We start from the raw sequence: 112465 nt of genomic DNA on the forward strand, positions 1-112465 counted from the left end.
CCGGCGCACAGGACGAGCAGAAGGCGGACGAGCAGTGAGCTGGACAACCGACAACCAGAAGAACCTGATGCTGTTCTCCGGTCGCGCGCACCCGGAGCTGGCCGAGGCCGTCGCGAAGGAGCTCGGCATCCAGGTCACGCCGCAGACCGCCCGCGACTTCGCCAACGGCGAGATCTTCGTCCGCTTCGAGGACTCGGTGCGCGGTTCGGACGCCTTCGTCCTGCAGAGCTGCCCGGCGCCGCTGAACAAGTGGCTGATGGAGCAGCTCATCATGATCGACGCGCTCAAGCGCGGGTCGGCCAAGCGCATCACCGCGATCCTGCCCTTCTACCCCTACGCCCGTCAGGACAAGAAGCACCGTGGGCGCGAACCGATCTCGGCCCGCCTCGTCGCCGACCTGCTGAAGACCGCCGGGGCCGACCGCATCATCACCGTCGACCTGCACACCGACCAGATCCAGGGCTTCTTCGACGGCCCGGTGGACCACATGCACGCGCAGGGCCAGCTCGCCGAGTACGTCAAGGAGCACTACGGCACCGACAACGTCACCGTCGTCTCCCCCGACTCCGGTCGTGTCCGCGTCGCCGAGAAGTGGGCCGACGCGCTCGACGGCGCCCCGCTGGCGTTCATCCACAAGACGCGAGACCCGTTGGTGCCCAACCAGGTCAAGTCGAACCGCGTGGTCGGTGAGGTCGAGGGCCGCATCTGTGTGCTCATCGACGACATGATCGACACCGGCGGCACCATCGCCGGCGCGGTCCGGGTCCTCAAGGACGCCGGCGCGGGTGACGTCATCATCGCGACCACGCACGGCGTGTTCTCCCACCCCGCGGCGGAGCGACTCGCGTCCTGCGGCGCGAAGGAGGTCATCGCGACCGACACCCTGCCGATCACCGAGGACAAGCAGTTCGAGAACCTCACGGTGCTCTCCATCGCCCCGCTGCTCGCGCAGACCATCCACCAGGTGTTCGAGAACGGCTCGGTCACGAGCCTGTTCGACGGCGTCGCCTGAGGTCGTCGTGGCCGCGCGGATCTTCCACAACCCGCAGTGCTCGACGTCGCGGAAGACGCTGCAGCGTCTGCGCGACGCCGGTGTCGAGCCCGAGATCGTGCAGTACCTCACGACCCCGCCGACACGAGACGAGTTGGCCCGCATGATCTCCGACGCGGGACTCACGCCGTCGCAGGCGGTGCGTCGTCGCGAGGCGCTGTTCACGGAGCTGTCGCTGGCCGACGCCGACGACGACGCCCTCCTCGACGCGATGGCGGAGAACCCCCGCCTCGTGGAGCGGCCGTTCGTCGTCACCGACAAGGGCACCCGACTGGCCCGGCCCGTCGAGAAGGTCGACGAGATCCTCTGATCGCCTGCGGGCGATGCCTCGCGCGTGCGGTACTGGGGTGGTGACGCACGTCACGCTCGTCGACGCGGGAGGTCTCATGACCCAGACAGCACCGGAACCCGATCTGCACGAGGCGGCGGAGGCCGCACCCGACGACGCATCCCTGTTCGAGCGGCTCGGCGGCGTCTACGGCATCGCCGGCGCCGTCGACATCCTCGTCGACCGTCTCTTCGACAACGTCGCCGTGAACGCCAACCCCGCCGTACACGCGCACCACGGCGACCGCGCGAACGCCGCGGGGTACAAGTTCCTCGTCACCGCCTGGTCGATCGAGGCCGCCGGCGGACCGCGCTGCTACCCCGGGCGCGACATGGTGGCCGCGCACGATCACCTCGCGATCGACCGCGCGGGCTTCGACGCCGTCTACACCGAGATCGACGCGACGTTGAACTTCCTCGGTGTGCCCGACCGCGAGCGCTCGGAGTTCATGCGCGTCATCGAGTCGTACCGGCCGGAGGTCGTCACCGCCTGAGGGGCGGTGCTCAGGCGCGCGGGAGGTGGGGTCGGACACCCGGCACCACCGTCCCGAGAAGACCGCGACCCAACGCGGAGGCCATCACCCCGGCGTCGACGCTGTCCTCCCAGACGGCGATCTTGCCGTCGCGGATCCGCGCCATGCCCCGCACCGCGAACTGCAGGTGCACGAGACCGACCCGCAGATGGTCGGTCCGCAGGGTGCGGACCATCTCGACCGCACCGGCCCGTTGTCGGACCGAGGTGTCGGGGTTGTCGGCCGTGACGTCGTGGATGGCGACGTCGAACCGGCCGTGTCCGCCCGCGACGCGCTGCAGCACCTGCGAGACCTGGTCACGGCCGCGGCCGACCCACACCCCGGCGAACCGGTACCGCACCTCGGGCGCGAGCAGGTGGCGGGCGATCTCGGCGTCGCCGACCGCGAGGGACTCCAGGAAGCGGATGGCCACGTCCTCGGCCGACCACAGCAGGCAGTGCTGCATCGACGTCATCGCGACCACCTCCTCCAGTGACACGGGTGCCCCGTGGGACGTCCATGGTCCGCGCGGATCGCGACACGGGACCGAACTCGACATGTCCGTCCGGCGAACACTGCCTGAGGAGAGCCTGGGAAGGTCGGCGCCGGCGATGTGACACCACGCCCTGACCTGCACTACCCTGTGCGACGTTGTCACGGCGAGGGTGGGGAGTCCCACCGTCATCGGCGCGGCTGCACCCGATCGGTCTCGACCTCTCCGGTGTGCCCTGTGTCTGCCGTGCGGACCGCCACCACCGGATCGAGGAGAACCATGGCGAACGACACCCCCCAGCTCACCGTCGGCCTGCGCGACGAGCGCGGCAAGGGCGCCGCGCGTCGCGCGCGTCGCGCCGGCAACGTCCCCGCCGTCCTGTACGGCCACGGCTCGGACCCGCGTCACCTGGCGCTGCCGCAGCTCGAGTTCGCCGCGATCCTGCGTGCCAACGGCACCAACGCGGTCATCGAGCTCGACATCGACGGCACCAAGCAGCTCGCCCTGACCAAGCAGGTCGACGTGCACCCGGTGCGCAAGTTCATCCAGCACGCCGACCTCCTCGTGATCAAGCGCGGCGAGAAGGTCGTCGTCGAGGTCACCGTCACCGTCGAGGGCGAGGCCGCCCCGGGCACCCTGGTCATCCAGGAGCTCAACACCGTCGAGGTCGAGGCCGACGTCATGTCGATCCCCGAGCAGATCGTCGTGTCGGTCGAGGAGGCCCAGGTGGGCACCCAGGTCACCGCCGCCGATCTCGAGCTGCCGTCCGGGGTCACCCTCGAGACCGACCCGGAGACCCTCATCGTCGCGGTCAACGAGGCCCCGACCGCCGAGGAGCTCGAGGCCGAGCTCGACCAGGACCTGCTGCCCGACGAGGAGCCCGAGGAGGGCTCCGAGGGCGAGGACGGCGAGACCGCCGAGGGCGACGCCGAATCCGGCGACGCCGAGGCGAAGTCCGACGACGAGTAGGTGCGCCTGATCGTCGGCGCGGGCAACCCGGGCCCCCGCTACGCCGCCACGCGCCACAACATCGGCGCGATGGTGGCGGACGCGATGGTCGCCCGCGCCGGCGAGCGGTACCGCGTCCACAAGAAGTCGGGTGCCGAGGTCGCGTCGCTCCGCATCGGCGGCGAACCCGTCGTCGTCGCGCGGCCCCGCGTGTACATGAACGAGCTGGGTCGCCAGGTCGGCCCGCTGGCGTCGTTCCACAAGGTCGCCCCCGCCGACATCGTGGTCCTGCACGACGAGCTGGACATCGACTTCGGTCTGGTGCGGCTCAAGCGCGGCGGCGGCGAGGGCGGACACAACGGTCTGCGCTCGATCAGCGCGTCGGTGGGGACCCGCGACTACCTGCGCGTGCGCCTCGGGATCGGTCGACCCCCCGGTCGCATGGACCCGGCCGACTTCGTCCTGAAACCCTTTCCCTCGGCGGATCGTGCCGAGGTCGAGTTGCTCGTCACCAACGGTGTCGACGCCGTCGACCTGCTGCTCACGTCGCCGCTGGAGGACGCGCAGAACACGGTGCATGCGTGGTGAGTCACAACCCGACGGCGCGAGCGTGCACCTCGCGCCCCGAGGCTCCGTAACCGCCGTCCCGACGGCGACGACACAGACGACAATGACCCCGCCCGCGCGGGGAGGACACCGACCACCGCATCGGCGGGGAGAGTGAGTGGGGAGACATGGCCACCATCAAGGCGAACACCGGCCGGCAGAACGTCGCGATGCTGGGGATCGGCGCGTACCGGCCCAGCCGCGTCGTCACCAACGACGAGATCTGTCAGACGCTCGACTCCACCGACGAGTGGATCTACGAGCGCACCGGCATCCGCAGTCGTCGATGGATCTCCGGGGACGAGTCGGCGCGGTCGATGGCCGTCGCCGCCGCCGAGCGTGCGATCAGCAACTCCGGTGTCCCGCGCGAGAAGATCGGCGCGGTCCTGCTGTCGACCTTGAGCTGGAAGACGAAGATCCCGCACGGCGCCCCGCAGATCGCCTACGACCTTGGCATCAACGGCGTCGCCGCCGTCGACCTGGCGTCGGGCTGCAGCGGGTTCGGCTACGGCCTGGGCCTCGCCGCCGACATGGTGCGATCGGGGTCGACGGAGTACGTGCTGCTGATCTGCGTCGAGACCCTGTCGATCGTCCTCGACCCGACCGACCGGAACACCGCGTTCATCTTCGGTGACGGCGCCGGCGCGGTCGTCGTCGGACCGAGCGAGGAGAACGGCATCTCCCCGACGGTCTGGGGCAGCGACGGCGAGAACGGCGAGGCCATCGGCCAGAGCTACGACATCATCGAGTACATGGACCGGGCGCAGGAGATGCAGGCCCTCGACCCGGCCGACGCCCCGCTCGACCGCATGGTCGTGACCATGCAGGGCTCGAAGGTGTTCCGATGGGCCGCCATCGCGCTGCCCAAGGCGCTGTCGAGCACGCTCGAGGAGTCGGGCATCACCGCCGACGACATCGACGTCTTCATCCCGCACCAGGCCAACGCGCGCATCAACGAGCTGATGAAGAAGAACCTCGGCCTGCGCGACGAGATCCCGATGGCCAACGACATCGAGCAGACCGGCAACACGTCGGCCGCGTCGATCCCGCTCGCCATGGAGGAGATGCTCGCGACCGGGAAGGCGCAGGGCGGCCAGACCGCGCTGCTGCTCGGCTTCGGGTCCGGCCTGAGCTACGCCGGGCAGGTCGTGACGCTGCCGCCGGCGCCCGCCGAGACCAGCCTGTAGAGGCGCGACGCGCCGGGCGCGGCAGGCGTGACCTGCCGGTTCGGTGACGGGGTTAACACCTGGGGGGTCACCTGCGACAGTGGTACGGGGCAACGAAAGGACAGCAGAGATGACCGCGATCGCGGAGACCACGGGGATCAACACCATCGGCATGCTCGGGATCGGTGCCTACCGACCCGAGCGGGTGGTCACCAACGACGAGATCTGCGAGAACATCGACTCGTCCGACGAGTGGATCTACACCCGCACCGGCATCAAGACCCGTCGGTTCGCCCGGCGTGACGAGGACGTCACGCAGATGGCCGTGCAGGCCGGTCGCACCGCGATCGCCAACGCGCTGCTCCAGGGCACCGACATCGACGCCGTCATCCTCGCCACCAACACCCACCTGCTGCTGACGCCCGCCGGCGCGACGAAGGTCGCCACCGAGCTCGGCGCGAACGGCGTCCCCGCGTTCGACGTGACCGTCGGGTGCGCGGGCTTCGGCTACGGCATGGCGCTCGCGTCGGACATGGTCCGCGGCGGCAGCGCCAAGCACGTGCTGGTCATCGGCGCCGAGCAGCTGTCGGTGACGATGGACATGACCGACCGCGGCAACTGCTTCATCTTCGGTGACGGCGCCGGCGCGGTCGTCGTCGGACCGACCGAGGACCAGCAGCTCGGCCCCGTCGTCTGGGGCTCCGACGGCTCGCAGTACAACGCGATCCGCCAGGACTTCGACTGGGTGACCTTCCTCGACGGTGATCGCAAGCAGCGCCCGTTCCTCCGCATGGAGGGCACCGCCGTGTTCCGGTGGGCCGCGTTCGAGATGGGCAAGGCCGCGCAGCGAGCGCTCGAGGCCGCCAAGATCGGCGCCGAGGACCTCGACGTCTTCGTCCCCCACCAGGCCAACGCCCGCATCAACGAGCTGCTCGCGAAGAACCTGCACCTCAAGGAGGGCACGGTCGTCGCCGACGACATCGAGTTCACCGGCAACACCTCCGCCGCTTCCATCCCGCTCGCCATGGAGAACCTGCTCTCGACCGGCCGCGCCAAGCCCGGCCAGACCGCACTCCTCCTCGGCTACGGCGCCGGCCTCAGCTACGCCGCCCAGGTCGTCAAGCTCCCCCCGATCCCCTTCGAGGGCAATCCGTAGCAGTTCGTGTCGCCTGGCGACACAAAGCGCTACGGCTCGGGATGACGGACCCGATCCGCTCGGCGGTGCGGCGACGCGTGACTTCCGGAGAATGGCGGCATGTGGGGCGCGGCGTCTACTTCGTCGCAGACCGCCGGATGACCGACCGGGCACGAATTCGGATCAAGCGGGCCGATGTCGGCGTCCGAGCTGTCGTCTCGGGGGCATCTGCCGCGTGGTGGTTTCGCATGCTCGACCGCGCCCCGAGTCCGGTCACCGTGTGCGCGCCTCGAGGACGCCACGGATCCCGCCTCGACGGTGTTGCCGTCGTCCACCGCGACCTCGACCCCGCCGATGTCGTGACAGTCGATGGTCTGCCCATCGTGTCCAAGGCTCTCGCCGCGCTCGAGGCCTCGGTCACCCATGGTGCCGGGGTATTGGACACCGCGTTGCAGCGACGCATGGTCACCCTCGACGAGGTGATCGCGACGAACGACAGGTACCCGGGCCGTACCGGTGCGCCGCGCGCCTCAGCGATCATCGCCGCCTGTGCCACCGGCGCGCGCTCACAAGCTGAGCGCCTCGCACACCGACTGCTGCGCGAGGCCGGCATATCCGGGTGGACGGCCAACGCCGCCGCATCCGGGTACGAGGGCGACATCCTCTTCGAGGCCGCACGTGTACTCGTCGAAATCGACGGGTTCGCGTTCCATTCCGCGGCCTCCGACTTCCAGCGTGACCGGACGCGGCAGAACGCGCTCGTGGCCGCTGGATGGACCGTGCTGCGATTCACCTGGGCCGACCTCACCGAGCGTCCTGGCCATGTCGTCGCCATGATCAGCCACGCTCTTCGTCGGGCTGCGTAGCAGTTCGTGTCGTGTGGCGACACGAACTGCTACGGATTCGCGAAACGGGCGTCGAGTATCGTGTTGCGGTGAGTTCTGAAGCCATCGCACGTGAGGTGGCACGTCGTCGCACCTTCGCGATCATCTCCCACCCCGACGCGGGCAAGTCGACGATGACCGAGGCGTTGGCGTTGCACGCCAGGGTGATCGGCGAGGCCGGCGCGATCCACGGCAAGGCAGGGCGCAAGTCGACGGTCTCCGACTGGATGGAGATGGAGAAGGCCCGCGGGATCTCCGTCAGCTCCACGGCACTGCAGTTCACCTACGGCGACGCCGTCATCAACCTCGTCGACACCCCCGGCCACGCCGACTTCTCCGAGGACACCTACCGGGTGCTCACCGCGGTCGACGCCGCGGTGATGCTCATCGACGCCGCCAAGGGCCTGGAGCCGCAGACGCTCAAGCTGTTCCAGGTCTGCCGCCACCGCGGGATCCCCGTCATCACGGTCATCAACAAGTGGGACCGTCCCGGCCGCACACCGCTGGAGCTGATCGACGAGATCGCCGAGCGCATCGGGCTGACGCCGACGCCGCTGTTCTTCCCGGTCGGCATCGCGGGCGACTTCCGCGGTCTGCTGGACCGTCGCGAGGGCTCGTACGTCCGCTTCACCCGCACCGCCGGTGGCGCCACGATCGCCCCCGAGGAACTGATGTCGGCCGACGCCGCGCAGGACCGCGAGGGCGACGAGTGGACCGCAGCGGTCGAGGAGTCCGAGCTGCTCACCGAGATGGGCCAGGACCACGACCAGGAACTGTTCCTCGCCGGCGAGACGTCGCCGATGATCTTCGCCTCGGCGATGCTCAACTTCGGTGTGCGACAGCTGCTCGACACCCTCGTCGAGCTCGCTCCCCCGCCCGCGGGCCGCGAATCCGTCGACCACGTGACCCGCGAGGTCACCGACCCGTTCTCTGCGGTCGTGTTCAAGGTGCAGGCAGGCATGGACGCCTCCCACCGCGACCGGCTGGCGTTCATGCGCATCGTGTCCGGCGAGTTCGAACGCGGCATGGTCGTCACCCACGCGCAGACCGGCAAACCGTTCGCGACGAAGTACGCGCAGGCCGTCTTCGGCCGTGACCGCGCCACCGTCGACACCGCCTACCCCGGCGACGTCGTCGGCCTCGTCAACGCGATGACCCTGGCGCCCGGCGACACCCTCTACACCGACCCCTCGGTCGAGTACCCGCCGATCCCGTCGTTCGCGCCCGAGCACTTCGCGGTGCTGCGCGCCGACAGTGCGGGCAAGTACAAGCAGTTCCGCAAGGGGATGGACCAGCTCGACTCCGAGGGCGTGGTGCAGGTGCTCCGCAACGACCTACGCGGTGACGCCTCACCGGTCCTCGCCGCGGTCGGCCCGATGCAGTTCGAAGTCGTCACCGCCCGCCTCAAGGCCGAGTTCGGCGTCGACACGTCGGTGGAGTTCCTCGGGTTCTCGCTGGCCCGGCGGACCGACGAGGACAGCGCGTCCGAACTCGACCGCCAGCGTGGGGTCGAGGTGTTCACCCGCAGCGACGGCGTCCGACTGGCCCTGGTCAGCGACAAGTGGCGGCTGCAGTACATCGAGAAGGAACACCCGGACCTGACGCTGGAACCGCTCGTTGCGACCGCGGACTAGGACCCGCACCCCGATCGTCCTGCTGGCGTGCGCACTGCTCGCGACCGCCTGCGCGTCGACGGCACCGCGGATCGACGCGCACGGCCCGGCGTCGTCGTCGACCACCCAGACAACCGTCGCCGGCAGGGTCGACGACCAGCGGTGCGCGACAGCCCCTCCGCGAGGACGGGTGACGACGCCGCAGGGACCGTTCCGCTTCACCACGGGTGAGGTCGCGGTGTCGGTGCGTCGGCTCCCGCCACCCCTCGCCCCGAACCGCACCCCCGGCGAGTCGGGTCCGTCGTCGGACGTCGGCTGCTTCCGCTACCCACGCTGGGGTCCGACCGACCCCGTCGTGCCCGTCGAGAGCGTGGTGCTGGCGTTCCGCGACAGTGGCGTCGACGGGGTGATCCTCGAGATGCCCCTGCCCGACCTCGTCGCACGTCCGCGCCTCACCGGCCAGGTGGGCGTCGTGATCGACGGCCGCCACTACCAGGCGGCGACGTGCCAGATCGAGACGACGGAGTTGACCGACACCCGTGCGGGTGGCGTGTTCACCTGTCCCAGTGCGGTTCTCGACGAGACGAACCCGTTCGCGCCCGACGACGACATCGCACCCAGCGATCGGTCACCCGAGCCGTCGACCACGCCGCCGGCCCTGCCACCCGCGCCGGGACTGCCTTTGACCGTGCCGCCGCCGGTCACCGAGACCGCTGCACCGAGCGCGACGATCAGCGGCTGGTACCGCGTCGGCGACTGAGACCGACGTCAGTCGCCCGTGACGATCCGCACGACGTCGGCGGGGTCCACCTCGTCGAGCGTCGGCGGTGTGAAGGACGGGTTCCGGTCCTTGTCGACAAGGACCGCACGGACCCCCTCCGCGAAGTCCGGGGTCGCGCAGATGCGTTCGGCGGCATGCAGTTCGCGCTCGAAGCACTCGGCCAACGTCGACCGTCCGCCCGCCTCGATCATGGCGGCGGTCACCAACAGGCTCGTCGGCGACGCGGACCCGAGTGCGGTCACCATCGACTGCGCCCACTCGTCACCGACAGCCCCCTGCAGCCCGCCCAGGATCCCGGCGACCGAGGTGTCGTCGAAGTACTCCGCGATCGTCGACAGCGGCACGTCGCTGCGCGGCGGCTCCGGGATGTCGGCGAAGACCTCGGGAAGCGGTGCGCCGGTGCGAATCCGGTCGGCGACACCGGCGAAGGCGTCGGCGGGGACGAAGTGCGTGGCCATCCCGACCGCGACGGCGTCGGCGCCGTGGATGCGAGACCCGGTGAGCCCCATCCACATCCCGACTCCCGCGGGCAGGCGCGGGAGGAAGTAGGTGGCACCGATGTCGGGGAAGAAGCCGATCGCCGTCTCGGGCATGGCCATCATCGTCGAGTCGGTGACCACGCGGACCTCACCGTGCACGCTGATGCCGAGTCCGCCACCCATCGCCGCGCCGGCGATCATCGTCACGTAGGGCTTCGGGTACTCGGCGATCAGCTGGTCGAGCTCATATTCCGAGCCGAAATACCGTGTGATGGCGGCGGTGTCGCCGGCGAGGGCGTTGTCGCGGATCGCGCGGATGTCGCCGCCGGCGCAGAAGGCACGCTCCGACGACGAGGTGACGAGCACGGTCTCGACGGTGTCGTCGTCGGCCCACCGACGCAGCACGTCGGTCATGTCGTCGATCATCGACTGGTCGAGCGCGTTGAGGGCCTTGGGCCGGTCGAGGACGATCTCGCCGACGCCGTTGTCGACGCGGGTGCTCAGGAACGACATGGCCGTCACCCTACTGCGGACGCCGCTGCCGATCCGTCAGCCCCACTCCTCCGCCAACTCCAGCCACTGCGCCTCGGCGTCGTCCTTCTCGGCGACGACGCCCGACAGTTCCGCGTCGAGTTCGACGACGCGAGCAGCGTCGGTCGCGGCCTCGGCGAGCTGCGTGTGCAGCTGTTTCTCCCGCTCGTCGAGCTTCGCGATCTGACGTTCGAGGCGCTTCATCGTCTTCTGCGCGTCGCGTTCCGCCGCGGCATCGCCTGCTCGCGCGGCCGCGGGACGACCGCTGCCCGCGCGGCTGGCGCTGGACTCCCCCGTCGACTCGGCCTCGTGCATCGCCGCACGGCGCTGCAGGTACTGCTCGATGCCGCCCGGCAGGTTGGTCAGCTTCCCGTCACCGAACAGCGCCCAGGTGCTGTCGCAGATGCGCTCGATCAGATACCGGTCGTGGCTGATGACCACGAGCGTGCCCGCCCAGCCGTCGAGGATGTCCTCGAGCTGTTGCAGCGTGTCGATGTCGAGGTCGTTGGTGGGCTCGTCGAGCAGGAGCACGTTGGGCTGACCCATCAGGACCCGCGTCAGCTGCAGCCGGCGACGCTCGCCACCCGACAGGTCACCGACCGGTGTGCGCTGCCGGGCGGGCGAGAACCCGAGCCGCTCGGCGAGCTGACCGGCGGAGATCTCCTTCTCCGCCGACGTCCCGGCACCGATCACGATGCGGGTCGCGACCTCCTGCACGGCCTCGAGGACGCGGATGTCGGTGGGCAGGTCGTCGAGTTCCTGGCGCAGCCATCCGATGGAGACCGTGGTCCCCTCGATCCGCCGGCCCGGCGCGACGGAGGTCTCCCCGCCCAGCGCACGCAGCAGCGTCGTCTTCCCGGAGCCGTTGACCCCGACCAGACCGATGCGTTCACCCGGGGCGAGACGCCACGTCAGGTCGTCGACGAGGACCTGACCGTCGGGGGTGGTCAGGCGCGCGTCCTCGAGTTCGACGACGACGCGGCCGAGACGCCGCTTGGCGAAGCTCGACAGCGCGACCGAGTCCCGCGGCGGCGGGACGTCGGCGATGAGCTTCTCCGCGGCCTCGATGCGGTACTTGGGTTTCGACGTCCGCGCCGGCGGCCCGCGTCGCAGCCACGCCAGTTCCTTGCGGGCGAGGTTGCGGCGGCGTTCCTCGGCGGCGTCGGCGAGGCGCGCCCGTTCGGCGCGGGCGAAGATCCAGTCGTTGTAGCCGCCCTCGTACTCCGCGACCGAACCGTGCGCGACCTCCCACGTCCGGGTCGCGACGGTGTCGAGGAACCAGCGGTCGTGGGTGACGACCACCAGCGAGCACCGACGGATGACGACGTGGTCGGCGAGCCACTGCACCCCCTCGACGTCGAGGTGGTTCGTCGGCTCGTCCAGGATCAGCAGGTCGAGGTCCTGCACGAGCGCGGCGGCCAGCGCCACGCGACGTCGCTGACCACCCGACAGCGACGTCACCGGCCGGTCCAGCGGCGACGACCCCCCGTCGGGCACGTCGAGGCGGTCGATGCCGATGCCGGCGAGCACCGATCGGATGCGCGGGTCCGACGCCCACTCGTGCGTCGCGACGCCGAGCGGACCGAGGACGACGTCGCCGACGGTCGCGCCCGGCGGCAGCTCACCGCGCTGGGTCACGACGGCCATCCGCAGGCCGCCCTGGTGGGAGACGCGGCCGGCGTCGGGTTCGGTGATGCCTGCGAGGATCTCGAGCAGTGTGGTCTTGCCGCCACCGTTGAGGCCGACCACCCCGATCCGCTGGTTCTCCTGAACACCGAGACTGACCGACTCGAGCAGGGGCGTGATGCCGAAGCTCTTGCTGATCTTCTCGGCGTTGACGAGGTTGCTCATCGCTGCGCTCCGGTCTTCTCGTCGTCGACGACGCGGGCACCGGCGACCGGTCCCGTCGCCGTGCGGACGGCACGGGCGACCCCCGCGCCGGACAGTTCGGCGGCCACCCGGACGGCGTGCTCGTCGTCGGCGCAGAGGAACACGCACGTCGGACCGGACCCGGACACGATGCCCGCCAGGGCACCTGCCTCGACACCGGCGCGCAGCGTGCGCCGCAACGCCGGTCGCATGCTCAGCGCGGCGGGCTGGAGGTCGTTGACGAGCGCCTCGGCGAGCCGTTTCGGGTCCCCCGCGGCGAGGGCGGTCAGCACGGCGTCGGGGGCGCCGGCCCGACGCAGCGGCTCGGCGCGCTCCGCGGCGCGCAGGGTGTCGAGCTCGCGGTAGACCTCCGGGGTGCTCAGTTCGCCCGCGGCGACGGCGATCACCCAGTGGAAAGCGCCGCGGGAGAGCACCCGCGTGAGGCTCTCGCCGCGGCCGGTGCCGAGCGCGGTGCCGCCCTGGACGGAGAACGGGACGTCGCTGCCGAGCCCGGCGGCGATGGTCGCGAGTTCCTCGCGTTCGAGATCGAGACGCCACAGCCGGTTCAGCCCGACGAGCACCGCGGCGGCGTCGGCGCTTCCGCCGGCCATGCCCCCGGCGACGGGGATGCCCTTGGCGATGTCGACGCTCACCTCACCGTGGCTCTCGCCGACGTGGTCGCGGACCGCGTCGACGGCCTTCCACGCGAGATTGCCGCCGTCGAGGGGGACCGACGCCAGCGCGCGGTCAGCGGCGCCGCCCGGCCCGGTCACGGTGATGCTGCGGGTGTCGGACGGGCTCAGGCGCACACGGTCGGTGAGGGAGACGGCCTGGAAGACGGTCTCGAGTTCGTGGTAGCCGTCGGGGCGCAGGTCACCGACACCGAGATGCAGGTTGATCTTCGCGGGCGCCCGGACGACGACGGGCGAGGGGACGACGGACAGCACGTCATCCCACACTAGTGAGCGCGAGCCGGACGAAGTCGGCCACGTCGAGGCGCTCGCCGCGCAACGTCGGGTCGATCCCCGCCGCCCGCAGGCGGTCCTCGGCTGCCGACGGCGATCCGGCCCACCCGGCGAGCGCCGCCCGCAGGGTCTTGCGCCGCTGCGCGAACGCGGCGTCGACGACGGCCCACACCGCGCGTCGGGTGGCCTCGTCGGTGGGCCACGGCATCGCGCGACGGTCGATGCGGACCAGACCCGACTCCACCTTCGGGACGGGCCAGAAGACGCCGGCGCCGACGGTGCCGGCGCGTCGGACGTCGCCGAAGAAGCGTGCCTTCACACTCGGGACGCCGTAGGTCTTGCTGCCCGGCCCCGCGGCGAGGCGCTCGGCCACCTCCAGCTGGACCATCACCAGGGCGGTCCGGATGCCCGGGCACTGCGACATCAGGTGCAGCAGCACGGGTACCGCGACGTTGTAGGGCAGGTTCGCGACGAGTGCGGTCACGTCACCGACGTCCGCCGCCGTGACGTCGAGGGCGTCGGAACGGACCACCCTCAACGACGACGCCTGCGCGGGCGCCAGTTCGGCGACGGTGCGGGGGAGCGCCTCGGCGAGGACCGGGTCGATCTCGACCGCGGTCACGCGACCGGCGGCCCCGAGGAGCGCGAGGGTCAACGACCCCAGGCCGGGACCCACCTCGAGGGCGTGGTCGTCGGCGGTGACGCCGGCCTCGGCGACGATACGTCGGACGGTGTTGGCGTCGTGGACGAAGTTCTGACCCAGCGTCTTCGTCGGTCGGACGCCGAGTTCCTCGGCGAGCTCACGGATCCGGACGGGACCCAACAGGGAGGGCCCGGCAGACCCCGACGGGTCGGTCAGCGCAGACCCCCGCCGGAGGCGGGAATCACCGGAGACCCAGCTTCGAGGAACAGGCCGGCCAGGCGCCCCACCCCTGCGCGGCGAGGGTCTTCTCCGCGATGGCGATCTGCTCCTCGCGGGTCGCGAGGTCGGCGCGCGGCGCGTACTCCTGGCCGCCCCAGCGGTCCCAGGTGTTCTGGTCGAACTGGACGCCGCCGTAGAAGCCGTTGCCGGTGTTGATGGCCCAGTTGCCGGTCGACTCGCACTGCACGAGCTGGTCCCACACGGAACCGAACGGCACGAACGGGGCGCCGGGCTTGGTGCCGACCTTGACCTCGGCGGCGACCGGCTGCGTGAGCTCCTTCGCGCCGAGCTTCACGCGCTTGGTCTCCTTGCCGTCGACGGTGGTCACCGAGTACGTGACCTCCTGGCTGCCGGGCTTGCCGGGCGCCGTGACCTCACGCTTGTCCTTGACGAGCGTCGGGTCCGGGGTCTCCTTGTCCGGTGCGGTCAGCGGCTCGGTGGCCGTGACCTGCTCGGTCCGGATGCGGGTGACCGCGATCTTCATGTTCGCGCTGACCGGGGTGTCGGCGGCGGGCGTGACGACGTCGTCGCCGGACAGCGGCGTGCCGAGATCGGCGAGGAGATCACCGACGGTCTTGGCGGCGACGGTGGGCGTCGACACCTTCTTCGCGTCGACGACGGTGACCGGCTTGGGCAGGATGACCGACACGGCGGCGCCGTCGACGGGCAGCGGCGCGGTCCGCGACGCCTCGACGTCGACGGTCGGGCCGCCCAGGTTCTGCTGCGCGAGCGCCTGCTCGACGGTGACGGCGTTCGTCTTGATCTCGCGCGGGGTGCCGTCGACGTTCAGCACGACCGTCTTGAGGCGGTGGAAGGTGATGGTCTCGCCGTCGCCCAGGCCGGACGAGGCGGCCGGCTTCACGAGGTCACCGGAGGCAGGGTGCAGTCCCTGGTCGGCGAGGACGTCCTCGACCGAGGAGCGCATGGTCGCGACGGTCATCATCTTCCCGTCGACGTCGATGGTGACCGTCTTGTGGCGGACGACCCCGAGGATGCCGCCGGCGACGATCGTCGCGAGGAGAGCGGCGATGGCGATCCGGACTCGCATCGAGTTCGACTCGTTGATTCTGGCTAGGAAAGACACACGTCAACTTCTGGTCGGCGGCAAGGTCCTGGGTTTCCCCCACGCAGCACCGATCACCGGTTGGGATCGCTGCGATCACAGGAATATAACGAGGCCTGTCGTCGGGCGCAAAGTCGTCGTCAGGCCGCGGGCAGCCGCACCCGGTAGGCGCGCTCGGCGTTGGCGGTCACCTGACGGGCCAGGTCGTCGGCGTCGTCGTCCCGGACCTGCGCCAACGCCCGCACGGTGTAGGGGAGGCAGTAGGACTGGTTCGGGTGTCCGCGGAACGGGTGCGGTGTGAGGAACGGCGCATCGGTCTCGACGAGGAGCAGCTCCGGCGGGACCACCCGCGCGGCGTCCTGCAGAGCGGCGGCGTTGGTGAAGCTGACGGTGCCGGAGAACGACAGCAGGTACCCGCGCTCGACGCACTCCCGCGCGATCGCCTCGTCCTCGGAGAAGCAGTGCATGATCACCGTCTCCGGCGACCCCGCGTCGTCGAGGACGTCGAGCACGTCGCGACCGGCGTCGCGGTTGTGGATCATCAGCGGCTTGCCGACCTCTTTCGCGAGCGCGATGTGCCACCGGAACGACTCGATCTGTACCTCGCGCGGGGCGCAGTCGTCGGAGCGCTGCAGCCAGTACCAGTCGAGGCCGGTCTCCCCGACCGCGACGACCCGCGGGTGCTGCGCCATCATGCGCAGTTCCTCGGCGGTCTCGTCGGTGAGATCACCGGCGTGGGTCGGGTGCAGGGCGGTCGCAGCCCAGGCGCGGTCGTCCCATTCCGCGGCGGCCACGGCCCAGCGGGCGTCCACCATGTCGTCGGCGACGGTCACCACTCCCCCGACCCCGACGGAGGCGGCGTGGTCGAGGATCGCCCGGACCGCCTGTGCGTCGCGGCCGCCGCACGCCGCGAGGTGCGTGTGGGCGTCGATGAGCGGCGCGAGCGGGTCGGGGTCCGGAGGTGGCGGTTTGCGGGGACTCACAGGTCCACCGTGCCCGAGATGGTCGTCGTCGAGGCGCCACCCACCCAGATGTGCGTCCCGTCGTCGTCGACGTGGACCCGTCCCGCCCGGCCGAGCGCGGTCCCCTGCGCGGCGATGTACTGCGCGGGCACCTCACCGGTCGACCGCAGCCAGACGGCGAACCCGGCGTTGAGACTGCCGGTCACCGGGTCCTCGGGGACGCCGTCGCCGGGGGCGAACGCGCGCACCTCGTAGTCGACGCCGTCCGGACCGTCGCGGTGCGCCCCGATCAGCCCGACCTCACGGTCGCCGAGCGCGGCGAGGTCGGGGCGGACGTCGAGGACGCGCTGCGCCGAAGTCAGCATCAGGCCGATCCATCCGGGTCCGTTGTCGACCCAGTTGCTCGCGACGACGTCGGACGGGGTGAGACCGAGTGCGTCGCGGATCTCGGCGAGCACGGCGTCGTCGACGGGACCGGACCGACGCAGCGGGGGTGCCGCGAACGCGAGGCGGTCGCCGTCGCGGCGGATCGTCACCAGCCCGATGCCACATTCCTGGACGATCGTGTCGCCGGCGGGCATCCCGCCGGAGCCCAGCCAGGCATGCGCCGACCCGAGCGTCGGGTGTCCCGCGAAAGGCAGCTCGCCGCCCGGGGTGAAGATGCGCAGGCGGTAGTCGGCGGCCGAATCCGTCGGTGGCAGCACGAACGTCGTCTCCGACAGGTTCGTCCAGCGCGCGAACGCCGCCATGGTGTCGTCGTCGAGCCCGGCGCCGTCGAGCACGACGGCGACGGGGTTGCCGGAGAGCGGACCCGAGACGAAGACGTCGACCTGGGCGAAGGGACGGCCGGTGGGGGTGGTCACCGGGTCATGGTGTCAGGTGGTGTCCGCCGCGCGCGACGGCGTTTCGTCGGCGGGCGTAGCGTCCGAGACGATGCGCAGAGACCTCCCCGCCGGACCCGTGTCGGTGGACCCCGTCGCCGACGACGACGCCGATCTCGCGGACCTGTTGCGCCGCACGGTCGCCGAGCTCACCCGTCGGTATCCCGACTACCACCCCGAGCCGTACGTGGGCGACGCCGAGTACTTCGTCGCCCGACTCGACGGACGTCCGGTCGGCTGCATCGCCCTCGTCGTCCACGACGACCTGCCCGGCGTCGGCGAGGTGAAACGGTTGTACGTCGACGACTCCGCCCGGCGGGCCGGCGTGGCGCAGGCGTTGATGTCAGGGCTCGAGGCCCGCGCGCGCGAGCGGGGGCTGACCAGGATCGTCCTGGAGACGGGGAATCGGCAGCCCGAGGCGGTCGCGCTGTACGGACGCCTGGGCTACGTCGTCGTCGACCCGTACCACCCCCAGGGATGGAACGAGGTCAGCATCTTCATGGCCCGAGGCCTGGCGCCGCCCGAAGAGTGAGTGTACGGTCACTCACATGGCCGCGACGCGCACGCTCTCGACCGCCGAGGAACGCTCCGACGCGCTCGTGCGCGCGGCGGTCCGCGTCTTCGCCGGCGCCGGATTCCACGCGACACCGACCACCGCGGTCGCGGCCGAGGCCGGCATCTCGACCGCCTACGCGTTCAAGCTGTTCCCCACCAAGGTCGACCTGTTCGTCGCCGCCGTCGACGCCTGCTACGACCGGATCGTCGACACCCTGCGCGGCGCAGTGGGTCCCGACGTGCGCGGACGCGCCGCGCTGGACGCCATGGGCAGCGCATACGCCGCCCTGATCGCCGACCGCACCCTGCTGATGCTGCAGGTCCACGCCCTCGCGGCCACGTCGGAACCTCGGATCCGCGATGCCGTGCGCCGGGGCGTCGCCCGGACGGTGGAGGTCGCGCAGGACCTGACCGGCGCGCCGGCGCAGGAGATCCAGGACTTCCTCGCCGTCGGCCAGCTGTGCCACCTGCTGACCGCGATCGACGCCTTCGCCCTCGACGACGAATGGGCCACCACGGTCACCGAGGGCATCGAGCACCTGCCGACCCACCCCTGATCCCCCACCACCGCCGGTGGTGGGCCCATCGATCACTCGTAGTGAGTGATCAGTCACTGAAAGGTTCGCCATGACCACCACACCGCTGCACGTCGTCCTCGGAGCCGGTCCCGCCGGCACGGCCGTCGTCGCCGAACTCCGTCGACGGGGGCTGCGCACGCGCCATGTGTCCCGATCGACGATCGACGGCGTCGACCCCGCGGTCGAGACCGTCGTCGCGGACGTCTCCGACCCCGAGTCCGCGGTCGCGGCGACCGCCGGGGCGTCGGTGATCTACCACGCGGTCAACGTGCCCTACCACCGCCAGGTGGCGGAGATGCCCGTCATCGCCGACGCGGTCGTCGGCGCGGCCGCCCACCACGACGCCACCCTCGTCGTCCTCGACACCCTGTACCCCTACGGCACCGCCGACGGCGACCACATCACCGAGGACACCCCGTTCGCCGCGACGTCGCAGAAGGGTCGGATGCGGGCCGACCTCGACCGTCGGTACCTGGCCGAGCACGCGCGCGGCCGGATCCGCGTGAGCCTGGGACGCTCCGCCGATTTCTTCGGCCCCGGCGTCTGGTCGTCGACCCTGGGCGCCGGGTTCTTCCCGCAGGCGATCGCCGGGGAGCCCGTGGTGGCGTTCGGCGACATCGAACTGCCGCACTCGTACAGCCACGTCCCCGACGTCGCCGCCGGGCTGGTGACCCTCGGGACCGACGACCGCGCGCTGGGCCGGGTGTGGCACCTGCCCACCGTCCCCGCGGTGTCCACCGCCGAGATCCATCGCCGGGTCGGCGCGCTGCTCGGGCGTCAGCTCGAGGCGCTGGTACTCGACGAGCCGACGCCGATCGGCGGGTTCGACGAGCAGTTCATGGCCGAGTACGCGGAGATGTTCTACCAGCACCGGATCCCGCAGAACATGGTGTCGACGGCCTTCGAGACGACCTTCGGCGTCGCTCCGACGCCGCTCGACCAGGCCCTGTCGACGACCCTGGGGTGGTTCACCGACGCGCTGACGCCGGCCGGCTGATCGGCGCTGACTATCGTCGTCGGCATGGAGATGCGGAGCGGGACAGCGCCGGTGGGGACCGCCGAGATCGACGGCGAGAAGTTCGACATCGAGCTGTACTACGAGGACCTCGGTGACGAGTCCGCCCCGCCGATCCTGCTCATCATGGGCCTTTCGGCACAGCTGACCGTGTGGCCCGTCGGGTTCTGCGAGGCCCTCGTCGACGCGGGCTTCCGGGTCATCCGCTTCGACAACCGCGACATCGGCTTGTCGACCCACCTCGACGGCGTCCGGGTGCGCGGATCGCTGATACCGCGGCTCATCCGCACCGAGCTCGGGTTCGGCAGTCCCGTGCCCTACACCGTCGTCGACATGGCGGCCGACGCGATCGGCCTGCTCGACCATCTCGGCCTCGACCGCGTCCACGTCGTCGGCGCGTCGATGGGCGGGATGATCGCGCAGGTCGTCGCGGGCAAGTACCCGGAGCGGACCCTGTCGGCGGCGATCATCTTCTCGTCGACGCTGCAGATGTTCCTGCCGCCGCCGGCGCCGGAGAAGCTGATGGCGTTGCTGTCGGGTCCGGGCAAGGGCGCGACCCGCGAGGAGTACATCGCGACGTCGGCGAAGGCGCTGCAGACCATCGGCAGCCCCGGGTACCCGCTGTCCGACGACGAGGCGTGGGAGCTCGCGGCGTCGTTCCACGACCGCGCGTTCGACCCGGCCGGTGTGATGCGCCAGTCGGCGGCGGTCATGGGCAGCGGCAGCCTCCGCCGATACGCCCGGGCGATCACCGCACCGACCGTCGTCATCCACGGTCGCGCGGACACGCTGATGCGCCCGGCGGGCGGCAAGGCCATCGCGCACGCCGTCCCCGACTCACGGCTGCTGTTGCTCGACGGGATGGGTCACGACCTGCCGGAGCCGTTGTGGCCGCAGATCGTCGGCGCAATCACCGACAACATCGCGCGCGCGGTCACTGTCTAAGCTGGCCCATCATGGCTGACGACACCGCGACCCCGTTCTACGTCACGACCGCCATCGCCTACCCGAACGGTGTCCCGCACATCGGCCACGCCTACGAGTACGTCTCGGCCGACGCCATCGCCCGGTTCAAGCGGCTCGACGGCTTCGACGTCCGATTCCTCACCGGCACCGACGAACACGGCCAGAAGATGCAGCAGACCGCTGCGGCCGAGGGCATCCCGACGCGCGACCTGGCCGACCGCAACGCGGCCGCCTTCCGCGCGTTGCAGGAGACGTTGGGCAGCAGTTTCGACCGGTTCATCCGTACCACCGACGCCGACCACGAGGTCGCCAGCCAGGAACTGTGGCGCCGGATGGCCGACGCGGGCGACATCTACCTCGACACGTTCAGCGGGTGGTACTCCGTCCGCGACGAGGCCTACTTCGGCGAGGACGAGCTGACGACGCTGGAGGACGGCAGCCGGGTCGCCACCGCGACCGGCACCCCGGTCGAGTGGACCGAGGAGGCCAGCTACTTCTTCCGGCTGTCGGCCTACCAGGACAGGCTGCTCGCGCTCTACGAGTCGCAGCCCGACTTCATCGGACCGGTGACGCGTCGCAACGAGGTCGCGAGCTTCGTCGCGGGCGGCCTGCGCGACCTGTCGATCTCGCGCACCAACTTCGACTGGGGCGTGCCCGTCCCCGGCGACCCCGACCACGTCATGTACGTCTGGGTCGACGCACTCACCAACTACCTCACCGGCGCGGGCTTCCCCGACACCGATCCCGCTCTGCTGGAACGGTTCTGGCCGGCCGACCTGCACATCATCGGCAAGGACATCGTCCGGTTCCACTGCGTGTACTGGCCGGCGTTCCTGATGAGTGCGGGGATCGAGCTGCCGAAACGGGTCTTCGCGCACGGCTTCCTGTTCAACAAGGGCGAGAAGATGAGCAAGTCGGTCGGCAACGTCGTCGACCCGTACGCGCTCGTCGACCAGTACGGACTCGACCCGCTGCGCTTCTTCCTGCTGCGCGAGGTCTCGTACGGCCAGGACGGCAGTTACTCGCACGAGGCGATCGTGTCGCGGATCAACGCCGACCTCGCCAACGAGTTCGGCAACCTCGCACAGCGGTCACTGTCGATGATCGCCAAGAACTTCGACGGTGGCGTGCCCGAGCCGGGCGACTTCACCGACGACGACTCCGCACTGCTCGCCCGGGCCGACGGCCTGCTCGAGCGGGTGCGCGCCGAGTTCGACGTGCAGGCCATGCATCTCGCGCTCGAGGCGCTGTGGGAGGTCCTTGGTGAGACGAACCGCTACATCTCGGCGCAGGAGCCGTGGAAGCTCGCCAAGACCGACCTCTCGCGCGCCGGGACCGTCCTCTACGTCTGCGCCGAGGTGGTGCGGATCGTCGCGATCCTCGCGCAGCCGGTGATGCCGGAGTCGACGGGCCGCATCCTGGACCTGCTCGCCGTCGACGCCGGTGCCCGCACCTTCGCGCACGTCGGTGAGCGCCTCACCCCGGGGTCTGTGCTGCCGAAGCCGTCGCCGGTGTTCCCCCGCTACGACGACTCCCGCGACTGACCCCGGGCCCATGACGACCGAGGTGCTCGGCCCCGGCCGCAGCGCCGTCGACGTCCTGGGCGCACTCGCCGATCACGCACGGCGACATCGGTTCCCACCACCGGCGGCGCTCGTCGGCGACTGGCTCGGAGCCGATGCGGTGATCGCGCCGTCGGTGGACATCACCGCCGGGCGCGGACCGTCGTCGCGGCCGGATCGGTTCTGGTTCGGTGCGCTCTCGTTCCCGGACCGTCTCGACGAGGCGCGGCTCCCCGCCGTCCTCGGCGGCACGTGCGACGGTGTCCTGCTGCTGCGGGACGGCGACTGGTCGTGGCACTCGACAGGTGACCGATGCCCGGATCTGCTGCGCGACAGCGTCGTCGGCGATCCCGTCCCCGTCGGACAGTGGGACGCGACGTGGCGTCCCCCCGACCGCGACCGCCACGAGTGGGCGATCCGCGAGTGCCTCGAGGCGATCGCCGCGGGTGAGATCTACCAGGCCTGCGTGTGCAGTCGGTTCACCGGCGACCTCACCGGGCAGCCCGTCGACGTCTTCCGCAGCGGCGTGCAGCAGATGGCGCCGCGCAAGGCCGCGTTCCTGTCCGGGCACTGGGGTTCGGTCGTGTCCTTCTCGCCCGAGACCTACCTGCGGCGCCGCGGCGAGATGGTGACCTCGAGCCCCATCAAGGGCACCCTCCCGCTCTCCGACGACCCCGCCCTCCTGCGCGCGTCGACGAAGGACGTCGCCGAGAACGTCATGATCGTCGACCTGGTCCGCAACGACCTGGGCCGCGTCGCGGTCCCCGGCAGCGTGACCGTCCCCGAACTGCTGTCGGTGCACGCGGCGCCCGGTGTCTGGCACCTCGTCTCGACCGTGGCCGCCCACGTCCCCACCGACGTTCGCACCGACGCCCTGCTGGAGGCCACGTTCCCACCCGGCTCGGTCACCGGGACGCCGAAGCTGCGGGCGCGAGAGATGTTGTCCGGCTGGGAGGCCGACGCCCGCGGGGTCTACTGCGGCGCGATCGGCGTGCGGTCGCCCGACGGTGACCTCGACCTGTCCGTCGCGATCCGCACCGTCGAGGTCACACCCGACGGTCGGATGGGCCTCGGCGTCGGCGGCGGCATCACCATCGACTCCGATCCCGCCCACGAATGGCAGGAGTGCCTGGACAAGGCGGCGTCGATCGTCGGGTTGCGCGATCAGCGCGCGGCGAGGACCGCCTCGTAGAGGTCGCGGCGCGAGACACCCGCCCGCCCGGCCACCTCCGCACACGCGTCCTTGAGCCGCGCTCCGTCGGCGACGAGCGCCTCGACCTCGTCGACGAGGTCGGTCGGGTCGGCCGGCGCCGCGGTCGCGCCCTCCACCACCACGGTGATCTCGCCGCGCACCCCGTCGGCCGCCCAGGCGACAAGTTCGGCGAGGGTGCCGCGCCGAACCTCCTCGTAGGTCTTCGTCAGCTCACGGCAGACCGCGGCGCGACGGTCGGGGCCGAGCACCGCGGCCGCGTCGTCGAGGCAGTCGGCGAGGCGGTGCGGCGACTCGAAGAACACCACGGTGCGGGGTTGGTCGACGAGTTCGCGGAGCCACGTGCGCCGCGCCGACGGCTTGCGGGGCGCGAACCCGTCGAAGCAGAAGCGTTCGACGGGCAGGCCCGACAGCGCCAGCGCCGTCGTCACCGCCGAGGGTCCGGGCAGGCAGGTGATCGGCAGACCCGCCTCCACGCACGCGACGACGAGTCGGTAGCCGGGGTCGCTCACCGACGGCATGCCCGCGTCCGTGACCAGCAGGACCCGCAGGCCCGCGGCGACGTCGTCGACGAGCGCCGGGGCACGACGCTCCTCGACCTGGTCGTAGTAGCTGACGACACGCCCGCTGATCGTCACGCCGAGCGCGGCGGCCAGCGCACGCGTGCGGCGTGTGTCCTCCGCTGCGACGACATCGGCGCTGCTCAGTGCCTCGCGCAGCCGGGGCGAGGCGTCGTCGGCGCGACCCATCGGCGTCGCGGCCAGGATCAGACAACCCGGACGCGCGGCCGGGTCGGCGTCGCCGTCATCCGTGGTCCCCATCGTCGGACAGCCTACGATCGTGCGGGTGAGCACCGCCGCACCCGTCGACCCCCGTGGTCTCGTCGACGCGTCGGAGCTCCTCGACGGGCGCGGGCAGACCGAGGACCTCGGTGCGCGCCCCGGCCCGTCGGTCCCGCCGCCCGTGTTCGGCGCCACCGACACCCGCCGCGGGTGGATCATCGCCGCCGTCCTGACCGTGATCGCCGCGATCACGCGGTTCTGGGGACTCGGCCACCCCACCGACAACGGCACACCGGTCTTCGACGAGAAGCATTACGTCCCCCAGGCGTGGCAGGTCCTCACCGGCGGCAACTGGATCGAGGACAACCCGGCCTACGGGCTCGTCGTCCACCCGCCGGTCGGCAAGTGGATCATCGCGCTCGGTGAGGGGATGTTCGGGTACACACCGGTCGGGTGGCGGTTCGCGTCGGCCGTCCTGGGCACGCTCATGGTGCTGATCGTCTTCCGCATGACCCGGCGGCTGTCGCGCTCGACGCTGATCGGTGCGATCGCCGCGGTGTTCCTCATCTGCGACGGCGTGACGTTCGTGTCGTCGCGTGTCGGCATGCTCGACATCGTCCAGATCTTCTTCCTGCTCGCGGCCATGGCGACGCTCATCGCCGATCGCGACCAGATGCGTGCACGCATGCACCGGGTGTGGACCGAGGGACGGATCGCCGACACACCGTTCGGCCCCCGGCTGGGGTTCCGCTGGTGGCGGTTCGCGACCGCTCTCCTGCTCGGCCTGGGCTGCGCGACGAAGTGGTCGGGGATCTACTTCGTGCTCTTCTACCTGCTGCTGTCGCTCGGCTTCGACGTCGCCAACCGTCGCGCCTACCACGTGCAGCGACCGTGGATGGGCACGGTGCGGCGCGACGTCGTCCCTGCCGGCTTCAGCCTCGCGGTCACGCCGATCCTCGTGTACCTGGCCAGTTTCGCGCCGTGGTTCGCCGGCGAGACGTCGGTGTACCGCTACGCCGTCGGCAATCAGGTCGGCTACGACGGGGCGTTCTCCTGGGTGCCCGGGGCGTGGCGATCGCTCTGGTACTACGAGGCCGGGATTCTCAAGTTCCACGAGGGCCTCACGAACTCCGCGGGCAACCACCACCCGTGGGAGTCGAAACCGTGGACGTGGCCGATGAGCCTGCGCCCCATGCTCTACGCGGTACAGAACGGGCCCGACCAGTGCGGCGGCGGCGAGTGCATCCGCGTCCAGATGCTCATCGGCACCCCGGCGATGTGGTGGCTGGCGTTCCCGATGCTGCTGTGGGGGCTGTGGCGGTGGATCGCTCGCCGCGACTGGCGCTACGCCGTCGTGCTCGTCGGGTACGGCGCCGCGTGGCTGCCCTGGTTCGCGAACCTCGACCGCCAGATGTACTTCTTCTACGCCACCGCGATGGCGCCGTTCCTGGTGATCGGGTTGGCGTTGTGCGTCGGCGACCTGCTCGGCGCCGACGGGCGATGGCGGTCGTTCGGGCGGGAACGACGGATGCTCGGCGTGGCGCTGGCATCGGTCTACATCGGCCTGGTGATCACGAACTTCATCTGGATGTGGCCGATCCTCACCGGCGGCCCGCTCTCACTCCGCGAGTGGAACCTGCAGATGTGGTTGCCCAGCTGGCGCTGACCGCCCGCCTCACCCCGGCGCCATCGCCCCGGAACCATCCGTCCGACCCCGGCTCCACCCCGTCAGCCCCATCAGCCATCTTATGGGCGCCAGGAACCATCTGTTGGGCGCCAGGAACCATCTGTTGGGCGCCAGGAACCATCTGTTGGGCAGGTGGAACCGGTGGTTGGGCATTTGGATCACGCTCAGGCGCCGCGGCCGCCCAACGAACGGTTCCGGGTGCCCAACGAACGGTTCCGGGTGCCGGGCAGACGGGTTGTCGGCGGCGGGCGTGCCGTGTCAGTTCGGCGGGATCGCCCCGCGGAGGGTGTCGGTCGACCCGACGTCGGAGGCGACGTAGATCTGGTCGAGGCTCGTCTGCACGTCGAAGAACGCCAGCGGCAGGTTCTTGAGCCGGTCGTCCTGCGCGCGGAACAGCACCTGCCGCCCGGCGTAGCGCGTCTCGGTGTTCACGATCTGGTTCTTGTCCGTGCCGACGGGGTTGAAGATCATCGGGCTGATGAACGGGGTGCCGCCGCGCACCGGGAAGCCGTCACGGATCGGCGGCCCGCTCACCGAGATAGCGGCCACCGACTGCCCCGTCCCGCCGGTGACGTTGCGAGGCCCGTACAGCAGCACCGAGTAGGTCGGGCCGGTGCCGCGGCCGAAGCCCGGGAAGCCGCGCAAGGTCAGGGTGATGTCGAGACGCCCCGCAGCCCGGTCGTAGTCGACCGTCGCCGACCGCAGGTCGACGCTGCCCGGCGCGGCCTTCACCGGCGACGGCACCGTCACCGACCCGGCGGACGCCGGGGCCGCACCCACCGCGACGCCCGCGGCGACGAGGACTCCGGCGAGAGCTGTGGTGGACCACCGTGCGGTACGACGCATCGAGACTCCTGTGAGATCCGCCGCCGGGATGCGGCACTGTGACGAGTATCGCATCCCGGATCAACGATCCTCCGCCGAGTCAGCCCGTCGGCCGGCGCCCGCCCGTCAGATCTTGTCGGCGGGCGGCGGCGGGTCGAGCAGGGACGCGTCGACGGGGACGCTGCCCGACGGCAGGACGTCGGTCGTCGGGTCGGTCGCGGCGAGGGTGTTCGCGTGGACGCGGACCTTGTCGTCGATGCCCTCCGCGCGCTGCCGCGCGGCGATGATCAGCGGGTCGCGACGGAGGTCCAGGAAGAGCGACACGCACATCGCGATCATGACGATGACGAAGGGCAGCGCCGCGATGATCGCCATCGTCTTGATGCCCTCGAGTGCGTCGTCGCCGCTGACCCACAGCAACAGTGCCGCGACGGCACCGGTCAGGACACCCCAGAAGACGGTCACGCTCCGCGACGGTTCGGCACGTCCCCGCTGCGACAGCGTGGCCATCACCAGCGAGGCGGAGTCCGCACCCGACACGAAGAAGATGGCGACCAGCACCATCACGAGCACCGAGGCGATCCCGGCGAGCGGCAGGTTGTTCAGCATGTCGAACAGCTGCGATTCCTCGTTCTCGCTGTTCGACAGGCCCTTCCCGGCCATCTCCTGACTGATGGCGGTACCGCCGAAGACGGCGAACCACACCAGCGAGACGGTGGTCGGAACGATCATCACGCCGATGACGAACTGACGGATGGTCCGGCCGCGACTGATCTTGGCCAGGAACATGCCGACGAACGGGGTCCAGGAGACCCACCACGCCCAGTAGAAGATCGTCCAGCCCGACAGCCACTCCTGGCCGGCGGCGTCGGTGGTGGCGGCGCTGCGCGCGGCGTCGGACGTGATGTCGTTGAGGTAGCTGCCGATGGACGTCGGCATGATGTTCATGATGAAGACCGTCGGCCCGACGACGAACACGAAGAGCGCGAGCACGATGGCCAGCACCATGTTGATGTTCGACAGCCACTGGATTCCCTTGGCCACACCGGACACGGCCGAGGCGACGAATGCCGCTGTGAGCACCGCGATCACGGCCACGAGCAGGTACTTGCCGCTCTCCCCGACCCAGTCCAGTTCCTCGAAGCCCGAACCGATCTGTGCCGCACCGAGTCCCAGGGACGCGACGGTGCCGAACAGGGTGGCGAAGATGGCCAGGATGTCGATGACCTTGCCGCCCCAGCCGTTCGCGCGATGGCCGAGCAGCGGGGCGAACACCGCGCTCATCAGCTGGCCGCGACCGCAGCGATAGGTGCTGTAGGCGATCGCCAGGCCGACGACGGCGTACATCGCCCAGGGGTGCAGACCCCAGTGGAACATGGTGGTGGCCATGGCGACACCCACGTCGCGCGCGTCGGTTCCGGGCGGCGCGTTGACGTAGTGCGTGAGCGGTTCGTAGGCGCCGTAGAACATCAAGCCGATGCCCATGCCGGCGCTGAACATCATCGCGATCCAGCTGATGGTGCGGTACTCGGGCTTCTCGCCGTCACGCCCGAGGGGGATCTTCCCGTACTTGCTGACGGCCAGGAAGATCGCGAACAGCACGAACGCCGTCGCCGCGAGGATGAACAGCCAGCCCAGGTTGTCGGTGATGCCGGCCAGGACCGACGCCGTGCCCTCCTTCAGGCCCGACTTGTCGACGATCCCCCAGACGAGGAACGCGACGACCAGCACCGCGGTGACACCGAACACGACGACGTCGACACCGGCACGTCGCCGACCGGTGGGCGGTGTGGGCGGGGCTCCGGCGGTGTCACCGTGCTCTCCGGTGGCGGGGGTGGGTGTCGTGACTGCCATGGCCTTCACTCTCGCAAGGAATCGGCCCAACCGCCAAAAGATCACACAAAGGACATTCAGGCGTTACCCGACATCCGCGCAGCGCACACGCGCGTCAGGGCCGGCGTCGCACCGCGGCTGCCAGCATCGATGTGATCTCGTCGTCGGCGATCCCCAGCGCCCGCAACGCGGCGACGTGCTCGGTCGTCGCCCGTTGCGCCTGGTCGCGCGCCGAGTCCGACCGGGCGGCGACGAACGAGCCGTGCCGTCCGCGCGTCTCGATCACCCCGGCGGCCTCGAGTTCGCGGTAGGCGCGGGCGGCGGTATTGGCCGCGATCCCCAGCGCGTCGGCGAGCGCGCGAACGGTCGGGAGCCGCGTGCCCACGATGAGGTCACCGCGCGCGACGAGCTCCATCACCCCGCGTCGGACCTGCTCGAACGGCGGTTCCGACGACGACGGGTCGATGGTGATGTCGAGCGCCACGGCTACGCCCCCGGGAGCGGGTCGCGCGTGACCGGGCAGGACATGCACCGTGGGCCGCCGCGGCCGGACCCGAGCTCGCTACCGGAGATGGTGAGCACCTCGATCCCCGACTGCGACAGCCGACGATTCGTCTCGACGTTGCGGTCGTAGGCGACGACCACCCCCGGGGCGATGGCCAGGGTGTTGTTGCCGTCGTCCCACTGCTCGCGTTCCGCGGTGACGGGGTCGAGCCCGGTGTCGATGACGCGGAGCTTCCCGATCCCCATCGCGTCGGCGGCGGCCTCGACGAACGGTCGGGGCCCGCTGACCGACCCGGCGTCGCGGGTGATGATGAAGGCCGAGAGGGTGTCGTGGACAGCCGGGTACATGACGACGGCGTCGGTGTCGACCATGGTGCAGACGGTGTCGAGGTGCATCGACGCGCGCCGCTGCTCGATGGGCACGGCGAGCACGGTGTGCGCCAGTCCGTCGTCGAACAGACTGTGCGCCAACGCCTCCGCGCCGGCCGGTGTGGTGCGTTCCCCCACCCCGACGGCGACCACCCCCGGCGCCATGAGCAGCACGTCGCCACCCTCGACGGGCGCCGAGTGGGACTCGTAGGCCCGACGGGCACCTCGGAACCGGGGATGGTGGGCGTAGACGATGTCGGTGAGCGAGGTCTCCCGGGACCGGGCGGGCAGGGCGAGGCTGGTGATGGCGAACCGAGGCCCGATCCAGAACGAACTGTCGCGGGTGAACAGCAGGTTCGGCAGCGGGTCGATGGCGAACTCGACGCCGTGGTGCATGCGCCGGACCAGTGACGTGCGTGCCGCGGCGGGACTCTCGGGGAGTTCGTCGAACGTCATCCCGGCGGTGAGCACCGAGACGAGTTCGACGGCGTCGACGCCCCGTAGGTACGCCGCGAGCTCGGCGGCGAGATGGGGGCCGAGACGGCGCGCGCTGACGGCCGCGGCGATCCCCTGCATCCGCGCCGCGCCGCTGGCCTGCATGGTCTCGATCAACAGGTCACCGAGCAGCAACACCTCGACGCCGTGGTCGCTCAGCAGCGCGGCGAAGGCGTCGTGTTCCTCCTGCGCCCGGTCGACCCAGGGCAGACCGTCGAACAGCAGCTGGTCGCTGTTGCGCGGGGTGAGGCGGCGGAGTTCGTCACCGGGCCGGTGCAGCAGCACGGTGCGCAGGCGACCCACCTCCGAGTCGGCACCCGGGGGCGTCGGTGTCGACGGCTCGGTCTCCATGGACCCACGGTAGTGGCCGCGTGGGGTGCCTGTCGGGGTTCACACGCCGTCGGTCGCCGACGGCGACGCGGCTCCCGACCGGACCGGCGCCGTCTCCCGGGCGACCGACCAGAATCCCAGGGCGACGAGCGGGACGACACCGGTGAGCAGGAACGCCGGACCGAAACCCGCGCTCTGCGCGACGTATCCGGCCACGACGGGCCCGCTCACCGCGCCGATGTCGGAGGTCATCTGGAACGCCGCGAGCGCGGTGCCGCCCTGCCCGCGCACCGACAACAGGTCGGCGAGCGACGCCTGGTGCGTCGGCGCGAACAGCCCGGAGCCGATCCCCGCCGCGAAACTGAGCAGGCCGGCGAGCACGATCGTCCCGCTGAAGCCGAGGACGAGCGTCGACGCCGCCATGATCGCGAGACCCGGCAGCATCAGGGGTTTGCGCCCGAACCGGTCCGAGAGACGTCCCGCCGCCAGGATCGCGACGACGTTGCCGGCGGCGTAGACGGCGAGCAGCACCCCGGCCAGCGCGGGCGACTCGTCGAGACCGTCGGCGTCGACGACGAACAGCGGGACGAGCGCGACCCGCACACCCATCGAGGCGAACCCCTGGGTGAAGTTCGAGGTGAGGATCGCTCGATAGGCGCTGTCGCGCAACGCCTCGACGAACGACAGGGGCTCGACCACGGGCGCCGACGCGTCCACGACGGGTCGCCCACCGACGCCGCGCAGGAGTGTCGCGACGACCAGCGAGGCGACGATCAGCGCGATCGCATAGACCACGAACGGCATCCGTAGCCCGAACCCGACCAGCGCGCCGCCGATCAGCGGCCCGGTGATGCTGCCCATGAGGAAACCCGCGCTGAAGAACCCTGACGCGCGGCCGCGGATCTCGGCCGGGGCCAACCGGATCAGCAGCGCGAGCGCGGAGACGGTGAACATCGTCGAGCCGATGCCGCCGGCCGCGCGGAACAGCAGCAGCTGCCAGTAGGACTGGGCGAACGCGCACGCCAGCGTCGATGCGGACACGATCACCAGGCCGGTCAGGTAGATCCGACGCTCCCCCAGCCGCGACACCAGCCGCCCACCGACGGGCGCGAACACCAGCCGCATCGCGGCGAAGGCGGACACGATCACCGACGCCGCGCCCACACCCACGTCGAAGCTCCGGGCGAACGCGGGCAGTGCCGGCGCGATCAGCCCGTACCCGAGCGCGATCACGACGTTGGCCGACAGCAGGACCCAGATCTCGCGGGGGATCGCGCGCATCAGATGGTCCCCGTTCGGATTCGGCGCAGGACATGGTGACGGGGATCGTCGACAGGGTTGTCCGGCGGGATGTCACCGGATGCGACGATCACGAACCCGGCCTTCTTCAGCGTCCGCCACGACGCGCGGTTGGCCGCGACGACCGGCACGAGGATCTCGGTCGCCTCCGGGTACCGGGAGAAGGTGTCGTCCACGGCAGCGGTGACCATCCGCGGTCCGAGTCCGCGCCCACGGTCGGTCTCGGCGCCGATCAGGTAGTCGAGACACCACGCCGTCGCCGGTACGGGTCCCACGATCGGTTCGAGCGCTGCGACGTCCTCGGGGAGATCGCGGATGCGCGACCGCTGGAGCAGTCCGACGGCGCGGCCGTCGATCTCGACGACGAGATCCTCCCCCGGCTCGGTGCCGTCGATCTGCGGTCCGAAGTCCTTCTCGACCGCCGCGTCGGTGTGATCCTGGAACCACCAGCGGTGCACACGATCGTCGGCGAGCCAGCGCGCCAGCATCGGGAAGTCCGTGCGGGTGAGCGGTCTGAAGGTGATCGCCCCGGGCACGTTCTCTCGACGGGGGGATCCACTCACCCCTCGATGGTCGGGCATCGGATCACCGCGCTCCAAACTCCTCCCCGCGACCAGCGACGATGGGGTGCCTACGATGTCCCGATGCCGCTCTCCCTCACCCGTGCCGCGACCGTCGTGTCGGTGCTCGCCCTGTCCGCCCTCGCCGCGTGCGCACCGGCCTCGGAGTCGTCCTCCCCGGCCGCGTCGTCGTCGGTCGCGCTCACCGACTGCACGCCCTCGACGCTGAAGGTCATGACGCCGGGCAAGCTCACCGTCGCCACCGACGACCCCGCCTACGAGCCGTGGTTCTCCGACAACGACCCCACCAACGGGCGCGGGTTCGAGTCCGCGGTGGCCTACGCCGTGGCGGCCAAGCTCGGCTTCGCCCGGGACGCGGTCACATGGACGAAGGCCGGGTTCAACCAGGTGATCCAACCGGGGCCGAAGAACTTCGACGTCGACATCAACCAGTTCTCCATCTCCACGCAGCGCGAGAAGGCGGTCGACTTCTCCGCGCCCTACTACCGGGCGGCGCAGGCGATCATCACGCTCAAGGACTCCCCGTTCGCCGGGGCGACGTCGCTGTCGGCCCTGAAGAACGCGCGACTGGGCGCGCAGATCGCGACCACGTCCCTCACCGCCATCGACCAGATCGCACCGACGAGCAAACCCCTCGTTTACGACGACACCTCGAAGGCGGCGCAGGCTCTGCAGAACCGGCAGGTCGACGCGATCGTCGCCGACCTGCCGACCGCCTACTACCTGACGTCGGCCGAACTGACCGGCGCGACGATCGTGGGTCAGTTCCAACCCACCCGCGGTGAGCAGGAGCAGTTCGGCATGCTGCTGGCCAAGGGCAGCCCGCTGACGTCGTGCGTCAGCGCCGCGGTGAACGCGCTCCGCGCCGACGGCACCCTCGCCGCACTGCAGAAGCAGTGGCTGAGCCAGGCGACCGACGTCCCCGAGCTGCGGTGACCGACACCTCCACCGAGCCCCGCACGCCGAGCGCCCGCCGGCTCGAGCGCGACCGGTTCCGGCGACGGCGCACGCGGACCCGCGCGACGATCGCCGCCGTCTCGACCGTGGTGGTGCTCGGGGCACTCGCGGCGCTCGTCGTCACCTCACCGGGGTGGGACCGCGTGCAAGCCACGTTCTTCAGCCCGTCCGACGCGGCGGCCGCCCTGCCCGACGTCGCCGAGGCGTTCTGGCTGAACATCCGGCTGTTCCTGGTCGTCGAGGTCTTCGTTCTCGCGCTCGGGCTGCTGGTCGCGGTGATCCGCGTGGTCCCGAGTCCCGCGCTCGCGCCGCTCAAGGTGGTCGCGGTGGTCTACACCGACGTCTTCCGCGGCACCCCCACGCTCCTCGTGGTGCTGCTCGTCGGGTTCGGCATACCCGCACTGCAGCTCACGGGCGCACCGACGAGCCTGTTCTGGCTGGGGACGATCGCGCTGACGCTGAGCTACGGCGCGTACGTGGCCGAGGTCTTTCGAGCCGGCATCCAGTCGATCCACCCCACGCAGTGGGCGGCCGGGCGCGCCATCGGTCTGTCCTACCGCTCGACGCTGCGGTTCGTCGTGCTCCCGCAAGCAGTCCGACGGGTGGGGCCGCCCCTGCTCAACGACTTCGTCTCGTTGCAGAAGGACACCGCGCTGCTGTCGACGATCGGGCTCGTCGAGTCGCTGCGCGCGGCGCAGGTGATCTCCGGCCGCGACTTCGTCTTCACGCCCTATGTCGTGGCCGCGTGTTTCTTCATCGTCGCGACCATCCCGCTCGCGCGCGTCACCGATCACCTCACGATGCGGTCGCTGCGTCGGGAGAACGCGCTGTGAGCGACCGCGAGCTGCTGCGTCTCGTCGACGTCCGGAAGTCGTACTCCCGTCGCGGCGGACCGGATCACGAGGTGCTCGGTGGGATCGACCTCACCGTGACCGCGGGCGAGGTGGTCTGCCTGATCGGCGCGTCGGGGTCCGGGAAGTCGACGCTGCTGCGGTGCATCGACCTGCTCGACGAGGTCGACGATGGCGAGATCTGGTTCGACGGACGCGAGATCACCGACCCGCGTGTCGAACCGGACGACGTGCGGCGGCGCATCGGCGTGGTGTTCCAGGCCTACAACCTATTCCCGCACCTGACCGTCCGCGACAACATCACGCTGGGGCCCGTGCGGGTGCACGGTCGGTCACGCTCCGACGCGCGACGATCGGCCCAGGCACTGCTCGAGCGGGTGGGCCTGCCCGACAAGGGGACCGCGTACCCCGACGAGCTGTCGGGTGGGCAGCAGCAGCGGGTGGCGCTCGCCCGGGCCGTCGCCGGCGACCCCGAGCTGCTGCTGCTCGACGAGGTGACCGCCGCGCTCGACCCGCTGCTCGTCGGCGAGGTCCTGCAGGTCGTCCGCGGTCTCGCCGCCGACGGGATGACCATCGTGATGGCCACCCACGAAATGGCGTTCGCCCGCGAGGTCGCCGACCGCGTCGTGTTCCTCGCCGACGGTCGCATCGAGGAGGCGGGCACCGCCGAGCAGGTGTTCACCGCGCCGCGCAGTACCCGCACCGCCGAGTTCCTCGCCCGTTTCCGGGGAGTGTGACGATCGGGCCCGATCCGACGCGAGGTCGTCCGTCGACACCCGCGGAGGTTCCCGGGGTGCTGTTGGTGAACGCCCACCCGGACGTGTGTACTGCAGACCCTGAACCCCCGCACGACGATAGGAATCCGTTCGGTGACCTCGACCACCGCGAACACGTTCCTGAGCACAGCCCGTCGCGTCGTGACCCTCCTCGGGGAGTGGTGGCGCGATCCCGTCGACCACCTGTGGCTGCGGGCATTTCTCGAGAGCCGCGCGCTCACGGCGGTGGTGCGGGTCGTCGTCGGGGTGGTCGCCGGGTCGTTGACCGTCGCCGTTCTGCTGATGATGGCCTCGCCCGCGGGCCCCGAGGGCGTCGTCGGCTCGGTCGTCGCGATCACCTGCGCAGCGATCGGTGTTTCCTGGTTTGTCCGCTGGGTCGTCGGCGCGTGGCCGGGTGTCGTGGTGTCCTGTGCGTTCGCGGTGAGTGCGGACCTCGCGATCGGGGTCGCCTCGTCGCTCGACGCCGACCCGATGACCGGTCTCAGCGGCGCTCTCATGCTGCTCGTCCCAGGTCTCTACCTGACCGTGTTCCACGGTCCCCGTGCGGTGGTCCTCCACGCGGTCTTCTCGGCCACGGTCGTCGTCGTGGTGCTCCTCCCGCTGGTGTTCGACCCACCGACCGACGTCCCGCGCGCCGTGGCGAAAGGTGTGATGTCCGCGTCGGTGCTCGTCGTGATCCCGATCCTCTCGCACATGGGTTGGTGGCTGCTTCGTGAGGAGGCCGCCGAATCCCTCGTCGACCCGCTCACCGGCCTGCTCAACCGGCGAGGGCTTCGAGGGGCACTGCTGCGCAGAGTCGTCGAGACACCCGCGGGCCCGGGGGACGCGCTGCTGGCAGCCGTCTACGATCTCGACGCCTTCAAGGCTGTGAACGATCGCCACGGACACGACGTCGGTGATCGTGTGCTCGCCGACGTCTCACGGCGAGTCCAGGCGGCGACCCCGCACCTGATCCACGCGCGGCTCGGTGGCGAGGAGTTCGCGGCGGTCGGATTCGTCGACCGTCGCGAGGTGGAATCCGTCGCGCACCGGATGAAGGCGGCCGTCGCGGGTGCGGCGCGACCGCGTGTCACCGCGAGCGTCGGGGTCGTGGTCGTGGACAGCGCAGACGTCGTGGCCTCTCGCCTCGAGGACCTGATGGACGGGTGGATGCGGCGCGCCGACGTCGAGATGTACGCAGCGAAGAGCCGGGGTGGCGACACCGTGTCCTTCGCCGAGGAATGACCACCCGGCACCGGGGTCAGGACACCTGACCCTGTTTGCGCGGCCGTTCGAACGCGGTGACCATCGGCGACGCGTGCGCGTCGAGGGCGCGCTCGGTGAGCGTGCGTCCGAGGTCGATCGCCTCGGTCGCGCGGTGGAAGTCGAGCGAGCGGATCGCCGTCCGCGGGATCTGGATCAGGATGTCCGGCGGGAGCGCCGCCAGCTGATGCCGGGCGAGCGCCTCCTGCATGATGTCCAGCGACCGGTTCATCACGGCGAACCGACTGAGCTTGCGCGCCGCGTCACCGGCATTGCCCGACCCCGACCGCTGTTCCGCGGCGATGGCGTCGATCACCTGGTCGGAACCACCCATCGAGTCGCCGGCGACCCGGTCGACGATGGACTTCACGAAGTCGCTGTCGAGTGCGTGCGATCCGAGTCGGCGCAGACGCGACAGCGCGTCGAGAGGCAGTCCCGGCCCCGTTTCGCCCGACCGCTGCACCGTCTCCTCGGCGTCGGCGTCCGACGGCCTCCCCTCGGTCAGGTCGTCGTCGACGCCGACGCCCTCCGAACCGAGGTCGACACCGATCACCACGTCGGCGGGGGCCGCGGCGAGCGGGGCGATCGGCAGCGGGTCGAGGATGCCGCCGTCGACCAGGACCCGCCCGTTCATCACGTGTGGGGTGATGACGCCGGGGATGGCGATGGACGCACGGATCGCGACATCGACGGGGCCGCGCTGGAACCACTGCGGCCGGCCGGACGTCAGGTCGGTCGCGACCGCGGTGAACGGGATGTCGAGGTCCTCGATGGCCCGGTCGCCGAGGATCTCGCGGACCTTGTCGAGGATCTTGTCGGCGTGGATCATGCCGGGCGCGGTGAGCGACACGTCCAGCAGTCGCATGACGTCGAGCTGGCCCAGACCGGTGACCCAGTCGACGTACTCGTCGAGTGTTCCCGCGGCGTGCAGCCCCGCGACCAACGCCCCCATCGACGACCCGCTGATCGCGACGATCTCGTAACCGCGTCGTTCCAGCACCTCGAGGACGCCGATGTGTGCGTACCCGCGTGCTCCCCCGCTGCCGAGCGCCACGGCCGCCGTCGGTTTCCTCACGGTTGCCAGATTACGGATGGTCGACGCGACGGTCGTATCCTCAGCCTCGTGGACTGGGCCGGTTACGCGATGTTCCTGGGGTTCGCCGTCGTGTTGACGCTGATCCCGGGGCCGGACACGGCCGTGTCCATCGCGAACACCCTTGCCGGCGGGCGAGCACGCGGGCTGTCGGCCGTTGCCGGGATCGGGGTGGCGAGCCTCGTCCAGAGCGTGGCGGCGGCGGCCGGCCTCAGCGTGCTGGTGGTCCGTGTCGAACCACTGTTCCTGACCATCAAATGGGTGGGTGCGGCCTACCTCATGTACCTCGCGGTCCAGACGTTCCGGACCATGCGCCGACACCGTTCGGGGGAGGACGTCGGGGCAGGCGCGACACGGACGGACGACCGGCGTGTCCGGACCGGCCTGCGGCAGGGCTTCCTGTCGAACATCTGCAACCCGAAGATCATCGCCTTCTATCTGGCGGTCCTTCCCCAATTCCTGGGCACCGACCCTTCGGCGGGGACCGTCGCGCTCTACGCGGTGACCCTCCCCGCGATCGGCTGCTCCTACCTGCTTGCGGTCGTCGTCGGTGTCGACCGCGCTCGCGCCGTGTTCTCACGCTCGCGCGTCCGCGCCGCGATGGACGCGGTCACGGGCACCGCGTTGGTGGCCTTCAGCCTCCGCCTGGCGACCGAGTAGCAGCTCTCACTCGTCGGTGATCTCCGGTGGGATCGCCAGACGCTGGGCCCCGGGCCCGCTGCGGGCGGCGATGTCGTCGGGGTTGAGCAGCTTGCACGACGTCATCGACAGACACCCGCAGCCGACGCACGACCCCATGAGATCGCGCATGTGCGTGAGCAGCTCGATGCGGGCGTCGAGGTCGGCGACCCACTTCTTCGACGCCTTCTCCCACATCTTCGGCGTCGGCGACTCGGTGTCCCCGAGCACCGCGAGGACCTCGGCGATCTTCGACAGCGGGATCCCGGCCGCGGCCGACGCGCGGATGAACGCCACCCGACGCAGCATCGCCCGGTGGTAGCGCCGCTGGTTGCCCGAGGTACGGCGGGAGAAGATGAGGCCCTTGTCCTCGTAGAACCGCAGCGCCGACGTGCTCACCCCGGACCGGCGCGCCAGGTCGCCGATCGTGAGTTCCACCGCCCGCGGGGCCATGTCCTGGGAGGGTACGCGGGACACCGTGTGCGACGGCGATGAGTTCTCGCGCCCCGGCGAGTCCACATGTCCGAGACCATCCTCGACCGCGAAGGAGACCGCCATGGCCGCCCCCGTCACCCCGTTCCTCTGGTTCGACGACGACCTCGGAGACGCGCTCGAGCTGTACGGCCGCGTCTTCCCCGACTTCCTCGTGCACGAGAAGGGCATGGCCGGCGACGCGGTGTTCACCGCGACGTTCGAGTGCAACGGACAACGCTTCCAGGCGATGAACGCCGGACCGCAGTTCCCGTTCACCGAGGCCGTCTCGTTCATGATCCTGTGCGAGGACCAGGAGGAGACCGACCACTACTGGTACGGCCTGCTTGCCGACGGGGGCGTCGAATCGCAGTGCGGCTGGCTGAAGGACCGGTTCGGGCTGAGCTGGCAGGTGACGCCGAAGCGCCTGCTGGAGCTCAACGGCGACCCGGATCCCGAGCGGGCCCGGGCGTCGATGGCCGCGATGATGACGATGCAGCGCATCGTGATCGCTGATCTCGAGGCAGCCGTCGCCGCGGTGTGAACCGGCGACGACGGGCGGTCCCGACCGGCCGAATCGGACACCGTTAGTCTCCGAAAATGACCACCGTCGACGCGTCCGTGCCCACGGTCGCCGCACGTCTCGACCGGTTGCCCGTCGTGCGGGCGCACCGGGTCGCGACGGCGGTGATCGGTCTGGGGTTGTTCTTCGACCTCTACGAGAACTTCCTCGCCGCGACCATCTCCGGCGTGCTCAAGTCGGAGTTGTCGCTCGACCGGACCGAGCTGAACCTGCTCCTGGGATCGGCGTTCCTCGGACAGTTCCTGGGGGCCGCGGTGATGGGCCGCTACGCCGACCGCGTGGGCCGTCGGCGGGCGTTCATGGTGAACCTGGCGGTCTACTCGCTGTTCTCGCTGCTGGGTGCGTTCTCGCCGAACGCCGCGTTCCTCGTCGTCACCCGTTTCGTCGCCGGGGTCGGGATCGGCGCGGAGTTCGCCCTCGCCGACTCCTACCTCTCCGACCTGCTGCCCAAGAACGCCCGCGGTCGGATGATCTCGTGGGCGTACACCGTCGCGTTCTTCGGCGTACCCGTCGTCGGGTTGCTCGCACGATGGTTGGTCCCGCTGCAGCCGCTGGGCGTCGACGGCTGGCGATGGCTGTTCGTGTTCGGCGCACTCGGGTCCTTCGCGGTGTGGATCGTGCGACGGGGCCTGCCCGAGTCGCCACGCTGGCTCGAGGCCCAGGGCCGACATGAGGAGGCCGATGCGATCTGTCGACAGTTCGAGGAGCAGGCGATCGCGGCGGGGCATCGTCTCGCCGAACCCGATCGGACACTTGTCGTCACGCCCACACGGGCGGTCGGGGTGCGGGCGCTGTTCCGGACTCCGCTGACCAAGCGCACGACGATGCTGTGGATCCTGTCGGTGCTCGAGGTGTTCGGCTACTACGGCTTCGGCACGCTTGCGCCGATCGTGCTGCTGGACAAGGGCTTCGACCTCGTCACGTCGCTCGGGTTCCTCGCCGCGACCTACTTCGGCTACCCGCTGGGATCGGTGCTGGCGGTCCCCGTCGTCGAACGTGTCGAACGGAAGTGGCTCGTCATCGGGTCGGCCGGTGCGATGGCCGCGTTCGGACTCTGGTTCGGCTTCGCCGGCGCCGCGTGGGCGATCGTCGTGTCCGGCGTGCTCTACACCATGGCCAGCAACCTGTTCTCGAACGCCTATCACGTCTACCTCGCGGACTCCTATCCGACGGCGATCCGCGGCACCGCCGCCGGCGCGGCGTACTCCCTGTCGAAGCTGACGACCGGCATCCTGCCGTTCATCCTGCTGCCGTTCCTCGACGCGAACGGATCAGGGCCGGTGTTCGCGCTGGTCGCGGCGGTGATGGTGGCGCTCATGGTCAACGTCGGCGTCCTGGGGCACCGCAGCACCGGCCTCTCCGCCGACGCAACCATCGCCCGCTGACCGCCCACTCGACGTTCGGAACCGCCCACTCGACGTTCGTGATCACCCGTCGAGTGGGCAGTTGGAGACGTCGAGTGGGCAGTTAGGAACGTCGAGTGGGCAGTTGGGAACGTCGAGTGGGCAGTTGGAGACGTCGAAGGGGCGACGCGTGACTTGTCCCGCGCTCATTGCGTCGCGCCGGTGTCGTCGGGATGCTGGAGACATCGAACCTTTCCATGACGCCCCCGCCGACGGTCCCCGCCCGGACCGCGGTCCCACCCTGCGCTCCGCCGCCCTCTACGTCGTGTCGGTGTTCGCGTTCGCGATCGCGTTCCTCGTCATCGGGTCGCTCCTGTACGACCCGGTCCCGCTGTGGGTCCTCGTCGTCTTCCCGTTGCTCGTGTTCGCCGGCGCCGTCGGCGCTCTGTGGCGGACCTTCCGCATGTGGCAGGCGGAACGCTCCGGGGCGATCACCCCGCGGGGTCGGTGGCAGGTCTGGCAGGGAGCGGGGTGGTTCCTGCTCGCGATGTTCCTGTTGTCGCTGGGCGGAACCGGCGGCGCGTTGATGGATCGCTGACCTGATCATCCGACGAGGTGATCACCCGTTCGACGATCCGCGCCGCCTCCGAGAACCGCGCCGGGTCGGCCCAGGCGTAGTTCAGCCGCAGGTGAGGACCCGGGACCGCCGCCGGGAACCACTCGTCCCCCGGGGACACCGCCACACCGTCGGCGAGACACCGCGCCGCGACGATCTGCGCATCGAGATCGCGTGGCATCCGCGTCCACAGGTTCAGACCGCCTTCCGGCAGCGCCGTGAGTTGCAGCGATGGTGCGTGGGTCGACACCGCATCGGCGAGCGCATCACGTCGACGCCGCAGCTCACGCCGTAGTCGTGCGAGGTGGGTATCCCACGACGGCCGGGTCACGACGTCGAGGGCCGCGCGCTGCAGCACCGGCGAGACGTACAGGTCGCTTGACGCCAGCGCCCCGGCGATCCGGTCGCGCACGGGCCCGCGGGCGATGACCGCTCCCACCCGGAGCGTGAGGGACGCGCTCTTCGTCAGCGACCGGATGTAGACCACGTGACCGTCCGGGTCGTCGGTGACCATCGGTGGGCGCGGCTCGTCGATCGCGAGGTCGCGGGCCCAGTCGTCCTCGACGAGGAACGCACCGCGATCGGCGGCGACGCGCAGGATGGCGGACCGTTCGGCGGCGGCCCAGTGCGCACCCGTCGGGTTCGCGAACGTCGGTTGAACGTAGGCGATCCGGGCGCCCGAGGTCCGCAGGGCATCGTCCACGTCCTCGGCTCGCGGCGCCCCGGCCGTCCGGGCGACCGGCACGATGACCAGGCCCGCCTGACGGGCCGCCGCGATCGCGCCCCAATAGGTCGGCGACTCCATCACGACCGGGTCGCCCGGGGCCGCGAGCGCTCGGAACACCGCGGACAGAGCCGCCTGGCCGCCCGCGGTCACGACGACGTCGGACGGTCGCGGTGCGGCGCCGGCCGATCCGGCGGCCACCTCGCGGGCGAACCACGCCCGCAGCTCGGGCATGCCGACGAGCGGTGGTCGGTCCCACGCGTCGTCGCCACGGGCGGCGCGCTGCAGCGCGGACCGCACGTCACGCATCGGTAGCAGATCCGGCGACGGGTAGCCGCTGTGGAGGGCGATGGTGCCCGGCCCCACGTCGCGGAGCGTCGATCCGACGGTGGTCGGCCCGGTGCGGTCGGGGCCCAGACTCGTGGTCTGCCAGTCGACGTCACCAACGGGCGACGCGGACGGCCTGTCGAGCACGAAAGTGCCTATCCCCGGACGGGTCTCGACGAGACCGGCCGCCACGAGACGGGCGATCGCGCGTTGCACCGTCACCGGGCCGGCGGTGAAGCGCCGGGCGATGTCCCGTGTCGAGGGCAGACGCGTCCCCGGGCTCGCGGTCTGCAGTTCGCGGCGAAGCTCTCGCGCGATCGCGACACTGCTATCGTCAGACATGAAACATGACGATAGCGCTACCACCGAGAACCCGTCGCCGCTACCGATCGGTTCCGGGCTGGCCTTCGGCGGCGTCGGCGTCGCGGCGTTCTCCTTCACCGTCCCGCTCACCCGGGTGGCGGTCGCCGACCTCGACCCGCTGCTCGTCGGTGTTGGTCGCGCGGTGGTCGCCGGCATCCTCGCGGTTGCCCTCCTCGCGATCGCCCGTCCCCGCGTACCCCGCGCCGGGCAGTGGATGCGCCTGGCCGTCGCGGCGGGCGGTGTCGTCGTCGGGTTCCCGGTGCTGACCTCGCTCGCGCTGACCTCGACGACCGCAGCACATGCCGCCGTCGTCGTCGGTCTGCTGCCGGCCGCGACCGCCGTCGCGGCGGTCCTCCGGACCGGCGAGCGGCCCCCCACCCGCTTCTGGGTCTTCGCCGTCGCCGGCGCCGTCGCGGTGGGTGTGTTCTCGTCACTCGGCCACGGATCGTTCGGGCCACCGCGGGTCGGGGACCTGCTGTTGCTCGGGGCCGTCGTGGCGGGTGCGATCGGGTACGCCGAGGGCGGGGTGCTCGCCCGCGAGCTCGGGGCCTGGCAGACCATCAGCTGGGCGCTGGTGGTCGCACTCCCGGTGACGACGGTGGTCACCGCGATCCTCACGACGCGATCGACGCCGACGGCCGACGGTGCGGCCTGGGCGGCGTTCGTCTACCTGTCGGCTGTGAGCATGTTCCTGGGCTTCTTCGCCTGGTACCGCGGGCTGGCCATCAGCCCGATGACGACGGTCAGCCAGATCCAGCTGGTGCAACCGGTCCTGTCCCTGCTGTGGTCGGTCGTCCTGATCGGCGAGGGCCTCAGCACCGCCGTGGCCGTCGGCGCCGCGGCGATCATCGCCTGCGCGACGTGCGCGGTGCGCAGCCGCCCGTCTACTGGATCGACGAGTCCGGCGGCGCCACCCCGAAGCGCGGTGCCTGCTCGATCGAGGCGACCCCGCGTATCGCACTGAGCGGCCCGCGGGCGTCGTCGGCGACCGTCCCGGAGATGATCCCGATGGCCGCGTGGACCGACGTCACGTGCACGCCGGCGGCGCGCACCGACGCGACGACCTCGTCGAGCGCGCCGAGGTGGTCGTCGTCGACGGTGATCGTCACGTCCGGCATGGGCGTCGATCCTACGCCCGCGGATCGGCCCGCGGCCCAGCTCAGCGCGGTGCCTGCACCAGCCCGGCGCCGACGTCGGAGGCGGGGACGTCGAGGCGACGTGCCTGCTGTGTCAGCGTCGTCCACAGGTCGCGCCCGCGGCGACCGGTCGTCTGCGCCCACAACGCCGCGATGCCCGCGACGTGCGGCGTCGCCATGGAGGTGCCGCTGATGGTGTTGTACCGGCTGGCCGCTCCGCCCTCCGACGAGCCGGGCGGGAACACCGGCCACGACGAGTACACGTCGACACCGGGTGCGGCGATGTCCACGTTCCCGCCCTCGACGTCGGTGCTGCGCGCGGAGAACGGCGCGATCGCCGAGCGCTGGTCGGTGGCGCCGACCGCGGCGATCGACGGGCTGTTCGCGGGGACACCCACGAACCCCGGATCGGCCGGGCGGTTCGCGTTGTTCCCCGCTGCCGCCACGATGAGGGTCCCCGCCGACAGGGCACGACGGCCGACGGTCTCGTACGCCGCCGACACCGTCCGGACGTCGGCGCCGAGTGACATCGACACGACGTCGACGCGGTTCGTCAGCGCCCAGTTCAGCCCGGCGAGGATGCCCTCGTCGGCGCCGCTCCCGTCGTCACCCAGGACCTTCCCGACGAACAGTGTTGCCTCGTAGGCGATCCCGAACCGGCGCCCGGTGCTCGGCGTCCGGGGACCACACGACGTCCCGACGCAGTGCGTGCCGTGCCCGTGGCCGTCCTGCGCGCTCGTGACGCCGTCGACGAACGCGGCCGACGTGATCTCGCGTCCCGCGAAGTCGGGGTGGGTGAGGTCGAGACCGGTGTCGAGGACCGCGACCCGCACACCGGACCCGGTGGCGCCCGTCGTCGACACACCGGTGGCCAGCAGCCCCCAGGTGAACTCGTCGGTGTCGGCGAAGGCCTGCGTGGCCAGAGCGGTGGTGGCTACACCGCCGAGACGGGCCGCGAGGTCGGCCACACCGTCGGAGTAGCCGCGCAGGTAGGCCGCGCGATCGGCGTCGGGGACACCGGTACCCGCAGTCCGGATGCTGTGCACCCGTTCGGGTTCCACGGCGAGGATGTCCCCGTCGGCCGAGCAGTTCGCCGCCAGTGCGGACGCTTGGTCGTCGTCGGCCGCGACCACCGCGACACCGAGGTCGGCGAAGACGGTCGCCTGCGCCCGCGCCGTCTGGGTGTGATCGACGACACGATCGCCGAAATCGGCTGTGGACGCGACCTCGGTGAGGCCTGCCACCCGGCGGAGCACGTCGGCGTATCCGGATTCCCCGGCCGCATCCCCGAAGACGACGAGTCGCCGTCCGGTCTGTGTGCCGTCCGCGTTCGATGTCCCGATCATCGAGCCCTCCCATGGTCGTATTCGCACACCGTAATGCGGGCCTGTGACAGCCGCCGCGGCCCGAGGCAGGCGTTAGGCTGTGTCCCACTTCGTCGATGGAGGAGACACGGATGCCCGTACACGGACTGGTCGCCAAGGCCGCGTCCACGGTGGTGACCGGTGCCGTCGGCGCCGTCGCCTACGACCTCGCGCGCGCGGCGGTGCGGCGCGCGCCCCTGCGTGAGGGCGCGGTGGTCGTCACCTCGTGGGGTCTGCGCGGCACCCGACGCGCCGAGACGGTGGCCGAGTCCGCACGGCTGTCGGTGGCCGACGTCGTCGCCGAGGCCCGCGAGCGCATCGGCGAGGAGGCGACGCCGCCCGGTACCGCCGACACCGCAGACCACGGACACGAGCACTGACACCCCCGATGGTGGACGGCGTCGCCGTCCTGTCCGATGCGGCCGGACGCATCCGCCTCACCGTCGCGTGGGTGCGCGATGACGCCGTCCGAGCCGTCGCGGTGGAGGACGCGCTCGTCAAGATCCCCGGTGTGCGTGTCGCACATGCCTATCCGCGCACCGGTTCGGTCGTCGCCTGGTACCGCCGGGACACCACCGGGGTGGGTGAACTGGTCCAGGCGATCGTCGCCGCCCGTGCTGTTCCCGCCGAACTGGTCGCGCGTCGCGCGCCCCATTCGTCGGACGTCGCCAACGCCGACGTCGCACGCATGGCGCTCGGCGGCGCCGCCCTGGTGGTGCTGGGGATCCGGCGCTACGGGTTCCGACGACCACCGGTCCTCGGCCCGACGGGCCGACTCGCCGCGACCGGCGTCACCATCGTCACCGGGTACCCGTTCCTGCGCGGTGCGCTGCGATCCCTCGGCGGCGGCAAGTCCGCCGGCACCGACGCGCTGGTCTCCGCCGCGACCATCGCCAGCCTGCTGCTCCGCGAGAACGTCGTCGCGTTGACGGTGCTGTGGCTGCTGAACATCGGGGAGTTCCTGCAGGACCTGACGCTCCGCCGGACTCGTCGCGCGATCCGGGACCTGTTGCGTGGCAACCAGGACACGGCGTGGACGCGTCTGCCCGACGGCACCGAGGTGCAGGTGGGCATCGAGTCCATCACCGTCGGCACCGAGGTCGTCGTGCACGACCGAGTCGCCGTGCCGGTCGACGGGGTCGTCGTCGACGGCACCGCGCTGGTCGACCAGTCCGCCATCACCGGCGAGAACCTCCCGGTGGCCGCAGAGGTCGGCTCCCGGGTGTTCGCCGGGTCGGTGGTGATGAACGGCCGTCTCGTCCTGCGTGCCGAGGCCGTCGGCGACGACACCGCCATCGGACGGATCGTCGCCCGCGTCGAGGAGGCCCAGCACGACCGCGCCCCCATCCAGACCGTCGGCGAGAACTTCTCGCGACGCTTCGTCCCGGCGTCGTTCGCGCTGTCCGTGGCGACGCTGCTCGTGACGCGAGACGTCCGGCGCGCCATGACGATGCTGCTCATCGCGTGCCCCTGTGCGGTCGGACTCGCGACCCCGACCGCGATCAGCGCAGCCATCGGCAACGGCGCCCGTCGCGGCATCCTCATCAAGGGCGGTTCCCACCTCGAGCGGTCGGGCCGCTTCGACGCGGTCGTGTTCGACAAGACCGGCACCCTCACCCAGGGACGGCCGGTGGTCACCAACGTGGTGTCGTTCGATGACGACTGGCAGCCCGAACAGGTGCTGGCCTACGCGGCGTCGTCGGAGATCCACTCGCGACACCCGTTGGCGGAAGCCGTGATCCGGTCGACCGAGGAACGTCACATCGCCATCCCGCCCCACGAGGAGTGCGAGGTCCTCGTCGGGCTCGGGATGCGCACCCGCGCGGACGGTCGAACGCTGTTGCTGGGCAGTCCCGCCCTGCTGGCCGGCGAGGGGGTCGCCGTCAGCGACGACGCCACCGACTGGGTCGACAGGTTGCGACTGCGTGCCGAGACGCCACTGCTGCTCGCCGTCGACGGCACCCTCATCGGACTCATCAGTCTGCGTGACGAGATCCGACCGGAGGCGCTGTCGGTCCTCGACGACCTGCGTAGCGCCGGTGTGGACCGCATCCTCATGCTCACCGGCGACCACCCGGTCACCGCGGCGGCCGTCGCCGCCGAACTCGGCATCGACGAGTGGCGCGCCGAGGTGCTCCCCGAGGACAAGCTCGCGGCCGTCCGCGCGCTCAAGCAGGACGGTCACGTGGTCGCGATGGTCGGCGACGGCATCAACGACGCACCTGCGCTCGCCGCGGCCGACGTCGGCATCGCCATGGGCCTCGGTGGTACCGACGTCGCCGTCGAGACCGCCGACGTCGCCCTCGCCTCCGACGACCTGTCCGCGGTGATCGACGTCCGCGAACTGGGTTCGCGCACCGTCGATCTCATCGGACAGAACTACGCGATGTCGATCGCGGTCAACGCGATCGGGCTCGCCGTCGGTGCGGGTGGGGCCCTGTCCCCCGTCGTCGCGGCCATCCTCCACAACGCGTCGTCGGTGGCGGTGGTCGCCAACAGCTCGCGACTCATCGGGCACCGCCTCGGGGAGGATGCGGCTCCGGCGACCGCTCAGGACTGAGGGCGCAGCGCAGCCTCCACACGTTCCAGCAGAGGTCGTTGGGCGGACAGGATCTTGCGGCCTGCGGTGTCGAGGTCGAACCACTCGACGCGGTCCACCTCCGGGAATGCCTGCACGCGACCGGATCCGCGCGGCCACTCCATCTCGAAGGTGTTGCTCACCGACGTGCGCGGGTCGACGTCGACCTCGATGACGAACGCGGTGACCACCTTCCCGCTCTTCTGGGTGATCTCGCCGATGGCCGCCAGTCCGGCGGGATCGACTGCGACGCCGACCTCCTCGGCGAACTCGCGTGCGGCGGCGTCCCGCGGGTCCTCGTCGGTGTACTCCCCCTTCGGGATCGACCACGCGCCCTCGTCGCGGCGGGCCCACAGCGGGCCGCCGGGGTGGGCGAGCAGGACCTGAAGGGGCGCTCCGGAGGCGCGGCGGACCGCGATCACCCCGGCGCTACGGCGTGGCAACGCTCGTCGTCTCCTCTCGGGACGCGCGTCGACGTTCGCACTCGCTGCGGCGGATCGCCGCGCCGATCGTCAGCGCGGTCGCGGCCGCGATCATCAGCCACACCACCACGGCTATGACGACGATCACAGCGATCATGTCGAAATCGTCGCCGTCCGAGGCGAGGAACACAAGGGCCGACGGGCAACGCGCCGGTCACGACTTGCTCACGATCGCGTCGAGCAGCGCGACGATCTCGGCCGGCGCGGGGTAGGAGGCATGCGTTCCCGACGTCTGTACGGCCAGCGAACCCGCGGCCACCGCCCACCGGATCGCCTCGGGCAGCGCATCACCGACGGCCAGTCGCGCAGCCAGCACGCCGACGAAAGCATCTCCGGCACCGGTGGAGTCGACCACCTCCACCTCGGGCGGCGTCACAGAACCGCCCGCCTCGGCTGTCACCCACACAGCTCCCGCCGCTCCGAGTGTGACGACGACCGACAGCGCGCCGCGATCGATCACGGACGCGGCGGCCGACCGTGCCTGCGACGGACCGTCGACGACGACGTCGGCGAGGACGGCGAGCTCGTGTTCGTTGACCACCAACGGATCACACGACGGCAGCACGTCGGTCACGTCCCGGGCGGGTGCGGCGTTCACGACCAGTCGACCGCGACATGCCTCCGCCACAGCGGCGTTCACTGTCGAGGGGATCTCCATCTGACAGACGACGACCGCGGCGTCGGCGACCCGGCGCCGTTCACCGTCGTCGAGTCCGTCCCATGCGTCGTTGGCGCCCGCGTCCAGGACGATCGTGTTCTCGCCCGCCGCGACCTGGATGAACGCCGTGCCGGTCGCGGCGTCGGGGACCTCCCGCAGCAGTGCGACGTCGACGTCATGTGCGGCCATCTCGTCACGGACCGCGCGGCCCTCCGGTCCACCGCCGACGCGTCCGACGAACGCGACGTCGTCGTGCACGCGTCGGGCCGCGACCGCCTGGTTGGCACCCTTGCCACCCAGGTTGCGACGGACCTCGACCGCCCGCAGCGTCTCACCCGGCCGCGGGAACCGCTCCAGTTCGGCCACGACGTCGGTGTTCACCGACCCGACCACCACGACCGACGCACCCATGGGTCCGATGATGCCGGATCGGCGGGCCCGGGCCGCTGAGTAAGGTCGGGTGGGTCACACCAGCGGGCAGCGGAGGTAGGTCGTGGACGTCGACGTCATCGTGGTCGGAGCCGGTCTCGCCGGCCTGGTCACCGCACACGAGCTCACGACGGCGGGCCACCGCGTCGCCCTGCTCGACCAGGAGAACGCCGCGAACCTCGGCGGGCAGGCCTGGTGGTCCTTCGGCGGCCTGTTCTTCGTCGACAGCCCCGAGCAGCGCCGCCTGCGTGTCCACGACTCCCTCGAGCTCGCATGGCGCGACTGGCAGAACAGCGCCGGGTTCGACCGACTCGACGACGAGGACTCGTGGGCGGTGAGGTGGGCCCGCGCGTACGTCGAGTTCGCGGCCGGCGAGAAGCGATCGTGGCTCGACGGCCACGGGGTCACCTTCCTCCCGACCGTCGGGTGGGCCGAGCGCGGCGGCATGCGCGCCGACGCGCACGGCAACTCCGTCCCCCGCTTCCACGTCGCCTGGGGCACCGGCACCGGGATCGTGAAGCCGTTCGCCGAGTCGGCGCGGCGAGCGTCGACCACCGGGTCGCTCGACCTCCACCACCGCCACCGCGTCGACGAACTGATCGTCGAGGGCGGCGCTGTCGTCGGTGTGCGGGGCTCGCTCCTCGAGCCCGACGTCGCCGTCCGCGGCGCACCGTCGTCGCGGGTCGTGATCGGCGACTTCGAGATGCGTGCACAGGCGGTCGTCGTCACCTCCGGTGGCATCGGCGGCAACCACGAGATGGTCCGCAAGTTCTGGCCGGAACGTCTCGGCACGCCCCCGACGACGATGGTCACGGGTGTGCCCGAACACGTCGACGGCCGCATGCTCGACATCGCCGAGTCCGCCGGGGCCCGGCTGGTGAACCGGGATCGCATGTGGCACTACACCGAGGGTGTCGCGAACTGGGACGCGATCTGGCCGTCGCACGGCATCCGCATCCTGCCGGGCCCGTCGTCGATGTGGTTCGACGCGCTCGGCCGCCGCCTGCCCGACCCGTGCCTCCCCGGCTTCGACACCCTCTCGACGCTGCGCCACCTGCGCACCACGCCGGACATCGCGGTGTACGACCACTCCTGGTTCGTCCTCAACCAACGGATCATCGCCAAGGAGTTCGCTCTCTCGGGCTCGGAGCAGAACCCCGACATCACCTCCGGCGGCCGGATGGCGATGGTGCGCGAGCGCGTCCTCGGTTCGGGCGCACCCGCGCCCGTGCAGGCGTTCATCGACAAGGGCGTCGACTTCGTGACCGCGTCCACCGTCGAGGAACTCGTGCGGAAGATGAACGGCCTCACCGACTCCCCCCTGCTCGACGCGGCGGCCGTCCGTCGCCAGATCGAGGCGCGCGACGCCCAGCTGGACAACGCGTACTGCAAGGACAGCCAGATCATGGCGATCCGCAACTCGCGCGGGTTCATCGGCGAGCGCCTCGGCCGCACCGCGGCTCTCGGGAAGATCCTCGACCCCGACGACGGCCCGCTGATCGGTGTGAAACTGCACGTGCTGACACGGAAGTCGTTGGGCGGCATCCAGACCGATCTGTCGTCGCGGGTGCTCGGCCTCGACGGGCAGCCCGTCGACGGGCTGTACGCCGCGGGTGAGGCGGCCGGCTTCGGCGGTGGCGGGGTGCACGGGTACAACTCGCTGGAGGGCACGTTCCTCGGTGGGTGCCTGTTCTCCGGTCGGACCGCCGGTCGGGCGATCGCCGCGGCCCTGGGCAGTCGTCGTGCCGCCGTGCGGGAGAACGCCTGACCATGGCCGAGACACTGCGCGACCACGGCGATCCGGGTGATGCACCGTCGGTGCCGGCCCCGCTCGTCGAGCCCACGAACCCGGTTCGTCCGAGTGCGGCCGAGGAGGCGCGGACCATCGCGGCGTCGACGAACACCGCGACCCTGGCCAGCCTCACCGCCGACGGCGACCCCTGGGCGTCGTACGTGACGTTCGGCCTGCTCGGCGGAGACCCGGTGCTGTGCGTGTCGCACATGGCCGAGCACGGACGCAATCTCGCGACCGATCCCCGTGCCAGCCTCGCGGTCGTCGCCCCCACGTCCGACACGGATCCGTTGGCGGGCAGTCGGATCACGCTCGCGGGCCGCGTCGAGAAGCCCACCGGGGACGACTACGACGCGGCGCGGACGGCGCACCTGGCGGCGGTGCCGGCGGCGAGGTACTACGTCGACTACAGCGACTTCACCCTGTGGGTCCTGCGTGTCGAGCGGGTGCGCTGGGTCGGCGGGTACGGCCGGATGGACTCGGCGACGGGACCCGATTACGCGGCGGCGCAGCCGGACCCGGTGGCACCGGCGTCCGGGCCGGCGGTCGACCACCTCAACGCGGACCACGCCGACTCGCTCGCGTCCATGGCGCGGGCGTTCGGTGGTTTCCCCGACGCCACGGCGGCCAGCTGTACGGGCGCCGACCGCTACGGTCTCGACCTCAAGGTGACGACACCCCGCGGCGTCGCCTACACCCGCGTCGGCTACACGACACCGATCGACGGCATCGACGATCTCCGCGCCGCCACCGTCGACCTCGCCCGCCGAGCCCGCGAGACCGCCGAGACCGCCTGACGCACCTCGCCGGACCCCACCCCCACTCCGTCGACTGGGCGGTTCCGGACGTCGACTGGGCGGTTCCGGACGTCGACTGGGCGGTTCCGGACACGTGTCATCGCCACCAGCCCAACGGACGTCTGTAACTGCCCACTCGACGTCTGTAACTGCCCACTCGACGTCGGAGGCACGGCGCCCGGAGGCCGCATGACGACCGTCAGAAGCTGACGGTCGGGGGCGCCTGCTGACCCTCGGGGGCCTTGTAGAACTCCCGACGACCCACCTTCGCGATCCCGGAGAAGAACATCCACGGGATCGTCGAGACGAGGGTGTTCAGGGTGCTCACCGCGTCGTTGTAGTACTGCCGGGCGAACGAGATCTGGTTCTCGGTGTCGGTGAGCTGGCGCTGGAGGTCGAGGAAGCTGCTGTCGGCCTTGAGGTCCGGGTAGGCCTCGGCGACGGCCATCACGTCGACGAGGGACTTCTGCAGCTGCGCGTCCGCGGCAGCCTTCTCCGGTACCGACCCGCCCTGCGCGGCTGCCGCGACGCGTGAGCGCGCCTCGGTGACGGCCTCCAGCACACCCTTCTCGTGTGCCGCATAGCCCTTCACCGTGTTCACCAGGTTGGGGATCAGGTCTGCGCGGCGGGTCAGCTGCACGTCGATGCCGCCGAGCGCCTCCTGGGCGCCGATGTCGGCCTTGCGCAGCTTGTTGAAGCCGACGACGCCGCCGATCACCAGGATCACCACGACGACGACGATCACGATCAGCGCGATCAGCATGCGAGAACTCCTCTGTCACCGGTTGTCACCATGAACCGCCTCCCCCTCCACCGCCGCCCCCGCCACCGGAGAAGCCGCCGCCCGAGAACCCGCCGCTCGAGCTCGACGACGACTTCTGCGTCGCCTCGTACGACGAGATCGCCGACGACACCGATGACGAGAAGTCCGACGAGAACGCCGCGAACGTGCCTGCCCCGTAGCCGGCGTAGAAGCCGGGGCCGCCGGAGAACCAGCCGGGCGCCGGCGGGTCCTCGCCCGTCTGCACGCGGTACTTCTCGGCCCACACGTCGGCCACGCCGAACGCGACGGCCCACGGGATGTACTGCGTGTACATCTCTTTCCGACCACTGAAGTCGAAGCGCGCCTCCGACGAGCGCGTGCCCAGGACACGCCGGAAGCCGCCGACCTGCGACCACACGTCCCGGCCCGCCTTGGTGCGGAACGTGACCGCACCGGGCTGCAGGACGGGCAGGCAGATGACCGCGAACACGGCGAAGGGCAGGCCCAGGATCGACATCTCGAGGGGGTTCCAGATGTAGATCGCAGCACCGACGATCGCCGCCAGCACCAGGGCCACCCGTGCGGCCTGCGCGAGGCGTGCCGCCTGCAGCAGACCCGACGATGTCGCCCACGAGCGCAGCGTGCTGTCGAAGATCGATCGGACGTCCTTGAGCTGCTTGCCCGCGTCGACGTCGGAGGGGTCGGCGGTGAACGTCGCACCGGGACGGACGCCGAGCGATGCGGCGACGTCGTGGGTGACGGTGTCCAGGGGTGTGGGCGGGCGCTCGCTGCCGCGAATCGACCACGTGTCGCCCTCTTTCGCGATCGTCGCCGCGCCGCGCTCCCCCATCTCGAGGATGGTCGCCGCGAAGAGGTCATCCGATGTGCGCTCGGTCATCACGAACGCACCCTGCGCCGGACCGAGCCCGGCCGGTGGGGCGTACATCAGCGGGAACGCGGGCGACGGTTCGTGGGTGGTGCGGACGATGTAGGCAGCCGCGCCGCCGGCGATCACTGCGATCACACCCACGACGATCGCCCACGGCACTGATCGGCCGAACACGGAGTCGAACGCGACCGTCCACGGCAAAGTGGTCCGGTCGGGCGTGGCGACGTCGATCCGCGTCTGCACGGTGACCGGCGTGTGCGGTTCCAGCTCACCGGTCGCCACGGTGAGCGCCTGGCCCGACGTCTGCGCGGTGCATCCCGTCGTCGAGGCCGTGCCCACCGCGCACCGGACGTCCTGCGGGGCCGCGGGCAACTCGACTCGGAGCCGGCTGCGACCGATGGGCATCTGCCATCCGCCCGGGATGACGTTCCAGTAGAACTGCGACCCCGCGGCACCGTTCTCCGCCCGGCCCAGCACCCCCGGGATCGTGTACTCGATGACGTAGCGGTGGGCGCCGCTGATCGTGACGTCCGCATCGCCGATCCGCGCGACCCGGTAGCGCCCGTTCGACTGCGACGACACGTCGAGCCCGTCGGGCTGTCCGTCGCGGGTCACCGAGATGTCCTCCGGGATCAACCGCACGTGGGGATCGGCGGGATCGACGACGTCGAAGAACCGGAAGATGCCGTGCTTGCTGACGGGGAAGTCGACGTCGAGGGTCTCGGTCGCGCGGAGCCGTCCGTCGGCGTCGACGCGGAAGTCGGCGGCGTAGTCGGTGATGCGGGCGGTCTCCGTGGTCGGCGCGCCGGAGTCGTCGCCGGCGCCGGCGAGCAGCGGGATGAACATCGCCCCGACGGCGACGAGCAGCCCCACCACCACGGTGACCGCTCGCCTCATGGCTCGGGAGCGTAGTCGACCGGGGCCGGATCGCCCGGCTCATGAGCCTCGTCGGGATCGCGACGCCCGATTTCGGACCCGTCCCGTCCCTTTGCTAGCCTGGGTGAGCTTCACCAGGGGCTATAGCGCAGTTGGTAGCGCGTCTCGTTCGCATCGAGAAGGTCAGGGGTTCGATTCCCCTTAGCTCCACTCATCCAAGCGGTTCCCGATGTCGTCGATGACGCACTCTCCCCGGTGATAATCAAGCAGAACACCCCGACCCTGCGGCGACTCCCCCTTCGGCGAGCCAGGGTGTTCTGAGCGTTCCACGGACCGGCCGTCCGATGTGAACGATCACTAATTGCGACGACGAATCTTGTATACCGGACGGGCATGCGTGCCTGGCAGAGATGTCTGTGGGATGTCCGCCACAGGCGTTCACGCTCGTCGAGGGCGACACGCCCTCGGCGGCCGTGCGTGTTCGTGTCCTCCGCCGGCGAATGACCGCGCCGAACCCGCACCGTCGCGCAGGACATGGACGTTCGTCAGGGCAGTCGACCACACCTGCGCGGCCCGCCCCGGTCCGAGGTGGCCCCGACAACTTGATCTCGGTCCCTGGGGCATGCCGTGTGTCTCGAGGCCGGAGGGCGGGCAGGCTGAGCACCGACTTCACAATCCGAGCGGTCATCGCGATCGGCTACGACCTCGGCATGGTCGAGAGCACCTACCTACGCATCGACGACACCCGGCCGGGCCTGACGTTGACCCACCCCGAGCCCGGGAAGGTCTACGCCAGCAGCTACGGCACCCCGCCCGACCTGCGGCGCGGTCCAGGGCGACACTGAGGCAGGATCGACCGCAGGTCCCCGCACCTGAGGACGAGAGGCGACGACCACATGGCTGCTCGACGTGCCTACGCGGGCCGTACCGCCGAGGAGCGTGACGAGCAGCGGCGACGACAACTCCTCGACGCCGGCCTCGATGTCTTCGGCACGACGGGTTTCCGCACAGCCACCGTGCGGGGACTGTGCCGAGAGGCCCGGGTGGCGGATCGCTCGTTCTATGAGCTCTACTCGACCACGGAGGAGCTGCTCCTCGACGTGTACCGCGACTGTGTGAGCCGAATGATGACCGCCGTGACCGAGGCGATCGCGGAGTCGGAGAACAGCGACGACGACATCGAGCCCCTTGCTCGCCGCGGTCTGGACGCGTTCTTCGAGGTTCTCTCCGATCGCCGCGTCGCCCGAGTGGTGTGGCTCGAGGTGTTGGGCGTCAGCGATGCGGTCGACGCCGAATACGTCACGACGATGGACGAATTCGGCGTTCTACTCCTGACGCAGATGCAGGCACGGAACCTCCGAGCTGCCGCGTCCCCGAAGGCGTCGATGTTCGCGACCGCGGCAGTCGGCGGAATCCGTCACACCGGGACGAAGTGGCTGCTCGAAGGCTTCGTCACCGAACGCGCCGACCTCGTCGACGCCTGCGCACTGTTCCTGGTCGCGGTTGCCGCGGCAGCCGGCGAGGGCTCCTGATCCACCGATTGCGCCTGGCTCGCCACGCGTGTGCAGTAATGTGATGACACGTGTCATCAGATATCGACTGGCTGGTCGTCGGGTCCGGGTTCGGTGGGAGCGTCGCCGCATTGCGTCTTGCCGAAAAGGGCTACGACGTCTGCGTGATGGAAAAAGGCCGGCGGTTCGACGACCACGATTTCGCGGAGAACGCGTGGCAGGCGGATCGCCTGCTGTGGGCTCCTCTCGCCGGCCTGCGCGGGATCATGGCGATGACACCGCTCAAGCACGTCACCGTCCTGAGCGGCGTGGGCGTCGGCGGCGGGTCGCTGGTCTACGGCAACACGCTGTACACGCCCCATTCCGACGACTTCTACCGCCACCCCCAGTGGGCGGACCTCGCCGACTGGCGCACCGAACTGACGCCACATTTCGCCACGGCGAAGCGGATGCTCGGTGTCACCACCTTCGTCGGCGAGGGCCCCAGCGAGAACCTCCTCGCCGAGATCGCCGGCGACCTGGGCTGTTCCGATCGCGTCCACACGACCGACGTCGGCGTGTTCTTCGGGACGCCGGGCGTGACGGTCGCCGACCCCTACTTCGACGGCGCGGGCCCGGCTCGCACCGGTTGCGTGCGCTGCGGCCAGTGCATGCTCGGGTGCCGCCACAACGCCAAGAACACCCTCACCAAGAACTACCTGCACCTGGCCGAACGGGCCGGCGTGCGGGTGGAGGCCGAGCGCACCGTCGTCGACATACGACCACTCGGCGCGGCGGACGGCTCCGACGGATACGCGGTGACCACCCAGCGTTCAGGGGCGTGGATCCGTCGAGACCGCCGCACCGTCACAACCCACGGGGTGGTCGTCGCCGGCGGTGCGCTCGGCACCACCACCCTGCTGCAGAAGCTCCGAGAGAAGGGATCGTTGCCGCATCTCTCGCACCGACTCGGCCACCTCGTCCGCACCAACAGCGAGGCGATCGTCGCCGTCATATCCGACGACCCGGACGCCGACCTGCGCACCGACATCGCGATCACCACCAGCGTCCACCCCGACGACCAGACCCACTTCACCAACAACACCTACGGCGCCGGCGGCAACGCGATGGGGCTCACGTTCGGGCCGCTGACCGGCGGCCGACTACGGATCCTGCAGTTCATCCTCGCCGTGCTCCGCCATCCGACCCGCTGGCTCCTGCCCTCGAGACTGCGCGACTGGTCACGCCGATCGGTCGTCTTCACGATCATGCAGAGCACCGACACGGCACTTCGTCTCCGGCGCGGGCATTTCGGGCTCGTGACCACCGACAAGGGCGACGGAGACCTACCCGAGGGTGACCTGCCGATCGCGCGGCGCATCGCCGAGAGCGCGGTCCGCCACCTCGGCGGTCACGCCTCGACAGCGGTCACCGAGTCGCTGCTGGCCCGCCCGACCACAGCTCACATCCTGGGCGGCGCGGTGATGGCAGCGGATCGCGTGCACGGTGTCGTCGATCGCCACCATCGGGCGTTTGGTTATCAGAACCTCCTGATCACCGATGGCGCAGCCATCCCTGCCAATCCCGGCGTGAACCCCAGCCTCACCATCACAGCGATGGCCGAGGAGGCGATGAGCCATGTGCCCGAGAAGAGCTCGCGCGCTGACGGCGCGCAGCGCACCCACCTCGAGGCGGCGCGGTGAGGACGACCCGGCGACCATCCTGGCTTCGTCCCGGCCGTCACGTCCTGGTGACCGGCGGGTCGTCGGGCCTGGGACTGGAGTTGTGTCGACGCTTCGTCGCACGAGGTGTCTCGGTCACCATCGTCGCGCGCGACCGGGACAGGTTGTCCGCGTGCGCCGACGAGCTCACCCGACTCGCATGCGACGGCGCTTCTGTCGCGACGGTGTCGGTCGACGTCGCCGTTCCCGACTCCGTCGAGAGGGCTGTCACTGGGATCGCGCGAATACGCCCGCTCGACGGTGTGGTCACGTCCGCGGGCATCATGCGCGAGGGACGCGTCGGCGACCTCTCGCTCGCCGACTACAGCGACGTCCTCGACATCAACGTCCTCGGCACCATCGCGGTGATCCGCGCCGCGCTTCCCCATCTCCCGCGTCCCGGTGGTCTCGTCGTGCCGATCGCGTCTGTCGCCGGCCTCACGGGTGTCTACGGCTACACCGCCTACTGCGCGGCCAAGCACGCCATCGTGGGTTTCGCCGACGCGTTGCGCTACGAGGTCGAGCCCGACGGGATCGGCGTGCAGCTCGTCTGTCCCGGTGAGTTCGACTCGCCGTTCGTCGATGCACTGGACAAGACGCGCACGCCGGAGAACCGCGCGCACACCCTGACCATCCCGAAGCTGCCGGCGGGACGGATCGCCGACTCGGTGATCGCGTCGATGGACCGCGGCGGCAGTCGACGCGTGGTGCCGGGGACGATGACGCAGCTCATTGTGCTCGGTCAGCATCTGGCGCCGGCAGCCGGACGCTTCGTCGGCCGAAGGAAGATCGCCGCCGTCCAGAACGCAATGCCAGCACCGCCATGACCCGGTGGTCGTCGAGCCCCCGCGATCAGACGTCCGCGTGACACCATCACCACCGACGGCGCCCCCACCCTCCGCTCCCAGTTCGTGGGACGCGACCCTCCGGACCGAGTGACGGACCGTCTCGACGACGGCTGACGACCATCGCACCAACGCCCACGTACCTTGCCCGACCATCCGAGGTGACCATGACCCGCAGCCCGTTCCCGACGATCCCGCCGCTCGACCTGCACGACGCCGTCGTCCTGGTGACCGGCGCCGCCGGAGGGATCGGGCGGGCTGTCGCCCGCGAACTGCATCGCCGCGGTGCCCGACTGGTCCTCCTCGATCTCGACCTCGCCGCCGTGCGGGACGCGGCGCGCGACATCCCGTCCGACCGGGTGATCTGCCTGGCCGCCGACGTCACCCGCCGCGAGGACCTCGACGCCGCCGTCGCGGCAGCCCTCGACGCCTGGGGCAGGCTCGACGTGGCGTTCGCCAACGCCGGCATCTCCAGCGGCAACACCGCCGACACGGTCGCGAGCGTCGCCGACGGGGTGTTCGAGCGGGTGATCGCGGTGAACCTGCAGGGCGTGTGGAACACCGTTCGAGCCACGCTGCCCGCGGTGCTCGAGGCACAGGGGCACGTCCTCATCACGTCGTCGACCTACGCCTACGTCAACGGGATGGTGAACGCGCCGTACGCGGCCACGAAGGCCGCCGTCGAGCAGATCGGACGCGCACTGCGGGTCGAGGTCCGCGGCCACGGCGCCACCGCGGGAGTCCTCTACCCGGGGTGGGTGCGGACCCCCATCGCCGACGTCGCCTTCGGCAAGGACCCGCTTGCGACCGCCCTGGTCGACAAGGCCTTCCCCGGTCCGTTGAAGCGCCCGATCGACCCGTCACGCGTCGGCACGGCGGTGGCCGACGGGATCGAGCAGCGGCGCGCCCGCATCCAGGTGCCCCGGCGGTGGATCCCCGTCTCGGCGCTGCGCGGGATCGTGAACCCCGCCTCGGATGCGGTGCTCCGATCGGACCGACGGCTGCTCGACCTCGTGCGCGAGGTGGAGAGCCGCCGGCGCAGCTGATCGGCGGCGACGACGAAACGCACAACACGGACCCGTAACAATGCGGTTCACGATCGTGAACGTGCGTACAGTCGACACTGGGTCCGGATGGGGTGTCCCCCCCAATCCCCATCCGGCCCACCCTGCGCACGATTGCGCAGGGGATCTCCTCGGAGATGCCGACGGCCCCCTGTCTCCCCCGACCCGGGGGCCGTCGGTCTCCGGAGACCGGCCAGACGTCAGGACGACGCCGTCTGGGCATCCTCCGACCCGACCACGGTGCGCAGGGTGTCGATGTGCGCCCGGGCTTCCGACAGCTCCTCGCGCCGGATCCGCGCATCGGCGAGCAACCGTGGCCTCGTCCGGCAGTTCGGCTCTGCCGCAGCACCTTCCAGTGCGGCCACCTGACGTTCGAGCTGAGTGGCCACGGCGTCGAGATGACCGATCAGCGACTCCGCCTGATCACGCGCGATGCCCGCCGAGTGCACGTCGTCGTGTGTCATGCGAACAAACTACCCGTAATCAGGCATGCGTGACACATCAGAGGACCGCGCCATGGATGGCACCATCGAGGGTGTGGTGAACAGAGGGTGACGCGCGTCGTCGTCGTGGGGGCCGGGGTCGGAGGACTCTCCGCAGCCGTGCGCCTCGCCGCGGCCGGCCACGAGGTGACGGTCCTCGAGCACGCGGACGAACCGGGCGGCAAACTGGGCGTCATCCGTCACGGCGGCTTCGTCTTCGACACCGGCCCGTCGCTCGTGACCATCCCCGACATCCTCGAGGACCTCTTCGCGGCAACCGGGCGCCCGCTGCGCGAGGTACTCGACCTGCAACGACTGCCCGTCGCCGCCCGCTACCGCTTCCCGGACGGGACCGTTCTCGACATGCCCGGCCACCTCGCCGACATCCCCGACGCACTCGACGCCGCCCTCGGCCCGGGCCGCGGCGACCAGTGGTCGGCGTTTTTAGGCCGGGCCGAGCGGATGTGGGAGGCGTCGCGGGCGACGTTCCTCGAGAACCCGCTGACCGTCTCGGCGCTCCGCGACAACCACCCGCCGCTGCGCGACCTGCCTGCCATCGCGCCGCTGCGCACCCTGCGCGGCATCGGCCGGAAGTACCTCTCGGACCCCCGGCTGATGATGCTGCTCGATCGCTACGCCACCTACACCGGCTCCGATCCCCGTCGGGCCCCGGCCGCGCTCGCGACGGTGCCGTGGGCCGAGCAGGCCTACGGATCCTGGTACATCCGCGGTGGGCTCGGCCAGATCGCCGTCGCCCTGCAGGACCGGCTCTTCGCACTCGGCGGTCGGATCGAGTTCGGCGCGTCGGTCGGGACCATCACCGCCGAGGGCGGTCGCGCGAGCGGCGTCGCGCTCGTCGACGGCGCCCACGTCCCCGCCGACGTCGTCGTGGCCAACGCCGATGCCCGCTCGGTGTACGGACACCTGCTGCGCACACCGGCCACGAAGCGGATGGCCCGGCGGGTCCTGAAACCCACGCCGTCGTTCTCGGGCTTCGTCCTCCTCCTGGCGGTCGACGCACCGCCGGCGGGCCATCCGCACCACGAGGTGCTCTTCGCCGAGGACTACGACGCCGAGTTCGACGCGCTGTTCGGCCGACGGGGCGGCCCCCGACCCGTCGGCCGACCGACGGTGTACATCTCCGCACCCGACGACCCGGCCGTCGTCCCGGGTCCGGGCACGGGGGCGTGGTTCGTCCTGGTCAACGCACCGCGCCACGAACCCGGCCGCGGGGTCGACTGGGACACACCGGGACTCGCCGAGACCTACGCCGATCGCATCCTCGACGTCATGGCCGAGCGCGGTGTCGACGTCCGGGATCGCATCCGGTGGCGCGGCATCCTCTCCCCGGCCGACCTCGAACGACGCACCCTCACCCCCGGCGGGTCGATCTACGGGTCGTCGTCGAACGGTGCGCGGGCGGCGTTCCTCCGGCCGCAGAACGCCTCACCGGTCCCCGGGGTGTACCTCGTCGGCGGGTCGTCGCACCCGGGCGGTGGGCTGCCGCTGGTCATGCTCTCGGGGAAGATCGTCGCCGACCTCGTCGGTCGCTGAGTCAGTCAGCCCTCGTACCGGGCTTGCACACGCTTCGGCGCGCGACGACGCCACGCGTCGGTGATGAGGTCGCGGACGACGTCGGAGTCGGCGTCGGGGAGCCTCACCGCGACCGCCGAGAGCTTCTGCCCCCACAGCACCGGTGTGCACCAGTCGAACTCGGCGATCGTCTCCTCGATCTGCTCCGGTGTCAGCATGATCCGCAGCGTCTCGTCGTCGGGGCGTGTCGCGAGAACGGAGGTCCGGAACCGGAGGCTGTCCATGCCGTGATGGTCACCGACGGTGACCTCGGGGAGACGGGCCGCGTGCACGACGACGTCGTCCCACGTGGTCACCGACGCACGCCTTATTGGCCGACGGCCCTGCGGTACTCGGGTTCCTCGCGCATCATGCGGCGGTGCTGGAACGGCGGCAGGTGGTCGAACACGGGATGCTCGTCGTCGATCTCGAGGATCACCGCCCCGGGCCGGCGGAGGTGGAACGGGATCTCGTCGGCGAACGGATCGCCCACGTCGTCGAAGTCGCGGTGCCGCTGCGGCGTCCGGGTCGCACGCGACACACGACGACGACGGATCTGCTCCTCGATCCGCACCGCGCGACGCAGGAACGCCATGTACATCACCAGCAGGCCGACCGTGACGCCGGTTGCGGTCCAGGCGATCCCGCCGAGGGCGATGCCCACGCCGAGTCCGGCCAGCGACAGCACCGCCAGGATCAGGACGCTCCGTTGGCGTGCGCGGTAGCGCTTCTCGCTGCGCCGGGTGTCCGCGTCGGGGTCATAGCCACCGCGCCCGCGGCGAGCGGGCTCGACGTCGTCGACGTCCAGGTCGTCCTCGTCGTCCGCGAGGTCGTCCGCATCGCCCCGGCGGTCGTCGTCATCCGTCTCCACGAGGTCCTCGTCGGTCAGGTTCTCGTCGGTCACGTCGTCGTCGGTCTCGGCATCGGTGGCGGTGCCGGCCCCGTCGGTGTCCGCGCCGGCCGTCCGCGTCGGGGCGCCCTCCGCCCGCGGCGTCCCGAGGTGGATGGCGTCGAGATCGACGACGGGGCCGTCGGAACCGTCGTCGGCGGACGTGTCCTCGGACGCGGAGCTGTCGTCGGTCGCGGACGTGTTCTCGTCCGCGACGGCCGTCGCGGTGCGGGCGGCCACGCGTTCACGGCGTGCGTCGACGTGATCGTCGGCGTCGTTGATGAGGTCGCCCGCCTTGCGGTACTCCCGCTCGGGCGCGACCCAGTCGGCGTCGTGGGGATGACGACCGGATGCGATGCGCCGCGTCGCCCGCGACATCGCCTTGCCGCCACGGTCGATGACGCGGGTGGCCAGGGTCGCCTGGGTGGGCTTGCGCACCTCGGGCCGGCCCTTGATGAGCATCGGGACCAGGACGAACAGCCAGATCGCCACCAGACAGATCCACAGCACGGAGTTGGGCATGCGGGTGGCCTCCTCTCGGCGTCATCCCTGTGACCACATCAGTCACATCCGACTGCCGTGAAGGCTAGTGCCGCGGGGGGCTCCACCAGCGCAGACGCGCCGGGGTCAGGACCGGGAGTTTCCGGCCGGGAAGGCGGCGCGGCCGCTGCGAACGATGGTCTCCGCGGCGGTGCCGACGACCTCCTCGACGGTGAGCGCGAACAGCAGGTGGTCACGCCACCCGCGGTCGACGTCCATGTACCGCTCGAGCAGGCCCTCGCGCCGGAAGCCCACCTTGGTGAGCACGGCCTTGGACGCCTCGTTGGACGGCTGCACCGTCGCCTCGACGCGGTGGAGTCCCACCGGACCGAAACAGTGGTCCACGGCGAGTGCGACCGCGGCGGTGACGACGCCGTTGTTCGTGCGGTCGGCGTCGATCCAGTACCCCACCCACGCGTTGCGCAGCGCACCGCGCTGGATGTTGCCGACGGTCAGCTGTCCGACGAACTCGCCGTCGACCTCGATGGCCAGCGGGATCATCGTCCCCGCCTTGGCCTCTCGACGCAGCACCGAGAACAACGCGGGCCACGCGGTGACGTGGTGGCGGTCGTTCCAGTCGCCCTCGCCGGTCGGTTCCCACGGGATCAGCGTCGCCTGGTTCTTGATGCGCAACGCACTCCACTGGCGACCGTCGCGCAGCCGCACACCCCGCAGGCTCACCACACCACCGGGGGTGACCAGCGGCCCGAGCTGCGCGGGCCACCCGGGATGCGGTCCACCGCGCCTGTTCGCCGAACGCCGGAACACGACCGAACTGTAATACGCGCGCAGGCCGTTCAGCCGCGTTGCGCCAGGAACAGGACGTCGACCTCGTCGCCGGTGTGGACCTCGTCGACGTCGGACTCCACGACCACGAGACAGTTCGCCTCCGCCAGGCCGGCCAGCAGGTGCGACGACCCGCTCTCCGACGAACCGATCACCTGCACCAGGTACTCGCCGGTCTGCTCGTCGCGCATGAGTTGGCCGCGCAGGTATCCCCGACGGCCCCGCACCGAGGCGATCGGTCCGACCGTGCGGGCACGGATGACCCGGCGCATCGGCTTGCGCTTGCCCAACGCGATCCGGACGAGCGGGCGGACCATGACCTCGAACGCGACCAGCGCGCTGACGGGGTTCGACGGCAACAGGAAGGTCGGGACCTCGTCGCGGCCGAGCTGACCGAACCCCTGCACGGAGCCGGGATGCATGGCGATGCGGTCGATCTCGATGTCCCCCAGGGGCGCGAGCGCGTCACGGATGTTCTCCGACGCCGTGCCGCCGAGCGGGGCGCAGATGACCACGATCTCCGAGCGGATCAGCTGGCCCTCGACGACGTCGCGCAGCTGCGACGCCTCGCGGCTGGCGATCCCGACACGGTTGACGTCGGCGCCGGCGTCCCGCGCGGCGGCGGCCAACGAGTAGCTGTTGACGTCGAAGACCTGGCCGGGGCCGGGGGTCCGGTCGATGTCGACGAGTTCGCCGCCGACGGAGATCACCGACAGCCGGGGGCGCGGATGCACGAGCACCCGCGTCCGGCCGACCGCCGCGAGCAGCCCGACCTGCGCCGCACCGATGATGGTGCCCGCACGGACGGCGACGTCACCGGGCTGCACGTCGTCGCCGACATGCCGGACGTAGTCACCGGACTCGACCGCGTGGCCGATCTTCACCTTCGACAGGCCGCCGTCGGTCCATCGCAGCGGCAGAACCGCGTCGGCGAGGGTGGGCAGCGGGGCTCCCGTCTCGACGCGGACGGCCTGTCGCGGCTGCAGTCGCGTCGGTGTCCGCGACCCGGCGGACACCTCACCCACCACGGGCAGCACGACGACGATGTGCTCACCCGGGGAGTCGGAGTCGTCGGCGGCGATGCCCGCCTCGGCGACATCCACACTGCGGACCGCGTATCCGTCGATGGCGGCCTGGTCGAAACCGGGCAGCGGGTTCTCGGTGACGACCTCCTCGGCGCACAGCAGACCCTGCGCCTCGCTGATGGCCACCCGGACCGGGCGGGGTGCGACCGCCGCGGCGGTCACCCGCGTCAACTGGTCCTCGACCGAGCGCATCTCGCCTCCCGCCTGCTCCCCTGCCCCGGCCGTGCCGGGACCGATCGTCGGGGACTGACGTTAGCCGGTGTGGTGCGTGACCGGTGCGATCACGCGTCCTGGGCGAGCCGTTCCACCAGGTACTCGCGCAGCTCCGGGCCGATGTCGTCGCGATCGAGCGCGAAATCGACGGCGGCCTTGAGGTATCCGCCCGGGTTGCCGAGGTCGTGGCGCGTGCCGTGGTGGACCACGACGTGCACCGGGTGGCCCTCGGAGATCAGCAGGGCGATGGCGTCGGTCAGCTGCAACTCACCGCCCGCGCCGGGCTCGATGCGCCGGAGGGCGTCGAAGATGGCGCGGTCGAGGATGTAGCGGCCCGCGGCGGCGAGGTTCGACGGCGCGTCCTCCTTCGCCGGCTTCTCGACCATCCCCGTCAGCTTCATGACGTTGGGGTTGTTCGCGTCCTCGAGCGGCTCGACCTCGAACACGCCGTAGGCGCTGATCTTCTCGTGCGGCACCTCGATGGCGCACAGCACGGTGCCGCCGCGCCGGGCGCGCGTGCGCGCCATCACCTCGAGGACCCCACCGGGCAGCACCAGGTCGTCGGGCAGGAGGACGGCGATGGCGTCCTCGTCGTCGCGCAGTTCGGCCTCGACGCAGCCCACGGCGTGACCCAACCCGAGCGGCTTGTCCTGGACGACCGCGGCGACCTCCATCAGCGACGGCGCCTTGCGCACCTTCGCCAGCATCGACGCCTTGCCACGCTTCTCCAGCGTCGACTCGAGCACCAGGTCCTCGACGAAGTGCGCGACGACGCCGTCCTTGCCCGGCGACGTGACGATCAGGAGCCGCTCGGCCCCAGCCGATTTCGCCTCCTCGGCCACCAGCTCGATGCCCGGGGTGTCGACCACCGGCAGCAGCTCCTTGGGCACCGTCTTCGTCGCCGGGAGGAAGCGGGTGCCCAGTCCGGCCGCCGGGACGATCGCCGTGCGCGGGATCGGCGGAGTGTTCGGAACGCTCTCGTACTCGACGCCCTTGGGTCCCATGACCTACCTCTCACCTCACCTGTCCGTGTCGTCGGCGACCCTAGGCTCGATCCCCGACCGTCACCTGTGAACCTATCGGGTGTCCGCTGTGCGCGCGGGCCGTGCGAGCACCGCGATCCGGGAGCCGTCGACGTGCCACGACACCGCACGCACGGCACGACGTGCCCGTTCGACCGCGTCGGCGAGGGAGGCCGCGTCGGCGGCTGCCAGCCGGTCGGCGGACGCCGCGGCGAGGCGGCCGAGATGGCGCAGGGCATGCCGTTCCGCGGCGTCGTCCGAGGTCGGATCGGCCGCGGTGACGAACTCGTGCACGTCGACGACCTCCCATCCGTTCTCCCCGACCAGGCGCGCCCAGGGCCCGCTGTGCAGCGGCATGACCTCGCGTAGCCGCGTCCCGAGCGCCTCGGCGGCGCGGCGCTCGGCCGGGGCGGCCGGGTCGTCGTCGGCCAGGACCCGCATCGGCCGTGCGACCTCCACCACACAGAGCAGTGCGTCGTCGGTGGCCACGTCACGCGTCCTGCGCAGCACCGCGCCCGCGTCGCCCACGTGGTGCAGGCAGTTCGACGCGAACACGAGGCCGGCGGACCCGGCCGGGAGGGGGATCCCGTCGTCGATGTCGGCGACGACGGTGCGCACCCGATCGCCCACTCCGGCACGTTCTGCCCGTTTCCGCAGGATGCCGAACCACGTGTCCTGGGCGTCCACCGCGAGCACCCGGGAGGCGGGCAATCGTCGGGCGAGTCCGATCGCCGCGACTCCGGTGCCGGTTCCGAGGTCGATGGCGGTCGACGGCTCGCCGGCGCTATCCGCGACCCGGTCGAGCACCTCGTCCCAGTGCCGCGCGAACGCTGCGGTCTCGTCGTCGAGGCCGTCGAAGGCGCCGGTGTGGCCGTGGTGACCGTGTTCGTGTGGCATGGGACGACCCTAGGGTGTACTTCGCGAAAACGGCACATTCATGTGCTGAAACGGCACATCATGCGGTGGCTGCTGACCGTGCACCGTCGGTCGGGAGGGTCAGGCGTAGGGTCACACCCATCGGTCCTCATATCTGACAGAACCCTGTTGGCGTCGCCGGTGTCGCAACGACCACGTGGTGGTCAGTCAGGTGAACCGTGATCATCTCCGACTTCTGTGTCGTTGCCGCCCGAGGAACCGACTGATGCCCCCGGTGCTGGGGCCGACCCGCCTCCACCTCCAGGCTGATCTGACTCAGCCCATCGCGGGTGTGTGGTTCCCGTACACGTCCACCTTGAGTGACGAGCTCGCCACGTTCTCCAGCGCGATCGTCCCGACGTTGGGGTCGATCGTGGCGCTGCAGATGGACTGGCGTTCCTTCCGAGCCCGCCCGGGCCTCGACTCGGAGGGCTCACCCCCCGTACCCCCGCTGATGCGGGTGACCACGAACCGCATGACCGTCGAGCTGATGGTCATCCCCCCACGTACACCGTCCACGCTGGCGGTGGCACTGATCCGGCTCGCCGGCGGGACACCGATACCACCGGAGCTCCGACACTCGCTGCTGGTCGAGCGCGCCCGACACATCCTCGAGCGGGCATCCGCCGACGTCGAGCACCGCAACGCCACCACCGTCCCCCCGGCCCCGCCCGGAGGCTCGGGGGATCTGCCGCCGCGCGATCTGCCCACGCCGGTTCCATCAGTGGCGGAGAACACGAACTGACACCAGGCGGACGGCCGCAGGTGGGGCATGCTGCACCCATGCGCGTCTCCGACCACCTCGTGGCGAGCTACCTCCGCCACCCGACGCATGGGCCCCTTCCGGCGATCCTGCTTGCGCTCACCGTCACGACCGGCGTGGTGGACGCCGTGAGCATCCTCGGCCTGGGCCGGGTCTTCGTGGCCAACATGACGGGCAACGTGGTGTTCATCGGGTTCGCCCTCGCCGGCGCTCCCGGGTTCTCGTTGTGGGGGTCGGTGGTCGCGTTGGCCGCATTTCTCGGCGGGGCGATGCTCGGTGGACGTGCGGTCGCCCGGTGGGGCGGTCACCGAGGGCGCCTGATCCGCGACGCGGTTGCCGTCATGGTCGTCGTGTCGATCGGTGCGCTCGTCGCCGCGCCGTGGGTGTCGGTGTTCGCGGTGTCGCTCGTCGTCCTCGCGCTCCTCGCGGTGGGGCTCGGCGTCCAGAACGCCGTCGTGCGGTTCCTCGCCGTGCCCGACCTGACGACCACGGTCCTCACGATGACCCTCACCGGTATCGGCGCCGACCTGCGGAAGCGGGACGTCGCGACGGTCGTCCGCCGGATGAGCGCCGTCGTCGCGATGCTGGTGGGAGCGGCCGTGGGCGCCTCCCTGGTCCTGTCGGCAGGACTGACGGCCGGTCTGACGACGGTGCTCGTCCTGTCGGTGCTCACCCTCGTACCGGCGGTCGTCGGCGCACGGTCGACCGCCGTGTGGACCTGCTCGTCGAGAGCGGGCTGAGCTCTGCTGACAGTGCCATCGACGGATGGCAGGATGCTGGGATGCGCACCACGCCGGCCGCCCTGGGGCCACGCAAGACCCCGTTCCATCGGTGGCTGTTCCGGCCCGCGCGGTTCCGCGTGCTGGTGAGCCTGTACCCGCCTCTGCTGGGTGCGGGGGTGCGCGTCTCGCGCATCGCCGAGGACTGGACGTCGGGCACGGTGAGCCTGCGCGTCTACCCCTGGACGGCCAACCTCCACGGTGCGGCGTTCGGCGGTGCGCTCTTCAGTGCCACCGACATCCTCTACGGGATGATGCTCGCGGCCCAGCTCGGCCGACGGTTCGAGGTCTGGACCAAGGCGGCGCAGATCGAGTTCCACGCCCCCGGCCGCGGGCGACTCCACCTCGACGTCTCCCTGACCCACGACGAGGCCGACCGGATCCGCCGGGACACCGAACGCGACGGGTCGTCGGACGTCATCCATCGCGTCGCGATCGTCGACGCCGCCGGGGTGACCGTCGCCGAGGCGACGCACACGATGCGGGTCCGCACGCGGGGAGAACGATCGCCCGAGGCCTGAACGACGATCACTCGACGCCGTGTCGGTGGCGCAGGATCCCCCCGATCGCGTAGTCGACGTAGGTCTCGACGAGCGCGTCGATGTCGTGGTCGTCGCGAAGCCACCAGCTGACGCCGTTCATGAGATCGAGGACGGCGATGGCCGCACGCGTCGGGTCGGCCACCACGAAGTCCCCGGACCGCACACCGGCAGCGATCACGTCACGAACGCGTCGCTGGTAGTAGCGGCGATAGTCGAGGATGCGCTCGCGGTGGTCCTGCGAGAGGGCGGCCAGCTCGCGCAGGCTCACCAGGTGTTCGACGCGGTTGGCGGCGAGGAATCGCAGGTGCACCTCGACGAGCGTCGACAGGCGGTCTGCCGGCGTGCCGGCCTCGTCGAGCACGAGCATGTGCTCCTCGACCGGGACCTTGGTCATTCTCAGTGCGATGGCGTAGAGGATGTCCTCCTTCGACCCGAAGTGGTTGTAGAGGCTGGCACCCTTGATGCCCACCGAGTCCGCGATGCCGCGCATCCCCGCCGCGTGGTACCCGACCTCGGCGAAGTACTCGGCGGCCGCGGAGACGATCTCGTCCCGGCGGTTCCGCGGACGTCCCAGCGGCGTGACACCCTCGGAGTCAGCCGCCAGGTCAGGCCGGGGCGCCACGTCGTCGGAGTTCACGCTTGAGGATCTTGCCCTGCGCGTCGACGGGGACCGCGTCGACGAGGTGGACACGCTTGGGCACCTTGTACGAGGCGAGCGTGGTCCGGCAGTGATCGCGCAGCTCCTCCGCGGTGACGTCGCTCCCCTCGACGGGGATCACGAACGCGGTCACGGCCTCCACCCAGTAGTCGTCCGGGAGACCGACCACCGCGGCGCGTGCGACACCCGGATGAGACTGGAGCGACCGCTCGACCTCCTGCGACGACACGTTGTAGCCGCCGGTCTTGATCATGTCCTTGATGCGGTCGAGGAAGAACAGGTTGCCCTCGTCGTCGCGGCGGACCCGGTCCCCGGTGTGTACCCAGCCGCCCGCCATCACGGCCTGCGTCTTTTCCGGCGCGTCCAGGTAGCCGATCATCACCGATGGAGTGCGACAGAGGAGTTCGCCGGTGTCGGAGTCGTGGCCGTCCTCGTCGACCACCCGGATCTCGAGGTGTCCGACCGGCTTGCCGATCCATGTCGGGTCGTTGCCGGGGACGTCCTCGAGGCGGCTGAACCACCCGACGGAGCCGAGCTGCGCGAGTTCGGACTGCCCCCAATAGGTCCCCCAGACCGACCCATGGGCCGCGTCGGCCCAGGCGTCGACGGTCCGCGGCGACACCTGGCCGCCGTAGGTCAGGCACCGCTGGACCGTGCCGACGGTCGCCGTCCCGAAGTCGGGGTGATCGGCGAGGGCGAGATAGAAGGTGGGCGTCTGGGCGAGGACGGTGACACCCTCGTCGCGGATCACCCGCAGGGCGTCGGCAGGCGCGACGCTCGACGGGAAGACCAGGGTCGCGCCCAGCAGCAGAAGGGATGTGGCCGAACCGATCCCGGCGATGGTGTGCAACGGCATGACGAAGAGCCACACGTCGTCGTCGCGGCACCGCAGCCCCCACGTGTAGGCCGGTGCGGTGGAGATCAGGTAGTGGCGGTGCGTGAGCATCACACCCTTCGGCGCCGCCTCGGTCCCGCTCGTGTAGACGATCATCGCGAGGTCGTGTTCGTCGACGACGCAGTCGGGTTCGGTCCCCGGCATGGTCGCGACGAGCCCGTCGAAGCCGCGCGGACCGTCTCCACCGAGGACGACGATCTGCGGCCGATGCGGCGCTCCGGCGATCGCCGCGTCGACGGTCGGTTCGAGCTCCGCCGCGACGACGACGACCGACGGCCGCAGATGGTCGAGCTGTTGGGCGACCTCGTCGCGCCCGAACAGCGCGTTGATGCCCGAGAAGGACGCGCCCACCTTGAGCAGGCCGTAGTACACGACGATCGACTCGACCCGGTTGCGCGACATGACGGCGACGCGGTCGCGGCGACCCACGCTCATCGAGAGGAACAGGTGCGCAGCCTGATTCGCGCGGCGGTCCAACTCGGCGTAGGTGGTCACCGCTCGGGTCCCGGCGGCGTCGTAGGTGACGATCGCCGGGCGCGCACCGCGGGTCTGCGCGTGTCGACGCAACTGGTCACCGAGTGTGGCCCGCCGCATCAGGGTCTCCTGGGCCGCGGTGAGGACCGGGCGGTCGGAGACCTCGGGTGGGGCGGTCACGCGAACATGGGGTTGTCGAAACGGTCGAGGAACGCGACGTCGGCCACCTCGGCACGGGTCAGCTTCGTGGGGAAGCCCTTGGCGGGGTACCCGACGGCGACGTGCGCGGCGGTGATCACGTCGTCGGGGATGTTCAGCAGCTCCTTCACGGCCGGCTCCTCGGCGCAGAGCAGGGTCGTCACCGCGGACGCGACGCCCTGGTCGCGCAGCGCGAGGGTCAGGTTCTGGACCACGGGGTAGATCGACGCGCCACCGACCACGCTGAGCCGACCGAGTTCGTGATCGGTCGGGTGCAGGCCCGCCATCTCCGCACAGACGACGACCAGCACCGGGACCTCGGCGAGGTGGTTGGCGAAGTAGTTCGCGCTCTCCACCGTCCGGTCGATGGCACCGACAGCCTTCTGCCCCTCCTTGATCGCCGCGTAGTAGGCGTTCCAGTACGGCATGTAGAGCTCGGCGAGACGGGCCTTGGTCGCGTCGTCGCGCACGACGATCCACCGGACCGGCTGCCGGTTGCCGCCCTGCGGGCCGAACCGGGCGTGGTCGAACGCCTGACGAAGCACCTCGTCGGTCACCAGCTCGTCGCTGAAGTACCGGCAGGTACCCGTCGTCCGCATCGCCTCCACCAGTTCCACTGGATTCACCCTCCTGATCGGGAAACTACCCACTGTTAGTGAGATCCAGGTCATAGTTGCACCGCGAGGCGGCGGCGTCAACGGTTCTGGACCGCCGAATCCGCTCAGCCCTTCCCGCCTTCGCTAACTACTGTTAGTTTCGAGTCATGACCGCGATGACCGACGGTGACCACGCCCGTCTCGACCGTGCGATCGCGTCGGGAAGCATCCCGACGATGCTCGCGGTGCTCGTCGAGTACACGGGTGATCACCGTTGGCTGAGCGCCCGGTTCCGCCCGACGCGCAGTCGCGGGATGGACGAGAACGCCTCCGGCGGGCTCCCGGAGGACGTGCAGGACGAGATCCGTGCCGCGTTCGCCGACGCCGTCCGCGACTGGTGGAGGACGGGGCGTCCACGCCGCCGTGACCTCGGCGACGACGAGGTCGGGACCATCCTGTCGTTCACGACCGGGGAGAGCGTCCCACCCGACGTCGCGTCGATGATGGCCGAGATCGTGACCGGACCGCAGCCCGTGCCCACGGCCCCGGTCGTCACCACGGACCTCCGCGCGATCGTGATCGGCGCCGGCGTCGCGGGGATGCTGATCTCGGTCGCACTGGACCGCCTCGGCATCGATCACGTCATCCTCGAGAAGAACGAGGAGGTCGGCGGATCCTGGTGGGAGAACCGGTATCCCGGCGCCGGCGTCGACACCCCGAGCCACCTCTACTCCATCTCCGGGTTCGACCACGACTGGTCGACCTTCTTCGGCAAGCGCGACGAGGTGGAGGGGTACCTGCAGGCATACGCCGACGCGCACGACATCCGCCGACGCGTCCGGTTCGGCACCGAGGTGACACGTGCGGCGTTCGACGAGGCCGCCCAGGTGTGGCGGGTGACCGCCGTCGACGAACGCGGCGAGCCCGTCGACCTCGACGCCCCGATCCTCATCAGCGCCGTCGGGCTGCTGAACCGGCCGAAGGTGCCCGACCTGCCCGGCATCGACGACTTCGGCGGCCGGGTCTTCCACTCCGCCCGCTGGCCCGAGGACCTGGACGCGCCCGACTCGCTGCGGGACAGGTCGGTCGGCATCATCGGTGCGGGTGCCAGCGCCATGCAGATCGGCCCCGCCATCGTCGACCGCGTGGGCTCGCTCACCGTCTTCCAACGGTCGCCGCAGTGGATCGCGCCGAACGCCGACTACTTCCGGCCGGTCTCCGAGGACGTCCACTGGCTGATGGACTCGGTCCCCGGGTACCGCGCGTGGTACCGCGCGCACCTGTCCTGGATCTTCAACGACAAGGTGCACCCGTCGCTCCAGGTCGACCCGGAGTGGCCGGAGGATCGGCTGTCGATCAACGAGACCAACCACGGCCACCGTGGCTTCTACGAGCGGTACCTGCGCGACCAGCTCGGCGACCGCACCGACCTGATCGAGGCGTCCCTGCCCGACTATCCGCCCTTCGGCAAGCGGATGCTGTTGGACAACGGCTGGTACGCGATGCTGCGCGAGCCGCACGTCGAGCTCGTCACGCGCGGGGTCCGCTCGTTCACCGCGGACGGCGTCGTCGACACCGACGGTGTCGAGCACCCGCTCGACGTCGCCGTCCTCGCCACCGGGTTCCACAGCACCCGGATGCTGTACCCGATGGAGATCGTCGGGCGCTCCGGCCGATCCACCCGCGAGGTCTGGGGCGACGACGACGCGCGGGCGTATCTCGGGATCACCGTCCCCGACTTCCCGAACCTGTTCGTCCTCACCGGTCCGAACACCGCGCTCGGCCACGGTGGCAGCTTCATCACCATCCTCGAGTGCCAGGTCCGCTACATCGTCGACGCACTGCACCGCATGCAGACCGAGGGCATCGCCGTGCTCGAGTGTCGATCGGAGGTCTGCGACCGCTACAACGCGGAGGTCGACGCCCGTCACGCCCGCATGGTGTGGACGCACCCGGCGATGCAGAACTGGTACCGCAACGACGACGGTCGTGTGGTCGCCGTGTTGCCCTGGCGCATCACCGATTACTGGTCCATGACGCACCAGGTCGACCTGGACGACTTCGACGTCGAACCTCCCCGCGCGAGCGCCGAGCCCGCCGGGGCAGCCGGTCACCGGACCGCGTCGTGACACCGCCACCGCCGGATCGAGGTCCGCTGCACGGGGTCCGCGTGATCGAGATGGAGGGGATCGGGCCCCTGCTGCACGCCGGGATGATGCTGGCCGACCTCGGCGCCGACATCGTCCGCGTCTCGCGACCCCGACGGGGAGGGCGATCGGACGACGGCGTGTCCGACGCCGACGCCGCGATGCTGCGCGGCCGCGTCGAGGTCACGGTGGATCTCGCCGATCCCGCAGGCGCGGAACGGCTCCGGGATCTGGTGTCGCGCGCCGACATCCTGGTCGAGGGCTTCCGCCCGGGCACGATGGAGAGGCGCGGATTCGGACCCGAGCAGTGCGCCCGCGTGAACCCTCGGTTGGTCTACGGACGCATGACCGGCTGGGGCCAGTCCGGCCCGCTCGCCCACACCGCAGGCCACGACCTGAACTACCTCGCCGAATCAGGTGCGCTGCACCCGATCGGTCCCCGCGACACGGCACCGACGCCTCCGCTCAACTACGTCGCGAACTTCGGAGGTGGCTCGATGTTCCTCGTCGTCGGGCTCCTCGCCGCTCTCCACGACCGGAGTCGCACCGGTCTCGGGCAGGTCGTCGACGCGGCGATGATCGACGGCGCGAGTTCGCTCACCAGCCTCGTGCGGTCGTGGCGGCATGCCGGCCGGTGGTCCGACGTGCGCGGGACCAACCTCCTCGACGGGTCCGCGCCGTTCTACCGCGCCTACACCTGCCGTGACGGACGGTTCGTGGCCGTCGGCGCTCTGGAGGACGTCTTCTACGACGAGTTCGTCCGCGGCCTCGGCCTCGACCCCGCCGACCTCCCCGACCGATGGGACCGCGCGCGGTGGCCCCGTCTCACCGAGCGGTTCGTCGAGATCATCGCGAGGCGCGACCGCGACGAGTGGGTGGAGGCGTTCCGCGGACGCGACGCGTGCCTGTCGCCCGTCCTGACCCTCGACGAGGCGACCGCGACCGAGCACGCCCGGCATCGCCAGGCGTTCACCACATCGGGTCCGGTGACCATGCCGGCGCCCGCACCCCGATTGACCCGATCCGGTGCCGTCGCGGCGCCGCGAACCCACGACGACGCGGACGCGGTCATCGGCCGCTGGGCGTGAGGACGCGCCGGCAAGTCCGCACCCCTCCGGTCGGACGGCATCATGGGGTCGTGAGCGATCCCGCTGCCGCGAAGAAGGCGCTGCGCGCCGATCTGATCCGCCGACGCGACGCCCTGTCCGACGGCGACCGCGCGCAGGTGAGTGCCGCACTCGCCCGGCACCTGGGTGACGCCCCCGTGGCGATCGGCCCCGACAGCACCGTGTGCGCGTACGTCTCCATCGGCACCGAACCGCCCACCGGGCCGTTGCTCGCCGCCATCGCCGAGACCGGTGCGCGGGTACTGCTGCCGATCAGCCTGCCCGGGACCCCGTCTCCGCTGGAGTGGGCGGTCGCCGACGGACCGGATGCGCTCGCACCGGGACGTTTCGGCCTGCTCGAGCCGACGGGCGAGCGGCTCGGACCGGACGCGGTGAGCAGGGCCGACCTCGTGTTCGTGCCCGCGCTCGCCGTCGACACCCGCGGAGTGCGGCTCGGGCGGGGCGCGGGCTTCTACGACCGGTCGTTGGTCGGTGCCCGAGGGGCGCTGATCGCCGTCGTGCACGACGACGAGGTGCTCCCCCACGTCCCCGGCGACGCACACGACATCCCGATGACCTGGGCTCTCACCCCGACCGGCGGGTTCCGAAGTCTCGGCGGGTGACCGCCACGCGCATCGTTGGCACTCGCGTCGGTCGAGTGCCAGTCGGCGCGCTAGACTGTCCACGGTCCCGGGTCCGGGACCCAGGTTCTTCCCTCCCGGAGGTGAGTCGGTGCCGACCTACTCGTATGCGTGCACGGAGTGCGACAACAAGTTCGACATCGTGCAGTCCTTCAGTGACGACTCGCTGACGGAGTGCCCGCGCTGCGGCGGACGCCTCCGCAAGCTGTTCAACTCGGTCGGCATCGTGTTCAAGGGCAGCGGCTTCTACCGCACCGACAGCCGCTCGGGATCGACCGTGGGCAGCAGCGATTCCGGCTCCGACTCGTCGTCGAGTTCGGATTCGTCGTCCTCGAAGGACAGCTCCTCGAGCAGCAGCTCGTCGTCCTCGACCTCGAAGGACAGCTCGTCCTCGAGCAGCAGCACGTCGAGTTCGTCGTCGAGCAGCACGCCGGCCAAGGCCTCCTGACCGCGGTCCGTCCCCAGATCGGCCTGCTCCCCCAACTCGGTCGTCCCCTGTCGCGCAGCGGTCCGTCGGCGTCCACCGTGCGTCATACGGTTCGCCCATGCCGCGACCCCCTGCCCGCGACCTCCGGCTCGACCCGACGCTCGTCGACCGGATCCGTGGCGCACTCCGCCCCGGATGGGCACGATCGTTGGCCGTCCGACGGATCGCGGCGGTCGTCCTCGTCGGCGTCGCCCTCACCTCGGCACTCATCGCCCACCGGGGAACCCGCCTCGCGACGGTGATGGTGGCGGCCCGCGATCTCACCCCGGGTACCGAGCTCGTCGCCGAGGATCTACGCGCCGCCGACGTCGACCCCGCCCTCGTCCCTCCGGGTGCACTCCGGATGACCCGGGACGGGGTGGGCCGCACGGTCACCGGGCCCGTCCACGACGGGGAGATGCTCACCGACTGGAGACTGCTCTCCCCGCGACTACCCGCACTCCTCGCCGACGACGACGGGGCGCGCCTGGTCCCGGTGCGGCTGGCCGACGACGCCGTCGTCGATCTGCTGCGCACCGGCGACGTCGTCGACGTCCTCACCGAATCCGACGACACGACCGCCGACGTCTCCGCGAGGCAGCCGGCCCGCCACGGCGGCACGGTGCTGGTCCGCGGCGCCGTCGTCGCCGTGGTCCCACCGCCGCGGACCACACGGGACACCCGCGCGCCGGTGGTCATGCTCGCGATGCCCGAACGGGACGCCCACGCGGTCGCCGGCACCGCACTTGCCGCGCCGGTGACGGTCGTCTTCCACTGAGCGCACCGGCGACCTCAGCGGTCGGGACGCTCCGACGCCTCGTTCAGCAGGGCCGCGACGTCGCGCTGCCGGAATCGACGGTGGCCGCCCGGGGTCGTGATGCAGGGCAGTTCGCCGGCGTCAGCCCACCGAGACACCGTTTTCGGCCGGACGTTGAAGATCGCGGCGACGTCACCCGGGGTCAGCGTGTGCTCGGTGGCGAACTCCGGGGTGATCGCCGCCCCACGGCCGACCTGCTCGTCGCCCCCCGACGTCGATGCGTCGTCGGGGTTGGGCTGCGTCGGCGATGTCTGATCCATTCGGGCCCTCGTCTCGCTGCGGATCTCAGGTCGGTGTGCCGTCGAGGTGGCCCCAGCGTTGCTGGGCGGCCTCGACGGTCAGGCCCGTGGCCGGGCCGATGTCCGCCAGCACGTACCCCATGAGCAGACACTCGCGGACACACGCGACGATGGCCGGTTCGTCCCCGGGGTGGTCTCGCACCGTGGCGACGAGCGACGGCATCGGATCACCCGTCGGAGGCACCGCTCCGTGACTCACCACGGACGGATTCTCACCGATCCGACCTGAAGGGACGCTGAGAGCTACCGCGAGAGGTGGACGAACTCCGTTCCACTCCTCACCAAGATGGGCAGAGCGGCCCGAAAGCCCTCGGCGGTACCACCGTCGGGCTTGTTCATGTGGCACAGCACGATCGCCCCGGAAGGCGCTGTGAGGAGTTGCTGCGCGACCTGACGGGGCTCGAGTGTCGCGCCGGCGTCGCCGTTGACGGCGTAGCCGGCGATCCACAGACCCATCCCGCCGACGATCGCCACCGCCGGGCCGTCGTAGTGGGCCGTGCCCGTGCGGAACCACCCTGGAGACCGCCCGAACTCCGTGGTCATGAAGGCCTGGTTGTCTGCCACCTCGCGGGCGGCATCGGAGGGTGATCGGGTCCCCGCGATGCCGTACGCGCTGCGGCCGCTCACCGACAGCGGGACGTGCCGGGTCCCGTGATTGCCGAGGGCGAAGAGGGGATCCGCTGCCAGCGTGTGAGCGAGTTCGAGGTTGGCCGCGATCCACCGCCGGTTCAGGAAGAGCGTCGCGGGGACCTGGTAACGGAGCAGCACGTCGAGCAGCTCGACATCGACATCGTTGCCCCTCGGCCCACCACAGGCATCGAAGGTCAATGCCAGCGTCGGGCGTCCACCGGTGGGCACGGTCTGCACGATGCCCGGCAGGTCGGTTCCGAATGCTCCGGGCGACGCCGTGGCTCGGGCTCCCGTCACCGCCGACATCGCGATGCCGGCCGCAGCGGTGAACACCGCGCGCCGCGTCATGTCGATCGCCACCTCGAGAGTCCCCGTCCTCGGTCCGTCGGCGATCGCTCCCGTCCTGACCGCCGGCGCGAAGATAGGGGGCCCAGTCGACGGAACGGTGAACGCTCGATGACAGCCGTTGCCAGGCACCTCACAGCATCATCAGACTGATTCGGTGATGGTGAGCGACTCGCTGCTCCTCGTGCTGTGGGTCATGGTGGCCGCGCTCGCCGTGATCCACTCGCCCCGCGACCGGCCCGGCATCGTGTGGTGCCGACACTGCGCCGACCGCCCCGTGTCAGGGCCACGCGGCCTCTGTGCCGTCTGCGGCGCTCGACCGATGCCAATCGGCGACAACGGGATCGAGGAACTCGGCTTCTGACCACGAGCCTTGGTGTTGCCGAGGGCGGGGGCGGAGGTGTCTCAGTCCGGGGCGCCCGGAGGAAGGGAGTTCACGAACTTCGCCACCTGACAGCCGGCGGCGGTGTCGCTCACGGCGTGCGCGCGGTCGGGGTGTCGCCGGTCGGGGTCTGTTCGAAGGCGTAGTAGAGCGCGAGCCCCCCGATGGCCACCAGGATGAGAGGCGGCCAGATGAGCCCGACGACGGTGGCCGCGGGATACGCCAGGGTGCCGAGACCGAAGCGCCGGATCGCCCGCCTTCCCACAGCGGCATCGACCGGCTCGACGAGCAGATCGTGCCGGACCATTCGGGCGAACATCGCCGTGAAGCCCACGGCCATACCGATGTTGCTGAGGCCGTAGAGCAGCACCGCCCACCGAGCGTCGGCGTCCGACGCTCCGACGTGCTCGGCCAGGGTGGCGGTGGTGAACGGCATCGTCGTGACGAACAGCAGGAGGAAGAGGTTCTGGAACAGCAGCACCCGGTCCACACGCGCGATGCGTGACAGCAGACTGTGGTGGTTGATCCAGATGACACCGATGACGAGGAAGCTCACCACGTAGGCGGCGTACGACGGCCAGTGCTCGGCGAGCTGGTGCGGGATCGAACCGTCGGCGGCGTCGAGATGGAGATCGAGCACCAGCAGCGTGATCGCCACCGCGAGCACCCCGTCACTGAACGCCTCGAGCCGACCCTTGTCCATCGGTCACCGTGTGTCTCTGCGCAGGAGCGCATCGCCCTGCTCGTACCGCGTTAACACCCGTTCGGCCGTGCTGTCGACGGTGACGTGGATACCCGTTCTCCACATCGTCGCCTCCATCCACGGTGCAGGTCTGTCATCTCGTGCTGCCGATTGACTCTAGTCCGGTTCGAACTCGGTGACGATCGCTCAGCGGAAGAGGTCGGCCCGGGACCGCCATGAGCAGGCCGGTCCGAGAATCTCTGCGATCAACGGTGTTTCGATCGCATGTCGACACGGTCGGCCCGATTCGTTTCCGCTCCACAGCGGGACCACTCGCCCGAATCGTTCGACCCCTGAGTCGTTTCTCAGCCGGTCCCAGCATTCTCACAGTGCGTCCTCGGCACCCTCGAGCCTGTCCGAAGGGCTCGGGCACAGTGAGGAGGAACCGATGATGAGGAGAATGCGAACGAGGTCGGCTGTCGCCGCGGTGGCGATCGGCGCTGCAGCGCTGACCGGTGCCGGGTTCGGCATCGCGAGTGCGATGACCCCTACACCGCCGCCGGCGTCCGTGCAGCACCAGGCACCGCAGAGCGCCGTGGACAAGCCCGGGGCCGGCGACACCCCGGACGCGCCCGGGGCGGTCGACAAGCCCGAGGCCGGCGACACCCCGGACGCACCCCGGGCGGTCGACAAGCCCGAGGCCGGCGACACCCCGGACGCGCCCGGCCAGAACTGACCGTCGGCGACGCCATCCGGCGGTGCCCGCACCGGGCATCGCCGGATGCTGTATTCGTTGACCATCACGAGGAGGCGGCCGTGCGGATCCTGGTCATCGACGACGACGCGAACGGCGCGGAGACCGTCCGCAGGACTCTGGTCGCCGAGGGCTGGGTCGTCGATGTCGTCGACAACGGCGACGACGGACTGCTCCAGGGCCTCCACGGGCGATACCAGGCCATCGTGTGCGACATCATGATGCCCGGGTTGAACGGCTACGAGGTGGTGCGCCGGCTGCGGTCGGAGCAGGTGTGGACCCCGGTGCTCATGTTGACGGCCAAAGACGGGGATTACGACGAGATCGACGCGTTCGACCTCGGCGCCGACGACTACCTGACCAAGCCGTTCTCGGTGGAGGTGCTCGTCGCCCGTCTCCGAGCGGTGATACGGAGAGCGGGACCCGGTCGAGCAGCTGTTCTCACCGCCGGATCGCTCACCCTCGACCCTGCCGCTCACGTCGTGCGCCGCCGCGGCTCCGAGATCTCGCTGACTCCCAAGGAGTTCGGGGTTCTCGAGTTCCTCCTGCAGAACGCGGGAGTGGCCGTCACGAAGGCCGAGATCCTGCAGGCTGTGTGGGACAGCAACTTCGACGGGGACCTGAACGTGGTGGAGGTGTACATCGGCTATCTCCGCAAGCGGGTGGACCGGCCGTTCGGATGTGCGTCCATCGAGACGGTGCGCGGTGTCGGATACCGGCTAGTCGCGGTCGACTGAGGCCTCGTCGACGTCGTCGCACTCGGCGGGGATGCTCATCGTCACGGACGCTCCGCCGATCCTGGCGACGCCGATGGTGACCGCTCCGCCGTGCGCACGGACGATCTCGTCGACGATGGCGAGTCCGAGCCCGGTGCCGCCACTGCTGCGACGACGGTCGGGGTCGAGGCGGACGAACCTGTCGAGGACACGCTGTCGGTCGTCGTGAGGGATACCGTCGCCGTCGTCGTCGATGGTGATCGTGCATGATCGCGACCCTGCGTCGGACCGCAGCCCGATCTCGATCGCCGAGTGCGCATGTCGCAAGGCGTTGTCGGCGACGTTGCGTACTGCCCGAACCAGCTTGTCGCGGTCGCCGGAGACCTGGACGGCGTCGATGTGGACGACCACCGACACGGTCCCCAGTCGCCGTAGCCGCGCGGCCTCGTCCGCGACGATGTCGTCCACGTCGACGACGCTGCGTCGCAGCGGGATCCCGCGCTCGTCGGCGCGTGCGAGTATCAGCAGGTCGTCGACCATCATCTGCAGGCGAATCGCCTCGGGGTGGAGGATGCTGTCGATCGTCGCGTAATTGATCGATTCCCCCCGTGTGCGCGCAAGGTCCAGCAGGCCCACCAGCGTGACGAGCGGGCTACGGAGTTCGTGGGAGGCGTCACCGACGAATCTCAACTGCGCCTCGTTGGCCGTCTGCAGCCGCTGCAGCATCGCGTTCATCGTCCCCGCCAGCCGGTCCACCTCGTCCCCGGTGTGCGGCTCGGACACTCGCTTGCTGAGGTCACTGCTGGTGATCACGGCCACCTCCGAACGGATGCGTTCCACCGGCCGCAGCGTCCGCCCGACGAAGAACCAGGTGGCGGCAGCCAGCAGGACGAGAACGAGGGGGAACACCGACGCGAACAGAATCGCCACGGTCAGGACGACCTCGGTGATCGGTCCTTCTGCGGCGGCGACGGCGACCGTCACGGTCCCGCGAGAGGTCGCCACACCGACTGCTGTCGCCCGGTATTCGGTGGGATCGTCTCCGATGGTGGCTCCATCCAGCGTGGCTCGGGACCCGGCTCTCAGGGGTCTCGTGATCGGCGTGGTGCGGTCACCCGGCGTCGCCGCCACGACCCGACCGCCGGCCTCGATGATCTGGATGGCGTCGATGTCCTTGGACGTCGTCAGCGACGAGGCGTCGAGTCCCGCGATGGATTCGGTTCGAAGCGTTGCGGCGAGTTCACCGGCCCGCGTGGAGGTGGCGGCGTCGGCGGAGTTCAGCAGCGACTGGTGCAACACCAGCAGCATGAGTCCGCCCGCGCAGGCCAGCGCGACGGCAGACAAGAGGGTCGCGAGGATCGTCAGCCGCGCGCGCACACCCGTCGTCGATCTCCGCAGGAATGCCCGCGATGATCGCGCGATGTCCATCATCCCGCGAGCCTAGGCACTGGCTGTTCACGCATCCACGATCGCACTTCAGCGTTCTCTCAGGCACTTACAGCGTCGCCTCAGCAACGCTTGGGCACTGTTGCGCGGGTGAACCCCGGCAGCACCCGTGACACCCCATCCCGACATGTCGTCTCGACGCTCGCACTCGCGGCGGTGTGGCTCCTGGGCCTGGTCATCACCGCGCACCACAACCCGGTCGCCGCGATCGACACGTCAGTGTGGGAGTGGTGGGCGGGGCATCGATCACCGGGGACCACCGCCGTCGTCTCCGCTCTCACGGTCATGTTCAGCCCGGTGTGGATCGGCATCTGGACAGTCATCGCAGCTGGATTCCTGGCCGTCGTGGACAGATCCGTGCTGCGCGCGGCCCAGGTGATGGCGACTGTCGTCGCGGTCGGCGCGGTGTGCGAGATCGTCAAGCTCGCGGTGGGCCGGGCACGGCCACCCGTCGCGTCTCAGATCGGCGGCCCGGAACTGTCGCTGTCCTTCCCGTCGGGCCATGTGTCCGGGACAGCCGCGCTCGCGATCGGGTTCGCCGTGGTGGTCACCGCACGATCGACGCGAGCCAGGCGCGTCGCGGCGATCGCGATCGCACTCGCCGTGACCGTGGTCGCCGCGGTCACCCGGCTCTACCTGGAGCTGCACTGGCTCACCGACGTTGTCGCGGCGATGGTCCTCGCGGGCGCGCTCGCCGCGATCGTCCCCACCGTCGTGACCGCCGCACTCTCCCGGCTCGGCACCCATGTGCCGGAACGGATCCACCCGTACGTCGACCCTTCCCGAACCCGGGAGCCCACCACCGAGGAGGAGTCCGCCCGATGGACCGTGACGCAGTGACCCATGAGAGCCCGCACACGGTGCGATACGCGATGAGCAAGGTCCCCGAGGTGACCGTCTACTTCTGGGTGATCAAGATCCTCGCCACCACCGTGGGTGAGACCGCGGCGGACTACCTGAACGGAACACTGGGGTTCGGTCTGACGAACACGACGGTCGTGGCCGTCGTACTCCTCGTCGTTAGTCTGGTCGGGCAGTTCGCGGTTCCCCGATACATCCCGGCGGTGTACTGGTGGATCGTCGTGCTGGTCAGCGTGACAGGCACTCTCATCACCGACAATCTCACCGACACTCTGGGCGTGCCGCTGACGGTGACCACCACCGTCTTCGCCTGCGCCCTGGTCGTCGTGTTCGCACTCTGGTGGGCGGCGGAGCGCACCCTGTCGATCCACTCGATCCGCACACGCCGGCGTGAGGCGTTCTACTGGCTCGCGATCCTGGTGACCTTCGCGCTGGGCACCGCTGCAGGAGACCTGATCGCCGAGCGCCTGGCACTCGGATACGGCTGGTCGCTGGTGCTGTTCGCCGCCGTGATCGCTGCGATCGCCGGCGCGCACTACGGGTTGCGGATGAATGCGGTCGTGGCCTTCTGGGCCGCGTATGTCGTCACCCGTCCCCTCGGGGCGTCCATGGGCGACCTGCTGACCCAACCCTCTGATGCCGGCGGCCTGGGCCTCGGCACCACGGCTGTGAACACGGTTTTCTTCGCCGTCATCATCGCGCTCGTCGCCTATCTCAGCGTGACGCGCGTGGACCGACTCGAACAGCGGACGACCACGTCGGCGGTCCGGGCATGATCTCCGTTCGGCCGACGGGGCCGGGCGGACATCCTTCTGTCCCGCGATGGCTGCTCGGCGTCGCCGCCGCCTACGCTGCCATCGCGACGACGGCGGTCACGTCGGTCCTGGCGACGGCCGAGATGCACGTCTGTCCGGCGAATGTGCTGACGACAGAATGGTTGTGGGAGTGCGCGGTGACCACAGCGGCGGTTACCGCTGCAGTGGTCGTGGCGATCGGGACAGGCGCGGCCGCGGATGATCACGCGGAGAGCTGAGGAGCGCCGACCTCCCGCGCCTCGGCGCAGCCGGAGGACACGACGACGCGCCACTGCTGTCGTCGCCGCGATGATCCTGGGACTGTGCGTGATCATCGGAGCGTCCTACATGCGCGCGCTCAGCGCCCCCGGCTACGCGACATTCGCCGACACGACATCCGCGTGGCTGCGCGACCACGGTGGCGGCGATCTGGTCGACCACGTCGAGGCCTGGTGGTACTCGCGTCACAAGCCGTCCCGCACACCCGCCGACCTCCGTCAGTTCGCCACCGACGCGCGGCCACAGAACGGCTCTGCGACACCTCGGATCGGCGTGCCGACCCTTCCACGTCCGGTCGGGTCGGCGGTCTCGCCGACCTGGCACGCCGCTGCGGTCACGACAGACGGGGGACCGGTCGTGTACGTTAGCGCCTTCGAACCCGACCCGGCTCTCCCGAGCGTGGTCGCCGGAGTGGCGGTGATCGACCAGAGGTCCACCCACACACACTTCGTGACCGGCCTCGCGGAACCGGGCCACACCAGGACCAGGGGCGAGGTACCGCCCGTCGACATCCCCCACCTCGCAGCCACCTTCAACTCCGGTTTCCGCTTCGCCGACATCTCGGGCGGCGTCATGGCGGGCGGACATGTTCTGCGCCAGATGCGCACAGGGCAGGCGACCGCGGCCATCGACGCCCACGGGCACATGACGGTCGGTCAGTGGGGCCGCGATGTGGGGACGACGACGCCGCTGGTTGCGGCCCGGCAGAACCTGGACCTCATCGTCGACAGGGGACGCGCGCTACCCGCGCCGGGTCACAGCTCGGACAGGTGGGGTGGAACGCACCTTCAGTACCAATACACCTGGAGATCAGGGCTCGGCGTCGACCGAGCCGGCAACCTGATCTACCTGGCCGGGAACCATCTCGACCTGCAAGCCCTCGCCACAGGACTGGTCGTCGCCGGCGCCGTGCGCGCGATGGAACTCGACATGCACAGCGGGATGACGTCGTTCAGCAGCTGGCAGCACATCGGCGGCCAGGCGACCCCCACCCGTCTCCTGTCCGGGATGAATGGGCCCGAACGTCGGTATCTCGAGCCCGACCGGCGCGACTTCTTCTACCTGACGACGCCGTGAGCTCGCCGTCCGGATGCATGCCCACCGACCTCCTCGTCACGGTGATCGCCGGGGCAGTTGCTCTGTGGGTGGCCCTCTCCTGCGCCGTGGCCCTGGTCATCGGGGGCGCCATCCGTATCGCCGATGATCGTGACAGTCCTGCATCATCGCTCTGACGCGGGCTGCGGACGCCGCGCGCATCCGACGACGGGGGCACCGTGATCGACTACATCCGGTTGATCGTCGGCGCGGTGGCCCTGCTGACGATCGCCGTGATCGTGTTGGCCTTCTATCGCGTGGGCAAGGAGCTGGGCGCGATTCGCGCGGTCGGCCGTGCGGCGATCCAACTCACGTTCGTCGCGATCGTCCTGCGCTCCGCGATCCACACCGGCTGGGGAGCCGCGGCAGTGGTCGCCGTCATGTTCACCGTGGCAGCCGTGACGGCATATCGACGGATGAGCACCCTCGACCGGTCGTTGGTCGCTGCCGTGTTCGGCTGTGCGGCAGGGTCCATCGTGTCGATCGGGATCATCGTCGGCGCCTCGGTCCTCACCCGCGATCTCCGCACGCTCATCGCGGTCTCGGGAATCATCATCGGCGGGTGCATGACCGCGGTGACGCTCACCGGGCGGCACCTCAGGGACGGAATGGTCCACCGCCGCGACGAGATCGAGGGGTGGCTCGCGATCGGCGCCACACCGCGTCACGCCCTGCGCGACATCGCCCGTCGTGCCGCCGGGGAATCACTCATCCCCGGCCATGACCAGACGCGGACGGTGGGCCTCGTCTCGTTGCCGGGGGCGTTCGTGGGCGCGTTGCTCGCCGGCGCCGATGCCGGCGCGGCGGCGCGGTTCCAGTTCGTCGTTCTCACCGGACTGATCTGCGCGCAGGCGGTCGCCGCCGTGGTCACCGCCATCATTCTGACGTCGGTCGATCGCCTGGAGCTCCCCCAACCCGCCGGAACGTAGTCGAACGTCGAGTGCAGTCGATCACACCCGCCCGGCACCGACCTGGTGATGTAATCCCGCCGTAGCCTGCGCTCAGCGATCTCTCAGCGACGGTCCGGCAGCCTCATCACCCATGACCTCTGACCCGCGCGCGAGCACGGCATCGATCTCGCAGGGACCGCAGGCGGAGCGAGCCTGGATGCGCGTGCCCGAGGTGACCGCACTCTTCTGGGCGATCAAGATTCTCACCACCGGCATGGGCGAGACCCTGTCCGACTTCCTCGGGACCCACCTGCCGCCGGAGATCGCCGGCGGGATCATCCTCCTGGCCTTCGTCGCCGCGTTCGCGGTCCTCTTCCGCTCCCGGTCGTTCCGGGCGTGGAAATACTGGCTGGCCGTCAGCATGGTCAGCGTCTTCGGCACGGTCGTCGCCGACGTCATCCACACCATCGTCGGCGTCCCCTACGTGGTGAGCAGCGCCGTGTTCGCCGTCGCCGTCGTCGTGATCCTCGGCCTGTGGCATCGGAGCACCGGCTCGCTCGACGTGCACGACATCACCGACCGCCGGTCGGAGCTCTTGTACTGGGCGACGGTCTGCGCGACGTTCGCGCTGGGAACGGCGCTCGGCGACTGGACCGCCGCGTCGCTCGGACTCGGATACCTCGCGTCGGCGATCCTGTTCGGCGTCGCGATCGTCCTCCCCCTCCTCGCCTGGCGCTTCGGCCTGAACCCCGTCGCCACCTTCTGGGTCGCGTACGTCCTGACCCGTCCGCTCGGAGCCTCCACCGCGGACTGGCTCGCCGACGCCAAGCACGGAGGACTCGGGTGGGGCACGGGTCCCGTCACCCTGGGATGGGTCGTCGCGATCGCAGCCCTCACCGTCGTCGCCACGCGGCAGGACACGTCAGCGCGCAGCTGAGCGACCCGTCGCCGCCGAATGACCCCCTCCCATCCGCGCGTGTGTCCCTCCTCGACGCGCCGACGTCGATAAGGTGATCAGGCATTTCAACCACGGCACGAGGAGGAGACATGCTCAAGGGCTTCAAGGACTTCCTGATGCGCGGGAACGTCATCGACCTGGCGGTCGCGGTCGTCATCGGCGCCGCGTTCAGCGCCATCGTGAAGGCGTTCACCGACAGCATCATCCAGCCGCTCATCAACTCGCTCGGCAGCACGAACCAGGCCGAGGGGCTCGGCTTCCTCATCCGCAGCGGCAAGGCCAACACGTTCGTCGACTTCGGCACGCTCATCACCGCCGCGATCAACTTCGTCATCATCGCCGCGGTCGTCTACTTCGTGATCGTCCTGCCGTTCGAGAAGATCAAGGCCCTCAGCGCGAAGAAGGGCGACGACGCAGCGGCCCTGACCGAGGCAGAACTGCTCACCGAGATCCGCGATCTCCTCGCCTCTCAGCAGGGCGACGGCCGCTCCACCGGCAGCGCCGGGACGGCATCGTCGTCCGCGACCGACGGCCCGGGACGACACGAGGCGTAAGCGGCAACGAGTTAGCCGGCCGAGCATGTCCGCCTCGCCCGATTAGGGTGCAGGCGTGATCCAAGGACTCTTCGACTGGTTGCTCGACCTGCCGCCGTGGCTGGTGCTGTTCATGGCGTTCCTGTTCCCGGCGCTCGAGGCGTCGGTGTTCGTCGGCGTCGTCATCCCCGGGGAGATCGCGGTCCTTGTCGCCGGTGTCACCGCGAGCGGCGGTCGCCTGGAGTTGTGGGAGGTGATCGTCGCGGCGATCGCCGGCGCGATCATCGGCGACTTCATCGGCTTCGAGGTCGGCCGTCGCTGGGGTGCGGTGCTGCTCGCGAAGCTGCCCGAACGGCTGGTGAAGCCCCACCACGTGGAACGGGGACGGCACGAACTCCGCAGGCGCGGCGCCATCGCGGTCCTCGTCGGGCGGTGGACGGCTGCGCTGCGCGCGCTGATGCCGGGCCTGGCCGGCATGAGCGACGTGCGGTTCCGCACGTTCGCGATCGCCAACGCCATCGGCGGCACCATCTGGGTGGCCGTCGTCGCCGGTCTCGGATTCGCTGCCGGAACGTCCTACGAGCGCATCGAGAAAATCCTCGGCAACACCTCGTGGGTCATCACGGGGATCGTCGTGCTGGCAATCGTGCTGCTGGTGGTGCAGCACCGGGTGCGCCGTCGCCGGGCAGGACGGCAGCAGGACGTCACGCCACCCGCGTCTGCTCCGATCGCCACGCCCGGTGGCGCGACCGACTGATCTGACCCGGCCGCCACTCGATCGTGCCGAGACTGCCCGAACCGACCCGGTCGCGGCCACCCTGTTTCGCTGCGTAGAGGTGGCGGTCTGCGGAGTGTGACAACCGGTCGATCAGGTCGCGACTCGGACACTCGGACGTGGACAGCCCATCCATGGCCATCGCTCGGACGTCCGCGTACACGGCTCCCACACTCACTGTCACGTCCGTGTCCCGGGCGACCCGTTCGCGGATGGACTCCGCGGTGCGCGAGATGTCGCGCTCATCCTCGACCAGGGCGAGAAGCAGGAACTCCTCTCCCCCGACCCTGGCGACGACGGAGTCGTCCGGAGCAGCGGCGCGGACCGCCTCGGCGACGTCGACGAGGACCCGATCCCCGGTCGAGTGCCCGAAGCGGTCGTTGACGGTCTTGAAGAAGTCGATGTCGACGATGGCGGCACCCAGTCCACGGTCGCCGAGCGCGGCGCCGTCCAGCAGTACGTGCAGATGCGCCTCGACACCTCGCCGATTCAGTACCCCGGTCAACGGATCCGTGTCACCGATCGCCTCGAGTCGCGCGACGAGATTCATGAGCGAGCGACGTAACGCCGCGACGAGGACCGTCGGGATCGTCACCGCCATCGCCGTCGAACCGGTCGCGACGGCGAACTCGGGCCACGACGGGGCCACAGCAGCCGAGACCGCCACAGCCAGAACGAGTGCGATGACCACGAACCCGACGACTATCGAGGGGCGGGAGTGCATGGCGGCGAGCGCCGGGATGGCTGCCAGGAGGACCAGAACCGCGTGGGACGTGCCCGGGTCGGCGAGAACGAAGGCCGAACCCGCCACACCGAGCATCCCGCCGGCACCCAGGACGACGAACTGACGATCGGTCAGGTGACCCGCGACGACGGTGACCACCATCGAGAACGCCGAATACGCCCAGATGACGAGCAGCCACACCATCAAGCCCTGCTTGACCATGGAAGGGAACACCACGGGGAAGATCGGGAGAACCACTGCCCCCGCGGTGCTCGCCAGTACGGCGAGCGAACGCTGGTCGAACCGCTTGACGCGGGCCAGCACCCAGTCGTTCATCACGCGATCCGTTCGGCCCATCGGGCACCGCCCCGTGAAGCGGCGCATGTCGAGATGCCGGACGGTTGCACTTCCTCGCTGCGGAGGACACACACAGTTGCGGCACGCGTACCGTACCCCGCGCGGAGCATCCTGCTCAACAGCTACAGAGACTGCTGCACCCTGGTGATCAGCCGGCGCGGGCCAGCCAGAGACGCTTGCGGCAGACGGCTTTCATCTTCTCGACGACGTGCGGCGGCAGAGCCTCGTCGCGGTGAGCGACCGACTCGTCGAGGTATTCGTTGAGACGGTGGAAGAACTCGGCGTCGCCGATCCCGAACTCCTCGCGGATCTTCTCGCTCGGTCCCCCGCCGCGCTGGAACCAGCCCAGCTCGAACGCCAACAGCTTCCCGTCGTCCTGGCCGCGGTTCCCCAGACCGCCGCCGACAGCCACACCACCCATGTTCATCCCCACTGCGTTGTGTTCCGATGTCCGTTGCGCCCGTTGCGCACCCGTCGCACCGGGTTGGCTCCACCGGCGCTGCGCGACCCGTCCATTGTGCCGACCAAGAGTGACATGAGCCACCCTTATTGCGCACCGCGAATGAATACACGAAAAACGGGGAGCGACCCTGTGGGCCGCTCCCCGTTCTCCGAGAGGTCGAGCGTGATCAGCCGATGCTGAACGGACGCCCGTAGAGGGTGACGTAGCCGTCGACCGCGTCGGTCGAGACCTTCACCGAGATGGCAGCCTTGGCGGACGCGTACCCGGCGCAGCCGTTCACCTGGAACGTCTCCTGCGAGTAGGCGATGCCACCACGGTTGCCCTTGAACGAGAAGCTCGTGTCCGAGGAGTCGGAGCCGTTGTACTTGCCGACACCGCTGTCGAGGACCGGGATGAACTTCGCGACACCCGGGGCCAGCGTGACCGAGCCGTTCGGGGTCACGTTGGTGTCGCCGGCTGCGATACCGCCGTTGTCGAACGCGAGCGCGCCACCCGAGCCGACGCTGCCGCCGCCCGAGAAGTCGACCTGGCAACCGACGAGGTACCCGGCCGTGACATCGCCACCGGACGCCTGCGCGCCGTTGACGGTGACGATGACCTTGCCGGACACCCAGGCGTTGCGGGTGGTGGCGTTGGCCGCGCCCGAGCGGGCGATGGTGACGAACTCGTCCTTGAGCTGGACCGACACCTTGGTGCCGTCGGCCAGCGTCTGTGTGGTGAAGCCGCCCGGCAGCGGGCCGGCCGCGGCGCCACCGGCGCCCATGCTCGAGAGGGCGACGGCCGAGACCGCGGCGATGCCGGCGGCGGCGCCGACGCGACGCTTGGTGCTGTTCTTCATGGTTTCCCCTTCAGGAAAGTCGTTCTGCCTGCGAGCAGATCAAAGAAAGTGGTCGGGTTTGTCTGCTGGGTCAGTTCAGGCTGAACGGAGCGCCGTAGAGGGTGGACTTGATGTACGAATCGCCCTTGAGTTCCACCTGCGAGTACGCACGCGCGGTCGCGTAGCCACCGCACTTCTGCACGTCGATCTGCTGGCGCTTGTACTGGATGATCGCCTGTCCGCCCTTGATGGTCTTGGGGGAGGAGATCGGCACGAAAGTGGCCTGGCCGGGCGAGAGCGGCAGCGAGAACGAACCGCCGAGGATGCCCTCCGGGCTGAGGTCGAGGCTGCCGTTCAGGCCGAGCGACAGTCCGCCGACGTTGATCTGGCAGCCGACGATGTAGCCGGAGATGAGGGTCGCGTCGGAGCCCTTGGGAGCGGTGGCGACGATGGTGCCGCTCACCTCGGCCGCGCGACCGAAGCTGTTGTTGGCCACCGACGGCACCGGGTAGGCGCTCTCACCGAGACGCTTCAGGGTGACGACCTCACCATCGATGCCGGTCGTGGTCTTCGATCCGTTCGGGAGGGGGCCCGCGGCTGCGTTGCCGGCGCCCATGCTGGCCAGACCGACGGCCGAGACCGCGGCGATGGCGGCGCCCGCCGCGAGGCGGCGCAGACCGAGCTTGCTCTTCGTGCTCATTCGTTCCCTCTCAAGGACGTGCGTGAACCGGAGTACATCTTCACTTTCGTGAAGCGAACTGTAACCCGGTCTAACCTGGCGGTCCGCGAAATCGTGGCCTGAACACTTGACGGTGTTGTTGCCCAATGTTTCCCAGACGTTAATTCCGGGTGGGCTCAACCCCCGTGCACGTGCCACAGCCCGACCCGCGGCGACGCCACACCGTGTTCGGTGTGTTGTCGGGAGGAAACTTAACCCGTGCGGCTTGACCCGACAACAGATGGGATCGGGCGCGTCACGAAATGGACGCACCGATCGGACATCCGGGACGACGGGGTGCCGACATCACGACAAAGCGGACACGCGGGCGCCCGTCGTGCGGCGCTGTCCTGACGTGGCTATTCGTGGTGCGGCGGCCGGTTCTCCGTCAGCCACCGATCGGCGGCCGAGGGGCCGGTGCCGTGATCTGTGTCACGGTTGGTGAGGCTGGCCTCATCTGAGGTCACCGAGGGCAGGTCGTCACCGAACACGGCAGCGAGACGACGACGACGCTCCCAGGCGGTTTCCCGCTCGGGAGCGTCGTCGGACGAGCTGTCTGTCACCGACTCCGCGGCTCAGAGTTCGGTGAGCGAGGCGATGATGCGCTTGGCGAGCGGCGCGACCGTGGCCATCCCGTCGCGGACGGCGGCGCGCGAGCTCGCGAGGTTCACGACCAGCGTCTGACCCGACATCCCCGCGACCCCGCGGGAGAGGCCCGCGTCGGACGCGCCTGCGGCGAGACCCGAACTGCGCACGGCCTCCTCGATACCCGGCAGGGTGCGGTCCAACAGGCCCGACGTCGCCTCCGGGGTGACGTCGCGGGGCCGCACACCGACACCGCCGACCGAGATGACCAGGTCGACACCGCCGATGACCGCGGTGTTCAGGGCGTTGCGGATCTCCACCTCGTCGGCCGCGACCGCGATGGTGGCGTCGACGTGGAAGCCGGCCTCGGTGAGCAGCTCGCCCACCAGCGGCCCGATGAGCGTCTGGTCCTCCCCGTGCGCCGCGCGGTCGTCGACGACGACCACGAGGGCGCGGCCGAGGTCGCTGGACTCCAGGCTGACCGATGTCATGCGCTCATCCTCGCGCGAACCCGCCGCCAGCTGCTCGGCGGCCCGGTCCGCAGCCGCGACGTCCTGCGCCGAGACGCCGAGGCCGATCGAGGCGAGCTCGTCGTCGAGGGTGTCCGCCGCGGGCGGCTCGGGCAGGATCCGCAGGATCGTGGTGCGGTTGTCGGTGCTCATCAGCGTCCTCCGGTGTCGAGCGTGTCGAGGGTGACCTGCACGGTCCGCGACGAACCGTTGGCCGTGTAGGTGATGGAGACGGTGTCCCCGGGTGCGTGCGAGCGGATGGCCGCGACGAGCGCGTCACCGGAACTGATGACGCGGTCGTTGACCTTGGTGATCAGCGCGCCGGTGGGGATGCCGGCTTTCGACGCCGCTCCCCCGGCCTGGACGGCGGAGATCAGGGCGCCCGGTGTCGCGGCGTTCTCGCCCGACGACTGCACCGACACCCCGAGTCCGGCCTGCGTGGCGCGGCCCGTGCGTTGCAGCTCCTGGGCGATCCGCATCGCCTGGTCGATCGGGATGGCGAAACCGAGGCCGATGCTGCCGCCCTGCTGGCTGGAGCTGTCGGACAGGCTCGCGATCGCGGTGTTGATGCCGATGAGCGCACCGTTGCCGTTGACGAGGGCACCACCGGAGTTGCCGGGGTTGATCGCCGCGTCGGTCTGGATGGCGTCGATCACCGAGGCGGTGCTGTCGTTCTCACCCTGCGTGGACACCGGCCGGTTCAGCGAGCTGATGATGCCGGTGGTCACGGTGCCGGCGAGGCCCAGCGGCGAGCCGACCGCGATGACGTTCTGGCCGACGGCCAGGTTCGCGGAGGTCCCGACGGTGATGGGCGTCAGCCCGGTCTTGTCGGCCTTGATGACGGCGATGTCGGAGATCGGGTCGGCGCCGACGACCGAGGCACCCGAGGTGCTGCCGTCGTTGTAGCTGACCGTCAGCTGGCCCGATCGGCCCGACTCGGCGGTCACCACGTGGTTGTTGGTGAGGATGAACCCGTCCTGACTCAGGACGACGCCGGACCCCTCGCCCTCGCGGTTGCCGACACGCACGTCGATGGACACCACCGACGGCAGCACCTTGGCCGCGACCTCCTGCACCGACCCCTGCGCGCCCTGCACGGGCTGCGAGGTGTCGCGGTCACCGCCGAGAGGCGACGACAGCGACCGGGTCGAGGAGTCCTCGAGCCCCGCACCGACCACACCGCCGATGCCGCCGGCCAGTGCCGTCAGCACGATCACCCCCGCGACAAGACCCGCTCGCGACCCACCGCGCCTGGGCTGGGTGGTCGTCGCCGGGTAGTAGGACGGCGAGGACTGTCCGTAGGGCGACGACCCGAAGGGCTGCGTCTGGCCGTACTGCTGGGCACCGCCGTAGGGGTTGCCGGAGTACGACTGGCCGTACGGCTGCGTGAACGAGCCGTCGCTGCCGTACTGCTGACCCGGGTCCTGCCGGCCGGAGCCGTACTGCTGACCCGATCCGTACTGGCCCGACCCGTACTGGCCCGAGCCGTACTGGCCGTAGGACGGCTGCGACCCGTACTGCGAGGAGCTGTCCTGACCGGTACCCGACGAGCCGTGCCGGGCGGTGTCGTCCGATCCGTACTGTCCCGATCCCTGGGCCGACGACCCGTACTGTGCCGATCCGTCCTGGGCCGACCCGTACTGGGGTGTCGACCCCTCGTGTCGGCCGTGCTCACCGCTCGGACCGGACGACGGCGAGTCCGAGGTGTTCTCGCCGTCCTGCTGGTTGTCGGTCATGCGTGGCAGTCCTCCATCGCTGCTCCGGGGCGGTCGGGGTCGGCCTGCGTCGGCGAGACGCGGGACCCTCCGCGGGGAGTGACGCCCGAGGCGTCGTCGTACGTGTCGACCCTAATCCTGGAGGGGGGTCCTGAGAGGCGTCTGAGACCCTCCGGTGAGTACCGATAGGAACTCGGTCGCCCGACTCCGGGTCACGGTGAGGTCACCGCGCGTCGTCGACGGGTCCGAACCCCGGCGTCGGACGTCCGGGGAGCTCGATCCGGATCCGTGCGCCGCCCAGGGCGGACTCACCCGCCTCCACCGATCCCCCGTGGCGCACCACGACCTGACGGACGATGGCGAGGCCGAGCCCCGATCCGGGCATCGACCGCGCCGAGTCCGACCGGTAGAACCGCTCGAACACCAGCCCCCGGTCCTGCTCGGGGATACCGGGTCCGGCGTCGGAGACGGACAACTCGGCGCGGTCGGGGCCGATCGGACGCAGTTCCACGACGACCGGCCGGTCGGGCGGGCTCCACTTCGCGGCGTTGTCGAGGACGTTGAGGACCGCGCGCGAGAGCCCGTTGGACTCGCCGAACACGAACCACGGCGCCATCGACACCGAGAAGTCGACGTCGCTGCGACGGCGGCGGACACGCTCGAGCGACCGGTCGACGACCTCGGTGAGGTCGATCTCCTCGGCCACCGCCTGTGGGGCGTCGTCACGGGCGAGATCGACGAGATCGCCCACGAGAGTGGACAACTCCTCGATCTGGGCCATCACGTCCTGCTGGAGTTCGACCATGTCGGCCTCGGGCAGGGTGCGGGCTCCGGGTGCGCTGCTCGCGATGAGCAACTCCAGGTTGGTCCGCAGCGAGGTCAAGGGCGTGCGCAGCTCGTGTCCGGCGTCGGCGACGAGCCGCGACTGTCTCTCCCGCGACTCGGCCAGCGCCCGCAGCATCGCGTTGAAGCTGTCGGTGAGTCGGGCGAGCTCGTCGTTGCCGCTGACCGGGATGGGCTCGAGATCGTCTGTGCGGGCGACCCGTTCGGCCGCCTGGGTCAATCGCGCCACCGGTCTCAACCCTGCACGCGCGACGGTGGTGCCCGCGACGGCGGCGAGGATGACGCCGCAGCCGCCGACGATCGCCAACACCCATGCGAGTCGGCCCAGCACCTTGTCGGTGGGTTCGAGGCTCTGGGCCATCACCAACGTGTTGCCGTCGGCCAGTTTTCGCGCCAGCACCCGCTGGTCACCGACCGTCCGCAGGCTCGACGCCGCAGCCGACGACGGGTCCGGGGCGGCGACGACGTCGCGTTCGACGGACCCGATGGGGACCTCACCGATCTGGAAGACCTGACCGTTCGAGCGCACCAGCGCGACGGAGATGTCGGAGGAGAAGATCGTGCCCGCGACGAGGCTCTCGGGCGAGGAGTCGAGCAGACCGAGCCGCGCGAGCTGGGTCATGCCGTCGGCGCGGTTCACCAGTTGCGCGTCCACGTCGGCGTACATCGCGCGGTAGACCACGGCGTAGGCGCTCGCGGCCATCACGGCGACCGCGATGCCCACCACCGTCGCAGCGAGCAGCGTGACGCGCATCCGCAGCGAGATCTCGCGGGTCAGCGCGGTCGGTTCCCGCATCACCCGGCCGTGGTGACCGGGTGCCGGCTGCCAGCCGGGCGGGGCCGAGTGCGGCGGCGGCGGGTCGACGCCGTCCCCCATGCCGTGCTGGGGGTGGACGACGGTGTCGGGCGCGCCGCCGTCGCGTCCGGCGCCCGACGGCATCACGGCGGTGTCTCGCGGAGGACGTACCCGATCCCGCGGACGGTGTGGATCAGCCGCGGTTCCCCGTCGGCCTCGGTCTTGCGCCGCAGGTAGCCGATGTAGACCTCCAGGGCGTTGCCCGAGGTCGGGAAGTCGTAGCCCCACACCTCCTCGAGGATGCGCCCGCGGGTGAGGACGCGCCGAGGGTTGGCCATCAACATCTCCAGCAACGCGAACTCGGTCCGGGTCAGACTGATCGACCGCTCACCGCGCGACACGTCGCGGGTCACGGGGTCCAGCCGCAGGTCCGAGAACTCCATCGTCTCGGAGTCGGCCTCGACGTCGGCGCCGGCGCGACGCAGCAGGGCGCGCAGTCGGGCGAGGAGCTCCTCGAGGGCGAACGGCTTCGGGAGGTAGTCGTCGGCGCCGGCGTCGAGGCCCGACACCCGTTCGGAGACGCTGTCGCGGGCCGTGAGCACGAGTATGGGCAGGTCGTCGCCGGTGCTGCGGAGACGGCGGCACACCTCGAGACCGTCGAGCCGGGGCATCATGACGTCGAGCACGACGGCGTCGGGCCGTTCGGACTTGATGGTGTCGAGGGCCTCCATGCCGTCGCTCGCGGTCTCCACGGTGTAGCCGTTGAACGACAACGACCGTCGCAACGACTCCCGGACCGCGCGATCGTCGTCGACCACCAGGATGCGCATGCGCTCCAGTAAAGACGCGCCGACTGAGATCGTGCTGAGACGACACGGCCCGCCTCGTGGTCGGAACCCGTCACAGCGGTGAATCGGCGTCAACAGACGTTGCGGCCGCCGTCTGTGGGAGCTCACAAACTTGTGCGACGGCGGTCACACTTGCCCCTTTTGCGCGGATACGGTCACTCCCGTTCGAGCAGACGCGACGGGGAGGTTTCGAGGGATGGATCACGGGGTGGGATCAACGGGTGAGTCGTTGCGGCCGGTGTGGCCGCACGCGGATGCGCTCATCACCCGCGACTGCCGGAGCCTGCGCTTCGCCGGCAAGTACGCCGACGTCGTCGCGCTGAGCACCGGCGATCCGACGGCCCTGCGGCCCACGGTCGACGCCGCCACCCGGCGTCGCGTCGCGACGATGCCCGAACCGCGTCTGGACACGGCACTGGTGTTGGGCGGCAACGGCTTCCTCGGCGCGCACCTGATCGGACGGCTCTCCTGCGACCCGGGCATCACCGAGGTCGTCGCGATGATCCGGCCCACCGAGACCGAGTCGGCCCGGCGTCGTCTGCAGGCCACGATCGACCGGTACGAGGTCGCGGTCGACATGGGCAAGGTGCGGATCGTCGAGGGCAACCCGACCGCCCGGTTCTTCGGCCTCGACCGCGAGGGATACACCGCGCTGGCCGACTCGATCGGCCTGATCTACAACTGCGCGAGCTCCACCGACTACCTGTCGAGCTACGTCGACCTGCGGGACGACTGGTTCCTCAGCCTGCTGCGGGTGCTCGAGTTCTCGATCACCCGGACCCGCAAGCACATCACCTACGTCGGCAGCATCGGCGCCCACCTCTACCAGCGGGCCGAGGACTTCCGCCGGCCCGACTCGTGGTGGTACTCGGGCTACGCGCAGATGAAGTGGGTGAACGCGGTGCTGCTCGGGTGGCTCGCCGACGACGACACCTTCTCGGTGACGCTGTGCGAGGCGCCCTACATCCTGGGCAGCACGCAGCGCGGGCTCGATCCCGGCCGCGCCTACAGCTTCTGGCGCATCATCGAGGTAGCGATCGCCGTCGGAGCGATCTGGGACGGCCCGGGGATGAACTACGTTCCGGTCGACGTGATCTGCGAGGTCATGGTGGACAACGCCCAGGCCGACGTCCCGATGGCGCGGATGCTGCCGTCGAACCCGACCGACTACAGCCACCGTCTCTATGCGGAACTGCTCGGCCTGGACCTCGTCACCTGGGACGAGTTCTACCGGCGCGTCGCCGATCTCGCGGGGGAGAAGTTCGCCGCCACGATGCTCGGCGACAACATCGACGTCCTGATGCGCAAGGTCCACAAGCCGGAGGCCATCTTCCCGGCCGACCACGACACCTCGTGGTGCGACCACCGACGGCTGTTCGAGCTGTACTTCAGCACCGTCACCCTCAAGGACCTGCTCTCGGGCCGGCGCGCGCCCGCCATGACCGGCGCGTGACGCATCCACAGACCGGGGTCGTCGGCCGCCGCGCCGAGCCGTCGCGGGTCGCACGGGCCGACACCCCGCTGCGTCCGGAGATCGCCAATGCGGTGCTGTCGATCGGGTTCTATCTCGCGTGCACCGGGATCGGGCTGCTGCCCGGCGGTTGGGCTCGGCCCGCACTCGAGCGCTACGTGGGATGGGCTGCGGCCATGGACGAGAGGCGATCGCAGTGAGCCGGTGGACAACCCGGCTCATCTGGTCGATCGGCGTCGGCGCAGTGGCCACAGCGGCGGTCGCCGGTGTGCTGGCGTGGTGGCGTCTGCGGTTCTTCTTCCGTGACCCGGTGCGGACGCCACCGGCCGACCAACGGGCTGTCGTCGCACCCGCCGACGGCCTCGTCGTCTACGTCAAGCGTGTCGAGCACGGTCAGGTCCCCTTCGCGGTCAAGAAGGGTCGGACGATCCCCCTCGAGGAGTTCACCGACATGGCCACCGACACCAGCGGATTCCTGGTCGGCGTGTACATGACGGAGTACTCGGTGCACCGCAACCGTGCACCCGTCGCCGGGACCGTCGTCGCGCGTCGCCACCGTGCCGCCGCACCGTTCAACCGGTCGATGGCGCGCGTCGGCGCGAACCTGGTCGCCCGGCAGACCCCCTACGACGAGGGCTGCGACCACCTGCTCACCAACGAGCGGTTGACGATCGGTGTGCGGCATCCCTCGGGCGCGGTGGCCACCGTCACCCAGATCGCCGACCTGTGGGTCAACCGGATCGTGGCGCACGTCGACGTCGGCGAGACTGTCGGGCGCGGTGAGCAGTACGGGATGATCCGGTTCGGTTCGCAGTGCGATGTCTTCCTGCCCGACCCCCTCGTCGAGCGCATCACCGTCCGGCCCGGGCAGTACGTCTTCGCCGGGAGCACCGTGATCGCCGAGTCGCCCGTCGACGTCGATGTCGCGCAGACCGACTCCCCTGCCTCCGCTCTCGAGGAGGCGACCCTGTGATCAGCGTCGTACCCGTGCGTTCGACCGCGGACTGGAAGGACTTCGCCGCCGTCTACGCGACTGTCTACGCCGACGATCCCCACGGCCTCCCCGACGAGCCGATCGACATCGGCGCGACCCTCCGCTCACCGGCGACGGAGCTGCGGGGCGTTCGCATGACGCAGGCTTTCGTCGCGCTCGACGGGCTGCGCCCCGTCGGCCGCGTCGCCGCCATCCACGACACGGCGTTCACGTCGTACACCGGTGAATCCATCGGGTTCTTCGGCTTCTACGAGTGCGTCGACGACTACACCGTCGCCGAGGCCCTCCTCGACGCCGCGTCGTCGTGGTTGGCCGAACGGGGACTGGCCACGATGGCGGGCCCGTTCAGCCCGTCGATGTTCTACAGCGCCGGGGTGCTCGTCGACGACGCGGACAAGCTCCCCCTCATCGGGATGCCCCACAACCCGCTGTACTACGCGGTGCAGCTGGAGAAGTGGGGCATGGCCGCGATCAAGGACTTCTACAGCTACCGGTTCGACGAGCCCTACGAGCTGTTCTGCAGCCCGACGTTCGCGCGGCACAAGCAGCTCTACGACCGGGTCAGCGCGCGGTCGGAGGTCACCTTCCGCACGATGAGCTACCGAACGCTGCGACGCGACGCCGAGATCGTGCGCGAGCTGTACAACACGACCTTCCGCGACTTCTGGGGTTTCTCGCCGCTGTCGAGGGCCGAGATGTGGGACCTGCTGAAGATGATGCTGCCCGTCCTCGACCGCGAGCTGACGCTGCTCGCCGAGTACCGCGGGAAGCCTGTGGCGTTCTTCATGGGCATCCCCGACGCGAACCAGGCCATGGCGCGGGCGTCGCGGCATCGGACACGCCTCATGCGCGACCTGTCGACGTTGCGGACGGTGAAGGGGCGCAAGCGGACACAGGTGGTGGATGGCGTCCGCGTCGACATGATGCTCGTCGACAAGGACTGCCCGGACCGCTCGGTGGCGTCGCAGATCGTCGTCGAGATGTGGCGGCGCGTCGCCGAGCGCGGGTACACGCGGATGGAGGGAGCGCCCGTCCTCGACGACAGCGAGTGGATGAGGGGCTCGGTGCTCTCGCGTGTGCAGATGAGCCCGTACCGCACATACCGCATCTACTCCCGCGAGATCGCCCGAGGCTGATCCGTGATCGGCACCGTCGAACATCCCGCGCCGGCCACCGCGCGCCGCTCCCCCGGCGTCGTGTGGGGCGAGTTCGTGGCGCGCCACCGGTATCCGGTGCTCTCCCTCGGGCTGCTGTTCGTCGTCGTCTCGGCGGTGCTGTACCCCACGCTGCAGGCCCGACTGGTCGGGGTGGATTTCTCCGTCCCCGACCGCGACTCCTCGATCTCCGACCAGGTGATCGCGAAGCACTTCGCCGCCTTCGGCACCGAGCAGCTCGCGGTCACCTTCTCCTCCGACGACCACCTGGTGTCCGACCAGCGGTTCCGAGACCGCGTGGAGTCCGTGGGGCAGGAACTGCGGAGCCACCGCGACGTGGTGACGGTCGTCGATCCCTATCAGACACAGGGGTTCGCACCGCAGATCTCGCAGGACCGGACCGCCGCGGTCGCGCTCGTCGGGATCTCCGGTGACGCGAGCGACCGCATCGGGGTCGCCGAGCGCCTGCAGTCGTCGTTGTCGGGGGCGAGCCGCGACGGCGTCACCGTCGCCATGACGGGGTACTCGCCGATGACCGTCGACCTCACCCGGGTCGAGTCCGACGACGCGACACGCGCCGAGAGCGTCGGCATCCCCATCGCCCTGATCGTCCTGGTGCTCGCCCTCGGTGGGATCGTCGCCGGTGCGATCCCCCTCGTCTCCACCGGCATCGGTCTGGTGTTCGCGTTCGGCGTGATCGCTGCCCTGGCGCACGTCATGTCCTTCGACGTGCTGGTCACGACGGTCGCCTCGATGATCGGCCTCGGCCTGGGTATCGACTACTCACTGTTCGTCGTCAGCCGGTTCCGCGAGGAACTCGCGCGACGCGGCGTGACCTCACGCTCCGACCGGGAGGGCGTGACGCATGCGACCGGCGTCGCGGTCGGCACCGCCGGACACACCATCGCCATCTCGGGGTTGATCGTGATGATCGCGCTGGCGTCGTTGACGATCGTCGACGTCCCGGCCATCCGGACCATCTCGTTCGTCGTCGCTCTGACCATCGTGTGTGTCCTCGTCGCCGCGTGGACCGTCCTGCCCGCCGCGCTCGCGGCCCTCGGACCCGCCGTGAACCGCCTGGGCCTGCCCGAACGGTGCCGCCCCACCGACTCTCGCGCGTACGCCGGACACAGCCGCTGGGCGCGATGGGCCCGTCACGTGATGCGGCACCCGTGGACGTACGCGGTGGCCGGGGTCCTGCTGTTGGTGCTGTGCATCATCCCGCTGGGGTCGATCAGGTACGGCGTGGACATCGGCACCGCGGCGCTGCGCGACCAGCCGACCGGGCCCGCGAACACCGTTCTCGCCGAGAAGTTCGCGCCCGGGACGTCGTCACCGGTGACGACGGTCTTCACCGGGCCGGACCGCGGACCGATGAGCGACCGTCAGGCCGAGCAGGCCGTCGAACTCGAGTACGCGCTGCGCACGGACCCCCGGGTCGCGTTCACCTACTCGCAGAGCTCCGACGGCCGGTCGCTGATGGTGGTCATCCCGTCGGTGCCGATCGACTCGTCGAGGGCCAACGAGCTGGTGCAGTCGATCCGCGACCGCGCCGACGCGATCACGGCCGACGGTGGACCCCGCGCCTACGTCGGCGGCACCACGGCGCTCGTCGTCGATGCGTCGTCGGAGATCTCCGGGAAACTGCCGTGGGTGGTGGCCGCGGTGCTGGGCTTCTCGTTCCTCTACCTCGCGATCGTGTTCCGCAGCATCGTCATCCCCGTCAAGGCCGTGCTGATGAACCTGCTGGTGACCGGCGCCGCGATGGGGTTGACGGTCGCGGTGTTCCAGTGGGGGTGGCTGTCGTCGGCGCTCGGGTTCACCAGCGTCGGCTTCGTGCAGATCTACCTGCCCATCACCGTGTTCGCGGTCGTGTTCGGGCTGTCGATGGACTACGAGGTGTTCCTCATCGGCCGGATGCGGGAGGTGTTCACCCGCACCGGCGACAACCTCGAGTCGGTGGTCGACGGCATCGAGCACACCGCGCGCCCCATCACCGCCGCCGCGGCGATCATGATCGCGGTGTTCGCGAGCTTCCTCACCGCGAACGTGCTGGAGCTCAAACAGTTCGGCTTCGCCCTGTCGGTCGCGGTGCTCTTCGACGCCATCCTCGTCCGGATGATCCTCGTCCCCGCGATGATGCGCCTCTTCGGTGCGCGCAACTGGTGGCCGGGGAGTCGGACGGGCGGGAACGCCTCCTGACCCGACGGCGCTCCACATCCAGGGTTCCCGCTCCACTTCCAGGGTTCCCGCTCCACTTATTCGACGACGCTCCGGATATATCCGGAGCGTCGTCATATATGTGGAGCGTCTCGCTCTCGCGGCCGGCGATTCACAGTTCGCCCGTCATCCACGACCAAGCCGGTCGACGGTTCGCGACGTCGCCTCACCGGACGGGACCCCGGGCTCTGCTGGCGACACGACACCGAATCACCACTCTCGCCCGGGCCAGATACCTGCAGCCATTCACCGCGCCGACGCGATCGAGTCCGGTCTGACGGACTGGATGCTCCGCCACGACGTCGCCGGCGGCGACCTCGAGCGGCTTTACCACGGGATGTACGCAGCGCCCGTTCGCTCCTTCACGACTGACGACGGGCGCGTGGTGGGGGCAGACGCGATCGAAGCGCGCCGGGACCACTACCGCCGGCGGGTGATCGCGGCAGCTCGCGTCGGCGAAGAACGGAAGGCCGCGAGCTACCAATCTGCCGCCGCCCTGCACAGCATTGCGGTCCTCGGCCTGCCCGAGGACATCCACTTCACCGCGGACCGTCACTCAGGGGGCGTCGTGAGGGCCGTGCGTTCTTCCTCCACGCGTCGCCCCTACCACCCGATGAGGTGACGGTGGTCGAGGGGATCCTCACGACGACGCTCGCCCGCACTGCGATGGACGTCGCCAGATCGGGCTCGTTCACCGAGGCCCTCGTCGTCCTCGACGGGGCATTGAGGGCGGGCGTGACGATCGAAGAACTCGCGATTCTCACCGATCGCGGCCGACGTCGTCGGGGAATCGCACTGGTCCGTCAGGCGATCACGTCGGCTGACGGGCGATCGGAGAGCGCAGGCGAATCACTCAGCCGGGCACTGATGATCCGGGCCGGCATCCCGCTCCCCGACCTGCAGGTCGAGTACCGAGAGGACGACGGCGAGGTGTTCGCCCGCGTCGACTTCGAATGGGGCGGCCGTGTGGTCGGTGAGTTCGACGGACTGATGAAATACTGCGACGCGGGCGACGTCGTCGCAGAGAAGCGACGAGAGGACAAGCTCCGCGCGCTCGGGATCATCGTCGTCCGATGGACGTGGGATGACCCGCGCCACCCGGACCGATTCATCGCGCTGTTGCGTCGCACCTTCACCGCAGCCGGGTTACTCGCGGCCTGACGCGTCGACCGACGGCATCTCGACGACGAAGCCGCTCCACGTGTTCGAGCACGCTCCGCCTGCAGGCGGAGCGTCCTTGAACACGTGGAGCGCCGAACCCTGGAGGTGGAGCGCCCACCCTGGAGGTGGAGCGTCAGGAGGCAGCGACGTCCTGCGGGGCATGGTCGACATCGCTCGCGACGTGCCCGTGGATCCAGTCGAGGTGACGGTCGGGCATGGACGGGTCGGCCAACCGCGCGTCGCGTGCGGCCCGCAGCGGCGAGTCGTCGGGCAGGTGCAGGACGTCGGCGGTGGTGATCGACGCGTACTGGACCTTTCGAGTCCGGTCGTGACGGAGCGCGAAGTACCGGTCCTGCGCGGTCGTCACGTCCGGCGCGTCGGCGAGGCAGTCGGCCAGCACCACGGCGTCCTCCATCGACTGGTTCGCGCCTTGCCCGTGATGCGGCACCAGAGCGTGGGCGGAGTCGCCGAGGAGCGACACGCGACCGTAGTTCCAGCGCGCCAGGGGAGGTCGGTGCATCAGCGCCCACCGCTGCCCCACCGGCGCGGCATCGACCATCTCGCGCAGCGCGGGATGCCAGTCCTCGACGAGCGCGTCGCGATCCTCTGCGGTTCCCTCGACGGTCCACGCCTCCGACGGCCACGGCGCCGGTCCCCGGTGGACGAGGAAGAAGTTCTGCTTCCCGGAACCGCTCGGGTAGTGCAGCATGTGGCCGCCTGGGCCCATCCAGAACTGGATCGCGTCCGGATCCGGCATCGACGGAATGCGATCCGCGTCGACGACACCACGGAACGCCGAGCATCCGGAGTAGAGCGCGTCGTCGTAGCCGAGCAGCATCCTGCGCATGATCGACCGCGCGCCGTCGGCGGCCACGACGATGTCGGCGGCTGCCGAGGTGCCGTCGGCGAACGTCAGGACAGCGTCGCGCCCGTCCTCGACGCTGCCGAGGTCGCAGCCGACGACCGCCTTGCCGAGGTGGATGCACTCGTCCCCGACAGCGCCCGAGAGGATCGACTGCAGGTCCTTGCGGTGGATCCCGGCGTAGGTCGCGCCGTAGCGCTTCCGATAGCTGTCGCCCCCGTAGTGCCGGCCGATCACTGTTCCCGACCGGACGTCGCGGTAGACGAGTTGCGGGATGTCCGCCCACACGGCGTCGAGCTGGTCCTTCAGTCCGAAGGGTCCCTCGAGGAAGCGGGTCGCGTTGGCCGAGAGGGCGACCGCCGCACCGACTTCCCCGAGCTCGCCGGTCTTCTCGTAGATGTCGCAGGCGATCCCGTGTCGTCGGAGCGCCAGGGCGAGCGTCAACCCACCGATGCCGGCGCCGACGACGGCGACGCGGAGGTCATCCACGACGGCTCCCGACCGGGATCCCCACCGTGGCGGCCTCGACGAACGACGCGGCGAGCGTCTCGGGTGTTGTCAGCTGGGCCTCGTGACTTCCGGGGGTGTACAGCATCGGGGTGCCCTCAGGGAGCCGTTCGACGAACCGGTCCCACCCGAACTCGCCCGGGGGCAGGGCCATGTCGTCGTCGGACTTCAGGTACACCGACGGCAGTTCGAGGCGTGCCCAGTCGTCGAGGTCGAGCGAGTCGTCCATCGTGTGGAACGGCTGGCGCTCCAGCAACGGGTGGACCACCTGCATCACGTCCTCGGAGGCGTCCTGCATGAACGCCGCCGCGAACACCTCGAACGGGAACATCACCGAGTTGTCCCGCGACGCCTGCGCGGACCCACGGAACATGTCCCCGTAGGCCGGCGGGCACAGGTCGATCAGCGACTCGCCGGTCAGCGGCACGAACGCGCTCCAGTAGACGAGACGCTCGATTCGGTCCGGGATCCGTTGTGCCGCCCCGGACACCACGAAACCACCCCAGCTGTGACCCAGCAGCACGACGTCGTGCAGATCCCGCTGGGCGATGTAGTCGACCAGCGCGGCGACCGAGTGCTCCAGCCGGACGTCCGCGCGGTCGTCCTCGGCGCCGAGGCCGGGCATTGTGGGGGTGTACACGGCGTGGCCCTGCTCGCGCAGGATCTCGGCGACGGGTCGCCAGGTCCAGCCGCCATGGCACGCGCCGTGGACGAGAACGAATGTGGTCATGTCGGTGTCCTTCACCTCGTTGTGCGGAACTGTGGTCTTGGGGGAACGGGGAACGGGGAACAGGGACGGGGCGGCGGCGTCAGCCGACCGCGATGTCCGAGGGGTGCGTCGCCAGCGGGGTGACGTCGATGGTCATGTACGGGAACAGCGGGAGATTCCAGAGGATGTCGTGCAGGCGCTCGTTGTCGGCGACGTCGAAGATGCTCAGGTTCGAGTACTGGCCGACGCGCCGCCAGATGCTGACCCACTCCCCTGCCCGCTGCAGGTCCTGCGAGTAGGTCTTCTCCCGGGCGAGGGTGTCGGCGCGGACCTCCGGATCCATGTCCGTGGGCAGCGCGACATCCATCGTGACCGCGAAGAGCATCAGCTCGTCGCCTCGCGGTCGAGGACGAAGTCGTAGGTGACCTGCTGGCCGCCGTCGATGTCCTGCGGGTCCAGGACGAGTTCCGGCTTCACGGCGCTGGCGACGTCGTCGTCGTTGTGCGGGTCGCCGGGGAAGTAGAGCTGCGTGGTGATCTGCTGACAGCCCTGCGCGCCGACTTTGAGGTGCAGGTGCGCGGGGCGCCACGGGTGCCAGCCGGCGGCCGAGATCAGCTTGCCGCAGGCGCCGTCCGTCGGGATCTGGTACGGCGCGGGCTTCATCGTGTGGATGTGGAAGCGGCCGTCGGCATCTGCGGTGACCGTGCCGCGCAGGTTCCACTCCGGGATCCCCGGCGCGAACTGCGAGTAGAAGCCGTCGGCGTCGGCGTGCCAGATCTCCAGCGTCGCACCCGAGAGCGGCGTGCCGTCGACGGAACGGACCTGACCCTCGAACAGCAGCGGGGTGCCCTGCTCACCGTCGCGCGTGGGAAGCCATGCCTCCGAACCCAGTTCGGGCGCCTCCGGAACGTAGTAGGGCCCCTCGATGGTGCCCTTGCTGCCGTCCCGCGATTCGCTGGCCACCTCCTCGACGACGTGCTCGACCCACACGTCGAGGAACAGCGGCCACTCGCCGTCCTGGCCGACCTGGATCAGCCACGACTTGAGGGCGTTGTACTCGTCGTAGGTGACCTGGTGGTCGCGGATGGTCGCGTGCACCGCGGACAACACCTCGCGGGCGAGCATGCTCACCCGCTCGGGCGGCGTGTCGGCGACGACCCGCTTGTCGGTCGCGAACCGTTGCGTGGCGTTGGCGCCGGACGCCGCCGCGGTGGCGACGCTCTCGTCGACGGTCATGGTGTTCTCCTTCTTCTCAGGGCTGGTGAGAGTCGTTGTGATGAGGTGGTTCTCAGCGGTCTATGCGATAGGCCGCGAGCTTGTCGGGATCGATCTCGACCCCGAGGCCGGGTCCCGGGGGCACGGCGAGCTCGCCGTCCTGGATCGTCAGCGGCTCGACGAGCAGGTCGTCGGACATGTCGAGGAAGTTCGACAGCTCGCCCGCCCGCCGCGAGGTCGAGGCGAACGCTGCGCCGAACGCGACGGTGCAGGCCGTCCCGAGCTGTCCGTCGATCTGATTGCCCATCACGACGTCGACGCCGAGGCCCTCGCAGAGGTGGTGGACGCGCACCGAGCCGGTGAAGCCGGTGCGGGCGGTCTTGATCGACACCGCGGTGGCCGACCCGCCGAGGATCTCCCGGGTCACCTCCGCCGGCGTGGTGGCCGACTCGTCGGCGACGAACGGGACGCCGAGGCGCTGCACGAGCCAACGCCGGGACACGACGTCGTCGGCGGGACAGAGCTCCTCGGCGAGGGTGAGGCCCAGATCGGCCATCTCGTCCATCGCGCGGGCGGACTCCGCGGCCGTCCATCCCCGGTTGCCGTCGACGTAGAGCTCGATGCCGTCGCCGAGGCCGTCCCGCAGCGCGCGGACGACAGCGGTGTCGAGCTCGACCGGCCGGCGCCCGACCTTGACCTTGAACACGGTGATGCCGTGGGTGTCCCGCATGCGGATCGCCTCGTCGACCATGGCCTCCGGGGTCTCGAACCCGAGCATGTGGCTGACGCGCATCCGGTCGGTGTGGCCGCCGAGCAGGTCGCCGACGGACAGGTCGAGGTTGCGTCCCAGCGCATCCCACATCGCCATGTCGACGGCGGACTTCGCGACCGGGTTGCCGACGGTGCGCTCGAGGCGCGCCCGGACGGTCTCCCGCTCGAGCAGCGTGGTCCCGACGATCTGCTCGGCGAAGAGGTCCTCGATCACCGCGACGACGCCGCGCTGGGTCTCCCCGTAGGTGAACGGACGCGGCGGTGCGTCCGCGACACCGACCACCCCGTCGTCGGTGTGGACCCGGACCAGCACGTGGTCGGCGGCGTGCACCTCACCGCTGGCGAACCGCAGCGGCTTACGATACGGGATCCGGTACGGGATCGCCTCGACGCGCGTGATCTTCATCGGATGTCCTCCAGGGTGTCGGCGGATCCGACGATCCACTCGTCGGGCAGGTCGGCAGGTGAGGGATCCGACGGCGAGACGGGGACGATGCCCGCGTCGCGGAGCACCGCGAGCAACGATTCGACCTGGGCCGAGCGCCGGTCACGCGACCAGGCGACCGCGAGGTCGATGGTCTCGGCACCGTCGAGGTCACGCAGGACGACCCCGTCCAGGGTCAGTCGGCGGACGGACTCCGGGACGATCGCGACCCCGAGGCCCGCGGCGACGAGGGCGAGCAGTACCGCGGTGCCGGGCGCCTCGTGTGCGCGACGAGGTGCGAAACCCGCTGCCCGACAACTGCGGACGACGGCGTCGTTGACCGCAGAGTGCGCGTCGGAGTACAGGACGAAGTCGTCGTGGGCGAGGTCGGCGACGCTCAGCGCCGGCTCGCCGGCGAGGCGGTGGTCGGCGGGCAGGGCGAGGACGAGCGACTCCGTCTTGAGGATGCGGGTCTCGATGTCGTCGCCGGCCACCGGCGGACGCAGCACGGCGACGTCGAGGTCACCGGAGCGCAGCGCCTCTACCTGGGCGGGGGTGAGCAGGTCGCCGTGGATCTCGAGCGACAGGGTGGGCAGGCGCGTGCCCGCGGCGCGGGCGATGGCGGGGAGCTGGTCGAAGGCCGCGGTGCCGGTGAAGCCGATCCGGACGAGGCCCGTCCGGCCGTCGGCGATGCGCCGGACGCCCTCGACGCCGCGCTCGAGTCCGCCGATCATGCGCTGCGCCTCGGCGCGGAAGAACTCGCCGGCAGGGGTCAGGGTCACGGACCGCGTCGTACGGGAGAACAGGGTGACGCCGAGCTCGTCCTCGAGCTGGCGGATCGCCTGCGACAACGCAGGCTGCGCGACGTGCAGCCGCTGGGCGGCGCGGCCGAAGTGACAGGTGTCGGCGACGGCCACGAAGTACCGCAGGTGCCGCAGCTCCATCGCCGCCTCCTTCCGCGTCGCGGTGACGCCGTTCACAGTATGGTGCCGACTCTTTGCGCACAAAGACGTAAATACATTGGATTGATCGCTGACAGTGATCAGTCGATGCCCTACCCAGGCCTCGGCAAAACCCTGGTGTGATCTGGTTCACGTGCTGTGACCATCGGTGCGGACACCCGATCACCCCGACTGGAGGCAACGATGACCGCGACGACGGATCACCTGCGCAGCACCCTCGACACCGCGGTGGTCGAGGACCCCGAGGCCGGCCTCTACCGGGCCAATCGCCGGATCTTCACCGACGAGGAGGTCTTCGAACTCGAGATGCGGCACATCTTCGAGGGCAACTGGATCTACCTCGCCCACGAGAGCCAGGTCGCGAACCCCGGTGACTACTTCACCACCTACATGGGGCGGCAGCCCGTCGTCATCACCCGCGACAAGGAGGGGGAGCTGCACTGCCTGATCAACGCGTGCGCCCACCGCGGCGCGATGATCTGTCGTCGCAAGACCGACAACCGCTCGACGCTCACCTGCCCGTTCCACGGGTGGACGTTCCGCAACGACGGGACGCTGCTCAAGGTGAAGGACCCTGAGGGCGCGGGCTATCCCGAGTCGTTCAACTCGGGTGGGTCGCACGACATGACGAAGGTGCCGCAGTTCGGCAGCTACCGCGGCTTCCTGTTCGGCAGCCTGAACGCCGACGTCGTCACGCTCGCGGAGCACCTCGGTGACACGACGAAGGTCATCGACATGCTCGTCGACCAGTCCCCCGAGGGACTGGAGGTGCTCCGCGGGTCGTCGACGTACACCTTCGACGGCAACTGGAAGGTGCAGGCGGAGAACGGCGCCGACGGCTACCACGTCACCGCGACGCACTGGAACTACGCGGCCACCACCTCACGCCGGAACAACGGCGAGTCGACGAACACGACCAAGGCGCTCGACGCCGGCGGGTGGGGCAAGTCGGGCGGCGGTTACTGGTCGTACCCGAACGGCCATCTCTGCCTGTGGACCTGGGCGGCCAACCCGCAGGACCGCCCGCTGTGGGACCAGATGGACGCGCTCAAGGAGCAGTTCGGTGACGCCAAGGGCGAGTTCATGGTCAAGGGTTCTCGCAACCTGTGCCTCTACCCGAACGTCTACCTGATGGACCAGTTCAGCACGCAGATCCGGCATTTCCGCCCGATCGCGCCGGACAAGACCGAGGTCACCATCTACTGCATCGCGCCCAAGGGCGAGAGCGCGCAGGCCCGGTCGCACCGGATCCGCCAATACGAGGATTTCTTCAACGCGTCGGGCATGGCCACACCCGACGACCTCGAGGAGTTCCGCTCCTGCCAGTTGACGTTCCAGGCGTCGACCGCCCCGTGGAACGACATGAGCCGCGGCGCCGAACACTGGCTCACCGGACCCGATCCGGTCGCCGAGGCCCTCGACATGCCCGGCGTCATCTCCGCCGGCGTCAAGAACGAGGACGAGGGACTGTTCACCGTCCAGCACGGGTACTGGCGGTCGACGCTGCTGGCCGCCGTCGAGAACGAGGAGAAGTGACGTGACCACCACCGAACCCCGGCCCGCAGCAACCGAGACCCGCATGCCGATCACCCAGAACGCCATCGAGCAGTTCCTCTACCGCGAGGCCCGCTACCTCGACGACCGTGAGTTCGAGAAGTGGCTCTCCTGCTACGCCGACGACGTCGAGTACTGGATGCCGAGTTGGGGCGACGACGACCGGCTGACCGAGGACCCGCAGACCGACATCTCCCTCATCTACTACCCGAACAAGGGTGGGCTCGAGGACCGGGTGTTCCGCATCCGCACCGAACGATCCAGTGCCACCTCCATCCCCGAACCGCGGACGAGCCACAACATCAGCAACGTCGAGGTTATCGAGCGGCGCGGCGACATCGTCGACGTCCGATTCAACTGGCACACCATGTATTTCCGGTACAAGACGATCGACCCGTACTACGGCACGTCGTTCTACACCATCGACTTCTCCGGCGAGTCCCCCCTGATCCGCCGCAAGACCGTGGTGCTCAAGAACGACTACATCCACCACGTCGTCGACGTGTACCACTTCTGAATCCCAGGGAGGCGGCCATGAGTCACCGCGTCGCGCTGTCCTTCGAGGACGGTGTCACCCGCTTCATCACGTGCGAGCCCGGACAGACCGTCGCCGACGCCGCCTACCGCGCACGGATCAACATCCCGCTCGACTGTCGCGACGGCGCCTGCGGGACGTGCAAGGCGCAGTGCGAATCCGGTGAGTACGACGGCGGGCACTACATCGACGACGCGCTGACCGCCGGCGAGGCCGCCGACGGGTTCTGTCTGCCCTGCAGCATGACCCCGTCGTCAGATCTGGTGCTGCAGATCGCGAGCACGTCGGCCGTCGCCAAGACGCAGGCGGCAACCCACACGACGACGGTCACGGCCGTCGACCGTCTGTCACCGACGACGGTACGGCTGGCCGTCGCGGCGCCTGCCGGCGCCGGGATCGCCTTCCTGCCCGGCCAGTACGTGAACATCGCGGTCCCGGGCAGCGACGAGACGCGCTCGTACTCGTTCAGTTGCCCGTCGGGGTCGGACGAACTGGAGTTCCTCATCAAGCTGATCCCCGGCGGGCTCATGTCGCGCTGGCTCGACACCGCGGCGGTCGGCGACGAGATCTCGTTCACGGGGCCGAACGGCAGCTTCTTCCTCCGCGAGGCCGAGCGCCCGGCGCTGTTGCTCGCCGGCGGGACCGGCCTCGCGCCGGTGCTCTCGATCCTGCGGACGCTGGCCCGTGACGGCAACCCGCGTCCCGTGCATCTCGTCTACGGCGTCAGCACCGACGACGACCTCGTCGAGCTGGACACCCTGGAGGAGCTCACCACGACGCTGTCGTCGTTTACGTTCGAGTTCTGCGTGTCGGACCCGAACACCACTGCGGCGCATCGGGGCCACGTGACGAGCCTGATCCATCCCGAGCACCTGAACGACGGTGACGTCGCCATCTACCTGTGCGGCCCGCCGCCCATGGTCGAGTCGGTGCGCGCGCACCTCGCCGACCGGGACGTGGAGCCGACCGGCTTCTACTACGAGAAGTTCGCGCCCTCGTCGGCGGCGGCACCCGTCGTCGAGGACGACACCGAGTCCCCGGCGGAGAACGCCGCGCCGCCCATGGAGGTCGGCGAGACCGAGACCGAGGCCGCACCCACCGTCGCACCGACGGTGATCACACACGCGGCCGACAGCGACGGGCTGCTGATCGTGGCCGACGGTGTCGTACGGAGGGTGGCCGGACAGGACGTCTTCCCCGGCCGTGACGTCGCCGGCGTCGCCGCGCACGCATCTGCCCCTGCCGACGAGGCGACGACGATGCGGAGGATCGCCGGCCAGGTCGTCGGACACGTCGGCTCCGACGCCGATCCCGCACCGATCGATCCCGACGGCCCGATCGTCGACGCACCCGAAGCCCGTTCCGTCGCCGGACAGCAGATGTGGCCCGACCGCGACATCGCTCCCCTCGTCGACCGACCGGACATCGCTGCAGCAGAACACGGATCGCCGGTGACCGGCTACGAGATCGGCGAGGAACATCCGTCGGTCCACGAGTCCGACGCGGTGTTCGAGGCGCGGCGCGCCCTGGAACTGGGGGCGCTCGAACTGGTCATCGGCCGCATGTCGTCGCAGGCGATCGCCGGGTACCGGCTCCTCGCCGACGTCACGACGCGCTATGTCGACGGCGACCGTTTCGTCGACGCGGCCGCCTACACCGAGACCAACGCCGCGTTCCACGATTACCTGTTCACCCAGACCGGGAACGAGCATCTTCTGCAGGCCTATCGGGCGCTCGGCGTCAAGGCCGCGATGGCCGAGACGCTGCGCAACGCCACCTGGTGCGACCCGTCGTGCGCCCAGGATCACCTCGACATCGTCGACGCCATCGAGGCGCAGG

120 protein-coding genes and 1 tRNA gene (2 of these 121 cut by a window edge) are annotated in these 112465 nt (G+C 70.2%); 67 read left to right on the forward strand and 54 right to left on the reverse strand.

The genetic code is table 11. The annotated features are described in order from the left end of the window. From glmU to LX12_RS08455, 4 genes are all read left to right on the forward strand, one after another. A protein-coding gene (gene glmU, locus LX12_RS08440; protein ID WP_253654092.1) for a bifunctional UDP-N-acetylglucosamine diphosphorylase/glucosamine-1-phosphate N-acetyltransferase GlmU crosses the window boundary here: on the forward strand, window positions 1-38 show its 3' portion. It extends 1465 nt beyond the left edge of the window; only the last 38 of its 1503 coding nucleotides appear in the window; its start codon lies beyond the left edge, outside the window; it ends in the stop codon at window positions 36-38. Beyond that, window positions 35-1012, forward strand: a complete 978-nt coding sequence (locus tag LX12_RS08445; protein WP_308213987.1) for a ribose-phosphate diphosphokinase — start codon at window positions 35-37, stop codon at window positions 1010-1012. The genes glmU and LX12_RS08445 overlap by 4 nt, the downstream gene beginning before the upstream one ends. A gap of 7 nt (window positions 1013-1019) precedes the next feature. Then, on the forward strand, window positions 1020-1361 hold the full coding sequence (arsC, locus tag LX12_RS08450; RefSeq protein ID WP_253654093.1) for an arsenate reductase (glutaredoxin): 342 nt from the start codon (window positions 1020-1022) through the stop codon (window positions 1359-1361). A 76-nt stretch (window positions 1362-1437) separates the two neighbouring features. Next, entirely contained in the window at window positions 1438-1872 is a 435-nt protein-coding gene (locus LX12_RS08455) for a group I truncated hemoglobin (RefSeq protein WP_253654094.1), read from the forward strand. A gap of 10 nt (window positions 1873-1882) precedes the next feature. On the opposite strand, the gene LX12_RS08460 is transcribed toward LX12_RS08455, so the two are convergent. Beyond that, the gene (locus tag LX12_RS08460; protein WP_253654095.1) at window positions 1883-2365 is read right to left on the reverse strand and encodes a limonene-1,2-epoxide hydrolase family protein; all 483 of its coding nucleotides are present in this window, start codon (window positions 2363-2365) and stop codon (window positions 1883-1885) included. Window positions 2366-2662: 297 nt separating this feature from the next. Here LX12_RS08460 and LX12_RS08465 point away from each other — a divergent pair, with 297 nt between their 5' ends. The 7 genes from LX12_RS08465 (at window position 2663) to LX12_RS08495 (ending at window position 9495) form a co-directional block, all read left to right on the forward strand. After that, on the forward strand, window positions 2663-3352 hold the full coding sequence (locus LX12_RS08465) for a 50S ribosomal protein L25/general stress protein Ctc (protein ID WP_253654096.1): 690 nt from the start codon (window positions 2663-2665) through the stop codon (window positions 3350-3352). Next, window positions 3353-3919 (forward strand): aminoacyl-tRNA hydrolase, encoded by a 567-nt coding sequence (gene pth, locus LX12_RS08470; protein WP_253654097.1) that lies wholly within the window; start codon window positions 3353-3355, stop codon window positions 3917-3919. A gap of 146 nt (window positions 3920-4065) precedes the next feature. Continuing rightward, the gene (locus LX12_RS08475) at window positions 4066-5124 is read left to right on the forward strand and encodes a beta-ketoacyl-ACP synthase III (RefSeq protein WP_253654098.1); all 1059 of its coding nucleotides are present in this window, start codon (window positions 4066-4068) and stop codon (window positions 5122-5124) included. Window positions 5125-5233: 109 nt separating this feature from the next. Beyond that, window positions 5234-6259: a beta-ketoacyl-ACP synthase III gene (locus LX12_RS08480; protein WP_253654099.1), complete on the forward strand. Its 1026-nt coding sequence runs from the start codon at window positions 5234-5236 to the stop codon at window positions 6257-6259. 227 nt (window positions 6260-6486) lie between these two features. Beyond that, a complete protein-coding gene (locus tag LX12_RS08485; protein WP_253654100.1) occupies window positions 6487-7104 on the forward strand; it encodes an endonuclease domain-containing protein in 618 nt (205 codons plus the stop codon). 68 nt (window positions 7105-7172) lie between these two features. Further along, window positions 7173-8756 (forward strand): peptide chain release factor 3, encoded by a 1584-nt coding sequence (locus tag LX12_RS08490; RefSeq protein ID WP_253654101.1) that lies wholly within the window; start codon window positions 7173-7175, stop codon window positions 8754-8756. A gap of 169 nt (window positions 8757-8925) precedes the next feature. Continuing rightward, window positions 8926-9495, forward strand: coding sequence for a hypothetical protein (locus LX12_RS08495; protein ID WP_253654102.1), 570 nt, complete (start codon window positions 8926-8928; stop codon window positions 9493-9495). Window positions 9496-9503: 8 nt separating this feature from the next. On the opposite strand, the gene LX12_RS08500 is transcribed toward LX12_RS08495, so the two are convergent. The 7 genes from LX12_RS08500 to LX12_RS08530 form a co-directional block, all read right to left on the reverse strand. After that, window positions 9504-10508, reverse strand: coding sequence for an enoyl-CoA hydratase/isomerase family protein (locus LX12_RS08500; RefSeq protein ID WP_253654103.1), 1005 nt, complete (start codon window positions 10506-10508; stop codon window positions 9504-9506). Between the two features lie 36 nt (window positions 10509-10544). Beyond that, window positions 10545-12377, reverse strand: a complete 1833-nt coding sequence (locus LX12_RS08505; RefSeq protein ID WP_253654104.1) for an ABC-F family ATP-binding cassette domain-containing protein — start codon at window positions 12375-12377, stop codon at window positions 10545-10547. After that, the gene (locus LX12_RS08510) at window positions 12374-13342 is read right to left on the reverse strand and encodes a 4-(cytidine 5'-diphospho)-2-C-methyl-D-erythritol kinase (protein WP_253654105.1); all 969 of its coding nucleotides are present in this window, start codon (window positions 13340-13342) and stop codon (window positions 12374-12376) included. Before LX12_RS08510 ends, LX12_RS08505 begins: the two co-directional genes overlap by 4 nt. Before the next feature lies 1 nt (window position 13343). Beyond that, the gene (rsmA, locus tag LX12_RS08515; RefSeq protein ID WP_253654580.1) at window positions 13344-14219 is read right to left on the reverse strand and encodes a 16S rRNA (adenine(1518)-N(6)/adenine(1519)-N(6))-dimethyltransferase RsmA; all 876 of its coding nucleotides are present in this window, start codon (window positions 14217-14219) and stop codon (window positions 13344-13346) included. Window positions 14220-14244: 25 nt separating this feature from the next. Then, entirely contained in the window at window positions 14245-15330 is a 1086-nt protein-coding gene (locus LX12_RS08520) for a resuscitation-promoting factor (RefSeq protein ID WP_253654106.1), read from the reverse strand. A 155-nt stretch (window positions 15331-15485) separates the two neighbouring features. Further along, window positions 15486-16328, reverse strand: a complete 843-nt coding sequence (locus LX12_RS08525; RefSeq protein WP_253654107.1) for a TatD family hydrolase — start codon at window positions 16326-16328, stop codon at window positions 15486-15488. Further along, the gene (locus tag LX12_RS08530; protein ID WP_253654108.1) at window positions 16325-17170 is read right to left on the reverse strand and encodes a PhzF family phenazine biosynthesis protein; all 846 of its coding nucleotides are present in this window, start codon (window positions 17168-17170) and stop codon (window positions 16325-16327) included. The genes LX12_RS08525 and LX12_RS08530 overlap by 4 nt, the downstream gene beginning before the upstream one ends. A gap of 70 nt (window positions 17171-17240) precedes the next feature. Here LX12_RS08530 and LX12_RS08535 point away from each other — a divergent pair, with 70 nt between their 5' ends. From LX12_RS08535 to LX12_RS08560, 6 genes are all read left to right on the forward strand, one after another. Beyond that, the gene (locus LX12_RS08535; RefSeq protein WP_253654109.1) at window positions 17241-17720 is read left to right on the forward strand and encodes a GNAT family N-acetyltransferase; all 480 of its coding nucleotides are present in this window, start codon (window positions 17241-17243) and stop codon (window positions 17718-17720) included. 16 nt (window positions 17721-17736) lie between these two features. Next, a complete protein-coding gene (locus LX12_RS08540) occupies window positions 17737-18300 on the forward strand; it encodes a TetR/AcrR family transcriptional regulator (RefSeq protein WP_253654110.1) in 564 nt (187 codons plus the stop codon). Window positions 18301-18370: 70 nt separating this feature from the next. Beyond that, entirely contained in the window at window positions 18371-19318 is a 948-nt protein-coding gene (locus LX12_RS08545; RefSeq protein ID WP_253654111.1) for an NAD-dependent epimerase/dehydratase family protein, read from the forward strand. A gap of 24 nt (window positions 19319-19342) precedes the next feature. Further along, the gene (locus tag LX12_RS08550) at window positions 19343-20281 is read left to right on the forward strand and encodes an alpha/beta fold hydrolase (RefSeq protein WP_253654112.1); all 939 of its coding nucleotides are present in this window, start codon (window positions 19343-19345) and stop codon (window positions 20279-20281) included. An 11-nt stretch (window positions 20282-20292) separates the two neighbouring features. Further along, window positions 20293-21846, forward strand: a complete 1554-nt coding sequence (gene metG, locus LX12_RS08555) for a methionine--tRNA ligase (protein ID WP_253654113.1) — start codon at window positions 20293-20295, stop codon at window positions 21844-21846. A gap of 10 nt (window positions 21847-21856) precedes the next feature. Then, window positions 21857-23056 carry an aminodeoxychorismate synthase component I gene (locus LX12_RS08560; RefSeq protein WP_253654114.1) on the forward strand — a complete coding sequence of 400 codons (1200 nt, stop codon included), beginning with the start codon at window positions 21857-21859 and terminating at the stop codon, window positions 23054-23056. Here the strand turns inward: LX12_RS08560 and rsmI are convergent. Next, a complete protein-coding gene (gene rsmI / locus LX12_RS08565) occupies window positions 23029-23895 on the reverse strand; it encodes a 16S rRNA (cytidine(1402)-2'-O)-methyltransferase (protein WP_253654115.1) in 867 nt (288 codons plus the stop codon). The two genes, LX12_RS08560 and rsmI, sit on opposite strands and share 28 nt — an antisense overlap. 25 nt (window positions 23896-23920) lie before the next feature. On the opposite strand from rsmI, the gene LX12_RS08570 reads away from it, so the two are divergent. Next, complete coding sequence (locus LX12_RS08570; protein ID WP_372504966.1) at window positions 23921-25522, forward strand: dolichyl-phosphate-mannose--protein mannosyltransferase; 1602 nt, start codon at window positions 23921-23923, stop codon at window positions 25520-25522. A 279-nt stretch (window positions 25523-25801) separates the two neighbouring features. Here the strand turns inward: LX12_RS08570 and LX12_RS08575 are convergent, their stop codons facing one another. The 6 genes from LX12_RS08575 to LX12_RS08600 all read right to left on the reverse strand — a co-directional run bounded on the left by LX12_RS08575 (window position 25802) and on the right by LX12_RS08600 (window position 31761). After that, complete coding sequence (locus LX12_RS08575) at window positions 25802-26389, reverse strand: hypothetical protein (protein ID WP_253654116.1); 588 nt, start codon at window positions 26387-26389, stop codon at window positions 25802-25804. A gap of 105 nt (window positions 26390-26494) precedes the next feature. Then, window positions 26495-28222, reverse strand: a complete 1728-nt coding sequence (locus tag LX12_RS08580; protein ID WP_253654117.1) for a BCCT family transporter — start codon at window positions 28220-28222, stop codon at window positions 26495-26497. Window positions 28223-28316: 94 nt separating this feature from the next. Then, window positions 28317-28685 (reverse strand): GntR family transcriptional regulator, encoded by a 369-nt coding sequence (locus tag LX12_RS08585; RefSeq protein WP_253654118.1) that lies wholly within the window; start codon window positions 28683-28685, stop codon window positions 28317-28319. A gap of 2 nt (window positions 28686-28687) precedes the next feature. Beyond that, window positions 28688-29920, reverse strand: a complete 1233-nt coding sequence (locus tag LX12_RS08590) for an arginine deiminase (protein ID WP_253654119.1) — start codon at window positions 29918-29920, stop codon at window positions 28688-28690. 39 nt (window positions 29921-29959) lie between these two features. Beyond that, entirely contained in the window at window positions 29960-31180 is a 1221-nt protein-coding gene (locus LX12_RS08595; protein ID WP_253654120.1) for an MFS transporter, read from the reverse strand. After that, entirely contained in the window at window positions 31180-31761 is a 582-nt protein-coding gene (locus LX12_RS08600; protein WP_253654121.1) for a GNAT family N-acetyltransferase, read from the reverse strand. The genes LX12_RS08595 and LX12_RS08600 overlap by 1 nt, the downstream gene beginning before the upstream one ends. Window positions 31762-31842: 81 nt before the next feature. Here LX12_RS08600 and LX12_RS08605 point away from each other — a divergent pair, with 81 nt between their 5' ends. The 4 genes from LX12_RS08605 (at window position 31843) to LX12_RS22200 (ending at window position 35587) form a co-directional block, all read left to right on the forward strand. Then, a complete protein-coding gene (locus LX12_RS08605) occupies window positions 31843-32715 on the forward strand; it encodes an ABC transporter substrate-binding protein (protein WP_253654122.1) in 873 nt (290 codons plus the stop codon). Then, the gene (locus tag LX12_RS08610; RefSeq protein WP_253654123.1) at window positions 32712-33569 is read left to right on the forward strand and encodes an amino acid ABC transporter permease; all 858 of its coding nucleotides are present in this window, start codon (window positions 32712-32714) and stop codon (window positions 33567-33569) included. Before LX12_RS08605 ends, LX12_RS08610 begins: the two co-directional genes overlap by 4 nt. Beyond that, window positions 33566-34324, forward strand: a complete 759-nt coding sequence (locus LX12_RS08615; RefSeq protein WP_308213988.1) for an amino acid ABC transporter ATP-binding protein — start codon at window positions 33566-33568, stop codon at window positions 34322-34324. Before LX12_RS08610 ends, LX12_RS08615 begins: the two co-directional genes overlap by 4 nt. A gap of 132 nt (window positions 34325-34456) precedes the next feature. Next, the gene (locus tag LX12_RS22200) at window positions 34457-35587 is read left to right on the forward strand and encodes a GGDEF domain-containing protein (protein WP_253654124.1); all 1131 of its coding nucleotides are present in this window, start codon (window positions 34457-34459) and stop codon (window positions 35585-35587) included. Between the two features lie 16 nt (window positions 35588-35603). On the opposite strand, the gene LX12_RS08625 is transcribed toward LX12_RS22200, so the two are convergent. Beyond that, complete coding sequence (locus LX12_RS08625) at window positions 35604-36680, reverse strand: patatin-like phospholipase family protein (protein WP_253654125.1); 1077 nt, start codon at window positions 36678-36680, stop codon at window positions 35604-35606. Between the two features lie 48 nt (window positions 36681-36728). Here LX12_RS08625 and LX12_RS08630 point away from each other — a divergent pair, with 48 nt between their 5' ends. After that, complete coding sequence (locus tag LX12_RS08630) at window positions 36729-37358, forward strand: LysE family translocator (protein ID WP_253654126.1); 630 nt, start codon at window positions 36729-36731, stop codon at window positions 37356-37358. A 6-nt stretch (window positions 37359-37364) separates the two neighbouring features. On the opposite strand, the gene soxR is transcribed toward LX12_RS08630, so the two are convergent. Further along, window positions 37365-37829 carry a redox-sensitive transcriptional activator SoxR gene (soxR, locus tag LX12_RS08635; protein ID WP_253654127.1) on the reverse strand — a complete coding sequence of 155 codons (465 nt, stop codon included), beginning with the start codon at window positions 37827-37829 and terminating at the stop codon, window positions 37365-37367. A gap of 103 nt (window positions 37830-37932) precedes the next feature. On the opposite strand from soxR, the gene LX12_RS08640 reads away from it, so the two are divergent. The 3 genes from LX12_RS08640 (at window position 37933) to LX12_RS08650 (ending at window position 40371) form a co-directional block, all read left to right on the forward strand. Beyond that, entirely contained in the window at window positions 37933-38391 is a 459-nt protein-coding gene (locus tag LX12_RS08640; protein ID WP_253654128.1) for a VOC family protein, read from the forward strand. A gap of 56 nt (window positions 38392-38447) precedes the next feature. Next, window positions 38448-39815 carry an MFS transporter gene (locus LX12_RS08645; protein WP_253654129.1) on the forward strand — a complete coding sequence of 456 codons (1368 nt, stop codon included), beginning with the start codon at window positions 38448-38450 and terminating at the stop codon, window positions 39813-39815. A gap of 283 nt (window positions 39816-40098) precedes the next feature. Next, the gene (locus tag LX12_RS08650; RefSeq protein WP_253654130.1) at window positions 40099-40371 is read left to right on the forward strand and encodes a hypothetical protein; all 273 of its coding nucleotides are present in this window, start codon (window positions 40099-40101) and stop codon (window positions 40369-40371) included. Here LX12_RS08650 and LX12_RS08655 read toward each other — a convergent pair. Beyond that, window positions 40265-41782 carry an aminotransferase-like domain-containing protein gene (locus LX12_RS08655; protein WP_253654131.1) on the reverse strand — a complete coding sequence of 506 codons (1518 nt, stop codon included), beginning with the start codon at window positions 41780-41782 and terminating at the stop codon, window positions 40265-40267. The genes LX12_RS08650 and LX12_RS08655 overlap by 107 nt on opposite strands. Between LX12_RS08655 and LX12_RS08660 the strand changes: the two genes are divergently transcribed. Next, window positions 41781-42767 (forward strand): DMT family transporter, encoded by a 987-nt coding sequence (locus LX12_RS08660; RefSeq protein ID WP_253654132.1) that lies wholly within the window; start codon window positions 41781-41783, stop codon window positions 42765-42767. The two genes, LX12_RS08655 and LX12_RS08660, sit on opposite strands and share 2 nt — an antisense overlap. Here the strand turns inward: LX12_RS08660 and LX12_RS08665 are convergent. Both LX12_RS08665 and LX12_RS08670 read right to left on the reverse strand, forming a co-directional pair. Next, window positions 42688-42921: a hypothetical protein gene (locus LX12_RS08665; RefSeq protein ID WP_253654133.1), complete on the reverse strand. Its 234-nt coding sequence runs from the start codon at window positions 42919-42921 to the stop codon at window positions 42688-42690. The two genes, LX12_RS08660 and LX12_RS08665, sit on opposite strands and share 80 nt — an antisense overlap. Window positions 42922-42962: 41 nt before the next feature. Beyond that, a complete protein-coding gene (locus LX12_RS08670) occupies window positions 42963-44285 on the reverse strand; it encodes a S8 family serine peptidase (protein WP_253654134.1) in 1323 nt (440 codons plus the stop codon). A gap of 110 nt (window positions 44286-44395) precedes the next feature. Here LX12_RS08670 and LX12_RS08675 point away from each other — a divergent pair, with 110 nt between their 5' ends. Further along, window positions 44396-44683, forward strand: coding sequence for a DUF1490 family protein (locus tag LX12_RS08675; protein ID WP_253654135.1), 288 nt, complete (start codon window positions 44396-44398; stop codon window positions 44681-44683). 8 nt (window positions 44684-44691) lie between these two features. Continuing rightward, the gene (locus LX12_RS08680; RefSeq protein WP_253654136.1) at window positions 44692-46863 is read left to right on the forward strand and encodes a heavy metal translocating P-type ATPase; all 2172 of its coding nucleotides are present in this window, start codon (window positions 44692-44694) and stop codon (window positions 46861-46863) included. Here LX12_RS08680 and LX12_RS08685 read toward each other — a convergent pair. Genes LX12_RS08685 through LX12_RS08695 form a run of 3 tightly spaced genes read right to left on the reverse strand, consistent with a single transcriptional unit; the run spans window position 46854 to window position 48432 of the window. Next, window positions 46854-47324, reverse strand: a complete 471-nt coding sequence (locus tag LX12_RS08685; protein ID WP_253654137.1) for an NUDIX hydrolase — start codon at window positions 47322-47324, stop codon at window positions 46854-46856. The genes LX12_RS08680 and LX12_RS08685 overlap by 10 nt on opposite strands. Continuing rightward, window positions 47311-47460: a hypothetical protein gene (locus LX12_RS08690; RefSeq protein WP_253654138.1), complete on the reverse strand. Its 150-nt coding sequence runs from the start codon at window positions 47458-47460 to the stop codon at window positions 47311-47313. The genes LX12_RS08685 and LX12_RS08690 overlap by 14 nt, the downstream gene beginning before the upstream one ends. A 57-nt stretch (window positions 47461-47517) precedes the next feature. Then, on the reverse strand, window positions 47518-48432 hold the full coding sequence (locus tag LX12_RS08695; protein ID WP_253654139.1) for a ribokinase: 915 nt from the start codon (window positions 48430-48432) through the stop codon (window positions 47518-47520). Window positions 48433-48514: 82 nt separating this feature from the next. On the opposite strand from LX12_RS08695, the gene LX12_RS08700 reads away from it, so the two are divergent. Then, window positions 48515-50218 (forward strand): FAD-binding dehydrogenase, encoded by a 1704-nt coding sequence (locus tag LX12_RS08700; RefSeq protein WP_253654140.1) that lies wholly within the window; start codon window positions 48515-48517, stop codon window positions 50216-50218. Between the two features lie 2 nt (window positions 50219-50220). Further along, window positions 50221-51039: a HugZ family pyridoxamine 5'-phosphate oxidase gene (locus tag LX12_RS08705; protein WP_253654141.1), complete on the forward strand. Its 819-nt coding sequence runs from the start codon at window positions 50221-50223 to the stop codon at window positions 51037-51039. Between the two features lie 199 nt (window positions 51040-51238). On the opposite strand, the gene LX12_RS08710 is transcribed toward LX12_RS08705, so the two are convergent. After that, window positions 51239-51802, reverse strand: a complete 564-nt coding sequence (locus LX12_RS08710; RefSeq protein WP_253654142.1) for a LemA family protein — start codon at window positions 51800-51802, stop codon at window positions 51239-51241. A gap of 25 nt (window positions 51803-51827) precedes the next feature. Next, window positions 51828-53588 (reverse strand): DUF2207 domain-containing protein, encoded by a 1761-nt coding sequence (locus tag LX12_RS08715; protein WP_253654143.1) that lies wholly within the window; start codon window positions 53586-53588, stop codon window positions 51828-51830. Between the two features lie 116 nt (window positions 53589-53704). Here LX12_RS08715 and LX12_RS08720 point away from each other — a divergent pair. From LX12_RS08720 to LX12_RS08740, 6 genes are all read left to right on the forward strand, one after another. Beyond that, window positions 53705-53777: transfer RNA gene (locus tag LX12_RS08720), tRNA-Ala, on the forward strand. A gap of 500 nt (window positions 53778-54277) precedes the next feature. Continuing rightward, the gene (locus LX12_RS21950; RefSeq protein WP_301284349.1) at window positions 54278-54412 is read left to right on the forward strand and encodes a hypothetical protein; all 135 of its coding nucleotides are present in this window, start codon (window positions 54278-54280) and stop codon (window positions 54410-54412) included. 51 nt (window positions 54413-54463) lie between these two features. Then, window positions 54464-55099, forward strand: coding sequence for a TetR/AcrR family transcriptional regulator (locus LX12_RS08725; RefSeq protein WP_253654144.1), 636 nt, complete (start codon window positions 54464-54466; stop codon window positions 55097-55099). Window positions 55100-55149: 50 nt separating this feature from the next. Next, window positions 55150-56760 carry a GMC oxidoreductase gene (locus LX12_RS08730; RefSeq protein WP_253654145.1) on the forward strand — a complete coding sequence of 537 codons (1611 nt, stop codon included), beginning with the start codon at window positions 55150-55152 and terminating at the stop codon, window positions 56758-56760. Continuing rightward, complete coding sequence (locus LX12_RS08735; protein WP_253654146.1) at window positions 56757-57605, forward strand: SDR family NAD(P)-dependent oxidoreductase; 849 nt, start codon at window positions 56757-56759, stop codon at window positions 57603-57605. Before LX12_RS08730 ends, LX12_RS08735 begins: the two co-directional genes overlap by 4 nt. A 185-nt stretch (window positions 57606-57790) precedes the next feature. Then, window positions 57791-58669 (forward strand): SDR family NAD(P)-dependent oxidoreductase, encoded by an 879-nt coding sequence (locus LX12_RS08740; protein WP_253654147.1) that lies wholly within the window; start codon window positions 57791-57793, stop codon window positions 58667-58669. Window positions 58670-58887: 218 nt separating this feature from the next. Here LX12_RS08740 and LX12_RS08745 read toward each other — a convergent pair whose 3' ends face one another. After that, window positions 58888-59151 carry a hypothetical protein gene (locus LX12_RS08745; RefSeq protein WP_253654148.1) on the reverse strand — a complete coding sequence of 88 codons (264 nt, stop codon included), beginning with the start codon at window positions 59149-59151 and terminating at the stop codon, window positions 58888-58890. Between the two features lie 87 nt (window positions 59152-59238). On the opposite strand from LX12_RS08745, the gene LX12_RS08750 reads away from it, so the two are divergent. Continuing rightward, window positions 59239-60723, forward strand: a complete 1485-nt coding sequence (locus LX12_RS08750; RefSeq protein ID WP_253654149.1) for a phytoene desaturase family protein — start codon at window positions 59239-59241, stop codon at window positions 60721-60723. Window positions 60724-60728: 5 nt separating this feature from the next. On the opposite strand, the gene LX12_RS08755 is transcribed toward LX12_RS08750, so the two are convergent. The 6 genes from LX12_RS08755 to LX12_RS08780 all read right to left on the reverse strand — a co-directional run bounded on the left by LX12_RS08755 (window position 60729) and on the right by LX12_RS08780 (window position 66173). Continuing rightward, window positions 60729-61058, reverse strand: a complete 330-nt coding sequence (locus LX12_RS08755) for an MmcQ/YjbR family DNA-binding protein (protein ID WP_253654150.1) — start codon at window positions 61056-61058, stop codon at window positions 60729-60731. Window positions 61059-61069: 11 nt separating this feature from the next. Further along, window positions 61070-62152, reverse strand: a complete 1083-nt coding sequence (gene sepX / locus LX12_RS08760; RefSeq protein ID WP_253654151.1) for a divisome protein SepX/GlpR — start codon at window positions 62150-62152, stop codon at window positions 61070-61072. A gap of 105 nt (window positions 62153-62257) precedes the next feature. Continuing rightward, a complete protein-coding gene (locus LX12_RS08765; RefSeq protein ID WP_253654152.1) occupies window positions 62258-62938 on the reverse strand; it encodes a GNAT family N-acetyltransferase in 681 nt (226 codons plus the stop codon). 29 nt (window positions 62939-62967) lie between these two features. Then, on the reverse strand, window positions 62968-64233 hold the full coding sequence (glp, locus tag LX12_RS08770; RefSeq protein ID WP_253654153.1) for a molybdotransferase-like divisome protein Glp: 1266 nt from the start codon (window positions 64231-64233) through the stop codon (window positions 62968-62970). An 89-nt stretch (window positions 64234-64322) separates the two neighbouring features. Continuing rightward, a complete protein-coding gene (locus LX12_RS08775; protein WP_253654154.1) occupies window positions 64323-65258 on the reverse strand; it encodes a UTP--glucose-1-phosphate uridylyltransferase in 936 nt (311 codons plus the stop codon). A gap of 72 nt (window positions 65259-65330) precedes the next feature. Beyond that, entirely contained in the window at window positions 65331-66173 is an 843-nt protein-coding gene (locus LX12_RS08780; protein ID WP_253654155.1) for a class I SAM-dependent methyltransferase, read from the reverse strand. 244 nt (window positions 66174-66417) lie between these two features. Between LX12_RS08780 and LX12_RS08785 the strand changes: the two genes are divergently transcribed. Genes LX12_RS08785 through LX12_RS08795 form a run of 3 tightly spaced genes read left to right on the forward strand, consistent with a single transcriptional unit; the run spans window position 66418 to window position 68254 of the window. Then, on the forward strand, window positions 66418-66936 hold the full coding sequence (locus LX12_RS08785; RefSeq protein ID WP_253654156.1) for a DUF5994 family protein: 519 nt from the start codon (window positions 66418-66420) through the stop codon (window positions 66934-66936). A 38-nt stretch (window positions 66937-66974) separates the two neighbouring features. Further along, on the forward strand, window positions 66975-67694 hold the full coding sequence (locus tag LX12_RS08790) for a YoaK family protein (RefSeq protein ID WP_253654157.1): 720 nt from the start codon (window positions 66975-66977) through the stop codon (window positions 67692-67694). A gap of 41 nt (window positions 67695-67735) precedes the next feature. Beyond that, window positions 67736-68254 carry a DUF4442 domain-containing protein gene (locus LX12_RS08795; protein WP_253654158.1) on the forward strand — a complete coding sequence of 173 codons (519 nt, stop codon included), beginning with the start codon at window positions 67736-67738 and terminating at the stop codon, window positions 68252-68254. Between the two features lie 7 nt (window positions 68255-68261). Here LX12_RS08795 and LX12_RS08800 read toward each other — a convergent pair whose 3' ends face one another. Genes LX12_RS08800 through LX12_RS08810 form a run of 3 tightly spaced genes read right to left on the reverse strand, consistent with a single transcriptional unit; the run spans window position 68262 to window position 71117 of the window. Then, window positions 68262-68879: a TetR/AcrR family transcriptional regulator gene (locus tag LX12_RS08800; RefSeq protein ID WP_253654583.1), complete on the reverse strand. Its 618-nt coding sequence runs from the start codon at window positions 68877-68879 to the stop codon at window positions 68262-68264. Window position 68880: 1 nt separating this feature from the next. Next, entirely contained in the window at window positions 68881-70482 is a 1602-nt protein-coding gene (locus tag LX12_RS08805; protein ID WP_372504969.1) for a class I adenylate-forming enzyme family protein, read from the reverse strand. Next, window positions 70479-71117, reverse strand: coding sequence for a nitroreductase family protein (locus LX12_RS08810; protein WP_253654159.1), 639 nt, complete (start codon window positions 71115-71117; stop codon window positions 70479-70481). Before LX12_RS08810 ends, LX12_RS08805 begins: the two co-directional genes overlap by 4 nt. Window positions 71118-71263: 146 nt before the next feature. Between LX12_RS08810 and LX12_RS08815 the strand changes: the two genes are divergently transcribed. The 5 genes from LX12_RS08815 to LX12_RS08835 all read left to right on the forward strand — a co-directional run bounded on the left by LX12_RS08815 (window position 71264) and on the right by LX12_RS08835 (window position 76234). Continuing rightward, window positions 71264-73225, forward strand: a complete 1962-nt coding sequence (locus LX12_RS08815; protein ID WP_253654160.1) for a flavin-containing monooxygenase — start codon at window positions 71264-71266, stop codon at window positions 73223-73225. 50 nt (window positions 73226-73275) lie between these two features. After that, a complete protein-coding gene (locus LX12_RS08820) occupies window positions 73276-74331 on the forward strand; it encodes a CaiB/BaiF CoA transferase family protein (protein WP_253654585.1) in 1056 nt (351 codons plus the stop codon). A gap of 50 nt (window positions 74332-74381) precedes the next feature. Next, window positions 74382-74972, forward strand: coding sequence for a 5-formyltetrahydrofolate cyclo-ligase (locus LX12_RS08825; RefSeq protein WP_253654161.1), 591 nt, complete (start codon window positions 74382-74384; stop codon window positions 74970-74972). A 109-nt stretch (window positions 74973-75081) separates the two neighbouring features. Continuing rightward, window positions 75082-75438 carry an FmdB family zinc ribbon protein gene (locus tag LX12_RS08830; RefSeq protein WP_253654162.1) on the forward strand — a complete coding sequence of 119 codons (357 nt, stop codon included), beginning with the start codon at window positions 75082-75084 and terminating at the stop codon, window positions 75436-75438. 97 nt (window positions 75439-75535) lie between these two features. Continuing rightward, a complete protein-coding gene (locus LX12_RS08835) occupies window positions 75536-76234 on the forward strand; it encodes an SAF domain-containing protein (RefSeq protein ID WP_253654163.1) in 699 nt (232 codons plus the stop codon). A 14-nt stretch (window positions 76235-76248) separates the two neighbouring features. On the opposite strand, the gene LX12_RS08840 is transcribed toward LX12_RS08835, so the two are convergent. The 3 genes from LX12_RS08840 to LX12_RS08850 form a co-directional block, all read right to left on the reverse strand. Further along, window positions 76249-76533, reverse strand: a complete 285-nt coding sequence (locus tag LX12_RS08840) for a BldC family transcriptional regulator (protein WP_253654164.1) — start codon at window positions 76531-76533, stop codon at window positions 76249-76251. A 25-nt stretch (window positions 76534-76558) separates the two neighbouring features. Beyond that, window positions 76559-76735, reverse strand: a complete 177-nt coding sequence (locus LX12_RS08845) for a hypothetical protein (protein ID WP_253654165.1) — start codon at window positions 76733-76735, stop codon at window positions 76559-76561. An 80-nt stretch (window positions 76736-76815) separates the two neighbouring features. Beyond that, on the reverse strand, window positions 76816-77562 hold the full coding sequence (locus tag LX12_RS08850; protein ID WP_253654166.1) for a polysaccharide deacetylase family protein: 747 nt from the start codon (window positions 77560-77562) through the stop codon (window positions 76816-76818). Between the two features lie 142 nt (window positions 77563-77704). On the opposite strand from LX12_RS08850, the gene LX12_RS08855 reads away from it, so the two are divergent. After that, window positions 77705-77911, forward strand: coding sequence for a hypothetical protein (locus tag LX12_RS08855; protein WP_253654167.1), 207 nt, complete (start codon window positions 77705-77707; stop codon window positions 77909-77911). 109 nt (window positions 77912-78020) lie between these two features. On the opposite strand, the gene LX12_RS08860 is transcribed toward LX12_RS08855, so the two are convergent. Then, window positions 78021-78632 (reverse strand): TMEM175 family protein, encoded by a 612-nt coding sequence (locus tag LX12_RS08860; protein ID WP_253654168.1) that lies wholly within the window; start codon window positions 78630-78632, stop codon window positions 78021-78023. A 439-nt stretch (window positions 78633-79071) separates the two neighbouring features. Between LX12_RS08860 and LX12_RS08865 the strand changes: the two genes are divergently transcribed. Further along, window positions 79072-79347, forward strand: a complete 276-nt coding sequence (locus LX12_RS08865) for a hypothetical protein (RefSeq protein WP_253654169.1) — start codon at window positions 79072-79074, stop codon at window positions 79345-79347. A gap of 80 nt (window positions 79348-79427) precedes the next feature. Continuing rightward, window positions 79428-80102 carry a response regulator transcription factor gene (locus tag LX12_RS08870; protein ID WP_253654170.1) on the forward strand — a complete coding sequence of 225 codons (675 nt, stop codon included), beginning with the start codon at window positions 79428-79430 and terminating at the stop codon, window positions 80100-80102. On the opposite strand, the gene LX12_RS08875 is transcribed toward LX12_RS08870, so the two are convergent. Next, window positions 80085-81512: an ATP-binding protein gene (locus LX12_RS08875; protein ID WP_253654171.1), complete on the reverse strand. Its 1428-nt coding sequence runs from the start codon at window positions 81510-81512 to the stop codon at window positions 80085-80087. The genes LX12_RS08870 and LX12_RS08875 overlap by 18 nt on opposite strands. Window positions 81513-81617: 105 nt before the next feature. Between LX12_RS08875 and LX12_RS22205 the strand changes: the two genes are divergently transcribed. From LX12_RS22205 to LX12_RS08915, 8 genes are all read left to right on the forward strand, one after another. After that, window positions 81618-82367: a phosphatase PAP2 family protein gene (locus LX12_RS22205; RefSeq protein ID WP_253654172.1), complete on the forward strand. Its 750-nt coding sequence runs from the start codon at window positions 81618-81620 to the stop codon at window positions 82365-82367. Then, entirely contained in the window at window positions 82349-83164 is an 816-nt protein-coding gene (locus LX12_RS08885; RefSeq protein ID WP_253654173.1) for a COG4705 family protein, read from the forward strand. The genes LX12_RS22205 and LX12_RS08885 overlap by 19 nt, the downstream gene beginning before the upstream one ends. A 327-nt stretch (window positions 83165-83491) precedes the next feature. Continuing rightward, a complete protein-coding gene (locus LX12_RS08890) occupies window positions 83492-84538 on the forward strand; it encodes a hypothetical protein (RefSeq protein ID WP_253654174.1) in 1047 nt (348 codons plus the stop codon). Window positions 84539-84555: 17 nt separating this feature from the next. Next, a complete protein-coding gene (locus LX12_RS08895) occupies window positions 84556-84693 on the forward strand; it encodes a hypothetical protein (protein ID WP_253654175.1) in 138 nt (45 codons plus the stop codon). A gap of 42 nt (window positions 84694-84735) precedes the next feature. Further along, complete coding sequence (locus LX12_RS08900; RefSeq protein ID WP_253654176.1) at window positions 84736-85485, forward strand: ABC transporter permease; 750 nt, start codon at window positions 84736-84738, stop codon at window positions 85483-85485. 112 nt (window positions 85486-85597) lie between these two features. Further along, on the forward strand, window positions 85598-86383 hold the full coding sequence (locus LX12_RS08905; RefSeq protein WP_253654177.1) for a COG4705 family protein: 786 nt from the start codon (window positions 85598-85600) through the stop codon (window positions 86381-86383). Window positions 86384-86493: 110 nt separating this feature from the next. Beyond that, window positions 86494-86958 carry a large-conductance mechanosensitive channel protein MscL gene (mscL, locus tag LX12_RS08910; RefSeq protein WP_253654178.1) on the forward strand — a complete coding sequence of 155 codons (465 nt, stop codon included), beginning with the start codon at window positions 86494-86496 and terminating at the stop codon, window positions 86956-86958. A gap of 55 nt (window positions 86959-87013) precedes the next feature. Further along, window positions 87014-87694 (forward strand): DedA family protein, encoded by a 681-nt coding sequence (locus LX12_RS08915; RefSeq protein WP_253654179.1) that lies wholly within the window; start codon window positions 87014-87016, stop codon window positions 87692-87694. On the opposite strand, the gene LX12_RS08920 is transcribed toward LX12_RS08915, so the two are convergent. The 8 genes from LX12_RS08920 to LX12_RS08960 form a co-directional block, all read right to left on the reverse strand. After that, window positions 87642-88772 carry a GGDEF domain-containing protein gene (locus LX12_RS08920; RefSeq protein WP_253654180.1) on the reverse strand — a complete coding sequence of 377 codons (1131 nt, stop codon included), beginning with the start codon at window positions 88770-88772 and terminating at the stop codon, window positions 87642-87644. The genes LX12_RS08915 and LX12_RS08920 overlap by 53 nt on opposite strands. A 169-nt stretch (window positions 88773-88941) precedes the next feature. Continuing rightward, window positions 88942-89214 (reverse strand): DUF3263 domain-containing protein, encoded by a 273-nt coding sequence (locus tag LX12_RS08925; protein WP_253654181.1) that lies wholly within the window; start codon window positions 89212-89214, stop codon window positions 88942-88944. Window positions 89215-89422: 208 nt separating this feature from the next. Next, entirely contained in the window at window positions 89423-90094 is a 672-nt protein-coding gene (locus tag LX12_RS08930) for an MspA family porin (protein WP_253654182.1), read from the reverse strand. A gap of 70 nt (window positions 90095-90164) precedes the next feature. Beyond that, on the reverse strand, window positions 90165-90773 hold the full coding sequence (locus tag LX12_RS08935) for an MspA family porin (RefSeq protein ID WP_253654183.1): 609 nt from the start codon (window positions 90771-90773) through the stop codon (window positions 90165-90167). Window positions 90774-91366: 593 nt separating this feature from the next. Further along, complete coding sequence (locus LX12_RS08945; protein ID WP_253654185.1) at window positions 91367-92038, reverse strand: MogA/MoaB family molybdenum cofactor biosynthesis protein; 672 nt, start codon at window positions 92036-92038, stop codon at window positions 91367-91369. Beyond that, the gene (locus LX12_RS08950) at window positions 92038-93621 is read right to left on the reverse strand and encodes a trypsin-like peptidase domain-containing protein (protein ID WP_253654186.1); all 1584 of its coding nucleotides are present in this window, start codon (window positions 93619-93621) and stop codon (window positions 92038-92040) included. Before LX12_RS08950 ends, LX12_RS08945 begins: the two co-directional genes overlap by 1 nt. 202 nt (window positions 93622-93823) lie before the next feature. After that, window positions 93824-95383: a HAMP domain-containing sensor histidine kinase gene (locus LX12_RS08955; RefSeq protein ID WP_372504971.1), complete on the reverse strand. Its 1560-nt coding sequence runs from the start codon at window positions 95381-95383 to the stop codon at window positions 93824-93826. Beyond that, entirely contained in the window at window positions 95383-96069 is a 687-nt protein-coding gene (locus LX12_RS08960; RefSeq protein ID WP_253654187.1) for a response regulator transcription factor, read from the reverse strand. The genes LX12_RS08955 and LX12_RS08960 overlap by 1 nt, the downstream gene beginning before the upstream one ends. A 226-nt stretch (window positions 96070-96295) precedes the next feature. On the opposite strand from LX12_RS08960, the gene LX12_RS08965 reads away from it, so the two are divergent. The 7 genes from LX12_RS08965 (at window position 96296) to LX12_RS08995 (ending at window position 103087) form a co-directional block, all read left to right on the forward strand. After that, a complete protein-coding gene (locus LX12_RS08965) occupies window positions 96296-97540 on the forward strand; it encodes an SDR family oxidoreductase (protein ID WP_253654188.1) in 1245 nt (414 codons plus the stop codon). Next, on the forward strand, window positions 97537-97758 hold the full coding sequence (locus LX12_RS08970) for a serine/threonine protein phosphatase (RefSeq protein WP_253654189.1): 222 nt from the start codon (window positions 97537-97539) through the stop codon (window positions 97756-97758). The genes LX12_RS08965 and LX12_RS08970 overlap by 4 nt, the downstream gene beginning before the upstream one ends. Then, complete coding sequence (locus LX12_RS08975) at window positions 97755-98531, forward strand: phosphatidylserine decarboxylase (RefSeq protein ID WP_253654190.1); 777 nt, start codon at window positions 97755-97757, stop codon at window positions 98529-98531. The genes LX12_RS08970 and LX12_RS08975 overlap by 4 nt, the downstream gene beginning before the upstream one ends. 14 nt (window positions 98532-98545) lie before the next feature. Further along, window positions 98546-99688, forward strand: a complete 1143-nt coding sequence (locus LX12_RS08980) for a hypothetical protein (protein ID WP_253654191.1) — start codon at window positions 98546-98548, stop codon at window positions 99686-99688. A gap of 3 nt (window positions 99689-99691) precedes the next feature. Next, a complete protein-coding gene (locus tag LX12_RS08985) occupies window positions 99692-101908 on the forward strand; it encodes an MMPL family transporter (protein WP_253654192.1) in 2217 nt (738 codons plus the stop codon). 304 nt (window positions 101909-102212) lie between these two features. After that, a complete protein-coding gene (locus tag LX12_RS08990; protein ID WP_253654193.1) occupies window positions 102213-102548 on the forward strand; it encodes a hypothetical protein in 336 nt (111 codons plus the stop codon). Continuing rightward, window positions 102545-103087, forward strand: a complete 543-nt coding sequence (locus LX12_RS08995) for a hypothetical protein (RefSeq protein ID WP_253654194.1) — start codon at window positions 102545-102547, stop codon at window positions 103085-103087. The genes LX12_RS08990 and LX12_RS08995 overlap by 4 nt, the downstream gene beginning before the upstream one ends. A gap of 133 nt (window positions 103088-103220) precedes the next feature. Here the strand turns inward: LX12_RS08995 and LX12_RS09000 are convergent, their stop codons facing one another. The 6 genes from LX12_RS09000 to LX12_RS09025 form a co-directional block, all read right to left on the reverse strand. Further along, window positions 103221-104438, reverse strand: a complete 1218-nt coding sequence (locus LX12_RS09000; RefSeq protein ID WP_253654195.1) for an FAD-dependent monooxygenase — start codon at window positions 104436-104438, stop codon at window positions 103221-103223. Beyond that, window positions 104431-105186, reverse strand: coding sequence for an alpha/beta fold hydrolase (locus tag LX12_RS09005; RefSeq protein WP_253654196.1), 756 nt, complete (start codon window positions 105184-105186; stop codon window positions 104431-104433). The genes LX12_RS09000 and LX12_RS09005 overlap by 8 nt, the downstream gene beginning before the upstream one ends. Window positions 105187-105265: 79 nt before the next feature. Then, the gene (catC, locus tag LX12_RS09010; RefSeq protein ID WP_253654197.1) at window positions 105266-105550 is read right to left on the reverse strand and encodes a muconolactone Delta-isomerase; all 285 of its coding nucleotides are present in this window, start codon (window positions 105548-105550) and stop codon (window positions 105266-105268) included. Next, entirely contained in the window at window positions 105550-106401 is an 852-nt protein-coding gene (catA, locus tag LX12_RS09015; protein WP_253654198.1) for a catechol 1,2-dioxygenase, read from the reverse strand. The genes catC and catA overlap by 1 nt, the downstream gene beginning before the upstream one ends. A 52-nt stretch (window positions 106402-106453) precedes the next feature. After that, complete coding sequence (locus LX12_RS09020) at window positions 106454-107557, reverse strand: mandelate racemase/muconate lactonizing enzyme family protein (RefSeq protein WP_253654199.1); 1104 nt, start codon at window positions 107555-107557, stop codon at window positions 106454-106456. Further along, window positions 107554-108519 (reverse strand): LysR substrate-binding domain-containing protein, encoded by a 966-nt coding sequence (locus LX12_RS09025; RefSeq protein ID WP_253654200.1) that lies wholly within the window; start codon window positions 108517-108519, stop codon window positions 107554-107556. The genes LX12_RS09020 and LX12_RS09025 overlap by 4 nt, the downstream gene beginning before the upstream one ends. 201 nt (window positions 108520-108720) lie before the next feature. Between LX12_RS09025 and benA the strand changes: the two genes are divergently transcribed. The 3 genes in view from benA to benC are tightly spaced (at most 43 nt apart) and all read left to right on the forward strand, a layout consistent with a single transcriptional unit that may run on beyond the window. Beyond that, a complete protein-coding gene (gene benA, locus LX12_RS09030; RefSeq protein ID WP_253654201.1) occupies window positions 108721-110073 on the forward strand; it encodes a benzoate 1,2-dioxygenase large subunit in 1353 nt (450 codons plus the stop codon). A gap of 43 nt (window positions 110074-110116) precedes the next feature. Then, window positions 110117-110608 carry a benzoate 1,2-dioxygenase small subunit gene (gene benB, locus LX12_RS09035; RefSeq protein ID WP_253654587.1) on the forward strand — a complete coding sequence of 164 codons (492 nt, stop codon included), beginning with the start codon at window positions 110117-110119 and terminating at the stop codon, window positions 110606-110608. Window positions 110609-110625: 17 nt separating this feature from the next. Next, window positions 110626-112465 carry the 5' portion of a benzoate 1,2-dioxygenase electron transfer component BenC gene (gene benC, locus LX12_RS09040; RefSeq protein ID WP_253654202.1) on the forward strand. It continues 884 nt past the right edge of the window, so the window shows 1840 of its 2724 coding nt (coding positions 1-1840); its start codon is at window positions 110626-110628; its stop codon lies off the right edge, out of view.

It is taken from the genome of Williamsia serinedens (genome assembly GCF_024171725.1).
Taxonomy (GTDB): domain Bacteria; phylum Actinomycetota; class Actinomycetes; order Mycobacteriales; family Mycobacteriaceae; genus Williamsia_A; species Williamsia_A serinedens.

What these genes read in the sequence shown, in the direction of transcription:
- LX12_RS08455 (WP_253654094.1), top strand. Translation starts at nt 1,438, where the DNA reads ATGACCCAGACAGCACCGGAACCCGATCTGCACGAGGCGGCGGAGGCC.
- LX12_RS08460 (WP_253654095.1), bottom strand. Translation starts at nt 2,365, where the DNA reads ATGACGTCGATGCAGCACTGCCTGCTGTGGTCGGCCGAGGACGTGGCC.
- LX12_RS08465 (WP_253654096.1), top strand. Translation starts at nt 2,663, where the DNA reads ATGGCGAACGACACCCCCCAGCTCACCGTCGGCCTGCGCGACGAGCGC.
- LX12_RS08475 (WP_253654098.1), top strand. Translation starts at nt 4,066, where the DNA reads ATGGCCACCATCAAGGCGAACACCGGCCGGCAGAACGTCGCGATGCTG.
- LX12_RS08480 (WP_253654099.1), top strand. Translation starts at nt 5,234, where the DNA reads ATGACCGCGATCGCGGAGACCACGGGGATCAACACCATCGGCATGCTC.
- LX12_RS08485 (WP_253654100.1), top strand. Translation starts at nt 6,487, where the DNA reads ATGCTCGACCGCGCCCCGAGTCCGGTCACCGTGTGCGCGCCTCGAGGA.
- LX12_RS08500 (WP_253654103.1), bottom strand. Translation starts at nt 10,508, where the DNA reads ATGTCGTTCCTGAGCACCCGCGTCGACAACGGCGTCGGCGAGATCGTC.
- LX12_RS08505 (WP_253654104.1), bottom strand. Translation starts at nt 12,377, where the DNA reads ATGAGCAACCTCGTCAACGCCGAGAAGATCAGCAAGAGCTTCGGCATC.
- LX12_RS08520 (WP_253654106.1), bottom strand. Translation starts at nt 15,330, where the DNA reads ATGCGAGTCCGGATCGCCATCGCCGCTCTCCTCGCGACGATCGTCGCC.
- LX12_RS08535 (WP_253654109.1), top strand. Translation starts at nt 17,241, where the DNA reads ATGCGCAGAGACCTCCCCGCCGGACCCGTGTCGGTGGACCCCGTCGCC.
- LX12_RS08540 (WP_253654110.1), top strand. Translation starts at nt 17,737, where the DNA reads ATGGCCGCGACGCGCACGCTCTCGACCGCCGAGGAACGCTCCGACGCG.
- LX12_RS08545 (WP_253654111.1), top strand. Translation starts at nt 18,371, where the DNA reads ATGACCACCACACCGCTGCACGTCGTCCTCGGAGCCGGTCCCGCCGGC.
- LX12_RS08550 (WP_253654112.1), top strand. Translation starts at nt 19,343, where the DNA reads ATGGAGATGCGGAGCGGGACAGCGCCGGTGGGGACCGCCGAGATCGAC.
- metG (WP_253654113.1), top strand. Translation starts at nt 20,293, where the DNA reads ATGGCTGACGACACCGCGACCCCGTTCTACGTCACGACCGCCATCGCC.
- LX12_RS08560 (WP_253654114.1), top strand. Translation starts at nt 21,857, where the DNA reads ATGACGACCGAGGTGCTCGGCCCCGGCCGCAGCGCCGTCGACGTCCTG.
- rsmI (WP_253654115.1), bottom strand. Translation starts at nt 23,895, where the DNA reads ATGGGGACCACGGATGACGGCGACGCCGACCCGGCCGCGCGTCCGGGT.
- LX12_RS08575 (WP_253654116.1), bottom strand. Translation starts at nt 26,389, where the DNA reads ATGCGTCGTACCGCACGGTGGTCCACCACAGCTCTCGCCGGAGTCCTC.
- LX12_RS08580 (WP_253654117.1), bottom strand. Translation starts at nt 28,222, where the DNA reads ATGGCAGTCACGACACCCACCCCCGCCACCGGAGAGCACGGTGACACC.
- LX12_RS08590 (WP_253654119.1), bottom strand. Translation starts at nt 29,920, where the DNA reads ATGGAGACCGAGCCGTCGACACCGACGCCCCCGGGTGCCGACTCGGAG.
- LX12_RS08595 (WP_253654120.1), bottom strand. Translation starts at nt 31,180, where the DNA reads ATGCGCGCGATCCCCCGCGAGATCTGGGTCCTGCTGTCGGCCAACGTC.
- LX12_RS08605 (WP_253654122.1), top strand. Translation starts at nt 31,843, where the DNA reads ATGCCGCTCTCCCTCACCCGTGCCGCGACCGTCGTGTCGGTGCTCGCC.
- soxR (WP_253654127.1), bottom strand. Translation starts at nt 37,829, where the DNA reads ATGGCCCCGCGGGCGGTGGAACTCACGATCGGCGACCTGGCGCGCCGG.
- LX12_RS08640 (WP_253654128.1), top strand. Translation starts at nt 37,933, where the DNA reads ATGGCCGCCCCCGTCACCCCGTTCCTCTGGTTCGACGACGACCTCGGA.
- LX12_RS08645 (WP_253654129.1), top strand. Translation starts at nt 38,448, where the DNA reads ATGACCACCGTCGACGCGTCCGTGCCCACGGTCGCCGCACGTCTCGAC.
- LX12_RS08660 (WP_253654132.1), top strand. Translation starts at nt 41,781, where the DNA reads ATGAAACATGACGATAGCGCTACCACCGAGAACCCGTCGCCGCTACCG.
- LX12_RS08655 (WP_253654131.1), bottom strand. Translation starts at nt 41,782, where the DNA reads ATGTCTGACGATAGCAGTGTCGCGATCGCGCGAGAGCTTCGCCGCGAA.
- LX12_RS08665 (WP_253654133.1), bottom strand. Translation starts at nt 42,921, where the DNA reads ATGCCGGACGTGACGATCACCGTCGACGACGACCACCTCGGCGCGCTC.
- LX12_RS08670 (WP_253654134.1), bottom strand. Translation starts at nt 44,285, where the DNA reads ATGATCGGGACATCGAACGCGGACGGCACACAGACCGGACGGCGACTC.
- LX12_RS08675 (WP_253654135.1), top strand. Translation starts at nt 44,396, where the DNA reads ATGCCCGTACACGGACTGGTCGCCAAGGCCGCGTCCACGGTGGTGACC.
- LX12_RS08680 (WP_253654136.1), top strand. Translation starts at nt 44,692, where the DNA reads ATGGTGGACGGCGTCGCCGTCCTGTCCGATGCGGCCGGACGCATCCGC.
- LX12_RS08690 (WP_253654138.1), bottom strand. Translation starts at nt 47,460, where the DNA reads ATGATCGCTGTGATCGTCGTCATAGCCGTGGTGGTGTGGCTGATGATC.
- LX12_RS08695 (WP_253654139.1), bottom strand. Translation starts at nt 48,432, where the DNA reads ATGGGTGCGTCGGTCGTGGTGGTCGGGTCGGTGAACACCGACGTCGTG.
- LX12_RS08705 (WP_253654141.1), top strand. Translation starts at nt 50,221, where the DNA reads ATGGCCGAGACACTGCGCGACCACGGCGATCCGGGTGATGCACCGTCG.
- LX12_RS08710 (WP_253654142.1), bottom strand. Translation starts at nt 51,802, where the DNA reads ATGCTGATCGCGCTGATCGTGATCGTCGTCGTCGTGGTGATCCTGGTG.
- LX12_RS08715 (WP_253654143.1), bottom strand. Translation starts at nt 53,588, where the DNA reads ATGAGGCGAGCGGTCACCGTGGTGGTGGGGCTGCTCGTCGCCGTCGGG.
- LX12_RS21950 (WP_301284349.1), top strand. Translation starts at nt 54,278, where the DNA reads ATGGTCGAGAGCACCTACCTACGCATCGACGACACCCGGCCGGGCCTG.
- LX12_RS08725 (WP_253654144.1), top strand. Translation starts at nt 54,464, where the DNA reads ATGGCTGCTCGACGTGCCTACGCGGGCCGTACCGCCGAGGAGCGTGAC.
- LX12_RS08740 (WP_253654147.1), top strand. Translation starts at nt 57,791, where the DNA reads ATGACCCGCAGCCCGTTCCCGACGATCCCGCCGCTCGACCTGCACGAC.
- LX12_RS08745 (WP_253654148.1), bottom strand. Translation starts at nt 59,151, where the DNA reads ATGACACACGACGACGTGCACTCGGCGGGCATCGCGCGTGATCAGGCG.
- sepX (WP_253654151.1), bottom strand. Translation starts at nt 62,152, where the DNA reads ATGCCCAACTCCGTGCTGTGGATCTGTCTGGTGGCGATCTGGCTGTTC.
- glp (WP_253654153.1), bottom strand. Translation starts at nt 64,233, where the DNA reads ATGCGCTCGGTCGAGGACCAGTTGACGCGGGTGACCGCCGCGGCGGTC.
- LX12_RS08775 (WP_253654154.1), bottom strand. Translation starts at nt 65,258, where the DNA reads ATGGGACCCAAGGGCGTCGAGTACGAGAGCGTTCCGAACACTCCGCCG.
- LX12_RS08780 (WP_253654155.1), bottom strand. Translation starts at nt 66,173, where the DNA reads ATGCCACACGAACACGGTCACCACGGCCACACCGGCGCCTTCGACGGC.
- LX12_RS08785 (WP_253654156.1), top strand. Translation starts at nt 66,418, where the DNA reads ATGCCCCCGGTGCTGGGGCCGACCCGCCTCCACCTCCAGGCTGATCTG.
- LX12_RS08790 (WP_253654157.1), top strand. Translation starts at nt 66,975, where the DNA reads ATGCGCGTCTCCGACCACCTCGTGGCGAGCTACCTCCGCCACCCGACG.
- LX12_RS08795 (WP_253654158.1), top strand. Translation starts at nt 67,736, where the DNA reads ATGCGCACCACGCCGGCCGCCCTGGGGCCACGCAAGACCCCGTTCCAT.
- LX12_RS08815 (WP_253654160.1), top strand. Translation starts at nt 71,264, where the DNA reads ATGACCGCGATGACCGACGGTGACCACGCCCGTCTCGACCGTGCGATC.
- LX12_RS08820 (WP_253654585.1), top strand. Translation starts at nt 73,276, where the DNA reads ATGGAGGGGATCGGGCCCCTGCTGCACGCCGGGATGATGCTGGCCGAC.
- LX12_RS08835 (WP_253654163.1), top strand. Translation starts at nt 75,536, where the DNA reads ATGCCGCGACCCCCTGCCCGCGACCTCCGGCTCGACCCGACGCTCGTC.
- LX12_RS08840 (WP_253654164.1), bottom strand. Translation starts at nt 76,533, where the DNA reads ATGGATCAGACATCGCCGACGCAGCCCAACCCCGACGACGCATCGACG.
- LX12_RS08845 (WP_253654165.1), bottom strand. Translation starts at nt 76,735, where the DNA reads ATGCCGTCGCTCGTCGCCACGGTGCGAGACCACCCCGGGGACGAACCG.
- LX12_RS08860 (WP_253654168.1), bottom strand. Translation starts at nt 78,632, where the DNA reads ATGGACAAGGGTCGGCTCGAGGCGTTCAGTGACGGGGTGCTCGCGGTG.
- LX12_RS08865 (WP_253654169.1), top strand. Translation starts at nt 79,072, where the DNA reads ATGCGAACGAGGTCGGCTGTCGCCGCGGTGGCGATCGGCGCTGCAGCG.
- LX12_RS08875 (WP_253654171.1), bottom strand. Translation starts at nt 81,512, where the DNA reads ATGATGGACATCGCGCGATCATCGCGGGCATTCCTGCGGAGATCGACG.
- LX12_RS08885 (WP_253654173.1), top strand. Translation starts at nt 82,349, where the DNA reads ATGGACCGTGACGCAGTGACCCATGAGAGCCCGCACACGGTGCGATAC.
- LX12_RS08890 (WP_253654174.1), top strand. Translation starts at nt 83,492, where the DNA reads ATGATCCTGGGACTGTGCGTGATCATCGGAGCGTCCTACATGCGCGCG.
- LX12_RS08895 (WP_253654175.1), top strand. Translation starts at nt 84,556, where the DNA reads ATGCCCACCGACCTCCTCGTCACGGTGATCGCCGGGGCAGTTGCTCTG.
- LX12_RS08905 (WP_253654177.1), top strand. Translation starts at nt 85,598, where the DNA reads ATGACCTCTGACCCGCGCGCGAGCACGGCATCGATCTCGCAGGGACCG.
- mscL (WP_253654178.1), top strand. Translation starts at nt 86,494, where the DNA reads ATGCTCAAGGGCTTCAAGGACTTCCTGATGCGCGGGAACGTCATCGAC.
- LX12_RS08920 (WP_253654180.1), bottom strand. Translation starts at nt 88,772, where the DNA reads ATGAACGACTGGGTGCTGGCCCGCGTCAAGCGGTTCGACCAGCGTTCG.
- LX12_RS08925 (WP_253654181.1), bottom strand. Translation starts at nt 89,214, where the DNA reads ATGGGTGGTGTGGCTGTCGGCGGCGGTCTGGGGAACCGCGGCCAGGAC.
- LX12_RS08930 (WP_253654182.1), bottom strand. Translation starts at nt 90,094, where the DNA reads ATGAAGAACAGCACCAAGCGTCGCGTCGGCGCCGCCGCCGGCATCGCC.
- LX12_RS08935 (WP_253654183.1), bottom strand. Translation starts at nt 90,773, where the DNA reads ATGAGCACGAAGAGCAAGCTCGGTCTGCGCCGCCTCGCGGCGGGCGCC.
- LX12_RS08945 (WP_253654185.1), bottom strand. Translation starts at nt 92,038, where the DNA reads ATGAGCACCGACAACCGCACCACGATCCTGCGGATCCTGCCCGAGCCG.
- LX12_RS08950 (WP_253654186.1), bottom strand. Translation starts at nt 93,621, where the DNA reads ATGACCGACAACCAGCAGGACGGCGAGAACACCTCGGACTCGCCGTCG.
- LX12_RS08955 (WP_372504971.1), bottom strand. Translation starts at nt 95,383, where the DNA reads ATGCCGTCGGGCGCCGGACGCGACGGCGGCGCGCCCGACACCGTCGTC.
- LX12_RS08960 (WP_253654187.1), bottom strand. Translation starts at nt 96,069, where the DNA reads ATGCGCATCCTGGTGGTCGACGACGATCGCGCGGTCCGGGAGTCGTTG.
- LX12_RS08990 (WP_253654193.1), top strand. Translation starts at nt 102,213, where the DNA reads ATGCTCCGCCACGACGTCGCCGGCGGCGACCTCGAGCGGCTTTACCAC.
- LX12_RS09005 (WP_253654196.1), bottom strand. Translation starts at nt 105,186, where the DNA reads ATGACCACATTCGTTCTCGTCCACGGCGCGTGCCATGGCGGCTGGACC.
- catC (WP_253654197.1), bottom strand. Translation starts at nt 105,550, where the DNA reads ATGCTCTTCGCGGTCACGATGGATGTCGCGCTGCCCACGGACATGGAT.
- catA (WP_253654198.1), bottom strand. Translation starts at nt 106,401, where the DNA reads ATGACCGTCGACGAGAGCGTCGCCACCGCGGCGGCGTCCGGCGCCAAC.
- LX12_RS09020 (WP_253654199.1), bottom strand. Translation starts at nt 107,557, where the DNA reads ATGAAGATCACGCGCGTCGAGGCGATCCCGTACCGGATCCCGTATCGT.
- LX12_RS09025 (WP_253654200.1), bottom strand. Translation starts at nt 108,519, where the DNA reads ATGGAGCTGCGGCACCTGCGGTACTTCGTGGCCGTCGCCGACACCTGT.
- benA (WP_253654201.1), top strand. Translation starts at nt 108,721, where the DNA reads ATGACCGCGACGACGGATCACCTGCGCAGCACCCTCGACACCGCGGTG.
- benB (WP_253654587.1), top strand. Translation starts at nt 110,117, where the DNA reads ATGCCGATCACCCAGAACGCCATCGAGCAGTTCCTCTACCGCGAGGCC.